The 115,343-nt window shown below is 38.8% G+C and carries 123 protein-coding genes, 6 tRNA genes, 3 rRNA genes, 1 pseudogene and 2 other annotated features (2 of these 135 cut by a window edge); of the genes and pseudogenes, 116 read left to right on the top strand and 17 right to left on the bottom strand.

Annotation, left to right across the window (positions count from 1 at the left end):
- The 3 genes from MKY13_RS19650 to MKY13_RS19640 form a co-directional block, all read left to right on the top strand.
- Positions 1-485, top strand: the 3' end of a protein-coding gene (locus tag MKY13_RS19650; protein WP_339214542.1) for a DUF4003 family protein. 490 nt of this gene lie to the left of the window's left edge; the window shows 485 of its 975 coding nt (coding positions 491-975); the start codon falls outside the window, past its left edge; the stop codon is at positions 483-485.
- A gap of 32 nt (positions 486-517) precedes the next feature.
- Positions 518-1,945 (top strand): aldehyde dehydrogenase family protein, encoded by a 1,428-nt coding sequence (locus tag MKY13_RS19645; RefSeq protein WP_339214540.1) that lies wholly within the window; start codon positions 518-520, stop codon positions 1,943-1,945.
- Positions 1,946-2,011: 66 nt separating this feature from the next.
- Complete coding sequence (locus MKY13_RS19640; RefSeq protein WP_191701118.1) at positions 2,012-2,503, top strand: acyl-CoA thioesterase; 492 nt, start codon at positions 2,012-2,014, stop codon at positions 2,501-2,503.
- 100 nt (positions 2,504-2,603) lie between these two features.
- On the opposite strand, the gene MKY13_RS19635 is transcribed toward MKY13_RS19640, so the two are convergent.
- Positions 2,604-3,917 carry a globin-coupled sensor protein gene (locus MKY13_RS19635; RefSeq protein WP_339214538.1) on the bottom strand — a complete coding sequence of 438 codons (1,314 nt, stop codon included), beginning with the start codon at positions 3,915-3,917 and terminating at the stop codon, positions 2,604-2,606.
- 167 nt (positions 3,918-4,084) lie between these two features.
- Between MKY13_RS19635 and MKY13_RS19630 the strand changes: the two genes are divergently transcribed.
- From MKY13_RS19630 to radA, 7 genes are all read left to right on the top strand, one after another.
- A complete protein-coding gene (locus tag MKY13_RS19630; protein ID WP_191701120.1) occupies positions 4,085-4,297 on the top strand; it encodes an acyltransferase in 213 nt (70 codons plus the stop codon).
- Positions 4,298-4,418: 121 nt separating this feature from the next.
- The gene (locus tag MKY13_RS19625; RefSeq protein WP_339214535.1) at positions 4,419-4,724 is read left to right on the top strand and encodes a DUF4870 domain-containing protein; all 306 of its coding nucleotides are present in this window, start codon (positions 4,419-4,421) and stop codon (positions 4,722-4,724) included.
- Positions 4,725-4,900: 176 nt separating this feature from the next.
- A complete protein-coding gene (locus MKY13_RS19620; RefSeq protein WP_191704114.1) occupies positions 4,901-5,365 on the top strand; it encodes a CtsR family transcriptional regulator in 465 nt (154 codons plus the stop codon).
- A 12-nt stretch (positions 5,366-5,377) separates the two neighbouring features.
- The gene (locus MKY13_RS19615) at positions 5,378-5,920 is read left to right on the top strand and encodes a UvrB/UvrC motif-containing protein (protein ID WP_191701123.1); all 543 of its coding nucleotides are present in this window, start codon (positions 5,378-5,380) and stop codon (positions 5,918-5,920) included.
- Positions 5,917-7,014: a protein arginine kinase gene (locus tag MKY13_RS19610; RefSeq protein WP_191701124.1), complete on the top strand. Its 1,098-nt coding sequence runs from the start codon at positions 5,917-5,919 to the stop codon at positions 7,012-7,014. The genes MKY13_RS19615 and MKY13_RS19610 overlap by 4 nt, the downstream gene beginning before the upstream one ends.
- Positions 7,011-9,455 carry an ATP-dependent Clp protease ATP-binding subunit gene (locus MKY13_RS19605; protein ID WP_191701125.1) on the top strand — a complete coding sequence of 815 codons (2,445 nt, stop codon included), beginning with the start codon at positions 7,011-7,013 and terminating at the stop codon, positions 9,453-9,455. The genes MKY13_RS19610 and MKY13_RS19605 overlap by 4 nt, the downstream gene beginning before the upstream one ends.
- A gap of 148 nt (positions 9,456-9,603) precedes the next feature.
- Positions 9,604-10,977: a DNA repair protein RadA gene (gene radA / locus MKY13_RS19600; RefSeq protein WP_191701126.1), complete on the top strand. Its 1,374-nt coding sequence runs from the start codon at positions 9,604-9,606 to the stop codon at positions 10,975-10,977.
- A gap of 131 nt (positions 10,978-11,108) precedes the next feature.
- Here the strand turns inward: radA and MKY13_RS19595 are convergent, their stop codons facing one another.
- Positions 11,109-11,756 carry an acetate uptake transporter gene (locus tag MKY13_RS19595; protein ID WP_339214530.1) on the bottom strand — a complete coding sequence of 216 codons (648 nt, stop codon included), beginning with the start codon at positions 11,754-11,756 and terminating at the stop codon, positions 11,109-11,111.
- A gap of 287 nt (positions 11,757-12,043) precedes the next feature.
- Between MKY13_RS19595 and MKY13_RS19590 the strand changes: the two genes are divergently transcribed.
- From MKY13_RS19590 to MKY13_RS19470, 25 genes are all read left to right on the top strand, one after another.
- The gene (locus MKY13_RS19590) at positions 12,044-13,129 is read left to right on the top strand and encodes a PIN/TRAM domain-containing protein (protein WP_191701128.1); all 1,086 of its coding nucleotides are present in this window, start codon (positions 12,044-12,046) and stop codon (positions 13,127-13,129) included.
- A 13-nt stretch (positions 13,130-13,142) separates the two neighbouring features.
- On the top strand, positions 13,143-13,844 hold the full coding sequence (gene ispD, locus MKY13_RS19585) for a 2-C-methyl-D-erythritol 4-phosphate cytidylyltransferase (RefSeq protein ID WP_191701129.1): 702 nt from the start codon (positions 13,143-13,145) through the stop codon (positions 13,842-13,844).
- Between the two features lie 101 nt (positions 13,845-13,945).
- Positions 13,946-14,422, top strand: a complete 477-nt coding sequence (gene ispF / locus MKY13_RS19580) for a 2-C-methyl-D-erythritol 2,4-cyclodiphosphate synthase (RefSeq protein ID WP_191701130.1) — start codon at positions 13,946-13,948, stop codon at positions 14,420-14,422.
- A 198-nt stretch (positions 14,423-14,620) separates the two neighbouring features.
- Entirely contained in the window at positions 14,621-16,081 is a 1,461-nt protein-coding gene (gene gltX, locus MKY13_RS19575) for a glutamate--tRNA ligase (protein ID WP_191701131.1), read from the top strand.
- Between the two features lie 71 nt (positions 16,082-16,152).
- Positions 16,153-16,375: a binding site (T-box leader), on the top strand.
- A gap of 90 nt (positions 16,376-16,465) precedes the next feature.
- Positions 16,466-17,869, top strand: coding sequence for a cysteine--tRNA ligase (gene cysS / locus MKY13_RS19570; RefSeq protein WP_191701132.1), 1,404 nt, complete (start codon positions 16,466-16,468; stop codon positions 17,867-17,869).
- The gene (locus MKY13_RS19565) at positions 17,870-18,283 is read left to right on the top strand and encodes a Mini-ribonuclease 3 (RefSeq protein WP_191701133.1); all 414 of its coding nucleotides are present in this window, start codon (positions 17,870-17,872) and stop codon (positions 18,281-18,283) included.
- A 2-nt stretch (positions 18,284-18,285) separates the two neighbouring features.
- Positions 18,286-19,149 carry a 23S rRNA (guanosine(2251)-2'-O)-methyltransferase RlmB gene (rlmB, locus tag MKY13_RS19560; RefSeq protein ID WP_225231331.1) on the top strand — a complete coding sequence of 288 codons (864 nt, stop codon included), beginning with the start codon at positions 18,286-18,288 and terminating at the stop codon, positions 19,147-19,149.
- A gap of 4 nt (positions 19,150-19,153) precedes the next feature.
- Entirely contained in the window at positions 19,154-19,666 is a 513-nt protein-coding gene (locus MKY13_RS19555; protein ID WP_191701134.1) for an NYN domain-containing protein, read from the top strand.
- Between the two features lie 94 nt (positions 19,667-19,760).
- The gene (sigH, locus tag MKY13_RS19550) at positions 19,761-20,384 is read left to right on the top strand and encodes an RNA polymerase sporulation sigma factor SigH (RefSeq protein ID WP_191701190.1); all 624 of its coding nucleotides are present in this window, start codon (positions 19,761-19,763) and stop codon (positions 20,382-20,384) included.
- A gap of 77 nt (positions 20,385-20,461) precedes the next feature.
- Complete coding sequence (gene rpmG / locus MKY13_RS19545) at positions 20,462-20,608, top strand: 50S ribosomal protein L33 (RefSeq protein WP_191701135.1); 147 nt, start codon at positions 20,462-20,464, stop codon at positions 20,606-20,608.
- 40 nt (positions 20,609-20,648) lie between these two features.
- Positions 20,649-20,834: a preprotein translocase subunit SecE gene (gene secE / locus MKY13_RS19540; protein ID WP_191701136.1), complete on the top strand. Its 186-nt coding sequence runs from the start codon at positions 20,649-20,651 to the stop codon at positions 20,832-20,834.
- A gap of 173 nt (positions 20,835-21,007) precedes the next feature.
- A complete protein-coding gene (nusG, locus tag MKY13_RS19535) occupies positions 21,008-21,547 on the top strand; it encodes a transcription termination/antitermination protein NusG (RefSeq protein ID WP_191701137.1) in 540 nt (179 codons plus the stop codon).
- A gap of 175 nt (positions 21,548-21,722) precedes the next feature.
- Complete coding sequence (gene rplK / locus MKY13_RS19530; protein ID WP_008406998.1) at positions 21,723-22,148, top strand: 50S ribosomal protein L11; 426 nt, start codon at positions 21,723-21,725, stop codon at positions 22,146-22,148.
- A gap of 134 nt (positions 22,149-22,282) precedes the next feature.
- Positions 22,283-22,981 carry a 50S ribosomal protein L1 gene (gene rplA, locus MKY13_RS19525; protein WP_191701138.1) on the top strand — a complete coding sequence of 233 codons (699 nt, stop codon included), beginning with the start codon at positions 22,283-22,285 and terminating at the stop codon, positions 22,979-22,981.
- 74 nt (positions 22,982-23,055) lie between these two features.
- Positions 23,056-23,203: a sequence feature (ribosomal protein L10 leader region), on the top strand.
- A 32-nt stretch (positions 23,204-23,235) separates the two neighbouring features.
- Entirely contained in the window at positions 23,236-23,736 is a 501-nt protein-coding gene (gene rplJ, locus MKY13_RS19520; protein ID WP_191701139.1) for a 50S ribosomal protein L10, read from the top strand.
- A 71-nt stretch (positions 23,737-23,807) separates the two neighbouring features.
- Positions 23,808-24,167, top strand: coding sequence for a 50S ribosomal protein L7/L12 (rplL, locus tag MKY13_RS19515; protein WP_191701140.1), 360 nt, complete (start codon positions 23,808-23,810; stop codon positions 24,165-24,167).
- A gap of 197 nt (positions 24,168-24,364) precedes the next feature.
- A complete protein-coding gene (locus MKY13_RS19510) occupies positions 24,365-24,967 on the top strand; it encodes a class I SAM-dependent methyltransferase (RefSeq protein WP_191701141.1) in 603 nt (200 codons plus the stop codon).
- Positions 24,968-25,220: 253 nt separating this feature from the next.
- Complete coding sequence (rpoB, locus tag MKY13_RS19505) at positions 25,221-28,778, top strand: DNA-directed RNA polymerase subunit beta (protein ID WP_191701142.1); 3,558 nt, start codon at positions 25,221-25,223, stop codon at positions 28,776-28,778.
- Between the two features lie 147 nt (positions 28,779-28,925).
- On the top strand, positions 28,926-32,606 hold the full coding sequence (rpoC, locus tag MKY13_RS19500) for a DNA-directed RNA polymerase subunit beta' (protein WP_191701143.1): 3,681 nt from the start codon (positions 28,926-28,928) through the stop codon (positions 32,604-32,606).
- A gap of 180 nt (positions 32,607-32,786) precedes the next feature.
- Positions 32,787-33,038: a ribosomal L7Ae/L30e/S12e/Gadd45 family protein gene (locus MKY13_RS19495; RefSeq protein ID WP_191701144.1), complete on the top strand. Its 252-nt coding sequence runs from the start codon at positions 32,787-32,789 to the stop codon at positions 33,036-33,038.
- A 100-nt stretch (positions 33,039-33,138) separates the two neighbouring features.
- Positions 33,139-33,558, top strand: a complete 420-nt coding sequence (gene rpsL / locus MKY13_RS19490) for a 30S ribosomal protein S12 (protein ID WP_191701145.1) — start codon at positions 33,139-33,141, stop codon at positions 33,556-33,558.
- Between the two features lie 41 nt (positions 33,559-33,599).
- Positions 33,600-34,070 (top strand): 30S ribosomal protein S7, encoded by a 471-nt coding sequence (rpsG, locus tag MKY13_RS19485; protein ID WP_191701146.1) that lies wholly within the window; start codon positions 33,600-33,602, stop codon positions 34,068-34,070.
- 82 nt (positions 34,071-34,152) lie between these two features.
- Positions 34,153-36,231 carry an elongation factor G gene (gene fusA, locus MKY13_RS19480; RefSeq protein WP_191701147.1) on the top strand — a complete coding sequence of 693 codons (2,079 nt, stop codon included), beginning with the start codon at positions 34,153-34,155 and terminating at the stop codon, positions 36,229-36,231.
- 136 nt (positions 36,232-36,367) lie between these two features.
- The gene (tuf, locus tag MKY13_RS19475; RefSeq protein ID WP_191701148.1) at positions 36,368-37,555 is read left to right on the top strand and encodes an elongation factor Tu; all 1,188 of its coding nucleotides are present in this window, start codon (positions 36,368-36,370) and stop codon (positions 37,553-37,555) included.
- Positions 37,556-37,745: 190 nt separating this feature from the next.
- On the top strand, positions 37,746-39,926 hold the full coding sequence (locus MKY13_RS19470; RefSeq protein ID WP_339214524.1) for a malate synthase G: 2,181 nt from the start codon (positions 37,746-37,748) through the stop codon (positions 39,924-39,926).
- 141 nt (positions 39,927-40,067) lie between these two features.
- On the opposite strand, the gene MKY13_RS19465 is transcribed toward MKY13_RS19470, so the two are convergent.
- Positions 40,068-40,955: a LysR family transcriptional regulator gene (locus tag MKY13_RS19465; protein WP_191701150.1), complete on the bottom strand. Its 888-nt coding sequence runs from the start codon at positions 40,953-40,955 to the stop codon at positions 40,068-40,070.
- Positions 40,956-41,057: 102 nt separating this feature from the next.
- On the opposite strand from MKY13_RS19465, the gene MKY13_RS19460 reads away from it, so the two are divergent.
- The 40 genes from MKY13_RS19460 to rpsI all read left to right on the top strand — a co-directional run bounded on the left by MKY13_RS19460 (position 41,058) and on the right by rpsI (position 66,461).
- Entirely contained in the window at positions 41,058-41,738 is a 681-nt protein-coding gene (locus tag MKY13_RS19460; RefSeq protein ID WP_191701151.1) for a response regulator transcription factor, read from the top strand.
- A complete protein-coding gene (locus MKY13_RS19455) occupies positions 41,735-42,706 on the top strand; it encodes a sensor histidine kinase (RefSeq protein WP_191701152.1) in 972 nt (323 codons plus the stop codon). The genes MKY13_RS19460 and MKY13_RS19455 overlap by 4 nt, the downstream gene beginning before the upstream one ends.
- A 96-nt stretch (positions 42,707-42,802) precedes the next feature.
- Positions 42,803-43,564, top strand: a complete 762-nt coding sequence (locus MKY13_RS19450; protein WP_191701153.1) for an ABC transporter ATP-binding protein — start codon at positions 42,803-42,805, stop codon at positions 43,562-43,564.
- Between the two features lie 19 nt (positions 43,565-43,583).
- Positions 43,584-45,536, top strand: a complete 1,953-nt coding sequence (locus MKY13_RS19445; RefSeq protein WP_225231332.1) for an ABC transporter permease — start codon at positions 43,584-43,586, stop codon at positions 45,534-45,536.
- Positions 45,537-45,661: 125 nt separating this feature from the next.
- Entirely contained in the window at positions 45,662-46,981 is a 1,320-nt protein-coding gene (locus MKY13_RS19440) for a Na+/H+ antiporter NhaC family protein (protein ID WP_191701155.1), read from the top strand.
- A 369-nt stretch (positions 46,982-47,350) separates the two neighbouring features.
- Positions 47,351-47,659 (top strand): 30S ribosomal protein S10, encoded by a 309-nt coding sequence (gene rpsJ / locus MKY13_RS19435; protein WP_008406970.1) that lies wholly within the window; start codon positions 47,351-47,353, stop codon positions 47,657-47,659.
- 53 nt (positions 47,660-47,712) lie between these two features.
- Positions 47,713-48,342: a 50S ribosomal protein L3 gene (gene rplC, locus MKY13_RS19430; protein WP_191701156.1), complete on the top strand. Its 630-nt coding sequence runs from the start codon at positions 47,713-47,715 to the stop codon at positions 48,340-48,342.
- A 26-nt stretch (positions 48,343-48,368) separates the two neighbouring features.
- On the top strand, positions 48,369-48,992 hold the full coding sequence (gene rplD / locus MKY13_RS19425) for a 50S ribosomal protein L4 (protein ID WP_191701157.1): 624 nt from the start codon (positions 48,369-48,371) through the stop codon (positions 48,990-48,992).
- Positions 48,992-49,276, top strand: coding sequence for a 50S ribosomal protein L23 (rplW, locus tag MKY13_RS19420; RefSeq protein WP_008406966.1), 285 nt, complete (start codon positions 48,992-48,994; stop codon positions 49,274-49,276). The genes rplD and rplW overlap by 1 nt, the downstream gene beginning before the upstream one ends.
- A 42-nt stretch (positions 49,277-49,318) precedes the next feature.
- Positions 49,319-50,149: a 50S ribosomal protein L2 gene (rplB, locus tag MKY13_RS19415; RefSeq protein ID WP_191701158.1), complete on the top strand. Its 831-nt coding sequence runs from the start codon at positions 49,319-49,321 to the stop codon at positions 50,147-50,149.
- A gap of 60 nt (positions 50,150-50,209) precedes the next feature.
- Positions 50,210-50,488 (top strand): 30S ribosomal protein S19, encoded by a 279-nt coding sequence (gene rpsS / locus MKY13_RS19410; protein WP_004233637.1) that lies wholly within the window; start codon positions 50,210-50,212, stop codon positions 50,486-50,488.
- A gap of 22 nt (positions 50,489-50,510) precedes the next feature.
- Positions 50,511-50,855, top strand: a complete 345-nt coding sequence (rplV, locus tag MKY13_RS19405; protein ID WP_191701159.1) for a 50S ribosomal protein L22 — start codon at positions 50,511-50,513, stop codon at positions 50,853-50,855.
- A 3-nt stretch (positions 50,856-50,858) separates the two neighbouring features.
- Positions 50,859-51,515 carry a 30S ribosomal protein S3 gene (rpsC, locus tag MKY13_RS19400; RefSeq protein WP_191701160.1) on the top strand — a complete coding sequence of 219 codons (657 nt, stop codon included), beginning with the start codon at positions 50,859-50,861 and terminating at the stop codon, positions 51,513-51,515.
- A 1-nt stretch (position 51,516) separates the two neighbouring features.
- The gene (gene rplP, locus MKY13_RS19395) at positions 51,517-51,951 is read left to right on the top strand and encodes a 50S ribosomal protein L16 (RefSeq protein WP_008406960.1); all 435 of its coding nucleotides are present in this window, start codon (positions 51,517-51,519) and stop codon (positions 51,949-51,951) included.
- Entirely contained in the window at positions 51,941-52,141 is a 201-nt protein-coding gene (rpmC, locus tag MKY13_RS19390) for a 50S ribosomal protein L29 (protein WP_008406958.1), read from the top strand. Before rplP ends, rpmC begins: the two co-directional genes overlap by 11 nt.
- 18 nt (positions 52,142-52,159) lie before the next feature.
- The gene (gene rpsQ / locus MKY13_RS19385) at positions 52,160-52,423 is read left to right on the top strand and encodes a 30S ribosomal protein S17 (protein ID WP_008406957.1); all 264 of its coding nucleotides are present in this window, start codon (positions 52,160-52,162) and stop codon (positions 52,421-52,423) included.
- Between the two features lie 45 nt (positions 52,424-52,468).
- Positions 52,469-52,837 (top strand): 50S ribosomal protein L14, encoded by a 369-nt coding sequence (gene rplN, locus MKY13_RS19380; protein ID WP_008406955.1) that lies wholly within the window; start codon positions 52,469-52,471, stop codon positions 52,835-52,837.
- 37 nt (positions 52,838-52,874) lie between these two features.
- Positions 52,875-53,183 carry a 50S ribosomal protein L24 gene (rplX, locus tag MKY13_RS19375; protein WP_191701161.1) on the top strand — a complete coding sequence of 103 codons (309 nt, stop codon included), beginning with the start codon at positions 52,875-52,877 and terminating at the stop codon, positions 53,181-53,183.
- A gap of 28 nt (positions 53,184-53,211) precedes the next feature.
- Complete coding sequence (gene rplE, locus MKY13_RS19370; RefSeq protein ID WP_191701162.1) at positions 53,212-53,751, top strand: 50S ribosomal protein L5; 540 nt, start codon at positions 53,212-53,214, stop codon at positions 53,749-53,751.
- Positions 53,752-53,772: 21 nt separating this feature from the next.
- Positions 53,773-53,958, top strand: a complete 186-nt coding sequence (gene rpsN, locus MKY13_RS19365; RefSeq protein WP_008406949.1) for a 30S ribosomal protein S14 — start codon at positions 53,773-53,775, stop codon at positions 53,956-53,958.
- 30 nt (positions 53,959-53,988) lie between these two features.
- The gene (gene rpsH, locus MKY13_RS19360) at positions 53,989-54,387 is read left to right on the top strand and encodes a 30S ribosomal protein S8 (RefSeq protein WP_008406947.1); all 399 of its coding nucleotides are present in this window, start codon (positions 53,989-53,991) and stop codon (positions 54,385-54,387) included.
- A gap of 31 nt (positions 54,388-54,418) precedes the next feature.
- Complete coding sequence (rplF, locus tag MKY13_RS19355; RefSeq protein WP_191701163.1) at positions 54,419-54,958, top strand: 50S ribosomal protein L6; 540 nt, start codon at positions 54,419-54,421, stop codon at positions 54,956-54,958.
- A 41-nt stretch (positions 54,959-54,999) separates the two neighbouring features.
- A complete protein-coding gene (gene rplR, locus MKY13_RS19350; protein ID WP_191701164.1) occupies positions 55,000-55,359 on the top strand; it encodes a 50S ribosomal protein L18 in 360 nt (119 codons plus the stop codon).
- Between the two features lie 21 nt (positions 55,360-55,380).
- Entirely contained in the window at positions 55,381-55,881 is a 501-nt protein-coding gene (rpsE, locus tag MKY13_RS19345; protein ID WP_191701165.1) for a 30S ribosomal protein S5, read from the top strand.
- Positions 55,882-55,892: 11 nt separating this feature from the next.
- Entirely contained in the window at positions 55,893-56,075 is a 183-nt protein-coding gene (gene rpmD / locus MKY13_RS19340; protein WP_173364522.1) for a 50S ribosomal protein L30, read from the top strand.
- Positions 56,076-56,108: 33 nt separating this feature from the next.
- Positions 56,109-56,549, top strand: a complete 441-nt coding sequence (gene rplO, locus MKY13_RS19335) for a 50S ribosomal protein L15 (RefSeq protein WP_191701166.1) — start codon at positions 56,109-56,111, stop codon at positions 56,547-56,549.
- The gene (gene secY / locus MKY13_RS19330; RefSeq protein ID WP_191701167.1) at positions 56,549-57,844 is read left to right on the top strand and encodes a preprotein translocase subunit SecY; all 1,296 of its coding nucleotides are present in this window, start codon (positions 56,549-56,551) and stop codon (positions 57,842-57,844) included. The genes rplO and secY overlap by 1 nt, the downstream gene beginning before the upstream one ends.
- Before the next feature lie 62 nt (positions 57,845-57,906).
- The gene (locus MKY13_RS19325; RefSeq protein ID WP_191701168.1) at positions 57,907-58,560 is read left to right on the top strand and encodes an adenylate kinase; all 654 of its coding nucleotides are present in this window, start codon (positions 57,907-57,909) and stop codon (positions 58,558-58,560) included.
- A 416-nt stretch (positions 58,561-58,976) separates the two neighbouring features.
- Entirely contained in the window at positions 58,977-59,195 is a 219-nt protein-coding gene (infA, locus tag MKY13_RS19320) for a translation initiation factor IF-1 (RefSeq protein ID WP_016839390.1), read from the top strand.
- Between the two features lie 37 nt (positions 59,196-59,232).
- Entirely contained in the window at positions 59,233-59,346 is a 114-nt protein-coding gene (gene rpmJ / locus MKY13_RS19315; RefSeq protein WP_000868344.1) for a 50S ribosomal protein L36, read from the top strand.
- A 24-nt stretch (positions 59,347-59,370) separates the two neighbouring features.
- Entirely contained in the window at positions 59,371-59,736 is a 366-nt protein-coding gene (gene rpsM / locus MKY13_RS19310) for a 30S ribosomal protein S13 (RefSeq protein ID WP_008406720.1), read from the top strand.
- A 26-nt stretch (positions 59,737-59,762) separates the two neighbouring features.
- The gene (rpsK, locus tag MKY13_RS19305) at positions 59,763-60,152 is read left to right on the top strand and encodes a 30S ribosomal protein S11 (protein ID WP_008406718.1); all 390 of its coding nucleotides are present in this window, start codon (positions 59,763-59,765) and stop codon (positions 60,150-60,152) included.
- A gap of 149 nt (positions 60,153-60,301) precedes the next feature.
- Positions 60,302-61,246 (top strand): DNA-directed RNA polymerase subunit alpha, encoded by a 945-nt coding sequence (locus tag MKY13_RS19300; protein ID WP_008406717.1) that lies wholly within the window; start codon positions 60,302-60,304, stop codon positions 61,244-61,246.
- 56 nt (positions 61,247-61,302) lie between these two features.
- A complete protein-coding gene (gene rplQ, locus MKY13_RS19295) occupies positions 61,303-61,680 on the top strand; it encodes a 50S ribosomal protein L17 (protein WP_008406715.1) in 378 nt (125 codons plus the stop codon).
- Positions 61,681-62,124: 444 nt separating this feature from the next.
- Complete coding sequence (locus tag MKY13_RS19290) at positions 62,125-62,970, top strand: energy-coupling factor ABC transporter ATP-binding protein (RefSeq protein ID WP_191701169.1); 846 nt, start codon at positions 62,125-62,127, stop codon at positions 62,968-62,970.
- Positions 62,946-63,818 (top strand): energy-coupling factor ABC transporter ATP-binding protein, encoded by an 873-nt coding sequence (locus MKY13_RS19285; RefSeq protein WP_191701170.1) that lies wholly within the window; start codon positions 62,946-62,948, stop codon positions 63,816-63,818. Before MKY13_RS19290 ends, MKY13_RS19285 begins: the two co-directional genes overlap by 25 nt.
- The gene (locus MKY13_RS19280) at positions 63,815-64,612 is read left to right on the top strand and encodes an energy-coupling factor transporter transmembrane protein EcfT (protein ID WP_191701171.1); all 798 of its coding nucleotides are present in this window, start codon (positions 63,815-63,817) and stop codon (positions 64,610-64,612) included. The genes MKY13_RS19285 and MKY13_RS19280 overlap by 4 nt, the downstream gene beginning before the upstream one ends.
- Positions 64,613-64,625: 13 nt before the next feature.
- On the top strand, positions 64,626-65,369 hold the full coding sequence (gene truA, locus MKY13_RS19275) for a tRNA pseudouridine(38-40) synthase TruA (protein WP_191701172.1): 744 nt from the start codon (positions 64,626-64,628) through the stop codon (positions 65,367-65,369).
- 236 nt (positions 65,370-65,605) lie between these two features.
- Entirely contained in the window at positions 65,606-66,043 is a 438-nt protein-coding gene (gene rplM, locus MKY13_RS19270) for a 50S ribosomal protein L13 (protein WP_191701173.1), read from the top strand.
- Between the two features lie 25 nt (positions 66,044-66,068).
- On the top strand, positions 66,069-66,461 hold the full coding sequence (rpsI, locus tag MKY13_RS19265; RefSeq protein ID WP_191701174.1) for a 30S ribosomal protein S9: 393 nt from the start codon (positions 66,069-66,071) through the stop codon (positions 66,459-66,461).
- A 236-nt stretch (positions 66,462-66,697) separates the two neighbouring features.
- Here rpsI and MKY13_RS19260 read toward each other — a convergent pair whose 3' ends face one another.
- Complete coding sequence (locus MKY13_RS19260; RefSeq protein ID WP_191701175.1) at positions 66,698-67,522, bottom strand: methyl-accepting chemotaxis protein; 825 nt, start codon at positions 67,520-67,522, stop codon at positions 66,698-66,700.
- Between the two features lie 186 nt (positions 67,523-67,708).
- Between MKY13_RS19260 and MKY13_RS19255 the strand changes: the two genes are divergently transcribed.
- The 5 genes from MKY13_RS19255 to MKY13_RS19235 all read left to right on the top strand — a co-directional run bounded on the left by MKY13_RS19255 (position 67,709) and on the right by MKY13_RS19235 (position 73,454).
- Positions 67,709-67,981: a 2-keto-3-deoxygluconate kinase gene (locus MKY13_RS19255; RefSeq protein WP_191701176.1), complete on the top strand. Its 273-nt coding sequence runs from the start codon at positions 67,709-67,711 to the stop codon at positions 67,979-67,981.
- A 32-nt stretch (positions 67,982-68,013) separates the two neighbouring features.
- On the top strand, positions 68,014-69,753 hold the full coding sequence (locus tag MKY13_RS19250) for an ABC transporter ATP-binding protein (RefSeq protein ID WP_191701177.1): 1,740 nt from the start codon (positions 68,014-68,016) through the stop codon (positions 69,751-69,753).
- A gap of 25 nt (positions 69,754-69,778) precedes the next feature.
- Positions 69,779-71,554, top strand: coding sequence for an ABC transporter ATP-binding protein (locus MKY13_RS19245; RefSeq protein ID WP_191701191.1), 1,776 nt, complete (start codon positions 69,779-69,781; stop codon positions 71,552-71,554).
- A gap of 57 nt (positions 71,555-71,611) precedes the next feature.
- Positions 71,612-72,325, top strand: coding sequence for an N-acetylmuramoyl-L-alanine amidase (locus tag MKY13_RS19240; RefSeq protein ID WP_191701178.1), 714 nt, complete (start codon positions 71,612-71,614; stop codon positions 72,323-72,325).
- A gap of 73 nt (positions 72,326-72,398) precedes the next feature.
- A complete protein-coding gene (locus MKY13_RS19235) occupies positions 72,399-73,454 on the top strand; it encodes a P-loop NTPase (RefSeq protein WP_339214509.1) in 1,056 nt (351 codons plus the stop codon).
- 49 nt (positions 73,455-73,503) lie between these two features.
- Here the strand turns inward: MKY13_RS19235 and gerD are convergent, their stop codons facing one another.
- Positions 73,504-74,115 carry a spore germination lipoprotein GerD gene (gerD, locus tag MKY13_RS19230; RefSeq protein ID WP_191701180.1) on the bottom strand — a complete coding sequence of 204 codons (612 nt, stop codon included), beginning with the start codon at positions 74,113-74,115 and terminating at the stop codon, positions 73,504-73,506.
- Between the two features lie 147 nt (positions 74,116-74,262).
- On the opposite strand from gerD, the gene MKY13_RS19225 reads away from it, so the two are divergent.
- Entirely contained in the window at positions 74,263-74,943 is a 681-nt protein-coding gene (locus MKY13_RS19225) for a KinB-signaling pathway activation protein (RefSeq protein WP_191701181.1), read from the top strand.
- A gap of 76 nt (positions 74,944-75,019) precedes the next feature.
- On the opposite strand, the gene MKY13_RS19220 is transcribed toward MKY13_RS19225, so the two are convergent.
- The gene (locus MKY13_RS19220; RefSeq protein ID WP_225231336.1) at positions 75,020-75,589 is read right to left on the bottom strand and encodes a hypothetical protein; all 570 of its coding nucleotides are present in this window, start codon (positions 75,587-75,589) and stop codon (positions 75,020-75,022) included.
- Between the two features lie 328 nt (positions 75,590-75,917).
- Between MKY13_RS19220 and MKY13_RS19215 the strand changes: the two genes are divergently transcribed.
- From MKY13_RS19215 to MKY13_RS19100, 24 genes are all read left to right on the top strand, one after another.
- Positions 75,918-77,472 (top strand): 16S ribosomal RNA (locus MKY13_RS19215).
- A gap of 268 nt (positions 77,473-77,740) precedes the next feature.
- Positions 77,741-80,669, top strand: a 23S ribosomal RNA gene (locus MKY13_RS19210).
- Between the two features lie 98 nt (positions 80,670-80,767).
- Positions 80,768-80,883: ribosomal RNA gene (gene rrf / locus MKY13_RS19205) — 5S ribosomal RNA — on the top strand.
- Together the 16S, 23S and 5S rRNA genes form the textbook arrangement of a ribosomal RNA operon.
- Before the next feature lie 321 nt (positions 80,884-81,204).
- Entirely contained in the window at positions 81,205-82,500 is a 1,296-nt protein-coding gene (locus MKY13_RS19200; RefSeq protein WP_191701902.1) for an alpha/beta fold hydrolase, read from the top strand.
- A gap of 151 nt (positions 82,501-82,651) precedes the next feature.
- Positions 82,652-82,727: transfer RNA gene (locus MKY13_RS19195), tRNA-Asn, on the top strand.
- 134 nt (positions 82,728-82,861) lie between these two features.
- Positions 82,862-82,936, top strand: a tRNA-Glu gene (locus MKY13_RS19190).
- Positions 82,937-82,981: 45 nt separating this feature from the next.
- Positions 82,982-83,057: transfer RNA gene (locus MKY13_RS19185), tRNA-Val, on the top strand.
- A 30-nt stretch (positions 83,058-83,087) separates the two neighbouring features.
- Positions 83,088-83,171: transfer RNA gene (locus tag MKY13_RS19180), tRNA-Tyr, on the top strand.
- 14 nt (positions 83,172-83,185) lie between these two features.
- Positions 83,186-83,260 (top strand) — tRNA-Gln (locus tag MKY13_RS19175).
- Positions 83,261-83,278: 18 nt separating this feature from the next.
- Positions 83,279-83,351, top strand: a tRNA-Lys gene (locus MKY13_RS19170).
- Between the two features lie 187 nt (positions 83,352-83,538).
- On the top strand, positions 83,539-84,441 hold the full coding sequence (gene rocF / locus MKY13_RS19165) for an arginase (RefSeq protein WP_191701472.1): 903 nt from the start codon (positions 83,539-83,541) through the stop codon (positions 84,439-84,441).
- 153 nt (positions 84,442-84,594) lie between these two features.
- A complete protein-coding gene (gene sigW, locus MKY13_RS19160) occupies positions 84,595-85,158 on the top strand; it encodes an RNA polymerase sigma factor SigW (protein ID WP_191701471.1) in 564 nt (187 codons plus the stop codon).
- Positions 85,159-85,171: 13 nt separating this feature from the next.
- Entirely contained in the window at positions 85,172-85,789 is a 618-nt protein-coding gene (locus MKY13_RS19155; RefSeq protein ID WP_191701470.1) for a zf-HC2 domain-containing protein, read from the top strand.
- 202 nt (positions 85,790-85,991) lie between these two features.
- Positions 85,992-86,828, top strand: a complete 837-nt coding sequence (gene cdaA, locus MKY13_RS19150; RefSeq protein ID WP_191701469.1) for a diadenylate cyclase CdaA — start codon at positions 85,992-85,994, stop codon at positions 86,826-86,828.
- Complete coding sequence (locus tag MKY13_RS19145) at positions 86,821-87,819, top strand: CdaR family protein (protein ID WP_191701468.1); 999 nt, start codon at positions 86,821-86,823, stop codon at positions 87,817-87,819. The genes cdaA and MKY13_RS19145 overlap by 8 nt, the downstream gene beginning before the upstream one ends.
- Before the next feature lie 88 nt (positions 87,820-87,907).
- Positions 87,908-89,260 (top strand): phosphoglucosamine mutase, encoded by a 1,353-nt coding sequence (gene glmM, locus MKY13_RS19140; RefSeq protein WP_191701467.1) that lies wholly within the window; start codon positions 87,908-87,910, stop codon positions 89,258-89,260.
- Between the two features lie 185 nt (positions 89,261-89,445).
- Entirely contained in the window at positions 89,446-89,970 is a 525-nt protein-coding gene (locus tag MKY13_RS19135) for a type 1 glutamine amidotransferase domain-containing protein (RefSeq protein WP_191701466.1), read from the top strand.
- A gap of 642 nt (positions 89,971-90,612) precedes the next feature.
- Positions 90,613-92,412 carry a glutamine--fructose-6-phosphate transaminase (isomerizing) gene (glmS, locus tag MKY13_RS19130; protein WP_339214503.1) on the top strand — a complete coding sequence of 600 codons (1,800 nt, stop codon included), beginning with the start codon at positions 90,613-90,615 and terminating at the stop codon, positions 92,410-92,412.
- Between the two features lie 262 nt (positions 92,413-92,674).
- Entirely contained in the window at positions 92,675-93,175 is a 501-nt protein-coding gene (locus MKY13_RS19125; RefSeq protein WP_339214501.1) for a sigma-70 family RNA polymerase sigma factor, read from the top strand.
- Entirely contained in the window at positions 93,168-94,010 is an 843-nt protein-coding gene (locus tag MKY13_RS19120; RefSeq protein ID WP_339214499.1) for a TIGR04104 family putative zinc finger protein, read from the top strand. Before MKY13_RS19125 ends, MKY13_RS19120 begins: the two co-directional genes overlap by 8 nt.
- 85 nt (positions 94,011-94,095) lie before the next feature.
- A complete protein-coding gene (locus MKY13_RS19115) occupies positions 94,096-94,608 on the top strand; it encodes a sigma-70 family RNA polymerase sigma factor (protein ID WP_339214497.1) in 513 nt (170 codons plus the stop codon).
- On the top strand, positions 94,601-95,731 hold the full coding sequence (locus MKY13_RS19110; RefSeq protein WP_339214496.1) for a hypothetical protein: 1,131 nt from the start codon (positions 94,601-94,603) through the stop codon (positions 95,729-95,731). Before MKY13_RS19115 ends, MKY13_RS19110 begins: the two co-directional genes overlap by 8 nt.
- 121 nt (positions 95,732-95,852) lie before the next feature.
- Entirely contained in the window at positions 95,853-96,470 is a 618-nt protein-coding gene (locus MKY13_RS19105; RefSeq protein ID WP_339214494.1) for a YdhK family protein, read from the top strand.
- Positions 96,471-96,706: 236 nt separating this feature from the next.
- Complete coding sequence (locus tag MKY13_RS19100) at positions 96,707-97,582, top strand: pirin-like C-terminal cupin domain-containing protein (RefSeq protein WP_339214493.1); 876 nt, start codon at positions 96,707-96,709, stop codon at positions 97,580-97,582.
- A gap of 49 nt (positions 97,583-97,631) precedes the next feature.
- Here the strand turns inward: MKY13_RS19100 and MKY13_RS19095 are convergent, their stop codons facing one another.
- Positions 97,632-98,408 carry a sulfite exporter TauE/SafE family protein gene (locus MKY13_RS19095; protein WP_318245225.1) on the bottom strand — a complete coding sequence of 259 codons (777 nt, stop codon included), beginning with the start codon at positions 98,406-98,408 and terminating at the stop codon, positions 97,632-97,634.
- Positions 98,409-98,497: 89 nt separating this feature from the next.
- Between MKY13_RS19095 and MKY13_RS19090 the strand changes: the two genes are divergently transcribed.
- A complete protein-coding gene (locus tag MKY13_RS19090) occupies positions 98,498-99,385 on the top strand; it encodes a LysR family transcriptional regulator (RefSeq protein WP_191701451.1) in 888 nt (295 codons plus the stop codon).
- A gap of 16 nt (positions 99,386-99,401) precedes the next feature.
- On the opposite strand, the gene MKY13_RS19085 is transcribed toward MKY13_RS19090, so the two are convergent.
- The gene (locus MKY13_RS19085; protein WP_318245226.1) at positions 99,402-99,617 is read right to left on the bottom strand and encodes a hypothetical protein; all 216 of its coding nucleotides are present in this window, start codon (positions 99,615-99,617) and stop codon (positions 99,402-99,404) included.
- A gap of 127 nt (positions 99,618-99,744) precedes the next feature.
- On the opposite strand from MKY13_RS19085, the gene MKY13_RS19080 reads away from it, so the two are divergent.
- Together MKY13_RS19080 and psiE are read left to right on the top strand one after the other, a co-directional pair.
- A complete protein-coding gene (locus MKY13_RS19080; RefSeq protein ID WP_191701450.1) occupies positions 99,745-100,332 on the top strand; it encodes a DUF4166 domain-containing protein in 588 nt (195 codons plus the stop codon).
- A 130-nt stretch (positions 100,333-100,462) separates the two neighbouring features.
- Positions 100,463-100,891 carry a phosphate-starvation-inducible protein PsiE gene (gene psiE, locus MKY13_RS19075; RefSeq protein ID WP_191701449.1) on the top strand — a complete coding sequence of 143 codons (429 nt, stop codon included), beginning with the start codon at positions 100,463-100,465 and terminating at the stop codon, positions 100,889-100,891.
- Positions 100,892-100,960: 69 nt separating this feature from the next.
- On the opposite strand, the gene MKY13_RS19070 is transcribed toward psiE, so the two are convergent.
- Positions 100,961-101,896 carry an S-layer homology domain-containing protein gene (locus tag MKY13_RS19070; protein ID WP_191701448.1) on the bottom strand — a complete coding sequence of 312 codons (936 nt, stop codon included), beginning with the start codon at positions 101,894-101,896 and terminating at the stop codon, positions 100,961-100,963.
- Between the two features lie 194 nt (positions 101,897-102,090).
- Positions 102,091-104,079: a methyl-accepting chemotaxis protein gene (locus MKY13_RS19065; RefSeq protein WP_339214490.1), complete on the bottom strand. Its 1,989-nt coding sequence runs from the start codon at positions 104,077-104,079 to the stop codon at positions 102,091-102,093.
- Between the two features lie 162 nt (positions 104,080-104,241).
- Here MKY13_RS19065 and MKY13_RS19060 point away from each other — a divergent pair, with 162 nt between their 5' ends.
- The 3 genes and pseudogenes from MKY13_RS19060 to MKY13_RS19050 form a co-directional block, all read left to right on the top strand.
- Complete coding sequence (locus tag MKY13_RS19060; protein ID WP_339214488.1) at positions 104,242-104,691, top strand: GNAT family N-acetyltransferase; 450 nt, start codon at positions 104,242-104,244, stop codon at positions 104,689-104,691.
- Between the two features lie 42 nt (positions 104,692-104,733).
- Positions 104,734-105,276, top strand: a complete 543-nt coding sequence (locus MKY13_RS19055; protein ID WP_339214486.1) for a GNAT family protein — start codon at positions 104,734-104,736, stop codon at positions 105,274-105,276.
- A gap of 47 nt (positions 105,277-105,323) precedes the next feature.
- Positions 105,324-105,597: pseudogene (locus MKY13_RS19050) on the top strand (PQQ-dependent sugar dehydrogenase); the annotation flags it as partial.
- Positions 105,598-105,655: 58 nt separating this feature from the next.
- Here the strand turns inward: MKY13_RS19050 and MKY13_RS19045 are convergent.
- Positions 105,656-105,859, bottom strand: a complete 204-nt coding sequence (locus MKY13_RS19045) for a helix-turn-helix transcriptional regulator (RefSeq protein WP_339214484.1) — start codon at positions 105,857-105,859, stop codon at positions 105,656-105,658.
- A 6-nt stretch (positions 105,860-105,865) separates the two neighbouring features.
- The gene (locus tag MKY13_RS19040; protein ID WP_339214482.1) at positions 105,866-106,384 is read right to left on the bottom strand and encodes a DUF6773 family protein; all 519 of its coding nucleotides are present in this window, start codon (positions 106,382-106,384) and stop codon (positions 105,866-105,868) included.
- A gap of 183 nt (positions 106,385-106,567) precedes the next feature.
- Here MKY13_RS19040 and MKY13_RS19035 point away from each other — a divergent pair, with 183 nt between their 5' ends.
- Positions 106,568-107,050: a GNAT family N-acetyltransferase gene (locus MKY13_RS19035; protein WP_191701442.1), complete on the top strand. Its 483-nt coding sequence runs from the start codon at positions 106,568-106,570 to the stop codon at positions 107,048-107,050.
- 34 nt (positions 107,051-107,084) lie between these two features.
- On the opposite strand, the gene MKY13_RS19030 is transcribed toward MKY13_RS19035, so the two are convergent.
- The 3 genes from MKY13_RS19030 to MKY13_RS19020 all read right to left on the bottom strand — a co-directional run bounded on the left by MKY13_RS19030 (position 107,085) and on the right by MKY13_RS19020 (position 109,325).
- Complete coding sequence (locus MKY13_RS19030; RefSeq protein WP_191701441.1) at positions 107,085-107,516, bottom strand: hypothetical protein; 432 nt, start codon at positions 107,514-107,516, stop codon at positions 107,085-107,087.
- Positions 107,517-107,594: 78 nt separating this feature from the next.
- Complete coding sequence (locus MKY13_RS19025) at positions 107,595-108,767, bottom strand: amidohydrolase (protein ID WP_339214479.1); 1,173 nt, start codon at positions 108,765-108,767, stop codon at positions 107,595-107,597.
- Between the two features lie 18 nt (positions 108,768-108,785).
- Entirely contained in the window at positions 108,786-109,325 is a 540-nt protein-coding gene (locus tag MKY13_RS19020) for a GNAT family protein (protein ID WP_339214477.1), read from the bottom strand.
- Between the two features lie 424 nt (positions 109,326-109,749).
- Between MKY13_RS19020 and MKY13_RS19015 the strand changes: the two genes are divergently transcribed.
- Positions 109,750-111,453 (top strand): EAL domain-containing protein, encoded by a 1,704-nt coding sequence (locus tag MKY13_RS19015; RefSeq protein ID WP_339214476.1) that lies wholly within the window; start codon positions 109,750-109,752, stop codon positions 111,451-111,453.
- Between the two features lie 44 nt (positions 111,454-111,497).
- On the opposite strand, the gene MKY13_RS19010 is transcribed toward MKY13_RS19015, so the two are convergent.
- Positions 111,498-111,902 (bottom strand): PH domain-containing protein, encoded by a 405-nt coding sequence (locus tag MKY13_RS19010; RefSeq protein ID WP_225231361.1) that lies wholly within the window; start codon positions 111,900-111,902, stop codon positions 111,498-111,500.
- Positions 111,903-112,038: 136 nt separating this feature from the next.
- Positions 112,039-113,250: an FAD-binding oxidoreductase gene (locus MKY13_RS19005; protein ID WP_191701437.1), complete on the bottom strand. Its 1,212-nt coding sequence runs from the start codon at positions 113,248-113,250 to the stop codon at positions 112,039-112,041.
- A gap of 119 nt (positions 113,251-113,369) precedes the next feature.
- On the opposite strand from MKY13_RS19005, the gene MKY13_RS19000 reads away from it, so the two are divergent.
- The 3 genes from MKY13_RS19000 to MKY13_RS18990 all read left to right on the top strand — a co-directional run.
- A complete protein-coding gene (locus tag MKY13_RS19000; protein ID WP_339214473.1) occupies positions 113,370-114,029 on the top strand; it encodes a phospholipid phosphatase in 660 nt (219 codons plus the stop codon).
- A gap of 118 nt (positions 114,030-114,147) precedes the next feature.
- A complete protein-coding gene (locus MKY13_RS18995) occupies positions 114,148-114,462 on the top strand; it encodes a PadR family transcriptional regulator (protein WP_191701435.1) in 315 nt (104 codons plus the stop codon).
- Between the two features lies 1 nt (position 114,463).
- Positions 114,464-115,343: the 5' portion of a DUF4097 family beta strand repeat-containing protein gene (locus MKY13_RS18990; RefSeq protein WP_339214471.1), read on the top strand. 167 nt of this gene lie beyond the right edge of the window; 880 of the gene's 1,047 nt are visible here — the first part of the coding sequence; its start codon is at positions 114,464-114,466; its stop codon lies beyond the right edge, outside the window.

Here is a 115,343-nt window from a genome sequence, read left to right as displayed (position 1 = left end):
GTAATTATGGAACTTTGGCTGAAACGATGCGGCAATATTATGATGGCTTGCAGAAAGAAGGTTTTAAAATTGGTGATTCATTACAGGCGATGACCCAGCTTTTGGCACTATATCAAGAGGAGTTTCAGCCTACTTTAATCGAATATACTGTTGCGATTAAACAATCATTTACTAACAAAAAGGTAAAGGTAGGGAAGAAGTTTTATCCATATTTGGCCTTGCTCGCTTTAGTAGCTGCAACCTCTGAAGTAGTGGATGAAATTATTGAGCTATCCCAGGAATTAAAGAGTCTATCTATGTTTGCAAGGGAAAAGGAATATGCGTTAATAACGGCAACCCACTATGTACTGGATAGCTTAATAGAAAACAATCAATTAGCTGATTTTAATGATAGTCTACTTTTTATGCAAGCAGTTGATATGAGTAATTTCATTAATGATATGACATTTTTTTTAGCATTGGATATTCTCGATATATTTATTTAAATCGGGTAAATAATATAGAGGAGGGATTAATTATGAAAGAAACAAAATTATGGATTAATGGCAAATGGGAAAGTACAGCTGAGTTAAGTGAACTAACAGCTCCCTATACGGGAAAAATAATTGCGAAAGTTGCAAAAGCCTCTGTGGCTGATGTGGAAAGAGCGATTGAAGGGGCTCATAAAGCGTTTCTGTCATTTAAGAAGACAACAGCATATGAACGTGCAGAGATTTTATATAAAGTTGCGGCAATTATGCGTGACCGTAAATTTGAACTTGCAAAAATTTTAGCAGATGAAGCGGCAAAACCTTTATCAGCAGGGCTTACCGAATTAGATCGTACGATTACTACGTATCAATTCGCAGCAGAAGCGGCAAAACAAATTACAGGTGAAACCGTTCCAATGGATGCTACACCTGGTGTTAAAGATCGAATGGGTTATACAAAACGAGTACCATTAGGAGTAGTCTCTGCAATAACACCGTTTAACTTTCCGTTTAACTTAGTGGCGCATAAGTTAGGGCCGGCCTTTGCTGTAGGGAATACAGTTGTATTAAAACCGGCATCACAAACACCATTAAGTGCGCTTGCGATGGCGGAAATTTTTAAAGAAGCTGGATTACCTGACGGGGCTCTTCAAATTGTGACTGGTGGTGGCGGCGATTTAAGCGATACGCTTGTGACACACCCACTTGTGAAAAAGGTTACATTTACTGGTAGTGGCGCGGTTGGACTGAAAATTAAAGAAAAGGTCGGATTGCGTAAAATTACATTAGAGCTAGGTTCAAATGCTGCATTAATTGTAGAGCCTTCAACACCAATTGAAAAAATTATAGCGCGCTGTGTAGGCGGTGCATTTGGCTTTGCGGGACAAGTCTGCATTTCTCTACAGCGTGTATATGTTCACAGTTCAATTTATGAGCAATTCACGAAGTTGTTTGTTGAAGAGACAGAAAAGTTAGTGGTTGGAGATCCACATGATGAACAGACAGATGTGAGTGCGATGATTCACCCTGATGAGGTAAAACGTATTAAGGATTGGATTGAAGCCGCGAAACAACAAGGTGCGGTTGTTGCAACAGGGGCGGAATTTACGGATCGTACATGTTCGCCGACCGTTATGACAAATGTGAAGCCGGATATGAAAATTGTATGTGAAGAAACCTTTGCGCCTATTGTTTCAATCGTTCCATATGAAACATTAGACGAGGCAATAGCGCTCGTAAACGAATCAGAGTTAGCCTTAAATGCTGGTATTTATACAAACGTTTTCACAGATGCTATGAAAGCAGCAGAGGAGATTGAAGCAGGAACGGTAGTTATTAATGATGTTCCTACATTCCGCGTAGATAATATGCCATATGGTGGTGTTAAAAATAGCGGCTATGGCAAAGAAGGTATTAAGTATGCTGTGGAAGAAATGACAGAGCTGAAATTTATAACAATGAAGCTGACATATTAAAAATTCAAACTAGCACTTTGCCCTATCGAATAGTAACATGGAGTGTAGTTAGAAAGGAGGATATTTATGAAAACAACTTTACCAATGAGTTATTCAAAATCTATCCAAACTCGATTAGTACTACCTCCTGATACGAATCACCATCAATCTATATTCGGGGGAAAAGTATTAGCATATATTGATGAGATTGCGGCAATTGCAGCAATGAAACATTCTCAGGGAGAGGTCGTCACAGCATCTTTCGACTCCGTAGATTTTGTCTCACCAGCATATGCAGGTGATATGATAGAGCTAGAGGCAGTCGTTTCTGGGACGGGACGTACATCAATGGAAGTGTATGTACGTGTAGTTTCTAGAAATGTTAAAACCGGAGCAAAAAAATTAACGACAGAATCTTTCGTGACAATGGTTGCAATTGATGGAAATGGCAATCCGAAAGAAGTACCAGGTGTTGAGCCGGAAACGGATTTTGAACGTCATTTATTTGAAACAGGTCCTATTCGTCAAGAACATCGAAAGCAAAAGCGGGTCTTATCAAAAAATCGCCTGCTTAAATGACAATTTAGCAATAATCAAAGGAGGCAGTGATAAAGGGAAACCTTTTACCACTGCCTCTTCATTTTTCTTAATAGCTATTTAAAACACCGCTAATTGAAAATTAGTTATTTAATTCATGAACGATGCGCAACAACGAATCAGAAGAAGTTGAGACAAGATTGGTTGTATGTGTTAATCCCGTAATGACAGAGGATATGGTATGAATGTCTTCATTAGTATTTTCATATTTCTTTTTAATGCCGGATACAGCTTCTGTAATAGAAGTAAATGAATCCGTTAAATTTTTTTGAGTATCGACACTCATTTTGACCTGCTCATCGACACTCGAAACAGAATGAGACATTTGGGTAATACTGAGCTCAGTTTCTTTAATTAATTGCGACACATTTTGAACTGCTTTTTTCGTTTCTTCTGCAAGCTTTCGAACTTCATCCGCTACGACAGCAAAACCTTTACCATGTTCTCCTGCACGGGCAGCTTCAATAGATGCATTTAACGCTAGTAAATTCGTTTGATCAGCGATACCTGTAACTAACCCTACGATATCAGCAATTTTTTGAGAGGATTGACGAAGTGTAACCATTGAAGTTTCCAATGTCTCTACTCGGTCTAAAATCGTCTTCATAATTGCCGTTTGACTCACTAAATAGGTTGTGCCGGTTGTCGATTTGTCTTCTGTCTCCGCGACTAAATTTAAACCTTGCTCTGTATTAGAAGCGATTTCTTCAGATTGGCTGGCTATTTCCTGTAAAGAATCGTTTGTTTCATCACTAATGCTATACAATTCCTGTGCGGTATTTTGAATCCGGTCGATTAGTTTTGTTTGCAACTCTACATTTTCCATACGAATTCGCTGTTCTTCCTTTTCATAAGCTTCGATAACAAGCTGCTGTTCGAGATTAATAATTTTCGAGAAAGCATTAATGGCTTTACCCATTTCGGAGTTCGGCATATCAATCTTTTCGATAAACTCAATAAATGTCGTTATTAAGGATTGGAACGAAGCAATATACCATTTTGATTTTAAACCAATTCTGACATGTACATGTGCAATTGTCTGACGCTCTTCTAAGTAATGCGAATCAATTGAAGCTTTAAAAATACTTTCTAAATGTTTGTATAGAGTAACTTTTAATCGGTCTATTTTACTTGTATTATTTATAATATCAGTAAGCTCCGTGCTTAAACTAATTGCTGCATAGAACTGTTCCACCATAGTAGGAATGATTTCTGGTGCAAAGGGCTCCAGCTGTTTGATTATGGCTAAGTCATCGTTTGTTAATTTTAATAATTGAAGCTGTTTATTTAAATCGGGATACTTCGAAACATCTAAAGAAACTTCTTGAGAATATTTATCTATATCAAAGTAAGTTTTTTTTGAAACTTTAGTCGCTCTTGCAAATAGAATGCCCATACTATTCCTCATTTCATTAATTTTCCAACTATTACAATCTTACTATTTTTTATTGGTATTATCATTATTATTTCGGTATAAATTCTTATTATTGAAGAATTTGTAATTTAAAATTAAACCAGGTATGATAGAAACTAACAAAAATAGATTCAAAGGGCGTAGAAAAAATGAAATTTCATAAAGGTCGTTTAAAATTTGTTATACCATTGTCATTGGGGGTTGCAATTGCTTCTTATATTATGTTAGTCAATAATTATGCAGAAGTAGGCGACCGTGATCGAATATTGATTGTGATAGGAGCTACCATTTTAACAGCTATAATTTCGTATTTTTTATTTCCTCAAGAAGGGGATAACCCGGATGATAGAGGTCCATATTAATCAGAAGTTTGTTCTCTAAGAAATCTCGATAAAAGAATCGGGATTTTTTTATTCCTGCTATGAAACTTTTATGAATATTATTCGTAAATAAGTTAACAATATAAAGTGAGGTTGATAACAAATGGAATCTAAATGGTCAAAAATTATTATTCATGCGAGTGCCTTTTTTGCTCCTTTCCTAGTACCGATTCTATTTTTCTTAATAACTACTGAATCCGAAGTAAAACGTACTGCAATGCAAGCATTACTATTCCAAGTTGTATTTGGTATTTTATTAACAATTGCAGGGATCTTCTCAATTGTGTTAATCGGTTTACCATTCTTATTGGTGTTCTTCATAATCTTCTGGGGTGCTCCAGTGATAGGAATTATAAAAGCATTATCAGACCAAGATTGGAATTATCCAATTGTCGGTCGTTGGGTATAAGATTAAGCGGTCGAGTTTGTACAAAACAAACTCGGCTGTTTTTTTACATTAATAGGGATTTATTGTTGTAATTTAGGGGAAACTTAAGTAAGAGCAAATAGTTGCATTCCAAAAAATAAATATTGTATATTTAAGTCAAAGATAGTCAAAGTCAGTTGATGAGAGGTGAGAACAGCATGAGGAATATATCTGACATAATTGAAGGGTATTTGAAGGAAGTTATTGAATTAGATGGACAGGGACATATTGAAATAAAGCGAAATGAATTAGCGAAGCAATTTTCCTGCGCTCCTTCCCAAATCAATTACGTCATCAATACGCGTTTCACGACCGAACATGGATACTATGTAGAGAGTAAGCGCGGGGGTGGCGGTTATATTCGAATTTTGCGAGTAACAATCCACTCAAAGAAAAACTTATTAGATGAAATGGAAACACAGATAGGGAATGCCATTGCACAGACGAATGCAGAGCATATTATTTATCGATTGTTGGAAGAGGATATTATTACCGAGCGTGAAGCAAGCATTATGAAAGTAGCCCTCGATCGTGTCACATTACAGGTAGGTTTACCACTCCGTGATCAGTTAAGGGCACGCATTATGCATGCAATGCTACAAACGATTTCTTTTGAAAAGTAGAGGTGTAAATATATGATATGTGAGCATTGTAAGCAGCGTCATGCAAATGTAACCGTAACACAAGTTCATAACGGTCAGAAAGTGGAACGTCACTATTGTGAAGTATGCGCTACACAATTCCATCCATTTCAATTTGATGTGAGTGAAGAGCCAACCTCTCTTCAACAACTTATATCGAATTGGTTCAATTTTGTACCGGTGAATGCAAAAAAAGAAAATGCAACGAAACAGCCTACCACTCAAAAAGCATGTCCTTCTTGTGGGTTTACGTACCGACAATTTTTAAAGCAAGGTAAATTTGGTTGTGGTCAGTGTTATGAGACATTTAGCGAGCAATTACCACAGTTGCTTGAGCGCATTCAAGCAGGCACACAGCATGTAGGGTACGAAAAAAATGCCCCATCAAAAGAAAAAATCGAACAACAAATTAACGAACTCCGTACATTATTACATCAGGCGATTGCTGAGGAACGCTTTGAAGATGCAGCCTTGATTCGTGATGAAGTACGTGAATTGGAAAATAAAATTAAACAGGAAGGAGAGGGGAACGCATGAACATCGAGCATTTTCTAACGAATGCTAGTCCAAGCTGGATGCAACATGAAAGCGAATCGGATATCGTCATAAGCACACGCATTCGACTTGCTCGTAATATTGCCAATACTCGATTTCCGATAAGTTTTACAGAAGAAGAGGCACAGGTAGTCGAAGATAAAATGATGAAGGTTCTACTATCTACAGACGTAAACCCTTATCAATTTTCCTACTTCCAAATAAAAGATATGCCTGTATTACAGCGTCAAATCCTAGTGGAGAAGCACCTTATAAGCCCTAACTTGGCACGAAGAAAAAAAATAGGATCATTTTTTTTAACAAAAGATGAATCCATTAGCATATTAGTAAATGAAGAGGACCATATTCGGATTCAGAGCCTGACACAAGGCATGAACTTAAAAGAAGCCTTTCAGGAAGCTAGAACAATTGACCGCTACTTAAGTAAGTCAATCAACTATGCATATGAAGACCGATATGGATACTTAACAAGTTGCCCGACCAATGTTGGAACGGGACTTAGAGCCTCTGTCATGCTTCATTTACCAGCACTTACGATGACTAAACAAATGAATGCCTTAATTCAGATGATGACAAGATTAGGAATGGTAGTGAGGGGTATATATGGAGAAGGAAGTGAAAATTTAGGTAATATTTATCAAATCTCTAATCAAATCACTTTAGGTAAATCTGAAGAAACAATTTTGCAGGAGCTTCAAGAAGTAGTAGAGCAAGTGATACAAAAAGAACAGCTTGCTCGGAAGAATTTGTTGATGCGAGCGCCTTCAATATTAGAAGACCGTTTAAGTCGCTCACTTGGTACATTGAAGTATGCAAAAATTTTACCGAGTGAAGAAGCCGCAAGCTGTTTATCCAATGTCCGTCTTGGGGTAAGTTTAGGATTATTAGAACCTATTTCACAGCGTAAATTAAATGAGTGCATGCTTTTAATGCAACCTGGACTCATTCAGCAATATATTGGTACTACTTTGCAACCAGCAGAGCGCGATATGTATCGTGCAAAGCTTTTACAAGATAAGTTAAACGAGCAAGATGAAGCTACAAACAATGGGGAAAAAGGAGAGGATTTTTTATGATGTTCAATCGATTCACACAACGTGCTCAGAAAGTATTACAACTTGCTCAAGAAGAAGCAATTCGCCTTAAGCATAAAGAAATTGGAACAGAACATATTTTACTTGGCTTAATTCGTGAAGGTGGCGGGATTGCTGCAAAAGCATTGGAAGCAATTAATATTAGCCCTCAAATGATTGAAACAGGTATAGAGGAATTAGTAGGAAAAGGTACCGAGGAAGTTGGGCCTATCGTACATTACACACCGCGTGCTAAAAAAGTAATCGAACTTTCATTGGACGAATCACGTAAATTAGGTCATGCATATGTAGGAACAGAACATATTCTATTGGCATTAATTCGTGAAGGAGAAGGTGTTGCAGCACGAGTATTGGCTAACACAGGTGTAAGTATTAATAAAGCACGCCAACAAGTTTTATTACTTTTAGGAAATAATGATGCCAATAATAGTGGAACGTCAAATATGGCGCAAACTGTAAATACACCGACGTTGGATAGTTTAGCACGTGACTTAACAGCAGTTGCCCGAGAAGGTTCACTTGATCCTGTCATTGGACGCTCAAAAGAAATTACACGTGTCGTGGAAGTATTGTCACGCCGTACGAAAAACAACCCAGTACTAATTGGGGAGCCAGGTGTCGGTAAAACAGCCATTGCTGAAGGATTAGCTCAGCAAATTATTAATAATGAAGTACCTGAAACACTACGTGACAAACGTGTTATGACACTTGATATGGGTACTGTAGTAGCAGGTACAAAATATCGCGGTGAATTCGAGGACCGTTTGAAAAAAGTTATGGATGAAATTCGCCAAGCAGGCAATATTATTCTTTTCATCGATGAGCTTCATACACTAATCGGTGCAGGTGGTGCTGAAGGTGCAATTGATGCATCAAACATTTTAAAACCATCTTTAGCTCGTGGGGAATTACAATGTATCGGTGCCACAACACTTGATGAATACCGTAAATATATTGAGAAAGATGCTGCATTGGAGCGTCGTTTCCAACCTATCCAAGTCGATGAGCCGTCTGTTGATGAAACCATCCAAATTATTAAAGGCTTACGTGACCGTTATGAAGCACATCACCGTGTGAAAATTTCGGATGAAGCAGTAGAAGCGGCGGCGAAATTATCAGATCGTTACATTTCAGACCGTTTCTTACCGGATAAAGCGATTGACTTAATTGATGAGGCAGGTTCGAAAGTACGTTTACGTTCATATACAGTTCCACCGAATTTAAAAGAACTGGAAGATAAGTTAGAAGGCATAAAATCCGAAAAGAATGCAGCTGTTTCAGGTCAGGAATTTGAAAAGGCAGCAGCGTTACGTGATTCGGAGCAAAAGCTAAAACAAGAGCTAGAGCAAATGAAAAAGGAATGGAAAGAAAAGCAGGGTAAAGAAGAGTCGACAGTATATGTAGATGACATTGCCCAAGTTGTTGCAATGTGGACTGGAATTCCAGTTTCTAAAATTGCACAAGCAGAATCTGCGAAATTACTGAACCTTGAAGAAGAATTACACAAGCGTGTAGTCGGTCAAGGTGAAGCGGTGGAAGCAATTTCACGAGCTATTCGTCGTGCACGCGCGGGATTAAAAGATCCTAAACGTCCAATCGGTTCATTCATCTTCCTTGGTCCTACAGGTGTCGGTAAAACGGAACTTGCAAGGGCGCTGGCAGAAGTAATGTTCGGTGATGAAGATGCGATGATCCGTGTAGATATGTCAGAGTATATGGAGAAACATTCGACTTCACGTTTAGTTGGTTCACCTCCAGGCTATGTGGGCTTTGATGATGGCGGTCAATTAACGGAAAAAGTTCGTCGTAAACCATACTCAGTTGTATTACTTGATGAAATCGAAAAAGCACATCCAGATGTATTCAACATCTTATTGCAAGTACTGGAAGATGGTCGTTTAACGGATTCAAAAGGTCGTGTTGTAGATTTCCGTAATACGGTAGTTATTATGACATCAAACGTTGGTGCGGATGCATTGAAATACCGTAAGCATGTTGGATTTAGTGCAGGATTAAATGAATCGAAAGATAAAGATATGAAGGGTACAATGCTGGAAGAACTGAAAAAAGCATTCCGCCCAGAGTTCTTAAACCGTATTGATGAAATGATTGTGTTCCACTCATTAGAGAAAGTTCACTTAAAAGAAATCGTATCATTAATGGCTAACTCTTTAACAAACCGTCTTAAAGAGCAAGAAATTGAGCTGCACCTTACAGATGCTGCACTTGAAAAGATTGCTGAAGAAGGCTACGATCCACAATATGGTGCCCGCCCATTACGTCGTGCATTGCAAAAACATGTAGAAGACCGTTTATCTGAAGAACTGTTAAAAGGGACATTAGATAAATCGCAAACAGTGGTACTTGATTATGTAAGTGATGAGTTCATCGTCCGTACACAAGAAAAAGTATCAACAAATTAATGGAATAAAAAGACGAGGTAGGTTATTTCCTGCCTCGTCTTTTTTTAGCCATTTTTGAAGCCCAAAATGAATTTTACGACTGATTAGTGGGTATTCGATTTTGTTTCGTGTACAATTATAGGAACAAACATTCGAAGGAGCTAGCAAAATGGCAAAAAAGAAATCGAAATTTATGTGCAGCAGCTGTGGCTATGAAGCGGCAAAATGGATGGGACGTTGCCCAGGGTGTGGCGAATGGAATACGATGAACGAAGAAGTCGAAGTCATCACAAAAGGGCCGCGTGGTGCGTTCCAGCATTCTACAACCGCTACAAAGGCAACACCTATTATTCATGTGGAGGTACAGGAAGAAACACGTATTGCCACAGAAATGAATGAATTTAATCGCGTTTTAGGCGGCGGAATTGTCCCAGGCTCACTTGTATTGATAGGGGGAGACCCAGGAATAGGGAAGTCGACATTACTATTACAAGTATCTGCTCTTCTTTCTAATCAAGGAAAGCGTGTGTTATACATTTCCGGCGAGGAATCTGTACGTCAAACGAAACTAAGAGCCGAACGCTTAGGTGTTCACACTCCAGAGCTTTATATTTACTCGGAAACAAATCTGGAATTTTTAAATCAAACAATTGATGAAGTACAACCGAAATTTGTTATAGTCGATTCAATTCAAACAGTACATCATCCAGAAGTAACGAGTGCGCCGGGGAGTGTTTCTCAAGTACGTGAATGTACAGCAGAATTAATGCGTATTGCGAAAACGAAAAACATCGCGATTTTCTTGGTTGGTCACGTTACAAAGGAAGGTCAGATTGCAGGGCCGCGTATTTTAGAACATATGGTAGATACTGTTTTGTATTTTGAAGGGGAGCGTCACCATAACCACCGTATTTTACGGAGTCAAAAAAACCGTTTTGGTTCTACAAATGAAATTGCGATTTTCGAGATGCTCCACGGTGGATTGAAAGAAGTATTGAATCCGTCTGAGCTGTTTCTACAGGAACGTTCACAAGGTGCACCAGGCTCGACAATTGTAGCGTCAATGGAAGGGACACGACCAATTTTGGTGGAAATACAGTCACTTATCACGCCGACAAGTTTCAATTATCCAAAACGCATGGCTACAGGGGTTGATCAAAACCGTGTGCAGCTTTTAATGGCAGTATTGGAAAAACGGATGGGTATGATGCTTCAGGCACAGGATGCCTATATTAAAGTTGCCGGTGGGGTGAAGCTGGATGAGCCGGCAATTGATTTAGCGGTATTAACGAGTATTGTTTCGAGCTTTAAAGATCAAACAGTACGCCCGACCGATTGCTTTATTGGGGAAGTAGGATTAACTGGTGAAGTACGTCGCGTTTCTAGAATTGAGCAGCGTGTACAAGAAGCGGCAAAGCTAGGGTTTAAACGCGCATTTATTCCAGCCTCAAATATTGGGGGCTGGGAGTTCCCTGCAGATATACAAGTAGTCGGTGTTGAAACGATTAGTGATGCACTTCGGGAATCTTTTCAAAATTTATAGTAAACCTTTTGTGTTCTCGATGAGCGCGGGAGAAAATAGAAGTTGTCCGTAAAGCGGGGAACAATGTAGATAAAAAAGCGTCGCAATGGGTAGAAACCAAATTGCGACGCTTTATTTTGTACAACAATAAATTATGCTTTTACAGTTTTATCTTTCTTTTCAAATGCTTCTCTTGTGAAAATGCCAAAAGGCTTTCCAATCGGTAAGAAATTGAAGCCGAAATGCTTGTTTAATACATTAGCCCCTGCACCGTATAGTGATAAAAGCGCAATAATTAATTCAGAATAAGCGGCTAATAAATGCATACCGTGCTCCATTATCCCAAATGAGCTTAATGCTAAACCGATAAATAGTAAATCAATCATTACAAAGATAGAAAATAAAACTTTATTTGTTTCAGCTGCACCAATCGTCATAAATAGGGTAAAGATTAAATACCCTAGATACACAACGCCAAGCTGACGTGTATCAACAGATGCTTGCAATGCTTCACCGAACACACCGGCTTGAACGAACCAGCTCATACCTACACCCATCCAAAATAAACCATATGCGCCAAATGCTGTCGTACCAAATGTATTATTATGCTTTGAATCTAATACTGACGCGTAAAATTGTGCAATCCCACCTAAGAAAATTGCCCAGGGAATGACTAAACCTAAACCTTCAGTCCATCCCAATTTTTGAGTTGAAGCCACAAATGTCACAATAGCTAAACCGAATAACCCGATTGCAGATGGGTCAGCGGTTGAGATTTTTATTTCTTTTGTTGTATCCATAACGTATTCTCCTATTCTATGTTGTCATTTTTCTATTATATTAAAATAATATCTAAATGCTATGTGTGAGTATAATTTTGAACGAACTCTGTAATAATCGAAAAGATATAATGTAAATTCAACAAATAGAAAGGGAGAATTCTCTGCAAATGTTTAATATTAATGAAGGCATGGAACTTACATAAATAGAGTCTTTAATTAATATTTCTATTTTGCTGCGATATTGATGGTTGTGCTTCGCATGAACAGGGCATTATATGTATAATTATTGATGGAGGTGATAGTAAATGTTAAAAAGAATTATCCAAGTAGCATTTTTATTTATCGGTGGAGCATTAGGTCTCATTTTCTTACCGCCATTATACGAATTTATGAATTTATCATCCAATCCGTGGCTTAATAATCCATACTTTAGTGTTGCGATAGGTGCTGCTTTATTATTTGTTCTATCGTTTGCGTTATCCGATTACTTTGTAAAATTAATTACATGGTTAGAAGAAGTATTATTTAAATTGCCTGCAGCAGATTTGTTGTTTGGGACGCTTGGCTTAATTGTAGGGCTAAGTGTAGCAACATTAGTTGGTGTGGCAATTAATCAAATGAATATACCTGTAATTACTGCGGTTGTTCCAGCAATCTTATCGATTGTACTAGGATATTTAGGCTTTAGATTAGGCTTTAGTAAGCGTGACGAGCTTATGCAGATTTTTACAGGGAAATCCAATAAAAAGCGTATTAATGAGACATCTGGAAAAGAATTGCAGGAACAGGAGCAAGAGCAATATAAATTGCTTGATACGAGCGTTATTATTGATGGGCGTATAGCGGACATATCCGAGACAGGGTTTGTTGAAGGGATTTTAGTCGTGCCTCAGTTTGTACTAACAGAGCTTCAGCATATTGCAGATTCTTCTGATACGTTAAAACGTACGCGTGGTCGCAGAGGATTGGATATTCTAAAGCGTCTTCAGGATGAACGGTCATCCAAAGTCCTTATTACTGAAGTAGATTTTGAAGATGTGGCTGAAGTAGATTTAAAGTTGGTCCGTTTAGCTAAAAATATGAGTGCACAAATTTTAACGAATGATTTTAACTTAAATAAAGTTTGCGAATTGCACCGTGTAAAAGTATTGAATATTAATGATTTGGCAAATGCGGTCAAGCCTGTCGTTATTCCTGGTGAAGATATGCAAGTAGTTGTGATTAAAGATGGTAAAGAACACAATCAAGGGGTAGCATATTTAGATGATGGTACGATGATTGTTGTAGAAGGCGGTCGTAGCTATATCGGGCAGGCGATTAGAGTAACGGTAACAAGTGTATTACAAACATCAGCCGGGCGAATGATTTTCGCGAAGCCAAAAGAAGATTAGGAAGTGAAGTATTTTGCGGTATGAAGTCGTTTTGCCGGCAGCAGGTAGTGGGAAGCGTATGGGCGCTGGGCAAAATAAACTATTTTTAAACTTAGCGGATAAACCCATCTTAGTGCATACTCTTCTTGTTTTTGAACAAGATGCAAACTGCACAGGAATTTGGCTAGCAGTAAAGGATGAGGAACGATTATTTATACAATCGCTCATCGAAAATTATAATATTACAAAAGTAAAAGGGCTCCCTACAGGGGGAGAAGAACGGCAACATTCAGTGCATTCATGTATTAAAGAAATGAAGGCAGTAGAGGTTGTTCTTGTTCATGATGCAGCAAGGCCTTTTATTACGATTCCAAAAATTACAGAACTTGCAAAGGTTGCATACGAAAAAGGAGCAGCCATTGCAGGCGTTCGTGCAAAAGATACGATGAAAATTGTGCAGAATGGACTCATTAAAGAAACAATTGACCGTGAGTCTTTATGGATGGTTCAAACACCGCAAGCATTCCGGTATGATTTATTGGCTGAAGCAGAAGATGTAGCTGAAAAGGTTGGTTTTTTAGGAACGGATGAAGCGATGCTAGTAGAACGATTAGGGCATGATATTCACATCGTAGAATGCAGCTACGAAAATGTAAAAATGACGACTCAGGAAGACTTGATTTTTGGAGAAGCTATTTTAGAAAAACATAACTTTAGAAAGAGCCTTGAAAAGTAAAAGGTTTTCAAGGCTTTTTTTGTAGAAGTTGATTATACTATGGGTAATGAGATTAGCAGAAAGAAGGTGAAAGCTAGTTTACTTTGTAAGCTAGCATTATTATGTTTCGAATAGGACAAGGTTTTGACGTTCATGAGTTTGCAGAAGGACGTCCATTAATTTTAGGTGGGATTACAATTCCCCATGAGCGCGGCTTGCTAGGGCATTCAGATGCTGATGTACTTTTGCATACCGTGACAGATGCAGCATTAGGGGCAATTGGTGAAGGAGATATAGGTCGACACTTCCCGGATACAGATCCAGAGTGGAAAGATGCCGATTCAGCGAAGTTACTTGAATACATTTGGAAAAAGGTTGAAGAACGGGGCTACAAATTAGGCAATGTAGATTGCACGATTATGGCTCAGCGTCCAAAAATGGCGCCATATATTGCGCAAATGCAAAACCGTATCGCAGAATTATTAAATGCAGAGCCTTCACAAGTAAATGTAAAAGCAACAACGACCGAAAAATTGGGATTTGTTGGTCGTGAAGAAGGTATTGCCGCAATGGCAACAATTCTTTTAGTGAAAGCTTAAGGCAAAATTAGGTGTGAAAATCAACATATGTTGCTTTAACTTAGTAACTGACAGTGGTAGAATGGACAAGGTTTAAAAAGACACTTATTGTGAAAGTATAGTGCAATATAATGTTCTTTCTTACACATATAAAAAAATGTATACTTTTTATATTAAAAATGGTCGAGCGTATTAACGCTAAAATTAGGAGGCAATATTATGACGAAAACAGTTCGAGTTCGTTATGCACCATCGCCAACAGGATTTTTACATATCGGTGGCGCACGTACAGCTTTATTTAACTATTTATATGCAAAACATCATAACGGAACTTTTGTAGTACGTATTGAAGATACAGATATCGAGCGTAATGTAGAGGGTGGAGAAGCTTCTCAACTTGATAACTTACGTTGGTTAGGTATTGTACCAGATGAGTCAGTGGATATTGGGGGGCCGTATGCACCGTATCGCCAAATGGAGCGCCTGGATATTTATAAAGAGCATGCAGAAAAGATGTTGGAATCAGGTCAAGCATATAAATGTTTCTGTACATCAGAAGAGCTAGAAGCAGAGCGTGACGCTCAAAAAGCGAAGGGTATTGCTGCTCCAATGTACGGAGGGAAATGCCGTCACTTAACATCAGAAGAAGTTGCTGCAAAAGAAGCAGCGGGCGAGCAATATACAATCCGTATGCGTGTACCAGCAGATGTGACATATAACTTCAATGATTTAGTTCGTGGTGAAGTATCGTTTGAATCAAAGGATGTTGGTGACTGGGTGCTTGTGAAAGCAAATGGAATTCCAACATACAACTATGCTGTTGTATTAGATGATCACTTTATGGAAATTACGCATGTATTCCGAGGGGAAGAGCATTTATCGAATACACCAAAACAAATGATGATCTTTGATGCCTTCGGATGGGAATATCCACAATATGGCCATATGACATTAATCGTAAATGAAGAGCGCAAAAAATTATCAAAGCGTGATGAATCAATTATTCAATTCGTTACGCAATATAAAGAGCTTGGTTATTTACCGGAAGCAATGTTTAATTTCTTTGCCTTACTAGGCTGGTCTCCGGAAGGGGAAGAGGAAATCTTTTCTCATGATGAACTTGTTAAGCTTTTTGATGAAAAACGTTTATCAAAATCACCATCTATGTTTGATAAAACAAAACTTACATGGATGAACAACCAATATATTAAAAAAATGTCTCGTGAAGAAGTTGTTGCACTAGCATTGCCACACTTACAAAAAGCAGGCTTACTACCAGAAGAGTTATCAGAAGAGCAGCATGTATGGGCTTCTGATTTAATCGCACTTTACCATGAGCAAATGAGCTTCGGGGCTGAAATCGTAGAATTATCGAGCCTATTTTTCACAGAAGAAATTGCATATGATGAAGAAGCAAACGAGGTATTAGCAGGTGAGACAGTGCCAGCTGTTATGGCTGCATTTAAAACTCAGTTAGAAACTTTAGAATCCTTTGATGCAGACTCAATTAAAGCGGCTATTAAAGCCGTGCAAAAAGAAACAGGGGTAAAAGGTAAAAACCTATTCATGCCGATTCGAGTTGTGACGACTGGTCAAACACATGGACCGGAATTACCGAACGCCATTTCCTTAATCGGCAAGGAAAAAACAATCGCCCGTGTCGGGAAGTTTGCTGAATAGTTATCTAAGAGTAATATTAATGATTGATTTTTCAGAAAATAAATGTAAAATGAATGTAAATTGTATATAAAGTTAGCACGTTGAGAAGGAGAAGTACGCGGCGCATACCTTATTAGAGAGGATCATCACCGGCTGAAAGTGATCTAGGTCTAGGCAAAGCTGAAATGCACCTTCGAGTATTTAACTGAAATTATAGTAAGTTAAGTCGATTTGTCCCCGTTAAAGGACTTTCAAGCGGAAAAAGTATTCGTATTTTTTCAACCAGAGTGGAACCGCGCGTATAGCGTCTCTGTCACCTTTAACTAGGTGATGGAGACGCTTTTTTGTAGAAATAAAAAGTGAATATTTAATTAAAAAAGAATGTATATAAAAAGGAGCGGCAAAATGAGTATTCAAATCTTCAATTCGTTAACGAGACAAAAAGAGCCCTTTATTCCATTAGAGGATGGCAAAGTGAAAATGTATGTATGTGGTCCTACAGTATACAATTACATTCATATCGGAAATTCACGTCCAGTCATCGTATATGATACGGTACGACGCTATTTCCAGTATGCCGGCTATGAAGTGAAATTCGTATCGAATTTTACCGATGTTGATGACAAAATTATTAAAGCTGCCAATGAGCTGGGAGAAGAAACATCGGCGTTAACAGACCGCTTCATTGCTGCATATTTTGAAGACATTACTGCATTGGGTTGCCAAAAAGCGGATGCCCATCCACGTGTAACAGAGCATATGCACGATATTATTGAATTTATTAAAGTGCTAATTGATAAGGGTTATGCATATGAATCTCAAGGCGATGTTTATTATCGTACACGTAAATTCGATGGCTATGGAAAGTTAAGCCACCAATCGATCGATGATTTAAAAGTAGGCGCTCGCATTGAAGCAGGTGAAAAGAAAGAAGACCCGTTAGATTTTGCCTTATGGAAAGCAGCCAAAGTAGGGGAAATTAAATGGGACTCTCCGTGGGGAGAAGGACGCCCAGGTTGGCATATTGAATGCTCTGTTATGGCACGTGAGCATTTAGGTGATACAATCGATATTCACGCAGGAGGTCAGGATTTAACATTCCCTCACCACGAAAATGAAATTGCGCAATCAGAAGCGCATAACGATAAAACATTTGCACGTTATTGGATGCATAATGGCTATATTAATATTGATAATGAAAAAATGTCAAAATCCCTCGGTAACTTTATATTAGTGCATGATATTCGTCAGCAAATCGATCCGCAAGTACTGCGTTTCTTTATGTTGTCTGTTCATTATCGTCACCCAATCAACTTCGCGCAAGATTTAGTGGAAGCGGCGAAAAACGGATTGGATCGTATTCGTACCTCTTATGCAAATGCTGAGCACCGTTTGGCATTATCGGCAAGCTTAGGGGATGACAGCGAACAATGGCTTGAGAAAGTTAATCAAGTGAAAGTTGATTTTGAAAATGCAATGAATGATGACTTCAACACAGCAAATGCGATTTCGGCATTGTTTGAACTATCACATATTGCCAATGTTTATTTAAAAGAAACTAATACTGATAAAGCTGTGTTGCAAGCGATATTAAATATGTTTGATGCAATTGGAGAAGTATTGGGAATTAAAGTGAAAATTGAAGCTGGTTTATTGGACGAAGAGATAGAGGCATTGATTGAAGAGCGTAACCAAGCTCGTAAAAACAGAGATTTTGCACGGTCAGATGAAATTCGTGACCAATTGTTAAGTATGGATATTGTGCTGGAAGATACTCGTCAAGGAACACGCTGGAAACGAGGACAATAGATGCAAAACTTAACACCGCATGATGTCATACAGTTAAATGCACTGGCGCTCGCCTATATGGGGGACGCCGTGCTTGAACAAAGAATTCGAGAATATTTAATTTTATCTGGTCGCGCAAAGCCAAATACATTGCATAAAGAAGCGACAAAATATGTTTCGGCCAAATCTCAGTCAAACATCGTACATCGCATGATTGACGAAAACTATTTGACAGATGAAGAACAAGCCGTTTTCCGTAGAGGGCGCAATGCCAAATCAGGCTCTGTCCCTAAAAATACAGATGTTCGCACATATCGAAATAGTTCGGGCTTTGAGGCTGTTTTAGGCTATTTATTTTTAAGCAAAGAACATGACCGGGCAAATGAAATTATAGATTACGCAATAGAAATCGTAGAACATTCAAAAGGAGAGTAACTATGGCAGAAAAAAGACAGCAAGGTCGTAAGCCGCGCGATGCTAAAGGTCGCGACAAAAAGGCGGATACCTTTAAAGCTCACGATAAAAAACAGCAGGAAAAACCTCAGGCTGCCCAAGAGGAAGTAACCGGAGAAATGATTGCCGGGAAAAATCCGGTATTAGAAGCGCTACGTGCAGGTCGTGAAATCAACAAATTATGGATCGCTGAAGGTGTTAAGAAAACAGGTGTACAGGAATTAATGGACTTAGCGAAAGAGCAAGGTGTGTTAGTTCAATTTGTACCAAAGCAAAAAGTAGATAAACTAGCAGAAAACCATCAGGGAATTGTTGCATCTGTTGCAGCATATGACTACGCAGAGCTAGATGACTTATTTGAAGTGGCAAAAGTAAAAAATGAAGATCCGTTTTTCCTTATTTTAGATGAGCTAGAGGACCCTCATAACTTAGGTTCAATTATGCGAACGGCAGATGCAATCGGTGTACATGGTATCATTATACCGAAGCGTCGTGCGGTAGGTTTAACGGCAGTTGTTGCAAAAGCTTCAACGGGCGCTATCGAGCATGTACCAGTTGTGCGTGTAACGAATTTAGCCCAAACAGTGGACGAGTTAAAAGACCGTGGCGTTTGGATAGCGGGAACAGATGCTAAAGGTTCGGCCGATTATCGTAAAATGGATGCAACATTACCGCTTGCATTAATTATTGGTAGTGAAGGTAAAGGAATGAGCCGTCTTTTAAAAGATAAATGTGATTTCTTATATCACTTACCAATGGTTGGTCATGTTACATCATTGAACGCTTCCGTAGCAGCAGCACTGCTTATGTATGAAGTGTACCGTAAACGACAAGAAGCTAACGGATGAGGTTATGCAAAACATTTTGCTAGTAGACGGCTATAACATGATAGGTGCATGGAGTGAGCTGCGTCCATTACGCGAACCCCACTTTGAAGATGCGCGCGATCGCTTGATTGAAAGAATGGCTGAATATAAAGCGCATACAGGGTGGCGTGTGATTGTTGTGTTTGATGCACACCTTGTACCGGGCACAGAGCAACTCTATATTCAGCATGCTGTGGAAGTAATCTACACGCGTAAAAACGAAACAGCAGATGAGCGTATTGAAAAGTTATCGACCGAGTTGAAAGGGCGCAAAATTCAAATCCATGTGGCAACTTCCGATATGACAGAGCAAAATGTCGTATTCGGTCACGGTGCTTTAAGGAAGTCCGCACGTGAGCTTGAAATTGAGATGCAAATTATTCAGTCGAAAATTTCCTCTAAAGTAAAAGAATCGACTGACGAAAAGCCGGCCTCAAGAATTAAATTATCGAAAGAAGTAGAACTACAATTTGAAAAATGGAGACGAGGGATTAAGTAATAGTTTGCCCGCAATTTCCAATTAAGTTATACTATTCCTAATAATTCTAGCGTAGCTGAGGTGATTTTCGTTGCTTAAAAGTGAGAAGTTACAAATGGTACTGCATTTAGAACGTTTGACAGATGAAGGGCTTGTAGAGCAGGTGCATCTAGGCAATACAGATGCGTTAGATTTTTTGATTTCGAAATACCGGCTTTTCGTTAAAGCAAAAGCACGGTCATATTTTTTGGTGGGTGCCGATAAAGAAGATATTATCCAAGAGGGTATGATTGGCTTATATAAGGCCATCCGAGATTTTAGAGAGGATAAGCTTGCTTCGTTCCGTGCATTTGCCGAGTTGTGCATAACAAGGCAAATTATTACAGCGATTAAAACGGCTACACGCCAAAAGCATATCCCTTTAAATTCTTATGTGTCCTTAGATAAGCCGATTTATGATGAAGAATCAGAGCGGACATTAATGGATATAATTACGAGTCCACTTTCTGATGATCCAGAGTATTTGATGATTAACCGTGAGGACTATGTTTATCTAGAACAAAAGATGGGCGAGGTATTAAGCGAGCTTGAACAGCAAGTGTTGGCTCGTTATTTAGAGGGCCAATCCTATAATGAAATTTCTGAAGAATTAAACCGCCATGTTAAATCTATAGATAATGCCCTGCAACGGGTAAAGCGTAAATTAGAGCGGCATCTTGAACTAAAAGAAATAACTTAAACACTGACAGCCTTTATTGACAGTGGGAAATTTAGGTGTTAGTCTTTAAAGGACAAACTGCCGAAAAGGTGATATAAATGGCAAAGAAAGTCGTTTTAAGCTGTGAAAAATGTGGTTCAAGAAACTACAGCGTTCCTAAAAAAGATGGAGCGACTGAGCGCTTAGAATTAAAGAAATTTTGCTCGCATTGCAACGAGCATACAACGCATAAACAAACGTTATAAATAAAAAATAGATTAATTCGTTGTTCGGGGGTTAGCCAAAATGAGTAAGGTAACAAACTTTTTTCAAGAAGTCGGCTCGGAAATGCGTAAAACAAGTTGGCCAAAAAGCAAAGAGTTAACGAAATATACGGTAGTAGTAATTTCAACAGTTATCGTTATGGCGTTATTCTTTACGGTTACAGATTTAGGAATCTCAGAATTATTCCGTTGGTTCTTGTCTCTATAAGCTATATCATGTTAATATTTCGAAATAGCCCGTCAATTTCAAATAACGGGTTTTTTCATTTGTTAAAAAATGTTTTATAGTTAATAAATAGATTATTGAAGTTTTGTGATCGGGGAAATATATACCCTAACACATTAAAGTAAAGGAGGGACGGACGATTTAGTCCTACCTATATGGAGAAAAATTGGTATGTAGTTCATACGTATTCTGGTTATGAAAACCGAGTGAAAGCTAATCTTGAAAAACGTGTAGAAACTATGGGTATGCAAGATAAGATTTTCCGAGTAATCGTAGCTGAGCATGAGGAAATCGATGTAAAAGAAGACGGTAAGAAAAAAGCGGTAATGCGTAAAATCTTCCCTGGTTATGTTCTAGTAGAGTTGATTATGACAGACGACGCTTGGTATGTAGTCCGTAACACACCAGGGGTAACTGGTTTCATCGGTTCTTCAGGCGGCGGGGTTAAGCCAACGCCATTATTACCGGAAGAAGCAGAACGTTTACTTGCACAAATGGGCATGAACGAGTCTCAATTAGGTGAAGTTGAAATTTCTGTTGGTGAAGTTGTTGAAGTTCTTGAAGGGCCATTTGCACATTTCCAAGGTCGCGTAGAAGAAGTAGATGTAGATAAAGCGAAACTAAAAGTTTTAGTAGATATGTTTGGTCGCGAAACAGTGATGGAACTAGATTTCAACCAAGTGCAAAAAATATAGAATTATTTAGACTTGATTAAGCAATTTAAAAGTGTTATCATTTCATAGGTCAGACTGTCATTCTATTTGATGTTTGATTTAATTAGTTTTAATGTTATCGGCTTAGCTGACGAACAGATATTGAGTGGGAGGGGCAACCCTATTACCACATCACGGACTTAAGGAGGTGTGTCTCGTGGCTAAAAAAGTTATTAAAGTTGTAAAACTTCAAATCCCTGCTGGTAAAGCAAACCCAGCGCCACCGGTTGGTCCTGCATTAGGTCAAGCAGGTGTTAATATCATGGGATTCTGTAAAGAATTTAACGCTCGTACTGCTGATCAAGCTGGTCTTATTATTCCAGTTGAAATTTCAGTATTCGAAGATCGTTCATTTACTTTCATTACGAAAACTCCACCTGCAGCAGTGTTACTTAAAGTAGCAGCTGGTATCCAATCAGGATCTGGTGAACCAAACCGTAAGAAAGTTGCAACGGTTAAACGTGATAAAGTTCGCGAAATCGCTGAACAAAAAATGCCAGACCTTAACGCTGCTTCAGTTGAAGCTGCTATGTTAATGGTTGAAGGTACTGCACGAAGCATGGGCATTACGATCGAAGACTAATCCCATCTTCAACACTTGATGATGTTTTTGTTTTTTGGAAGGTTGCTGCACTCGGATACTAGTTTGATGAGTGCGCAACCTTTATTCGTGGGAGGTCCAAATCCGTTACAACCACAATCAAGGAGGAAATTATAATGGCTAAAAAAGGTAAAAAACTGCAAGAAGCAGCTAAATTAATCGACCGCGCAACTTTATACTCTGTTGAAGAAGCAGTAGCATTAGCGCAAAAAACAAGCTCAGTAAACTTTGATGCAACTGTAGAAGTAGCATTCAAATTAGGTATCGACACTCGTAAGAATGACCAACAAATCCGTGGTGCGGTAGTATTACCACACGGTACTGGTAAAACTCAACGCGTTTTAGTTTTCGCTAAAGGCGAAAAAATTAAAGAAGCAGAAGCTGCTGGTGCTGATTATGTAGGCGATGCAGAATACATCCAAAAAATCCAACAAGGTTGGTTTGATTTCGATGTAATCGTTGCAACTCCTGACATGATGGGTGAAGTTGGTAAATTAGGTCGTGTATTAGGTCCTAAAGGTTTAATGCCAAACCCTAAAACAGGTACAGTTACATTTGACGTAACAAAAGCTATCGAAGAAATCAAAGCTGGTAAAGTAGAATACCGTGCTGAAAAGTCTGGTATCATCCACGCACCAATTGGTAAAGTTTCTTTCGATACAAACAAATTAGTAGAAAACTTCTTAGCTGTTTTTGAAGTAGTTCAAAAAGCTAAGCCAGCTGCAGCAAAAGGTACTTACATGAAGTCTGTAAATGTTACAACTACAATGGGTCCTGCTGTAAAAGTTGACGCTGCTAACGTAACTATTAAGTAATTATCCGATTTTTAAAAATCGTAAAATAAAATTTGTTGACAACACATCTCTTACTTGATAAGATGAATGCTGTTGTGAATCATCCATTTGTACCGTAGACAGTAGGGGTGCCAATATTGCACTTAATGAGCCTACCGAGGACATCGGAGTTCGGATTCTTTTTAAGATGATGTACTTTCAGCCTCTATGTCTATTTTGATGTAGAGGCTTTTCTTTGTCGGTATAAATGACTCATTCTAATAGGAGGTGTCATCATGAGCAAAGCAATCGAAACAAAAAAAGTTCAAGTTCAAGAAATCGCTGATAAATTCTCAGCTGCTGCTTCTATCGTAGTAGTAGATTACCGTGGTTTAACTGTAGCGCAAGTAACAGAATTACGTAAGCAATTACGTGAAGCTGGTGTTGAGTTCAAAGTATATAAAAATACTTTATCTCGTCGTGCTGCTGAAACTGCTGGTTTAGAAGGAATCAATGAATTCTTAACTGGTCCAAATGCTATCGCATTCTCTAACGAGGACGTAGTAGCTCCTGCTAAAATTATTAACGAATTCGCTAAGAAAAACGAAGCGTTAGAAATTAAAGCTGGTATCATCGAAGGTACTGTGGCATCAGTTGAAGACGTTAAAGCTCTTGCAGAACTTCCATCTCGCGAAGGTCTATTATCAATGCTTTTATCTGTACTTCAAGCTCCAGTGCGCAACTTCGCACTTGCAACAAAAGCTGTTGCAGAACAAAAAGAAGAGCAAGGCGCTTAATATTAGCCTCTTAACTTCAACAATCAGGCAAATTGCCTAAACTAATAAACATTCCATAGGAGGAAATTAAAATGAACAAAGAGCAAATCTTAGAAGCTATCAAAGCTATGACAGTTCTAGAATTAAACGACTTAGTAAAAGCAATCGAAGAAGAATTCGGTGTAACAGCTGCTGCTCCAGTAGCAGTAGTTGCTGGCGGTGCTGCTGCAGCTGAAGAAAAAACTGAGTTTGACGTAGTATTAACATCTGCTGGTCAAGAAAAAATTAAAGTAATCAAAGTGGTTCGTGAAATCACTGGATTAGGTTTAAAAGAAGCTAAAGAGGTTGTTGACAACGCTCCTAAAGCTCTTAAAGAAGGCGTTTCTAAAGATGACGCTGAAGCTATCAAAGCTAAACTTGAAGAAGTTGGCGCTTCAGTAGAAGTTAAATAATTTTAGTTTAACTTTATTTAATAGCTATGCCTATTGCTTAGCTTAATAAGGAAAGCTCGTCACAATTTTGCGGCGGGCTTTTCTTTATTTAACTTTTAGTGGATGAGAATGTATAATTTTTAAAAGAAATCCACATAAAGAAAAAAGACAGCATTTCGCATGTTGGTGCAAATGTGTTTTTCTAAGGAGGCATATCGATGTCTGAACATTATTATTCAAATAAGCCTCAATCTGAAAGTAAACCACGCCAATGGAAATTTACTTTATTAGGTAATACGTTTACGTTCGAAACGGATACGGGTGTATTCAGTAAAAGCGAAGTAGATTTTGGTTCCCGTGTGCTTATCGATGCTTTTGAAATGCCTGAAGTTGAAGGTGTTTTACTTGATGTAGGCTGTGGCTATGGACCAATCGGATTGTCGATTGCAAAAAACAACCCTGACCGTGAAGTGTTCATGATGGATATTAACTCACGTGCAGTTAGTTTGTCTCAAAAAAACGCCCAACTTAACGGGGTTCAAAATGTACGTATTTTTGAAAGTGATGGATTGGATGCTGTAGATACTAAATCAAAAGTAGCGGCAGTATTAACGAATCCACCAATCCGTGCAGGAAAAGAAACGGTTTTTAAGTTTTACGACCGCGCATATGAGCTGCTTGTGGAAAATGGTGAACTATGGATTGTTATTCAGAAGAAGCAAGGTGCTCCATCGACAATGAGTCATTTAGAAGAAATGTTTTCAGAAGTAGATGTTGTTGAGAAGAAAAAAGGATATTGGATCATTCGTGCAAAAAAATAAGTAAGATCTATATCAAATATTGACTTGACAAATTGAGTGTGATAACATAATAAAATGCAAAATTATTATTTTGAGGTAGTATGCCCTTTTGCATTATTTATTCAAATTTACGGGTATACTTGCTAAGAATAAGTTAAGTTTAACCGAAAATGAGGTTTTAAAAAAGTCTCGTTTTCTTTTTGTCTTTCGAAATCATACACCATTTGTATGTTTTTGCAAAGACCTATTATCGCTTTATTGAGGGGTGAATGAGTTGACAGGTCAACTAGTTCAGTACGGACAACACCGCCAGCGTAGAAGCTTTGCGCGTATTAGTGAGGTGCTGGAACTTCCGAATTTAATCGAAATCCAAACAGCATCTTATGAGTGGTTCCTTGAAGAAGGGTTGCGCGAGATGTTCCACGACATTTCTCCAATCGAGGATTTTACAGGTAATCTTTCATTAGAATTCGTTGATTATACTTTAGGTGAACCTAAGTATGAAGTGGACGAATGTAAAGAACGTGACGTTACTTATGCTGCGCCACTGCGTGTGAAAGTGCGTTTGCACAACAAAGAAACAAACGAAGTTAAAGAGCAAGATGTCTTTATGGGTGATTTCCCGTTAATGACAGAAACAGGCACATTTATCATTAATGGTGCTGAGCGTGTTATCGTGTCTCAGTTAGTTCGTTCTCCAAGTGTATACTTCCACGAAAAAACGGATAAAAACGGTAAAAAAGGCTTTGGTGCTACAGTTATTCCTAACCGTGGTGCATGGCTAGAATACGAAACAGATGCAAAAGACGTTGTCTATGTACGTATCGATCGTACACGTAAGTTACCGGTAACGGTACTTTTACGTGCATTAGGTTTCGGCTCGGACCAAGAAATTTTAGATATCATTGGTGACAATGAGTATTTACGTAACACGTTAGAAAAGGATAACACAGAAGGTACTGAAAAGGCTCTTCTTGAAATCTATGAACGTTTACGTCCAGGTGAACCACCGACAGTTGAATCTGCGAAGAATCTATTATATTCTCGCTTCTTTGATGCAAAACGCTATGATTTAGCGAATGTTGGTCGTTACAAAATGAACAAAAAGCTTCACATCAAAAATCGTTTATTCAACCAAACGATTGCAGAAACATTAGTAGATCCTGATACAGGGGAAATTATTGTTGAAGCAGGTACATTATTAGACCGCCGTAATCTTGATAAGTTAATCCCTTATTTAGAAAGTGGTGTAGGATTCCGTACATTAAACCAAGTTGGTGGCGTATTGGAAGATGACATTACAATCCAGTCGGTTAAAATCTTTGCACCAAATGATGAAGCACAAAAAGAAATTAATGTTATTTCAAACGCTTATGTAGATGAAGAAGTGAAAAACATTACACCGGCCGATGTATTGGCTTCTGTATCGTACTTCTTCAATTTATTATATGACGTTGGTAACACAGATGATATTGACCATTTAGGTAACCGTCGTTTACGTTCTGTTGGTGAGTTATTACAAAACCAATTCCGTATCGGTTTATCTCGTATGGAACGTGTTGTACGTGAGCGTATGTCAATTAATGATACAGCGGCAATCGTACCACAACAGTTAATCAATATTCGTCCGGTTATTGCATCAATTAAAGAGTTCTTTGGTAGCTCTCAATTATCTCAGTTCATGGACCAAACAAACCCGTTAGCAGAGTTGACGCACAAACGTCGTCTATCTGCATTAGGACCGGGTGGTTTAACACGTGAGCGTGCAGGTATGGAAGTGCGTGACGTTCACTACTCTCACTATGGGCGTATGTGTCCAATCGAAACGCCAGAGGGACCAAACATCGGTCTTATCAACTCTTTATCTTCATTCGCAAAAGTTAACAAATTTGGATTCATCGAGACACCTTACCGCCGTGTTGATCCGGAAACAGGTGCTGTTACGAAAGAAATCCATTATTTAACGGCTGATGAAGAAGATAACTATGTAGTTGCACAAGCAAACTCTATTTTAAATGATGATGGTACATTCGCTAACGAAGAGGTTGTAGGACGTTTCCGTGGCGATAACACAGTATTTACAAGAGACCGCATCGACTATATGGATGTATCACCAAAACAAGTAGTATCTGCTGCCACTGCATGTATTCCGTTCTTAGAAAACGACGACTCAAACCGTGCGTTAATGGGAGCGAACATGCAACGTCAAGCTGTTCCGTTATTATATCCAAATGCACCATTCGTTGGTACGGGTATGGAGCATGTTGACGCGCGTGATTCAGGTGCTGCTGTTGTAGCAAAATATGACGGTATTGTAGAACATGTAGAAGCACGTTCAATCCATGTACGTCGTATTGAGTTAGTAGATGGTAAAGAAGTTAAGGGTGACTTAACTAAATATAAATTACAAAAATTCATTCGTTCTAACCAAGGTACATCTTATAACCAACGCCCAATCGTAAAAGTTGGCGACCGTGTAAAACCTCGTGATATTTTAGCTGATGGTCCTTCAATGGAAAAAGGCGAATTAGCACTTGGTCAAAACGTACTTGTTGCGTTTATGACATGGGACGGCTTCAACTACGAGGATGCTGTAATTATGAGCGAACGCCTTGTAAAAGACGATGTATATACTTCTGTTCATATTGAAGAATATGAGTCGGAATCTCGTGATACTAAGCTTGGACCTGAAGAAATCACACGTGACATTCCAAACGTAGGGGAAGATGCACTTCGAAACCTAGATGATCGCGGAATTATCCGTATCGGTGCGGAAGTACGTGACGGTGATATTTTAGTAGGTAAAGTTACGCCTAAAGGGGTTACAGAGTTAACTGCGGAAGAGCGTTTATTACATGCTATCTTTGGTGAAAAGGCACGTGAAGTACGCGATACGTCTCTACGTGTACCACACGGGGCTGGCGGTATCATTTTAGATGTTAAAGTATTCAACCGTGAAGACGGTGACGAATTACCACCAGGTGTAAACCAATTAGTTCGTGCTTATATTGTTCAAAAACGTAAAATTCGCGTTGGTGACAAGATGGCCGGACGTCACGGTAACAAAGGTGTAATTTCACGTATTTTACCGGAAGAGGATATGCCGTTTATGCCAGACGGAACACCAGTAGATATCATGCTTAACCCACTAGGGGTACCTTCACGTATGAACATCGGACAAGTACTGGAGCTGCATTTAGGTATGGCTTCACGTTACTTAGGCATTCATATGGCTTCACCAGTATTTGATGGTGCCAACGAAGCTGATGTTTGGGAAACGATGGAAGAAGCTGGTATGAACCGTGATGGTAAAACAATTCTTTATGATGGACGTTCAGGTGAGCCATTCGATAACCGTGTTTCTGTTGGTGTCATGTATATGATTAAACTAGCGCACATGGTTGACGATAAACTTCACGCACGTTCAACTGGACCTTACTCATTAGTAACGCAACAGCCGCTTGGTGGTAAAGCACAATTCGGTGGTCAGCGCTTCGGTGAGATGGAGGTTTGGGCACTTGAAGCATACGGTGCTGCTTACACGTTACAAGAGATTTTAACTGTAAAATCAGATGACGTTGTAGGTCGTGTGAAAACATACGAAGCTATTGTAAAAGGTGAAAGTGTTCCAGAACCAGGTGTACCAGAATCATTCAAAGTATTAATTAAAGAACTTCAATCATTAGGTATGGATGTGAAGATGCTTACAATCAATGACGAGGAAGTAGAATTACGCGACCTTGACGATGAGGAAGAAGTAGCTCCACCAGCTTCAGAAGCTGGACGCCCATCTGATGATAAAGAAGAAGACCCAGTAGAATCATTTGAATAACTTCAATTGAATCGGGCAGGTATATGCCCTGCCCGATTTTTCTTATGTTTTAGATGCAAGTTTCATTATGGCCTAATATGAAATTTTGTAAGTGTAGAGCTACATTAAAAGTCATTTACGACTTATAACTAAAGGGAGGTAGGCTCCTTGATCGATGTTAATGAATTTGAATATATGAAAATTGGTTTAGCTTCACCTGACAAGATCCGTTCTTGGTCATATGGAGAGGTTAAAAAACCAGAAACAATTAACTACCGTACATTAAAACCAGAAAAAGATGGTCTATTCTGCGAACGTATTTTTGGACCAACAAAAGACTGGGAATGTCACTGTGGTAAATATAAGCGTGTACGATACAAAGGTGTCGTTTGTGACCGTTGTGGAGTAGAAGTTACACGTGCAAAAGTTCGTCGTGAGCGTCAAGGTCACATTGAGCTGGCTGCACCAGTATCACATATTTGGTACTTCAAAGGTATTCCAAGCCGAATGGGTCTTATTTTAGATATGTCTCCACGTGCATTGGAAGAAGTAATTTACTTCGCTTCTTATGTAGTAATCGAGACAGGTCAAACGTCTCTAGGATACAAAGACTTACTTTCCGAAAAAGAATATCGCGCATACCGTGAAAAGTATGGTAACGAGTTCGAAGCGGCAATGGGTGCTGAAGCTATTAAACGTCTTTTAGAGAAAATTGATTTAGAAGATGAAACACAAGTTTTAAAAGAAGAGCTAAAATCTGCACAAGGCCAACGCCGTACACGTGCGATTAAACGTCTTGAAGTAGTAGAGTCATTCCGTAACTCTGGCAATAAACCGGAGTGGATGATTTTAGATGTACTACCAGTAATTCCACCAGAGCTTCGTCCAATGGTGCAATTAGATGGTGGTCGTTTTGCCACTTCTGACTTAAATGATCTTTACCGTCGTGTTATTAACCGTAACAACCGTTTAAAACGTTTACTTGACCTTGGTGCACCAAGCATTATCGTTCAAAACGAAAAACGTATGTTACAAGAAGCGGTTGACGCATTAATCGATAATGGTCGTCGTGGTCGTCCAGTAACAGGTCCTGGTAACCGTCCTTTAAAATCACTTTCACACATGCTGAAAGGTAAACAAGGTCGTTTCCGTCAAAACTTACTTGGTAAACGTGTAGACTATTCTGGTCGTTCGGTTATCGTAGTAGGTCCAAATCTAAAAATGTATCAATGTGGTCTTCCAAAAGAAATGGCAATTGAATTATTCAAGCCTTTCGTAATGAAAGAACTAGTTGAGCGTGGTTTAGCTCACAACATTAAATCAGCAAAACGTAAAATTGAGCGTTTACACAATGAAGTTTGGGACGTTTTAGAAGATGTTATCCGTGAGCATCCGGTATTACTTAACCGTGCACCGACGCTTCACCGTCTTGGTATCCAAGCATTCGAACCAACATTAGTAGAAGGTCGTGCAATCCGTCTTCACCCATTAGTATGTACAGCTTACAACGCTGACTTCGATGGTGACCAAATGGCCGTGCACGTTCCACTATCAGCTGAAGCACAAGCAGAAGCTCGTTTACTTATGTTAGCAGCTCAAAACATCCTTAACCCGAAAGACGGGAAACCAGTAGTAACACCATCTCAAGATATGGTATTAGGTAACTATTACTTAACACTTGAGCGTGAAGGTGCTCGTGGTGAAGGCTCTGTATTTTATGATTCAAACGAAGTGTTAATTGCCTACCAAAATGGTCACGTACATTTACACTCTCGTATTGCGATTAAAGCGAGCTCATTAAATAACCCAACATTTACAGAAGAACAAAATAAAATGTTCTTATTAACTACTGTAGGTAAAGTAATCTTCAATGAAATTTTACCAAGCTCATTCCCTTATATTAATGAGCCGACATCAGTTAACTTAGAGCAAAAAACACCTGAGAAATACTTCGTAAACTTAACAATTGACGAAGAGTTACTGAAAGAGATCGAAGCAACAGAAGGCTATGCTGATTTATCTGAAGCAGAAAAAATCGAAGCACAACGCCGCGCTATTTTAGCGAAGCATTTCACAAATATGCCTGTAGTAGATCCATTCCGTAAAAAATTCTTAGGTAATGTCATTGCTGAAGTATTTAAAGAATTCCACATTACAGAAACTTCTAAGATGCTTGACCGCATGAAAAACTTAGGTTTCAAATATTCTACTCGTGCAGGTATTACTGTAGGTGTATCTGATATCGTTGTATTACCAGATAAAGGCGGTATTTTAGAGGAAGCACAAAGTAAAGTAGATAAAGTAATGATCCAATTCCGCCGTGGTTTAATCACAGAGGAAGAGCGTTATAACCGTGTTATTAACGTATGGACAGCTGCCAAAGATGAAATTCAAGGTAAGCTGATGAAATCTTTACAAAAAACAAACCCAATCTTCATGATGTCCGACTCTGGTGCCCGTGGTAACGCATCTAACTTTACTCAGTTAGCAGGTATGCGTGGTCTGATGGCCAACCCGGCTGGTCGAATTATCGAGTTACCAATCAAGTCTTCATTCCGCGAAGGTTTAACAGTATTGGAATACTTCATCTCTACACATGGTGCGCGTAAAGGTCTTGCCGATACAGCACTAAAAACTGCCGATTCAGGTTACTTAACTCGTCGTTTAGTAGACGTAGCACAAGATGTTATCGTTCGTGAAGACGACTGTGGTACTGATCGCGGCTTATTAATCGGTTCATTAATGGAAGGCAATGAAATGATTGAAGCGTTAGACGAACGTATTGTTGGTCGTTACGTGAAGAAAACAGTTCGCCATCCAGAAACAGGAGCGGTTATCGTAGAACGTGATGGTTTAGTAACACAAGATGTTGCTCGTGCAATTGAAGATGCAAATATCGAAGAAGTTACAATCCGTTCAGCATTCACATGTAATACAAAACATGGCGTATGTAAAAAATGTTACGGTATGAACTTAGCTACTGGTGAAGAGGTAGAAGTTGGTGAAGCGGTAGGTATTATCGCAGCTCAATCTATCGGTGAACCAGGTACACAGTTAACAATGCGTACATTCCATACAGGTGGGGTAGCAGGTAACGATATTACACAAGGTCTTCCACGTATCCAAGAGATTTTCGAAGCTCGTAATCCGAAAGGGCAAGCAGTGATTTCTGAAATTACTGGTACAGTTATCGAAATCGAAGAAATCCGTGAAGGTCTAAAAGAAATTACGATCCAAGGTGACGTGGAAACACGTAAATACCAAGCACCTTATAATGCACGCCTAAAGGTAGCTGAAGGCGATACAATTATTGCGGGTCAAACTTTATCAGAAGGTTCGATCGATCCTAAACAATTACTAAAAGTTAAAGACGTATCGACAGTTCAAGAATATCTATTAAAAGAAGTACAAAAAGTATACCGTATGCAAGGGGTAGAAATCGGTGACAAGCACATCGAGGTAATGGTTCGCCAAATGCTTCGTAAAGTGCGTGTAATTGAAGCAGGTGACACAGAGTTATTACCAGGTTCACTGCTTGATATTCACCAATTCTCTGAGGCGAATGTTGATGCCGTTCTTAACGGAAAAACACCAGCAACTTGCCGTCCAGTCATTTTAGGTATTACAAAAGCTTCTCTTGAAACAGAATCATTCTTATCTGCTGCATCATTCCAAGAAACAACTCGTGTGTTAACGGATGCTGCAATTAAAGGTAAACGTGATGAACTTCTAGGTCTGAAGGAAAACGTAATTATCGGTAAACTAGTTCCGGCTGGTACTGGTATGCAACGTTACCGTCAAATTCGCATGGATCAAGAAGGTTCTGCTGAAGTTGTAACAGCTGAATAACAGTCTATCAACAATAGAAATTCCGGTAGAGGTCATTCTCTGCCGGGGTTTTTCTAATAAATATGCCGGAATTAACAATAATCAATATTCTTTCATAAGAAATTGGTTGACAGTATAACTTTGGAATGATAATATATTGAAGGTTGATAGTTAACTGTCTGTACTTAGGAGGATATGTAAATGTCTTACGATCAAGTAAAACAGGCCAGTAAAACAATCATAGGTATAAAGCAAGCAGTGAAAGCAATGTATGCTGGACAAGTATCAGCTCTTTTTGTCGCAATCGATGCAGACAAGTGGGTTACCGATCCGGCCATTCTTCTCGCGAAAGAAATCGGTGTACCAGTTTATTATGTCGATTCTAGAAAAGAACTTGGTAAAGCTTGCGGCATTCATGTTGGAGCTGCAGTTGTTGCGATTACTGCGATGTAGTTTTTGTGTAAAATACACAAAGACTTTGTTTTTACCCAAAAAATGAACCACCTGGATGTGTGGTATTGAAACAAGGAAAAAATGAAGGGAGGACAAATCGATGCCTACAATTAACCAATTAGTACGTAAGCCTCGTCAATCTAAAAACACGAAATCAAAATCTCCAGCGTTAAACAAAGGATATAACTCATTTAAAAAATCTTTAACTGACGTTAAGTCTCCTCAAAAACGCGGAGTTTGTACTCGTGTTGGTACAATGACACCACGTAAACCGAACTCGGCTTTACGTAAATATGCTCGTGTACGCTTAACTAACCAACTTGAGGTTACTGCGTATATCCCAGGTGAAGGTCACAACTTACAAGAACACAGTGTAGTTCTTATCCGTGGCGGACGCGTAAAAGACTTAGCTGGAGTACGTTACCACATCGTTCGTGGTGCACTTGATACAGCTGGTGTTAACGGTCGTTTACAATCTCGTTCTAAATACGGTACTAAACGTCCAAAAGAAAAAAAATAATTTAAGTTTAAATAGACAACGATTTGAAAGGAGGAAAACACATGCCTCGTAAAGGTCCTGTTTCCAAACGTGACGTGTTACCAGATCCAATTTATAATTCAAAACTAGTAACTCGTTTAATCAACAAAATGATGATTGATGGTAAAAGAGGTACTTCTCAAAAGATTTTATACGGAGCTTTTGAATTAGTTCAAGAGCGTTCGGGTCAAAATGCTTTAGAAGTATTTGAAGCTGCTTTAAACAACGTAATGCCTGTACTTGAAGTACGTGCTCGTCGTGTTGGTGGTTCTAACTACCAAGTACCAGTAGAAGTTCGTCCAGAACGTCGTACAACTTTAGGTTTACGTTATTTAGTAAACTACGCTCGTCTTCGTGGAGAAAAAACGATGGAAGAGCGTTTAGCTAACGAAATCTTAGATGCATCTAACAACACAGGTGCTTCAGTTAAGAAACGTGAAGATATGCACAAAATGGCAGAAGCGAACAAAGCATTCGCTCACTACCGTTGGTAATTTGATCTATGCTCTAGCTTGCTAGAGCTTAGGTTTTTTACCCACTTATACAGCTAACCCAATATGGAAGGAGAAATTTCCTATGAAACGCGAATTCTCTCTAGAGAATACACGTAATATTGGGATCATGGCTCACATTGATGCTGGTAAAACAACAACAACTGAGCGTATCCTTTATTACACTGGTAAGATTCATAAAATCGGTGAAACTCATGACGGCGGATCTCAAATGGACTGGATGGAGCAAGAACAAGAGCGTGGTATCACGATCACTTCTGCTGCAACAACAGCTCAATGGAACGGTCACCGCATCAACATCATCGATACTCCTGGACACGTAGACTTCACTGTAGAAGTAGAACGTTCTTTACGTGTACTAGATGGTGCTGTAACAGTATTAGATGCTCAATCAGGTGTTGAGCCTCAAACTGAAACAGTATGGCGTCAAGCTACTACGTACGGGGTTCCTCGTATCGTATTCATCAACAAAATGGACAAAATGGGTGCAGACTTCTTATATTCTGTAGGAACTTTACACGATCGTTTACAAGCGAACGCTCACCCAATCCAATTACCAATCGGTGCTGAAGACGAGTTCTCAGCTATCATCGACTTAATCGAAATGAACGCTACGTTCTACGGTAACGAAGAGGGTACTGCAGTAACTGTTGGAGAGATTCCAGAATCTCATAAAGCACAAGCCGAAGAGTACCGTGAGAAGTTAATCGACGCTGTTGCAAGTGTTGATGAAGAGCTTATGGAAAAATACTTAGAAGGCGAAGAAATTTCTAATGAAGAATTAAAAGCGGCTATCCGTAAAGCTACAATCGCGGTAGAATTCTACCCTGTACTTTGTGGTACAGCATTCAAACACAAAGGTGTTCGTAAAATGTTAGATGCTGCTGTTGATTACTTACCAGCTCCAACTGATGTTCCTGCTATTAAAGGTACTGATGTTGACGGCGAAGAAGAAATCATCCGCCATTCTTCTGATGAAGAGCCATTCTCAGCTCTTGCATTCAAAGTAATGACAGACCCATTCGTAGGTAAGTTAACATTCTTCCGTGTGTACTCAGGTACATTGGATGCAGGTTCTTACGTACAAAACTCTTCTAAAGGTAAACGTGAACGTGTAGGACGTATCCTACAAATGCACGCTAACTCTCGTGAAGAGATTGGAAAAGTATTTGCTGGTGATATCGCTGCGGCTGTAGGTCTTAAAGATACTACAACAGGTGATACTCTATGTGACGAGAAAAATCTTGTTATCTTAGAATCAATGGATTTCCCAGAACCAGTTATCTCTCTTTCTGTAGAACCAAAATCTAAAGCTGACCAAGATAAAATGGGTCAAGCTTTACAAAAATTACAAGAAGAAGATCCAACTTTCCGTGCTCATACTGACACTGAAACAGGTCAAACAATCATCTCTGGTATGGGTGAGCTTCACCTTGATATCTTAGTTGACCGTATGAAACGTGAATTTAAAGTTGAAGCTAACGTGGGTGCTCCAATGGTATCTTACCGTGAGACATTCCGTAGCGAAGCTAAAGTTCAAGGTAAATTCTCTCGTCAATCTGGTGGTCGCGGTCAATACGGTGACGTAACGATCGAGTTCTCTCCAAATGAAGAGGGTAAAGGTTTCGAATTCGAAAACGCTATCGTTGGTGGTGTTGTACCTCGTGAATACATCCCTGCAGTAGAAGCGGGTCTACGTGACTCTCTTGACCGCGGTGTAGTTGCTGGTTACCCATTAATCGACATTAAAGCGAAATTAGTATTCGGTTCTTACCATGATGTTGACTCAAGTGAAATGGCGTTCAAAATTGCTGCATCTATGGCACTAAAAGAAGCAGCTAAAAAATGTAACCCAGTTATCCTTGAGCCAATGATGAAAGTAGAAGTTGTAATTCCAGAAGAGTACCTTGGTGATATTATGGGTAACATTACTGCTCGTCGCGGACGCGTTGAGGGTATGGAAGCTCGTGGTAACTCTCAAGTAGTACGTGCTATGGTACCACTATCTGAAATGTTCGGATATGCTACAACTTTACGTTCTGCAACTCAAGGTCGCGGTGTATTCTCAATGGTGTTCGATCACTATGAAGAAGTACCAAAATCAATTGCAGAAGAAATCGTTAAAAAAAATAAAGGTGAATAATTGAAATTTCACCTTGCATCAAGTATAAATAATTTGTAAGCTATGATTGACTGACTAGAGATGGGGCCCGTTGATAGTCAGCAATCTTAGAATAAATTTTAAAAAATAAAACATATCTCTGAGGAGGCATTTTCTAATGGCTAAAGAAAAATTTGACCGTTCAAAAACGCATGCTAACGTTGGTACTATCGGACACGTTGACCATGGTAAAACTACATTAACTGCTGCTATCGCAACAGTTCTTTCTAAAAAAATGGGTGGAGTAGCTAAATCTTACGCTGACATCGATAACGCTCCAGAAGAAAAAGAGCGCGGTATCACAATCAATACTTCACACGTTGAGTATGAAACAGAAACTCGTCACTATGCACACGTTGACTGCCCAGGACACGCTGACTATGTTAAAAACATGATCACTGGTGCTGCACAAATGGACGGCGGTATCTTAGTAGTATCTGCTGCTGATGGTCCAATGCCACAAACTCGTGAGCACATCTTACTTTCTAAACAAGTAGGTGTTCCTTACTTAGTAGTATTCATGAACAAATGTGATATGGTAGACGACGAAGAATTATTAGAATTAGTTGAAATGGAAATCCGTGACTTATTATCTGAGTACGACTTCCCAGGCGACGATCTTCCAGTAATCAAAGGTTCTGCTCTTAAAGCTCTTGAAGGAGAGCCAGAGTGGGAAGAAAAAATCGTTGAATTAATGAACGCTGTTGATGAGTACATCCCAACTCCAGAACGTCAAACTGACAAACCATTCATGATGCCAGTAGAGGACGTATTCTCTATTACTGGTCGTGGTACAGTTGCAACTGGTCGTGTTGAGCGTGGACAAGTTAAAGTTGGTGACGTTGTAGAAGTTATCGGTATCGATGAAGAAGCTAAAACTACAACTGTAACTGGTGTAGAAATGTTCCGTAAATTATTAGATTATGCTGAAGCTGGTGACAACATCGGTGCTTTATTACGTGGTATTGCTCGTGAAGATATCCAACGTGGTCAAGTATTAGCTAAACCAGGTTCAATTACTCCACACACAAACTTCAAAGCTGAAGTTTATGTTTTATCAAAAGAAGAGGGTGGACGTCATACTCCATTCTTCTCTAACTACCGTCCTCAGTTCTACTTCCGTACAACTGACGTAACTGGTATTTGTATGTTACCTGAAGGCGTAGAAATGGTTATGCCTGGCGATAACATCGAAATGACTGTAGAGTTAATCGCTCCAATCGCTTTAGAAGAAGGTACTAAGTTCTCTATCCGTGAGGGTGGCCGTACTGTAGGCGCTGGCGTAGTAGCTTCTATCCAAAAATAATTTTAGCTAATGGCTAATTGTTTAAACACCTTGCAGGGACGCTTGCAAGGTGTTTTTTTATTTACCTTATAACTTAAAAGCATAATGTTTATTCGAATTATGTATTTTATTTATACCCCCTCTTTCTATTATAATGAAAACAAGAACAGGGGATTCTTATTTATTTTTAAATATGAAGGGGGATATATTTATGACAAATTATGTACAGGTGGGGAATTTACAAGTAGCAGATGTATTGCTTCAGTTTATTAATGAACAGGTGCTACCAGACAGTGGCGTCGAGCAACAAGTATTTTGGGCCGGTTTCGATCAATTAATTCACGAGCTGGCACCAGAAAATAAAGCGTTACTTGCACACCGTGATCAATTGCAGGATAAAATTAATCAGTGGCATAAAGAAAACAAGGGGAATTTTGAATTTGACAGTTACAAAGCTTTCTTAGAGCAAATCGGTTATGTTGAGCCAAAGGTTGAGGATTTCCGTGTAGAGACAGAAAATGTAGATGAAGAAATTGCTTTCCAAGCGGGTCCACAATTAGTAGTACCGGTAAGTAATGCACGTTATGCCATTAATGCAGCGAATGCACGTTGGGGAAGTTTTTATGATGCATTATATGGGACTAATGTTATCAGTGATGAAGATGGTGCAACTGCAGGGAAAGGCTATAACCCGATTCGTGGGAACAAAGTAATTGAGTATGCAAAAAATTTCTTAAATCAGGCTGTTCCGTTATTAGATGGTGCTTCACATAAAGAAGCAACTCATTATGCAATTGTAGAAGGCACATTACAAGTAACATTAAATAACGGCGAAAAAACAACATTAGCAAATCAGGAAAAATTAGTTGGCTACCAAGGTACAGCTGAAGAACCAACTGCAATTTTACTTAAGAATAATGATTTACACATAGAAATTCAAATCGACCGTAACCATCCAATAGGAAAAGATGATGCCGCTGGTGTAAAGGATATTTTCCTAGAGTCTGCTATTACAACGATTATGGACTGTGAGGATTCTGTTGCAGCAGTAGATGCAGAAGATAAAGTTGAAGTATATTCAAATTGGTTAGGTTTAATGAAAGGTGATTTATCGGCAACATTTGAAAAAGGTACAAAGACAGTGACTCGTACTTTAAATCCAGACCGTGAATATACAGGTTTAAATGGTGATACAGTTACTTTAAATGGACGTTCATTAATGTTTATTCGGAACGTGGGCCACTTAATGACGAATCCGGCTATTCTCGATAAAGATGGTGGCGAAGTACCTGAGGGAATTATGGATGGGGTTTTGACGAGCTTAATTGCTAAGCATGAAGTAATAGGAAATGGTCAATATAAAAACTCACAAAAAGGCTCTATTTATATTGTAAAACCAAAAATGCATGGGTCTAAGGAAGTTGCTTTCGCTAATAAATTATTTGATCGGATAGAGGATTTAATCGGGTTGTCGCGCTATACTTTAAAAATTGGTGTAATGGATGAAGAACGTCGTACGTCGCTTAACTTAAAAGCATGTATTCGTGAAGTGAAAAATCGTATTGTATTCATTAACACAGGCTTCTTAGATCGTACGGGCGATGAAATTCATACATCGATGGAAGCGGGGCCAATGATCCGCAAAGGTGAAATGAAAACATCTACTTGGTTAACTTCTTATGAAAAATCAAATGTTGTCGTTGGTTTAAATACAGGATTACAAGGCCGTGCGCAAATAGGTAAAGGAATGTGGGCAATGCCGGATCTAATGGCGGAAATGATTGAGCAAAAGATTAATCATCCAAAAGCAGGTGCGAATACAGCCTGGGTACCATCTCCTACAGCAGCTACCTTACATGCAACACATTATCATGAAGTAAGTGTAAAGGATGTTCAAAAAGGTATTTCAACTTCAGAAGAATTACAAGATGCTATTTTAGAAATTCCGGTTGCTGCAAATACGGACTGGACAGCGGAAGAAATTCAGCAAGAGCTAGATAACAATGCTCAAGGAATATTAGGATATGTGGTACGTTGGGTAGAAAATGGTGTTGGTTGCTCAAAAGTGCCGGATATTAATAATATTGGCTTAATGGAAGACCGTGCAACTTTACGTATTTCAAGTCAGCATATTGCAAACTGGTTACACCACGGCATTTGCACAAAAGAACAAGTGGAAGAAACTTTAAAACGCATGGCAAAAGTGGTAGATGAGCAAAATGCAGATGATCCATCATGTACGTCAATGTCAGCAAACTATGAGGAGTCTGTAGCTTTCCAAGCAGCAAGTGATTTAGTGTTTAAAGGTTACGAACAGCCAAACGGTTATACTGAGCCGATTTTGCACAAAAAACGAATTGAAGCAAAAGCAAAACAAAAAGTAAACGCATAATATTTTCTGAGTTACTGCTATCTTTAGCGAGATAGCAGTATTTTTTTATAGTTCATGGTCATTTTTATGGTTAAGGAGCAGCATCTAGAAATGTCTATATAAAACGGTTGCCTAGAGAATGAATATTTCTAGGCAACCATTTTATTGTAAAACATATTCATGTGCGAGTTTGATAAATTCACGTACTGAAAAAGGTAAGTATTTATTTTTCTTCCATGTTATACCGAGTTCTAGATGAATCGCTTCTTCTTGAAAAGGAATACGCTTGATGGATTTGTACGGAATCTTCTCAGCTAACTTTTCTGGTAGTAAAGCAATACCAAGCTTTGCCTGAACCATTTCTATAAAAAAATCTTTTTGGGTCGTTTCACAGGCAATCATCGGGAAAAAACCATTTTTTGAACACTCTTCAATAATTCGATCGTATAAAATAAAATCTTTCCTATATATAATAAAACTCTCTTCAGCTAAATCTTTTAATTGTACTTTTTGCTTTTGAGCAAGTGGATTACTTTCATGTACGATTAAAAGTAGTGGATCTTTTAAAAATCGGATTGTCTCCAAATTTTCATTCGACGATGTCACACTACATACTAAACCAATATCCAGCTCGCCTGATTCAATTTCCTGACGGATCCGCTTTGTACCTACTTCTGTTAATAAAATTTCAATGTATGGATAAAGCTCTTTGTAATAGCTAATTAATCTGGAGAAAAATTCAGCGCCGACAATTGGTGGAATGCCGATCCGAATTTGCCCCTTTTTTAGTTGCATTAAATCGGTTAGTTCTGAGCGCAAGTTTTGAAAGGATTCGAGTACTTGCATTGAATTAATGAGTACCGCTTGACCGGCATCCGTTAGTTCAAGCTGTTTTGATGAACGGTAAAATAACGGCACACCAAGTTCAGCTTCAAAGTTTTGAATTGCTTTACTAATAGATGGCTGCGATACATGCAATGTAGTAGCTGCTTTAGTAAAACTTAAATGTTTTGCTACTTCCACAAAGTATTCAATTTGGCGTATATCCATAGTTTCACCTCTTCTGGTGTAATTGAATTGATTATAGCAAAGTTTAGAAGTAGTGGCGTATTAGTTTTTGTATAATGGTAGTAGGTAAAAGGAGTGAAATGGATGAAGGTGCTACTCATTGAAGACGATGTTTCAATTTTTGATGTAATTTGTGAGCGTTTTGCCCAGTGGAATATAGATGTAATCGGTCCGGAAGATTTTCAGCATATAATGGTAACTTTTAAAAAAGAGGGGCCACAGCTCGTTATTATTGATATTCAACTTCCGGCATTTGATGGCTTTCATTGGTGTCGCGAAATTCGGGCAGTATCAAATGTGCCTATTTTATTTCTTTCTTCACGTGACCATCCAATGGATATGGTTATGGCTATGCAAATGGGTGCAGATGACTTTGTTCAAAAGCCATTTCATACAGAAGTTTTAATTGCAAAAGTACAAGCATTACTACGTCGGGCTTATAATTACCAGGAAACAATTCAGAGTGATATTGAGAAATGGAATGGAGCGGAAATTCATTATGATCGGGCGATGGTTCATTTTATGGGTGAACGTGTTGAGCTAACGAAAAATGAATTGTTTATTTTAAAGGTGTTGGTAAAGGCTAGGGGACAGATTGTTTCCCGAGATGAGCTGATGCGTAAATTATGGGATGATGAACGATTCGTAAATGATAATACATTAACTGTAAATGTAAACCGATTAAGACAACGTTTAGAGGATATTGGGATATTAGAGGGCATTATTACTAAAAAAGGGCTAGGCTACATGGCGGTGGATGCATGATTTCACTGTTTATAAGACAATATTTTTCGACCATACTGTTTGTTGCTGTACTTCAGCTTATTATAAATTTAATTATATTTGTCGATAAAGGATTTGAAGGTGTTTCCTTTTTTTATGTAAACATTGTATGGTTTGCACTCGTTGTTGGTTATTTTAGCTGGCGTTTTATGAAAGATAGACAAATGATGAAGGCCTATGCAAAACACAAAGGTAATTACATGGCAGTTATTCATGAAGAGTATGAAGAACAACTAGCAAGAAGGAGTGCTCAAGTGCAAGAGCAAAAGCTGCTAGTACTTGAACGACAGGATGAGTTTTTAGCATGGGTGCATGAAATGAAATCCCCTTTAACCGCTATGCAATTGTTAATGGAAAAGATTGAGGATAATGAATTAAAGGAACGTATGGAAAATGAGTGGCTACGTCTTTATTTATTATTAGATCAACAGCTTCACGCAACCCGTCTGATGACAATCGAACTCGACAATCGAATCGAAAAAGTTGACGTCAAAAGTGTTATTATACAAGAAATAAAAGCACTTCGCAGCTGGTGCTTTGAAAAACAAATAGCTATAGAGCTTGATATTGAAAAGATGACAGTTCAATCTGATGCAAAGTGGCTTGGATTTATCGTACGGCAAATTTTATCCAATGCAGTAAAGTATAGTGACGTCGGAGGAGAAATCAGGGTACTAGCACGTATGATAGATGAACAAGTTGTATTGGAAATCCAAGATGACGGAATCGGAATAAAAAGTGAAGATTTACCTCGTGTTTTTCGTAAATCCTATACCGGAACTATTGGTCGGGAAACAAGTGCAGCAACGGGAATGGGGTTGTATTTAGCTAAGCAGGCAGCCGAATCACTGCATGTTCTTCTCACAATTAAATCAACCGAAAATATCGGTACTTCCGTAAAAATTACTTTCCCAAAACCGAATAGTTATCATAAAACGCTTGGAATGTGACGAACTTGTCATTTACCGAGCGTTTTTGTCATGTAAATCAAACGATTAAATAGGGCAGAACTTGTAAAATGAACATAACAAGAAAGGATGGGAACAATGAGTATTCTAATCGCACGTAAAGTTCGAAAAACATACGGTAAGCGTTCGCTTGCACAGGAAGTATTAAAGGGGATTGATTTAGAAGTAGAAAAAGGTGAATTTGTTGGGATTATGGGTCCTTCAGGTTCAGGGAAAACAACGTTATTAAATGTACTTTGTTCAATAGATCAAGTAACAGATGGATTTGTGGAAATTAACGGGCAAAAGTTACAAGGGATGAAAGAGCGTACACTAGCAAAATTTCGACGCGACGAGCTCGGTTTTATATTCCAAGACTATAACTTACTCGACACATTGACTGTGAAGGAAAATATTCTATTACCGTTATCGCTTAGCTCTATTCCAAAAGCGGCTGCAGAAAAACGGTTGCAGGATCTCGTATCCATTTTGGGTATCTCGGATATTTTATCGAAGTATCCGAATGAAATTTCAGGTGGTCAGAAACAGCGTACATCTGCTGCACGTGCACTAATATCTAATCCTTCGTTAGTATTTGCCGATGAGCCAACAGGAGCACTTGATTCAAAGACAGCTACTGCACTACTCGATAATTTATCGGAAATTAATGAAGCAAAAAATGCAACGATTATGATGGTTACACATGATGCAGTCGCGGCAAGTTTCTGTTCACGTGTACTGTTTTTAAAAGATGGTCAAATTTATACGGAGTTGTACAAGGGCGATAAATCCCGCACAGAATTTTTCCAACAAATTTTAAATACGCAAAGTGTTTTAGGCGGTGAGCAAGGTGAAGCTTAGTCAGCTCGTTTTTAAAAGTATGCAAAAAAACATGCGTCACTATTATTTATACTTTTTTGCACTAATTTTTAGTGTGACACTGTTTTTCTCTTTTGTAACATTACAATATAATGAATCGATCATCGCAGCAACAAAAGCGAGCGGTACAGCTTCATCAGGTTTTGAAGCTGCATCGTATATGCTGTATTTTATTGTGTTATTCTTTGTGCTTTATGCCAATCACTTATTCATTAAGCGCCGGAGCAAGGAAATTGGTCTGTACCAGCTTATCGGTATGACAAAAGGACTTGTAACACGCTTAATTGCCTTTGAAAATATATTACTATTTATCGGAGCAGTAAGTATCGGAATGGTATTAGGGTTACTGAGCTCACGACTGTTCGCAATGATTTTGCTGAAACTTTTGCAATTTGATGCAGTAGTAACAATGACTTTTAGTAAAGTAGCGGTTGTAAATACTTTGATGGTATTTGGGATTTTATTAGTTATTATTTTAGTTCAAATGGCGTTTATAGTTCGTAAAACAAGTTTACTTTCTTTATTTAATGCTTCTAAACAAGCAGATGAGCGTGTAAAACGTTTTAGTGTATTCCCGATGATGATGGGGGCGATTGGCCTCGGCTTAATAATTTATGGATATTATAGAAGTACTGTATTGTTTACAGGGCAAACGACAAATTTATTTGTAAGCATGGTTGTTATTTTAGCGACTACAATTGGCGGCACATATCTAGTGTTTCGTTTTTCAGTAGCATTTTTGTTGAATTTATTCCGTCTTACAAAAAAGGGACATTTAAATTTAACGGATGTACTGGCACTTACACCAATTATGCATCGAATGAAAGGTAATGCTAAATCCTTAACGCTTATTACAGTATTAACAGCGGTGTCACTTGCAATAACAACACTTTCGTATATTAGCTATTATTCAGCTAGTAGTTCTGCAGAGGATGAAGTGCCGGCAGATTATATAGCTGTAGATGGGCGTGAAGAGCCATTCATTCAGGCGCTTGAGCAAGAAGGAATAGCATTTGAACAAAAAACGTTTAGATTAACAAGTGCACAATTTGATTTGGCTACAATACTTTCAGGTGATGTAATAGGTATGTTTCAAGGTAATACATTATCAGATGCCTTGATACTTCCGCTTTCAGATTATCACCAGCTTGATCCTGAAGTACAGCTCAACAAAGGTGAGGCAATTATTACAGGCTTCAGCGGCTTTCAATCGAATATAATGCCAATTGAAGCACCGAATGACTTAACTCTTTTACATCAGGAAAGTGAATTCCCGCTACGTATTCAAGAAGTGAATGATACAGCTGTACTAGCATGGAGGGTTACGGCAGGTGGATTTATTGTTGTTGTTGAGGATAGTGTTTTTAATCAGCTGCAACAATTAAATAGCGAATACGCAATTGGTTATTCAACACAAGAGCAAACAACGATTAATTTAACAAATGCCGATGAAGAAACATATAAGCAGGTGGAAAAGCTTTATAAACAGACAGGTGCGAATGTATTATTTGAATCTCATGAAGGCAGTACAGTAAATAAATTAAGTTCACAGCAGTCCACGGTTGAATACAATTTAAATCTTTACGGTACAACAATTTTTACAACAGCATTTTTAGGCTTGGCTTTTTTACTTGCCACAGGTAGTATTCTTTACTTTAAACAAATGTCTGAGGCAGATGAAGAGGCAGAATCATATAGAATTCTCCGTAAAATTGGTTTCACACAGGATGAATTATTACGTGGCATTATGATGAAGCAGCTATTTAATTTTGGTGTTCCATTGCTTATTGGCTTACTGCACAGCTATTATGCTGTAAAATCAGGCTGGTTTTTATTCGGTACAGAAATGACAACCCCACTTCTAATTACAATGAGTTTATATATTGCGATGTATATTATATTTGCATCATTAACGATCAGTTATTACAAAAAAATAATTAAACAAGCTTTATAATACTCAAAACCGTCAATTTTTTCTTAATTGACGGTTTTATTTTGTCCTAAAATATTGACTCGATAGTAGATTTCTTGTAACTTTAACACATTAGTAATTTAGCAGACGAAAGTGAAGTGTACAACATGAATGCTGTTTTAATAGCGGTTGGGGTTATGCTTATTTTAAGCCTACTGCGTATAAATGTCGTTTTATCTCTAACAGTAGGGGCTGTCATTGGTGGTCTTGTTGGAGGATTAAATTTAACTGATACAATAGAAGCCTTTGTAGGGGGACTAGGAGGCGGTGCAAATATAGCGTTGAGCTATGCACTACTTGGAGGCTTCGCATTGGCCATATCCCGTACAGGTATACCAGAAGTGCTAGTAAAGGCAATTTTAAAAGTAGTACAACGTGAGGGCGACTCACAAAAGCAAGGTGCCGCGAAAGCATTGATCTTCCTAGTATTACTAGCGATGGCCATTATGTCGCAAAACCTAATTCCAGTGCATATTGCTTTCATACCATTAATCGTTCCACCACTGATTAAAGTAATGAACATGCTGCAAATCGATCGTCGTTTAATTGTATGTATTTTAACATTTGGTTTAGTTATGCCCTATATGTTTATTCCTGCAGGCTTCGGCTTACTTTATCAAGGTATAATCGTGGAACAGCTTGGTTTAGCTGGTCTTGAAATTTCTTTAAGTGATGTTCCAAAGGCGATGGCTTTCGTAGCAGTGGGAATGGCAGTAGGTCTTATCGGCGCATTTTTTGCTTTCCGTAAACCACGTCAATATGATGACTTAAAAGTAGAAGTAACGAGTAGTTTAGATAAAGAAGTAAATACATTACATATACTGTTTGCTGTAGTTGCATTAATTGCTTCTATAATAGTGCAAGTTATGACTGATTCAATGATTATCGGGTCGCTTGTCGGTATTATGGTTTTGTATATAACAGGTGCATTAAAAGTGAAAGAAGCCGACGAAGTTCTTTCGGATGGTATGCGCATGATGGCATTCGTCGGCTTTGTAATGATTTCAGCAAATGGCTTTTCAGCAGTGATTAATGCAACAGGGGATGTAGAAACATTAGTTACTGGAGCGATGACTATTTTTAATGGGAATGTAAGTATTGCTGTATTAGTAATGCTCATTGTCGGTTTAATCGTAACAATGGGAATTGGTTCTTCATTTGCAACAATACCGATCATCGCAGCAATCTTTGTTCCGATTGCAATGGAACTAGGTCTAAGTGAATTAGCGATTATTTGTCTAATTGGTACTGCAGGTGTACTAGGAGACGCTGGTTCACCAGCTTCCGACTCAACGCTAGGACCGACAGCAGGGCTAAATGTGGATGGTCAGCATAACCACATTTGGGATACGTGTGTTCCAACATTTATCTTCTATAATATACCGCAAATCATTTTTGGATGGATTGCAGTTGTTTTCTTCCTATAGTATGTCGCCACTTTCATTTAATTGAAAGTGGCTTTTTTTAGTTAAACAAAACAATTGTATTTTCTGAATATTTTATTTAAAATAGATTCTTCTCTTAATAGTTGCTTTCAAGTTAATACTCTTATATACTAGAAAACGGCTCAAAAAGAGCGAACGCATTTAATTAAAAACAAAGAACGAAACATTATTTAAAAGAATTTTGCTAAAACACTTGCGAACTTCTTTTTTATTGTATATAATGTTGAATGTTGGTCTTTGACTGCGATGAAGCGAGAGGTTGCCGACACACCCGGCCGCTTTGCCATGGCGGTGTGTAGGAGAAATTTTCGTGGAGAATGTCTAGAAAATAGGCGAGAAGGAGGGAAAGTAATGGCAAAACAAAAAATTCGTATTCGTTTAAAAGCGTATGATCACCGTATCCTTGATCAATCTGCTGAGAAAATCGTTGAAACTGCGAAACGTTCAGGTGCTGGAGTATCGGGTCCGATCCCACTACCAACTGAAAGATCTGTATACACGATCTTACGTGCGGTTCATAAGTACAAAGATTCTCGTGAGCAATTTGAAATGCGCACACACAAACGTCTTATCGACATCGTTAACCCGACACCACAAACTGTTGATGCGTTAATGAAGCTTGATTTACCATCTGGCGTTGATATCGAAATCAAACTTTAATGGTAAAAACACAATATAAATCTTTTTCTCAAAATTTACAGGAGGTGTGACAAATGACTAAAGGAATCTTAGGTAGAAAAATTGGCATGACTCAAGTCTTTGCTGAAAACGGCGATTTAATCCCAGTAACAGTTATCGAAGCTGCTCCAAACGTAGTTTTACAAAAGAAAACTGTTGAAACTGATGGTTACGAAGCGATCCAATTTGGTTTTGAAGACAAGCGTATTAAGCTTTCTAACAAACCAGAGCAAGGACACGTAGCTAAAGCAAACACTGCTCCTAAGCGCTTCATCCGTGAGTTCCGCAACTTAGATGCTGCAGCTTACGAAGTTGGTCAAGAAGTCAAGGTAGAAATTTTCGCTGAAGGCGATGTAATCGATGTAACAGGTGTAACAAAAGGTAAAGGTTTCCAAGGTGTTATTAAACGCCATGGTCAATCTCGCGGCCCTATGTCTCACGGTTCTCGTTATCACCGTCGTCCAGGTTCAATGGGTCCAGTAGCTCCGAACCGCGTATTCAAACAAAAGAAATTACCTGGTCAAATGGGTGGCACAGTTGTTACTATTCAAAACCTTGAAATCGTTAAGGTTGATGCAGAGCGCAACTTACTACTTGTTAAAGGTAATGTTCCTGGTTCTAAAAAAGCATTAGTAACAGTTAAGACTGCTATTAAATCTAAATAATTTTCTCAAGAAAGGAGGAAACAGGAATGACAAAGGTTTCAGTACTTAGTCAAACAGGTGCTTCAGTTGGTGAAATCGAATTAAACGATGCGATTTTCGGAATCACACCAAACGAAGCTGTATTATTCGACGCAGTTGTTGCACAACGCGCATCTCTACGTCAAGGTAATCACAAAGTTAAAAACCGTTCAGCAGTTGCTGGTGGTGGTCGTAAACCATGGCGTCAAAAAGGAACTGGTCGTGCTCGTCAAGGTTCGATCCGCTCTCCACAATGGCGTGGCGGTGGTGTTGTATTCGGTCCTACTCCACGTAGTTACGCTTACAAACTACCTAAAAAAGTTCGTCGCTTAGCGATTAAGTCTGCTTTATCTACGAAAGTATTAGAGCAAAACTTAGTAGTACTTGATGCATTATCATTTGATGCACCAAAAACAAAAGATTTCAAAGCAGTATTAGCTGCATTAGAAATCAGCAAAAAAGCATTATTCGTAACTTCTGAAGTTAACGAAAACGCAATTTTGTCTGCTCGTAACATCCCTGGTGTTACAGTGTTAACAGCTGAAGGAATCAACGTATTAGACTTATTAGGTCATGATAAAGTTGTATTCACTCAAGATGCTGTAAAAAAAGTTGAGGAGGTGCTTGGATAATGGAAGCACGTGATATCTTAAAACGTCCGGTCATTACTGAGCGTTCTTCAGAAATTATGGCAGAGAAAAAGTATACTTTCGAAGTAGACACTCGCGCTAACAAAACTCAAGTTAAAGATGCTGTTGAAGAAATCTTCGGCGTTAAAGTTGAGAAAGTAAACGTTATGAACTACAAAGGTAAGTTCAAACGCGTTGGTAAATTCGGTGGATACACTAACAAACGTCGTAAAGCGATTGTTAAATTAACTGCTGATTCAAAAGAAATCGAATTATTCGAAATCTAATTTCTAATTTATAAAGTAACCTTTAAGAAGGAGGGAAAACAAATGGCGATTAAAAAGTATAAGCCAACCTCAAATGGACGTCGTAACATGACATCATCTGACTTTGCTGAAATCACTACTAATAAACCTGAAAAGTCTTTATTAGAACCGACTAAACGTAAAGCTGGTCGTAATAACCAGGGTAAAATTACTGTTCGTCATCACGGTGGCGGTCACAAGAAACAATACCGTGTTATCGATTTTAAACGTCTTAAAGACGGCATTCCAGGACGCGTTGCTACAATCGAGTACGATCCAAACCGTTCTGCGAACATCGCTTTAATTAACTATGCTGACGGTGAAAAACGTTACATCTTAGCTCCGAAAGGTCTTGAAGTAGGTCACACTATTTATTCAGGTCCAGAAGCGGATATTAAAGTAGGTAACGCTTTACCATTAGCAAACATTCCAATGGGTACAACAATCCATAACATCGAAATGAAACCTGGTAAAGGTGGACAATTAGTACGTTCAGCTGGTACTTCTGCGCAAGTATTAGGTCGTGAAGATAAGTACGTAATCGTTCGCTTACAATCTGGTGAAGTACGTTTAATTCTTGCTACTTGCCGTGCAACAATCGGTCAAGTTGGTAACGAACAACACGAACTTATCAACATCGGTAAAGCAGGTCGTTCTCGTTGGTTAGGTAAACGCCCAACAGTTCGTGGTTCTGTAATGAACCCTAACGATCACCCACACGGTGGTGGTGAAGGACGTTCTCCAATCGGACGTAAATCACCAATGACACCATGGGGCAAACCAACTCTTGGTTTCAAAACTCGTAAAAAGAAAAATAAATCATCTAAATTTATTATTCGCGGACGTAAAAAATAAAGTGGTAATACTACGGTTCAGTTTGAGAGCCGTGGTCGTATCACGGAGGGAGGTTCCTAAATGGGTCGCAGCTTAAAGAAAGGACCTTTTGTTGATGACCACCTAATGAAAAAGGTGGAAGCACAAGAGGCTTCTGAGAAAAAACAAGTTATTAAAACTTGGTCTCGCCGTTCTACTATCTTCCCAAACTTCATCGGTTTAACAATCGCTGTATATGATGGACGTAAACACGTCCCTGTATACGTGACAGAAGATATGGTAGGTCACAAACTTGGTGAGTTCGCACCGACACGTACTTATAAAGGTCACGGTGCAGATGACAAGAAAACAAGACGCTAATTTTGAGAGGAGGTAAATCCTAATGACACAAGCTAAAGCTATCGCTCGTACAGTTCGTATCGCTCCTCGTAAAGTTCGTCTAGTAGTAGACTTAATTCGAGGCAAGCAAATTGGTGAAGCAGTTGCAATTTTACGTCATACTCCAAAAGCGGCGTCTCCAGTCGTTGAGAAAGTATTAAAATCTGCAGTCGCTAACGCTGAACACAACTACGAGTTAGATATTAATAACTTAGTTGTATCTGAAATCTTTGTTGATGAAGGTCCAACATTAAAACGTTTCCGTCCACGTGCCCAAGGTCGTGCATCGGCAATTAACAAACGTACTAGCCACATTACTATTGTGGTATCTGAGAAGAAGGGGGTTTAATCCGTGGGTCAAAAAGTACATCCAATAGGACTACGTGTTGGTATTATTCGTGACTGGGAATCTAAGTGGTTCGCTGAGAAAGATTACGCAAACTTATTACACGAAGATATCAAAGTACGTAAATATATCGAAACTAAACTTAAAGATGCATCTGTATCTAAAGTAGAAATCGAACGCGCTGCAAATCGCGTGAACATTACTATTCACACTGCGAAGCCAGGTATGGTTATCGGTAAAGGTGGTACGGAAGTTGAAAACTTACGTAAACATTTAACTGATTTAACTGGTAAACGTGTGCATATTAACATTATTGAAATTAAACGTGCAGATCTTGACGCTAAATTAGTAGCTGAAAACATCGCTCGTCAACTTGAGAACCGCGTATCATTCCGTCGTGCTCAAAAACAATCAATCCAACGCACAATGCGCGCTGGTGCAAAAGGTATTAAAACACAAGTATCTGGTCGTTTAGGTGGCGCTGACATCGCGCGTGCTGAACACTATAGCGAAGGAACTGTTCCACTTCATACATTACGTGCTGACATTGATTATGCACATGCTGAAGCAGACACTACTTATGGTAAACTAGGCGTAAAAGTTTGGATCTACCGTGGTGAAGTCCTTCCTACTAAAAAGAACTCTGTGGAAGGAGGCAAATAAAATGTTATTACCTAAACGCGTAAAATATCGTCGTGAACACCGTGGTAACATGCGTGGAGAAGCGAAGGGCGGTAAAGAAGTATCTTTTGGTGAGTTTGGCTTACAAGCTACAACTGCATCTTGGATCACTAACCGTCAAATCGAATCTGCTCGTATCGCAATGACTCGTTACATGAAACGTGGCGGTAAAGTTTGGATCAAAATCTTCCCACATAAGCCTTACACGAAAAAGCCTCTAGAAGTCCGAATGGGTTCTGGTAAAGGTTCTCCTGAAGGTTGGGTAGCAGTAGTAAAACCAGGAAAAGTAATGTTCGAAATCGCTGGTGTATCTGAAGAGGTAGCACGTGAAGCACTTCGTTTAGCATCACACAAACTTCCTGTGAAATGTAAGATTGTAAAACGTCAAGAAACTGGTGGTGAATCTAATGAAAGCTAATGAAATCCGTGACCTTGCCACTAATGAAATTGAATTAAAAGTGAAATCACTGAAAGAAGAGCTTTTCAACCTTCGCTTCCAATTGGCGACTGGTCAATTAGAAAACACAGCTCGCATCCGTGAAGTTCGCAAAGCGATCGCACGTATGAAAACTGTGATTCGTGAAAGAGAAATCAGTGCAAATAACTGATAAAGGAGGGTTTTATGTATGACTGAGCGTAACCAACGCAAAGTTTACACGGGCCGTGTCGTTTCAGACAAAATGGATAAAACAATTTCTGTATTAGTTGAAACTCATAAAAAGCATAAGCTTTATGGCAAGCGTGTAAAATACTCGAAAAAGTTTAAGGCTCATGATGAGCTAAACACTGCGAATATCGGTGATATCGTACGTATCATGGAAACTCGCCCGCTATCAGCTACTAAACGCTTCCGTTTAGTTGAAGTTGTAGAAAAAGCGGTTATTATTTAATAACATTTCGGAATAAAATAAAATTTCCGAAGGGAGGTAACCTAAGTGATTCAACAAGAAAGTCGTATGAAAGTTGCTGACAACTCAGGTGCACGTGAAGTTTTAACAATTAAAGTTCTTGGTGGTTCTGGACGTAAAACTGCTAACATCGGTGATATCGTTGTTTGTACAGTTAAGAAAGCAACACCAGGTGGCGTTGTCAAGAAAGGCGACGTTGTTAAGGCTGTTATCGTTCGCACAAAATCAGGTGCACGTCGTAAAGACGGTACTTACATTAAGTTTGATGAGAATGCTTGCGTAATTATCAAAGATGATAAATCACCACGCGGAACTCGTATTTTCGGACCAGTTGCACGTGAATTACGTGATGGCAACTTCATGAAAATCGTTTCTTTAGCTCCAGAAGTTCTTTAATTTCATGACAGTACCAATCAAGGAGGTGCGACACATAATGCATGTTAAAAAGGGCGACAAAGTAAAAGTAATTACTGGTAAAGACAAAGGTAAAGAAGGCGTAATCTTAGCTGCTTTCCCTAAACAAGACCGCGTTCTTGTTGAAGGTGTAAACATCGTTAAGAAACACGTTAAACCTAACCAACTTAACCCACAAGGTGGAATTGTATCTCAAGAAGCTGCAATCCACGTTTCGAACGTAATGCTAATCGATCCTAAATCTGGCGAGCCGACTCGTGTAGGTATTGAGATCAAAGATGGCAAAAAAGTTCGTGTTGCAAAAAAATCAGGTGTAGTAATCGACTAATAAGTAAAATGAGAAGGGAGGTACACACATGAGCCGCCTAAAAGAAAAGTATTTAAATGAAGTATCACCTGCTCTTATGAGCAAGTTCGAATATAAATCAGTAATGCAAGTGCCTAAAGTAGACAAAATCGTAATCAACATGGGTGTTGGTGACGCAGTTCAAAACTCTAAAGCTCTTGATGTAGCTGTTGAAGAATTAACAACAATCACTGGTCAAAAACCAGTTGTAACTAAAGCGAAAAAATCTATCGCAGGTTTCCGTTTACGTGAAGGTCAAGCGATCGGTGCTAAAGTTACATTACGCGGTGAGCGTATGTATGAATTCCTGGATAAATTAATTTCTGTTGCACTTCCACGTGTACGTGACTTCCGTGGTGTTTCTAAAAAAGCATTCGACGGTCGCGGTAACTATACATTAGGTGTTAAAGAGCAGTTAATTTTCCCAGAAATCGATTACGATAAAGTTTCAAAAGTACGCGGTATGGACATCGTGATCGTAACTACTGCGAATTCTGACGAAGAAGCTCGCGAGTTATTAACACAGTTCGGTATGCCGTTCCAAAAGTAATAAAATAAGGAGGGCGAAGACGTGGCAAAAAAATCAATGATCGTTAAACAACAACGCACGCAAAAATTTAAAGTTCAAGAATATACACGTTGTGAACGCTGTGGCCGTCCACACTCTGTATACCGCAAATTTAAACTTTGCCGTATTTGTTTCCGTGAACTTGCATATAAGGGACAAATTCCTGGCGTTAAAAAAGCCAGCTGGTAATCCCCTAATTTGGGAAGGAGGTAAATTTTCATGACAATGACTGATCCGATTGCAGATATGCTTACACGCATTCGTAATGCGAACATGGTACGTCACGAGAAGTTAGAAGTTCCTGCTTCTAACGTAAAGAAAGAGATCGCTGAAATTTTAAAGCGTGAAGGTTTCGTACGTGATGTAGAATATGTAGAAGACAACAAGCAAGGTATCATCCGTATTTTCTTAAAATATGGTAAAGAGAACGAGCGTGTTATTACTGGTCTTAAACGTATTTCTAAACCAGGTTTACGTGTATATGCTAAAACAAACGAAGTACCTAAAGTATTAAACGGTCTTGGTATCGCTTTAGTATCTACTTCAAACGGCTTATTAACTGACAAAGAAGCTCGCGCTAAACAAGTTGGCGGAGAAATCTTAGCATACATTTGGTAATTAGTAAGAAAAGAACGGAGGTGCAATATAAATGTCTCGCGTAGGTAAAAAAGTTATCGAGGTACCTGCAAACGTTACAATCGAAGTCGGTACTGACAACGTTGTTACTGTTAAAGGTCCAAAAGGCGAATTAACTCGTCAATTCAACCAAGATATGAAAATCGAGCAAGAAGGCAACATCCTATCTGTTGTTCGTCCTTCTGATTCTAAAGAACACCGTACTAACCACGGTACAACTCGTGCGTTATTAGCTAACATGGTAACTGGTGTTTCTGAAGGATTCACTCGTTCTCTAGAACTTATCGGTGTAGGTTACCGTGCTCAATTACAAGGCAACAAGCTTGTATTGAACGTAGGTTACTCTCATCCAGTAGAGTTCACACCTGAAGAAGGTTTAGAGGTCGAAGTTCCTTCGAACACTAAGATCATCGTAAAAGGTATTTCTAAAGAGCGTGTTGGTGCATTAGCATCTAACATTCGTGACGTTCGTCCACCAGAGCCATACAAAGGTAAAGGTATTCGTTACGAAGGCGAATTCGTTCGTCGTAAAGAAGGTAAAACAGGTAAATAATGCGGCTTAAATCGCATTAATAATTGAAAGGAGTGACCACTGTGATTACGAAACAAGATAAAAATCAAGTTCGTAAAAAACGTCATGGGCGTGTTCGTTCTAAAATTTCGGGTACTGCACAACGTCCACGTTTAAACGTATTCCGTTCTAACAAGAACATTTATGCACAACTAATCGACGATGTAGCTGGCGTAACTTTAGTTTCTGCTAATACTCAAGAAAAAGGTTTCGAGGGTATGAGCGCAAACATTGAGGCTGCTGCTAAAATCGGTGAAACAATCGCTAAACGCGCTGCTGAAAAAAATATTACTACAGTAGTATTTGACCGTAGCGGTTACTTATATCACGGACGTGTAAAAGCTTTAGCAGAAGCTGCACGTGAAAACGGCTTAGAATTTTAATAAGAAGGAGGGACATACTTCATGAGTCGCATTGACGCAAACAAATTAGAACTTGAAGAACGCGTAGTTACAATTAACCGTGTTGCTAAAGTTGTTAAAGGTGGTCGTCGCTTCCGCTTCTCTGCTCTAGTAGTAGTAGGAGATAAAAATGGCCATGTAGGATTTGGTACTGGTAAAGCCCAAGAGGTTCCAGATGCAATCCGTAAGGCTGTTGAAGACGCGAAGAAAAACTTAATCGAAGTACCACGCGTGGGTGGAACTACTCCACACTTAGTGCAAGGTCGCTTCGGTGCAGGTTCAATCTTAATTAAACCTGCAGCTCCTGGTACAGGAGTTATCGCTGGTGGTCCAGTACGTGCCGTACTAGAACTAGCTGGTATTACTGATATTCTTTCAAAATCTCTTGGTTCAAACACACCAATTAACATGGTGCGTGCAACTGTAGCAGGTTTAACTGAATTAAAACGTGTAGAAGATGTAGCAAAACTACGCGGTAAATCAGTGGAAGAGTTATTAGGATAAGGGGGGGAATTATAATGGCTAAATTACAAATTACCCTTAATAAATCTGTCATCGGTACTAAACCAAACCAACGCAAAGTTGTTGAGGCTTTAGGATTACGTAAATTAAACCAAACTGTGGAACAAGCAGATAATGCTGCTATCCGCGGGATGATTACAAAAGTAGCTCACTTAGTTACTGTTAAAGAAATTTAATTTCAATTATACGAACAAGGAGGTGCCACCCAAATGAAACTTCATGAGTTAAAACCAGCAGAAGGTTCACGTAAAGTACGTAACCGCGTTGGTCGTGGTATCGGTTCTGGTAACGGTAAAACTTCTGGTAGAGGTCATAAAGGTCAAAACGCTCGTTCTGGCGGCGGCGTTCGCCCAGGATTTGAGGGGGGTCAAAACCCACTTTTCCGTCGTTTACCTAAACGTGGCTTTACGAATATTAATCGTAAAGAATACGCGATCGTTAACCTTGATGCGTTAAACCGTTTTGAAGATGGTGCAGAAGTAACACCTGCATTATTACTAGAAACTGGTATCGTGAGCAATGAAAAAGCTGGAATCAAGATTCTAGGTCATGGTACGTTAAGCGTTAAGCTTAATGTTAAAGCTCACAAATTCTCTGCTTCTGCAAAAGAAGCAATTGAGAACGCTGGCGGAACAACTGAGGTGATCTAATGTTTCAGACAATCTCTAACTTTATGCGCGTTCGAGATATACGAAATAAAATCATCTTCACACTATTAATGTTAATCATTTTTCGTATCGGGACATTCATCCCGGTACCAAATGTTAACGCAGATGTATTAAAGGCAACTGATGAGTTCAGCTTAGTAGGTTTCCTTAATACGTTTGGCGGTGGTGCATTAGCAAACTTCTCTATCTTTGCGATGGGGATTATGCCATACATTACTGCTTCAATCATTGTCCAGTTACTTCAAATGGATGTCGTTCCTAAGTTTGCAGAATGGGCGAAACAAGGTGATGTAGGTCGACGCAAGTTGGCTCAATTCACTCGTTACTTCACAATTGTACTAGCATTTATTCAATCTTTCGCTATGAGTTTTGGTTTTAACCAATTTTATGGTGGATCATTGATTACGGATACTAGTATTCAATCGTACTTAACGATTTCTGTCGTGTTAACAGCAGGTACAGCATTCCTATTGTGGTTATCTGAACAAATTACTGCATATGGTGTTGGTAATGGTATTTCAATCATTATCTTCGCTGGTATCGTAGCTGCGATTCCTAACGCAGTAAACCAAGTGTATGCACAACAAATTGATGGAGCTGGGGATCAATTATTTATTAATATTGCTATCTTAGCTTTACTAGTTTTAGTGCTACTAGCTGTTGTAGTTGGAGTTATATATATTCAACAAGCGTTGCGTAAAATTCCAATTCAATATGCAAAACGAGTTGCTGGGAATTCACCTAAAGTTGGGGCACAGCAAACGCATTTACCGTTAAAAGTAAATGCTGCAGGGGTTATTCCGGTAATCTTTGCAATAGCGTTTATTGTTACTCCACAAACTTTAGCAACATTCTTTGGAGATAATAATGTAACTGCATTCATCACTAATGCGTTTGACTATACTAAACCTATTGGGATGATTATCTATGTTGCGTTAATTATCGCCTTCACATACTTCTATGCATTCATTCAAGTGAATCCGGAAAATGTGGCAGATAACTTGAAAAAGCAAGGTGCTTATATCCCGGGTATTCGCCCAGGTAATGACACACAAGCTTACTTAACAAAAGTTCTTTATCGTTTAACATTTGTTGGTGCTCTATTCTTAGTAGTCATTTCAATCATGCCAATTCTATTCATCAACTTTATGAACCTGCCAGCTTCGGCTCAAATCGGGGGAACAAGTATGATTATCGTAGTTGGTGTTGCACTTGAAACGATGAAACAATTAGAGTCTCAATTAGTAAAACGCCATTATAAAGGATTTATGAAATAATGCAGGTTTAGGAAACATTTACGTTTCCTTGCCGGCTTATGTTGTAAAGGGGACTATTACGTATGAATATCGTTTTAATGGGTCTTCCAGGTGCCGGTAAAGGTACTCAGGCTGACAAAATTGTTGAGAAGTACGCAATCCCTCATATTTCTACAGGCGATATGTTCCGTGCCGCTATTAAAGATGGTACTGAATTAGGTTTAAAGGCAAAATCGTTTATGGATCAAGGCGCATTAGTGCCGGATGAAGTAACGATTGGTATTGTTCGTGAACGTCTTTCACAACATGACTGCGAAAAAGGATTCTTATTAGATGGATTCCCACGTACAGTTCCTCAAGCAGAAGCTTTAGATAGCATCCTTGATGAATTAGGTCGTCCAGTTGAGCATACAATTAATGTTCAAGTTGAAAAAGAAGAATTAATCGCACGTTTAAGTGGACGTCGTATATGTAAGACTTGTGGTACATCGTATCATTTAGTGTTTAATCCTCCAAAAGAGGAAGGCAAATGTGATAAAGATGGCGGCGAGTTATATACACGTGCGGATGATAATCCTGAAACTGTTACAAACCGTCTTGAAGTAAATATGAACCAAGCACAACCTTTACTTGATTTTTATGAAGCAAAGGGAGTACTTAAAAATATTAATGGACAGCAAGAAATTTCTAAAGTATTTGCTGATCTTGATGCTCTATTGCAGGGCAGCCGCAGCTGATATCCGTCCGGGCGCTAGACAGCTTCCGCGGTATTCATGCGGAGGCAACAACGAAACATAATTTTTTGAGAGTTGCAAAAGCATATTGTGCCCGGTATATACTATAAGGGTTGAGCACAAAATTCGTGTGATGACATCTTTGTAACGTATAATGGGTTTCGTGGAAGCATCTGTGTAACGGGTATGAATCTCTCATCAAGACATTCCGGCTATCGTGTTAACATAAGGGATGCGGTTCCTTATTATAAGGACTGTTTCCATGGATTGTGTGAAGCGAAACCAGACGAGCGTCTTATTGTACATCTCTCATGCAATCCAAAACATATGTTGGAACGAGTTGCTTCTTAATCAGGAGAAACAGTTGCAAGAGCTCGCATGAGTTTTTTGATATTAGCATATAGAAGGGAGACGAGAAGATGGCGAAAGACGATGTAATTGAAGTCGAAGGGACAGTTGTTGAGACTTTGCCAAACGCGATGTTTAAGGTAGAATTAGAAAATGGGCACACTGTGCTAGCACACGTTTCTGGAAAGATCCGTATGCACTTTATCCGTATCCTACCTGGAGATAAGGTTACTATTGAGTTATCTCCTTATGATTTAACTCGCGGTCGTATCACATACCGTTTTAAATAATCTTTTGCACTCCGGACTATTAAGGAGGTTAGGTTAGATGAAAGTGAGACCATCTGTGAAACCGATCTGCGAAAAATGTAAAGTAATTCGCCGACGCGGTAAAGTAATGGTAATCTGTGAAAATCCTAAACACAAACAAAAACAAGGATAATTAATCAAGGAGGTGCACTAACGAATGGCACGTATTGCTGGTGTTGATATTCCTCGCGACAAACGCGTTGTAATTTCATTAACTTACATTTACGGTATTGGTAAAACTACTTCTCAAAAAGTATTAGCAGGTGCAGGTATTGACGAAAATACTCGCGTTAAAGACTTAACAGAAGATCAATTAAACCAAATTCGTGAACAATTAGATTCATACAAAACAGAAGGTGACTTACGTCGTGAAGTTTCTTTAAACATCAAACGTTTAATGGAAATCGCTTCAAACCGTGGTATCCGTCACCGTCGTGGTTTACCTGTTCGTGGTCAAAATACGAAAAACAATGCGCGTACGCGTAAAGGTCCTCGTAAAACTGTAGCGAACAAGAAAAAATAATTAAGTAAAGGAGGTTCCTTCTTAACATGGCTCGTAAACAACAAACTCGTAAACGTCGTGTGAAAAAGAACATCGAATCTGGTGTTGCTCACATCCGTTCTACATTCAACAATACAATCGTAACGATCACTGATATGCAAGGTAACGCATTATCTTGGTCTTCAGCTGGTGCTTTAGGTTTCCGTGGTTCACGTAAATCAACTCCATTCGCAGCTCAAATGGCTGCTGAAACAGCTGCTAAAACTTCAATGGAACATGGTTTAAAAAACATTGAAGTAACAGTTAAAGGTCCTGGTTCTGGTCGTGAAGCTGCAGTTCGTGCACTTCAAGCTGCTGGATTAGAAGTAACTGCTATTAAAGACGTTACTCCAGTTCCACATAACGGTTGCCGTCCGCCAAAACGTCGTCGCGTGTAATGGGTGCATCTTAGAAGTATAATTTTGTACTTCTATGTACATCATGTTACTTTGTACAAAAGTCTTGTGCATTTTTTAGTCTATCTTAGATTAACAACTATGATGATAAGAACCTATACATTAGATGTTTTGAAGGAGGGTAAATTGGAATGATCGAAATTGAAAAACCAAAGATTGAAACAGTGGAGATTAGCGAAGATGCCAAATACGGCAAGTTTGTTGTAGAACCGCTTGAACGTGGTTATGGTAATACTTTGGGAAATTCTTTACGTCGTATCCTTCTGTCTTCATTACCTGGAGCTGCTGTAACGTCAATTCAAATTGACGGCGTACTACACGAATTCTCAACTGTAGAAGGCGTTGTAGAAGATGTTGCTTCAATTATCTTAAACGTGAAAAAGCTAGCTTTAAAAATCTACTCGGACGAAGAAAAAGTCATTGAGATAGATGTAAAGGGTGACGGAACGGTTACTGCAGCTGACATTACACATGACAGTGATGTAGAAATATTAAACCCAGATTTATATATCGCAACAATCGCAAAAAACGGTCATTTACGTATGCGTATGTACGCACAACGTGGCCGTGGTTATACTCCTGCTGATCAAAACAAACGTGAGGATCTTCCTATCGGCGTGATCCCGATCGACTCTATTTACACTCCAGTTTCACGCGTCAACTTCCAAGTAGAGAACACTCGTGTTGGACAAAATTCTGACTACGACAAGTTATCACTTGATGTATGGACAGATGGAAGCATCGGTCCTAAAGAGGCGATTTCACTTGGAGCGAAAATTTTAACTGAACACTTAAATATCTTCGTAGGCATGACGAACGAGGCACAAACTGCTGAAATCATGGTCGAAAAAGAAGAAGATCAAAAAGAAAAAGTATTAGAGATGACTATCGAAGAACTTGATCTTTCTGTTCGTTCTTACAACTGCTTAAAGCGCGCTGGTATCAATACGGTATTAGAGTTAGCTAATAAGTCTGAAGACGATATGATGAAAGTACGTAATCTTGGTCGTAAGTCTCTTGAAGAAGTTAAGCATAAGTTAGAAGAGCTTGGTTTAGGATTACGTAAAGAAGACTAAGCGAAAAATTATAAAATTTAGCTAGATCAGATATATTTAAAAGGAGGGAAACGTCCATGGGTTACAGAAAACTTGGTCGTACAAGTTCTCAACGTAAAGCATTACTACGCGACTTAGCTACTGATTTAATCATCAACGAGCGCATCGAAACAACTGAAGCGCGCGCTAAAGAAACTCGTAAAGCAGTTGAGAAAATGATTACTTTAGGTAAACGCGGTGATTTACACGCTCGTCGTCAAGCGGCAGCATTCATCCGTCGTGAGTTAGTAACAGTTGGAGAAGGCGAAGAAGAAAAAACTGTTTTCGCACTTCAAAAATTATTTGATGATATCGCACCTCGTTATGCGGAGCGTCAAGGTGGTTACACTCGTATTCTTAAAGTAGGTCCTCGTCGTGGAGACGGCGCACCAGTAGTAGTTATCGAATTAGTTTAATTCTAACGAAATAGGTGAAGAGGGGTGTCCGGTTCACCGGTTGAACCCATGCACCCCTCTTTTTTCATAGGTTTTGTGATTTTATACGACAATAATTAAGCTGAGCGTTATGATGAGCGGAGTAGTCAACTACTGGCGTCTCGTTTAGCTCTCCGCACCTCATTCAATGAATTTCCGGGCTTGAGCACCCGTAAATTTTGTAAATGTAACGACAAGCGCATTTCTCTGAATGAGGTGCGCGCTTTTTTATTTATGGAATACTAGGATTGAGCCCCTACATTCCTCATACATATGCAAACATAAAGTACGTTTAAATAGGTGGCATAAAGCTGAACTTGTTTGAGAACGTGCTTTATTTTTATATATGTATAATTTCCTGGGAAATTTAAACTACCTATTTATATATGTGTAATACATTCAAGGCAAAGGGGAGAATAGCTGAGTATGAATGAGATTTTATCATTTAATCATGTAACATTTTCATATACGCCCGATGAACCAAATGCACGAAACGCTGTAGAGGATGTCTCCTTTGCAATTAACAAAGGTGAATGGATTACAATAGTTGGACACAATGGTTCTGGAAAGTCGACAATGGCAAAATTAATGAGCGGCTTACTATTACCTCAGCAAGGGGAAGTCCGCATAAAACATAATATTCTAACAGAAGAAAACCTATGGGACATCCGTTCGCAAATTGGGATTGTCTTTCAAAACCCAGATAATCAGTTTGTTGGTGCTACTGTGCAGGACGATGTAGCTTTCTCTCTTGAAAATAACGGTGTACCGCATAAAGAGATGGTTCAGCGGGTACAGGATGCACTTCAACAAGTTAAAATGGAGGCGTTCATTAATCATGAGCCACATCATTTATCAGGAGGGCAGAAGCAACGTGTAGCGATTGCTGGGGCTTTAGCAATGCATCCTCAAATTCTAATATTGGATGAAGCGACTTCGATGTTGGATCCTCAAGGTCGTGAAGAAGTGTTGACGCTCGTTGAAACATTAAGAAAAGAAATTGACTTAACTGTTTTGGCGATTACACATGATTTGGAAGAGGCACTTTTGGCGGATCGTATTATTTTTATGAATGATGGTAAAAAGTATGAAGAAGGTACGCCTGCAGAAATTTTTTCATTAGGAGATAAACTTCTGCAGTTTGGTCTGGATATGCCTTTTGCCATGAAGATGACTAAGCTACTACAAGCACAGGGAGTACAGCTTGTAGGGCAACATATGACAGAAGAAGAGCTGGTGAATGATTTATGGACATCCAACTTCAACAAGTAAGCTATGCCTATGCAAAAGGCACTCCATTTGAAAAACAAGCTTTACATGAGGTTGACTTAACAATTAAAAGTGGAACATTTCAGGCAATCATCGGACATACAGGATCAGGTAAATCAACAATCCTCCTTCATTTTAATGGTCTACTAAAGCCATCGAGCGGTACGGTGAAAATCGGAGACCGGTTAATTGAAGCTGGGAAAAAGGCGAAAGATTTGAAATCAATAAGGCAGAAAGTTGGTATCGTCTTTCAGTTTCCAGAGCATCAGCTATTTGAGGAGACCGTATTAAAGGATATTATGTTTGGTCCGATGAATTTCGGAGTTTCAGAGGAAGAAGCAGAAAAGCGCGCACGTGAATTAATCTCGCTTGTAGGGTTGCCTGAGGATATCCTTGAAAAATCTCCGTTCGATTTGTCAGGGGGACAGATGCGTCGAGTAGCAATTGCAGGGGTTTTAGCAATGGATCCTGAAGTAATTGTTTTGGATGAACCAACTGCTGGTCTTGACCCTCGAGGGCAAAAGGAGATTATGGACTTATTTTATGAGTTACATAAACAACGAGGTTTAACAACGATTCTTGTTACACATAGTATGGAAGATGCAGCACGTTATGCGGATTCAATTGCCATCATGCATGAAGGTCGATGTGTGTTGAATGGCAATCCAAGAGAAATCTTCGGTGACAGCAGAACACTTGCGCAATTTCGTTTAGAACCACCACGCATTGTCCGTTTCCAGCGGCAAGTAGAGAAAATGATGGACAAATCATTATCAAAAGTTTGCTTAACTGAAGAAGAGCTTGCATTTGAAATCGGACAAGCGATTCCTAAGGAGCGTGAAGGACAATGATGGAAAAAATGATTTTTGGCCGATATATTCCGGGGAATTCATTTGTTCATATGCTTGACCCACGTTCAAAGCTGCTCTTTGTATTTGCATTTATTATTGTTGTCTTTTTGGCCAATAATACGTTGACGTACGGAATACTATTAGCCTTTACCTTAATCGTAATTTTGCTTTCAAAAATTCGACTTTACTTTTTAATTAATGGATTAAAGCCGGTTATATTTTTAATGCTCTTTACACTCATATTGCATTTATTTATGACGAGAGAAGGTCCTGTACTCGTTGACCTTGGCTTTATGAAAATTTATGAAGAAGGTTTGCGCCAAGGTGTGTATATTTCACTGCGCTTTTTAATGCTCGTCTTTATGACATCCATCTTAACGCTAACAACATCCCCTATTTCCATTACAGATGGCTTAGAGGTCCTGTTAAACCCATTTAAGAAGTTGAAGCTGCCTGTGCATGAGCTAGCACTCATGATGTCTATTTCACTGCGTTTCATTCCAACATTAATGGATGAAACAGATAAAATTATGAAAGCACAAATGGCACGAGGTTCAGATTTAAGTGCGGGACCGATTAAAGATCGTCTAAAGGCTGTGGTACCATTGCTAGTGCCGCTGTTTATTAGCGCATTTAAACGAGCAGAGGATCTTGCAACGGCCATGGAAGTACGTGGCTATCGTGGAGGCGAAGGTCGTACGAAGTATCGTTTGTTAAAATGGCATGCAAAAGATACGATAATTTTAATCGCACTAGTAATAATGGCGGTCCTGCTGTGGATGCTACGAGGTTAAGAGGGGTATTGAAATGGTCAGATTAAAAGCAACAATAAGCTATGATGGTACGGCATTTGCTGGTTATCAAGTTCAGCCGGGAGAGCGTACAGTACAGCTTGAAATTGAAAAGGTATTAGCTACGATGCATAAAGGAAATCAGGTGAAAATTACAGCAAGTGGACGTACGGATGCGCGTGTCCATGCAACAGGTCAAGTGATTCACTTCGATACACCTTTATCCATACCGCTAGAAAAATATCAAAAGGCTTTAAATGTGCAGTTACCACGTGATATTCGAGTAATGCAAGTAGAGCAAGTAAAGGATGATTTTCATGCACGCTATGATGTACTAGGAAAGCGTTACCGGTACATTTGGGATTGTAGCATGATTCAAAGTCCTTTTAGACGTCATTATGCAGTTGAGACTAATGGGATAAAACCCGATATTGAATCAATGCGAGATGCGGCTCAAGCTATTATAGGAAAGCATGATTTTAGCTGTTTTTGCGCGGCGAATACGAGTGTGGTTGATAAGGTGCGTGTAGTCAATGCATTAGAGCTTAATTGGCATGGTGAGGAATTGCATATGACAATAAGCGGGAATGGCTTCCTGTACAATATGGTCCGGATTATAGCGGGTACGTTATGGGAAGTAGGAACAGAGAGAAGGGAAATAAGTTCGTTACCCCAGATGATTGCTTCGAAGGATCGTTCTTTGGCAGGTAAGACTGCCCCAGCGCACGGTTTATATTTAGAGCAAGTTTTTTATAAATAATTTATATATTTTTTGAAAATTTTTTGTACGATTATGTAAAAATACGAGAAAAATAGCCGTGGGAAAAGGATTAACAACCTCTCCAGGTGTTCAATTAAATATCTTGACTTTAAACGCGATACATTATATGATGATGTATGGTATTTTCATTACCACCACAATAATAAGCCCCGAAACTTATATAGTGTATATAATGAAAAATAACGGTAATTCATATCGATTAGGAGGATACAAACATGCGCACAACTTTCATGGCTAAAGGTCAAGAAGTAGAACGTAAATGGTTAGTAGTTGACGCAGAAGGCCAAACATTAGGTCGTTTAGCTTCTGAAGTAGCTTCTATCTTACGTGGTAAACATAAACCAACTTTCACACCAAACGTTGATACAGGAGATCACGTGATCATCATCAACGCTGATAAAATTGAGTTAACAGGTAACAAATTACAAAAGAAAATTTACTACCGTCACACTCAATTCGCTGGTGGTTTAAAACAACGTACAGCTGGAGAAATGAAAGAAAAATACCCAACACAAATGCTTGAACTAGCAATTAAGGGTATGCTTCCAAAGAACTCTTTAGGTCGTCAAATGTTCACTAAACTGAACGTTTACACTGGTTCTGAACATCCACATGCTGCACAAAAACCAGAAGCTTACGAGCTACGTGGTTAATAAACTATAATAGGAGGAAATAACTTTGGCACAAGTACAATACATCGGCACAGGTCGCCGTAAAAGCTCAACTGCTCGCGTACGTTTAGTACCAGGCGAAGGTAAAGTAGTAATCAACAATCGTGAAATTGCAGATTACCTACCATACGAAACTTTACACTTAATTATCAACCAACCATTAGTAGCTACAGAAACTAAAGGTTCTTATGACGTTCACGTTAACGTAAACGGTGGTGGATTCACAGGTCAAGCTGGAGCAATCCGTCACGGTATCGCTCGTGCATTATTACAAGTTGATCCAGACTTCCGTCCAGCTTTAAAAGCTGCAGGTCTATTAACTCGTGATTCTCGTATGAAAGAACGTAAAAAACCAGGTTTACGCGGCGCTCGTCGTGCACCTCAGTTCTCAAAACGTTAATCTTTACGATTACTATTTTGCGAAATTACAAAACCCTTTCTCAGGACTTGTTCCGAGAAAGGGTTTTTCTGTGTTTTTTAACGACGTATCCGAATAGTTATAACTAATCTAGTGAAGGTAAGGTCACTTTTAATCATTTAAATTTAAAATGAAATTAGAAATTCCCATAACAAAACCCTTTCCCCAATATTTTTCGGGAAAGGGTTTACTAGTTTATTTAAATATATAAGTCAAAGTTATTTTTCAATATTATCTAGCTCTAAAAGTTTTTCGCCCATTTCATTTATACTTCCGTACGCACTGCTCATTTCATGCATGCTCGCAGTATACTCTTCGGTAAATGTAGAAATTTGATTCGTGTACGTATTAATATATTCAATGGAATTAGTAATATCAATAAGTTGTTGTGCAATTTTATCTGCACTGTCCGTACTGTTTTGGGCCATTTTCTGTATTTCTTTTGCTACGACTGCAAAGCCTTTACCATGTTCGCCTGAACGGGCAGCTTCAATAGAGGCATTTAACCCTAAAATTTTTGAGTGCATAGCAATATCTTTTACCGCACCCACAATTGAATTAATCTCTATAATATTTTTATGCATTTGCTCTGCGAAAACGGATAGTTCTTCGACGCGCTTAGACACATCGCTGCTGGCATTTGCTAATTGTTCTGTAGTCGCGGACATTTCTTCGACAGCTCCAGAAAGCTCTGTTGCTACAAATCGCATATTACTCACCCGGTAATTGGAGATAACACCTGTTACAACACCAATTACTTCGCCCTGCTCATATATTGGCACAGAAGATGCGATATATGGGAAGCCAAATCCTTCTGCACTACGCTCTTCACGAAGAAATTTTCCACTTTTCAGAGCACGGACACTCGTCGTATGATGATGCTTTTCAACTGATTCCCCTAATTGAATGTTTAAATCAATGTTACGCCCCTTTTTGTATCCGATCACCTTTTCCGTATCAAATATAAGTATGCATGCATCTTCAGGATATGTAGATTGGTAAAAGTCAATCGAGTCTACAATTGCTTGTAGCTTTGGATTCATAGCAACCACCCCTTAACAAATATTAATAAATTGATTCGAACAATATCTAACTTTATTCTACTATATACTCTACTTAGAGGGGGCATATTTTACAGAATATTATGAATAATTTATGATAAATAGCAATATTGTATACGTTCGTATACAATAATATACGATTATATTCATATACTAAGGAGGAATTTCATGAAATCAGAAGGTAGCGGTAGACGACGTAAGGATATCGAGTGTGGCACTCGCCGAAGAGGTGCCCAAACTTTCCGTCGAGGTCGTGCAATTGTATTTTATCGCCAGCTTGAATCAAAGCGCGCTACATTAATAAATCAATTGGAATCTAAAGAACTGCAAACTATTCATCCAGTTATCGCAGGCGAATTAAAAGCAACGGAAGCTATTATGAATGACTTTTTAGAGTTGTTTCAGCTAAATGAAATATTAGAAGATCCACAAGAAAATTAATTTGGATTCCCATAAGGAAGTGAACGAATTTAATGCAGGCAGTAGGGAAATTATCAAAATATATAAAACCATATATTCTGTTTGCTATCATTGCACCGATAATGATGATAGTCGAAGTAAGTATGGATTTGTTACAGCCAACAATTTTACAGCATATTATTGACGATGGGATTGCTGAAAACGATACGGTATTTATACTAAGAAGTTTTGGTTTAATGATTATTACATCATTAATCGGTTTGATAGGTGGGATTGGATGTTCGATTTATGCCTCACGAACCGCAGTTAATTTTTCAACGGATCTTCGTCATGATTTGTATGAAACGATTACTTATTTTTCAAATAGTAGTAAAGACAAATTTACACTCGGAAAACTTGTTACGAATTTAACGAGTGATATTGAAATGCTTCAGCGTGCATTAACGATGCTGCTTAAAATATTTGTTCGTGGTCCAATGATGTTTATCGGGGCTATTGTTATTGTATTTATTACAGCGCGGGAACTATTTCCGATTTTGATGGTAGTAGTACCGATTTTAGCGTTTTGTATGTATTACTTCACAGCACTGTCAGGCAAGCTTTTCCATAAAGTTCAGTTGGTAGTCGACGTAGTAAATACAAAGGTTCAAGAAAATTTAGCTGGTATTCGGGTTATTAAGGCTTATAACCGAAAAAATCATCAAATTGATCAGTTTACAGACATTAATACACAATTAATGAAACGCTCTATGTCAGCAGATCAAATTATTGGTGTGCTAGCTCCATTGACGATGTTTGTCGTGAATATGGGAATTGTTGCAGCATTATGGATGGGTGCCATTAAGGTAGATAATAATACCTTACAAGTAGGTGTTATTTTAGCCTTTATTAACTATTTAATGATGGTCATGCAAGGGCTGATGAGTTCTTCAATGGTTCTTGTACAGCTTGCACGTGCAGTTCCGAGTGCAGAGCGTATTGTAGAAGTATTGGAGGAAAAAATAGAATTTACAAATCCTTCCGTACCAGAGTCACATAAGATTCAAGGTAGTGTTAGTTTTGAAAATGTCAGCTTCTCTTATTTAAAAGGAACGGAATCAGTACTTAAAAATATTAGTTTCCATGTAAATGCCGGTGAAACGGTTGGCATTCTAGGAATGACAGGGAGCGGGAAATCCACGTTAGTCAAGATGATTCCAAGATTGTTTGATGTCGATAGTGGTGTGATAAAAATTGATGGGATACCAATAGGACAATACGGGCTTGAACATCTACGCCAGTCAATAGGATTCGCTCCTCAAAAGGCGACCTTGTTTTCAAAAACAATAGCTGAGAACCTTCAATATGGAAAGTCAGAGGCAACAGAGCAACAAATTTTACAAGCATTGCAAGCATCGAATGCGAGAGAATTTGTTGATAGACTTGAGGCAGGGACAGAGCATGTGCTAACACAAGGGGCAACGAATTTATCGGGTGGACAAAGGCAACGGCTGGCAATGGCACGAGCATTTATACGCAAACCGAATATTTTAGTGTTGGATGATGTGACGAGTGCAGTTGATAGTATTTCCGAAAAGGCTATTCAGCAGGCAATTGATGAACAGTTTGCCGGGGCGACAAAATTTATCGTTTCATCTAAAATTTCCTCAGTTCGACATGCCAATCAAATTCTCTTAATGGATGACGGGAAAATAATTGCCAAAGGGACGCATGAGCAATTATTAAAGACGAGCGAGTTATATAATGAAATGGCAAAAACACAAGCGGAAAAAGGGGTGACCTTAAGTGAATAAACAACAAGGGGGACCACCAAATCCGATGGGCCATCCAGGAGGGCGATTTACCGGTCCTGTTGTGAAGCCGAAAAATCAAAAAGAGACATTACTTCGTATATGGAGTTATTTACGTATTCAAAAGGTTGAACTAATTAGTGTTGTTATTTTTGTAATTATAAGTACGCTTTTAAGTTTAGTCGGTCCATTTTTAATAGGTAAGACAATTGATGACTATATTATAAAGCTTGATATATCAGGATCAATTCGTATGGCGCTGGTTTTGGCAGGGGTGTATATCGCATCATCTTTACTAACGTGGATTCAAACATTTGTAATGATACGTGTATCACAAAAGACCATTCGCCGTTTACGTCAACAGCTTTTTGAGCAATATCAATCACTACCATTAGCTTTTTATGATAAAAAGCAACAGGGTGATTTAATGAGTCGGATGACAAATGATATTGAAAATTTAAATGCAGCATTGTCGCAAAGTGTTATTCAAATTGTATCGAGCTTTTTAACCATTGTTGGTACGGCATTTGCGCTATTTTATTTGGATTGGCGTTTAGCACTTGTCACACTTATTATCATCCCGCTTATCGTGTTCGCTACGAAACAGATTATAAAAAGAAGCAGTGTAAACTATAAAGCGCGTCAACGGGATCTAGGTAATTTAAATGGCTACATTGAAGAGACGATTTCTAATGCAGATATTATTACACTGTTCGGTAAAGAAAAATCAACGCTGGCAGAATTTAAAGAAGCGAACGAAAGACTACGTGGTTCTGCAATGCGGGCAGATATTATTTCCGGGTTCATGGGTCCAGTTAATAACTTCATGAATAACCTAGGATTAAGTTTAGTAATTGGGACAGGTGCAGTTATGGCGGTAACGAGTGGACTTACGATTGGGGTTATCGCATCGTTTGTTACATATACACGCCAGTTTTTCCGTCCAATTAATCAGCTATCAAACTTATTAAATACATTCCAGTCAGCAATTGCTGGTTCTGAGCGAGTATTTGAAGTATTAGATGAAGTAAGGGAAATAGAAGACATCGAGCATGCAAAAGAAAAACCTCAGTTTAAAGGGGATGTCACTTTTGAAAATGTCAAATTCGCGTATGAGTCAGGGAAACCAGTACTGCGCGGCATCAACTTTAAAGCGAAAGCCGGGGAAACAATTGCGATTGTTGGTCCAACCGGTTCAGGAAAAACGACCATTATTCAATTGCTTACACGTTTTTACGATGCAACAGGAGGCCGAATACTACTGGATGATGAGCCGATTACGCATTACAAAATGAATAATATTCGGGATCATGTCGGGGTAGTCCTACAGGAGACGTATTTATTTTCCGGGACGGTACGTGAAAATATTCGTTTCGGCAAGTTGAATGCTACAGACGAGGAAGTTGAACAGGCGGCCAAAATTGCCTATGCACATAATTTTATCAAGTACTTGCCAGAGCAATACGATACAGTGTTATCAAGTGGCGGCTTAAACTTAAGTCAAGGGCAGCGTCAGCTTATTGCCATTGCACGTGCGATTTTGGAGGATCCAGATATTTTAATTTTAGATGAAGCAACTTCGAGCGTTGATACGATGACTGAAGTTCATATTCAAAAAGGGTTGAATAATTTAATGAAAGGTCGTACAAGTTTTGTTATTGCACACCGTTTAAAGACGATAGAAAACGCCGATCAAATTCTCGTCATTAAAGATGGACAAATTTTAGAGCAAGGCAATCACGATTCTTTAATTAATGCCAAAGGATTTTATGCAACGCTTCAAAATCAGCTAATGGCCAATTAATCGAGGTAATAAACGCCCCCTCTTTTGCGTATAGTAGGCAAAAAGGGCGGTGTTTTTATGAAGCGTTGGCTTGCACTTATATTCGTTATTTTTTGTTCGATGCTAGTCGTTGTATATGAAACAAATGCTTCCGACCGGCGATTTTTTTTACCCGAGCCATTAGGTGGGTTGAAAATTGTATTGGATGCTGGTCATGGAGGTATTGATGGTGGTGCTTCAAATGGTGATGTAATCGAAAAAGATGTGACATTGGCAATTACAAAAAAAGTAGCTCGTCAATTGACACGTTTAGGGGCAGAAGTAATATTAACGCGTTCAACAGATGGAGATGTACTAAGTGAACATGCACCAAAGGAGACATTTCCAACACTTCGTGAGCGTAAAAAACAGGATATTTTCCTACGTGAAACATTAGTGGAATCACATGAGCCGGATATATTTATTACGATTCATGCAAATGCAATTCCAAATAGTAAATGGAGAGGAGCCCAAGTGTTTTATCATCATGAAGGACATGAAAAGAGTGAAGCACTCGCACAGGCTGTTCAACAATCCATTCGTACTACGATGGAAAATACAGACAGGGAAGCATTATCGATTAAAAATGTTTATTTACTAAAGAAGGTGGAAATACCTGCAGTATTGGTAGAAACGGGTTTCCTAAGCAATGAAGAAGAAAGGGACTTGCTTGCTACTGAAAGTTATCAGGATAAGATGGCATTTGCAATTGCGCGTGGAATCGAAAATTATATTCATGTGAAATTTGACTAGGCAACATGTAATAGCAATACGGGACTAGTATGATATACTAACAATGGATATTTCATTCAGGGGAGTGTTTGATGTGCTAAATGAACAACAAGTTCGAGAACTATTGGGCGAATTACAGGATCCGTTTTTACATAAAACATTAGCAGAAACAAAAGGTGTAACAAACGTTTCAATTAAAGCAGAAAAAGGGCATGTTAGTGTTCGTATTGCAATTGCAAAGGTAAATACGCCGGAACAAATGACACTACAAATGAAAATTGTAGAAGTGTTAAAAGAAAACGGCGCGGCTTCAGTGGGGATTCGTTTTGAAGAATTACCAGCAGAAGTTTTACAATCATTCCGTGGACAAGCGACGGAGTCACAGGCACAGGATATATTATCACCATTATCAAGTGTGCAATTTATCTCAATTGCTTCTGGTAAAGGTGGCGTAGGGAAATCGACTGTATCTGTCAACATGGCAGTTGCTTTAGCGCGCTTAGGAAAAAAAGTAGGATTAATCGATGCAGATATTTATGGCTTCTCTGTTCCAGATATGATGGGTGTAACGGAAATGCCAGTTGTAAAAGAAGATCGTATATATCCAGTTGAGCGTTTAGGTGTAAAAGTTATTTCAATGGGGTTCTTCGTAGAAAATAATGCACCAATTGTATGGCGCGGTCCTATGCTTGGAAAAGTACTAGACCAGTTCTTCCGTGATGTAGAGTGGGGCGAATTGGATTATCTACTATTAGATTTACCGCCAGGAACAGGGGACGTAGCACTTGATATTCACCAGATGCTACCGGCTTCAAAGGAAATTGTTGTTACAACGCCACACCCAACAGCAGCATTTGTAGCAGCTCGTGCAGGTGCAATGGCATTACAAACGAATCATGAGATTTTAGGTGTTATCGAAAACATGGCTTGGTATGAAAGCAAAACTGGTGAAAAGGAATTTGTATTCGGTCAAGGCGGCGGTCCAAAGCTAGCTGAAGAATTACGTACTAAGCTACTTGGTCAAATTCCGTTAGGTCAACCAGATTGGACTGAAGAAGATTTTGCGCCATCTATCTATGCAGAGAATCACCCTACAGGTCAGATTTACTTGAAAATTGCTGAAGAGATTGTATCGGCATTAAATAAATAAGCTTATATTAACAACCAGTTGTCCCAAAATGGAACAACTGGTTGTTTTATTATGATCCGCCACCGCTTTTTTCTTCGCTACTTCCCTTCTCAGATCCACCTCCACCACCAGATCCGGATTCTTTTTCAGACGAAGAACCTTCACCGCTTTTTTTAATCAGCTCTTCCCATTTTGACTGCATCAGAGGGTTCTCTATTGTTTCGGTCACCACTTTTTCCAGTTCCTTACGCATTACAGCACCTTTCATAATTGATTCCAGTTGCTTTTGCATATCCGGCTGTCCAAAAAATGATGTTAAAGCTTCTTGGTACGCAGAATCGTTTAATAGGTTTTTCATTAAATCCTTTTGTTGATCCTGCATACTTTTTGCGAAGTTCTCCTTAAACTTAGGGTCTTCAAATGTTTTTACCCAAAAATCCATGGCTTCTTTTGACAGCATTGTTTCCTCGGTCGCCTTTTTTACTTCCTCGGTATTTAAAATAAGCAGCTCCCGGAAGCTCTTATCTTCAAATATTTGTCGGATCGCCTTTTTTCCATCTTCTGTTTGGATAGCATCAACCATAATTTTCTTTACTTCGTCATAAGAAAGCGTCGTTGATTTGGAATCGTTACAACCAGCAATTAGAATGATGGAAAAGGCAAGTATTATTAAACGTTTCACTATTTCTTCCTTCCTTTCTTCACTTAAGCGCTTTCGTTTATTGTTCACAATTTAACAAAATATATGTAACAACTTTTAGTAGAGGTCGCTTTTTTCAAATCGAATTGATAAAATATACAAGTATATTAAAAAATGGGGGAATTGTTCGTGACGATACGAAACTGGGTTAAATTTGCTTTTTGGGCATTGATAATTGGTGGTTTAGTGAATGCAGTTGCCTCGTTAATTATTCGTTGGGACTTTTACCAACCATATTTAGCGAACGGGGAAATTTCGGAATTTCTGGCTGCGGTTATTTGGAATATCGTTTTAGGTATGACGATGAGTGTGATGGCCCAAGCAGGGTTTTTTGCTTATTTAACGTTACATCAAGTTGGTGTTAATATATTTAGATCATTAACGCTTTGGAACTGGATACAAATGTTATTGATCATTATAGTTTTAGTCGATATTGTGATTTTCCGCTTTGCCCCAGGAGCTAGTACAATGGGGGATTGGCTGATTTACGGATTTTTACTTATAGTTTTAGTCGGAGCGGCCATATTAACGGCAGTAAAGAAAATAAAAATGACGAAAAAGCCACATGTCTTAATCTCCACAATGTTCTTTATGATTGTTGTAACTTCATTAGAGTGGATTATCGCTTTAATGGGCCGCCAGGATAACATTGACGTATATGTTGCACTATTATTGTTCCCGTTAGTGGCAGTTAATGCATACCAAATTTTAATGTTGCCAAAGTATAATGCACAATCTGAAGCCGATCGAAAAAAATTGGAAGAACGTCGCAAAGCAAGAAAAGAGTCGCATACTACTGCAAAAGCTTAAATAGAAAGGGCTGTCACAAACATAAGCGTTTGTGACGGCCCATTGTTATTTTATAGTAGACATAGATTCATATTTATTATGGGAATCGTTTTGTAGAAATTTCATAACCAAATATATTTTGTTCAATTGAAACAAAAATATGCTCATTCATAAATTGTTTAATGGCATCAAAAGAGACATTCTCCTCACGATGTAAAGGAATACTTACAAATGAACCTTCAGGAATTTTACTTTCTACTATAGGAAAGGTTTCTGTTGGAGCAATTATGTTAATGCCAAGTTGATGTAAAGCTGATTGCATAGAATCTTCCATTTTGTAATCAGCGGTCGCAAACCATAGTGGCTTTTTGTAAAATGTTTTTTCGTAAATAGCGAGCTGTTTATTTAAAAGTGCTTCATCGACATATTGATCACTTGTAGAACCGAGTAGACCAACTCTAATATTCTTTTCTATTAATACTTTTACTAAATCAGGACTTCGTAATAGCCAATCACTATCTGCTAAAAAAAGTGGATAAGGCTCTTTCAGGTTTGTAACCCATTCTTCCAAACCTTTATGAGAATAACTGAGTTCAATGATTACACTTTTACCGAATTGACCTTTTGTAATGATTGCTGGAGTCTCTGTTAATTGAAATACAGGCATAATACTACTTTTTTCATCAAAATAAATGAATACCAGAAATAAGCATAAAATTAGTGATACCAACGTTTTAAACATGATTAACTACCCACTTTCCGATTGTTTTAAACACGATTCTATTAAAAACTTATGAAAAAGTGTTGACGGATATAACAAGAGGATGTTACTATAAGTGAGTCGCCAAGAGATGACGCGACAAACGAAACACGATGAACCTTGAAAACTGAACAAGCAACGTTAATGAAACAAGCTTCTTAAATGAAGCAAACAATAGATTTTAACTTTTAATTAAGTTAAATCGCTAGCAAAGCAAATGAGCTTTCAAACTACTTTTATGGAGAGTTTGATCCTGGCTCAGGACGAACGCTGGCGGCGTGCCTAATACATGCAAGTCGAGCGGATGATGAGAGAAGCTTGCTTCTCTCTGATTTAGCGGCGGACGGGTGAGTAACACGTGGGTAACCTACCTTATAGATTGGGATAACTCCGGGAAACCGGGGCTAATACCGAATAATACTTTTAAACACATGTTTGAAAGTTGAAAGACGGTTTCGGCTGTCACTATAAGATGGACCCGCGGCGCATTAGCTAGTTGGTGAGGTAACGGCTCACCAAGGCAACGATGCGTAGCCGACCTGAGAGGGTGATCGGCCACACTGGGACTGAGACACGGCCCAGACTCCTACGGGAGGCAGCAGTAGGGAATCTTCCACAATGGACGAAAGTCTGATGGAGCAACGCCGCGTGAGTGAAGAAGGATTTCGGTTCGTAAAACTCTGTTGCAAGGGAAGAACAAGTAGCGTAGTAACTGGCGCTACCTTGACGGTACCTTGTTAGAAAGCCACGGCTAACTACGTGCCAGCAGCCGCGGTAATACGTAGGTGGCAAGCGTTGTCCGGAATTATTGGGCGTAAAGCGCGCGCAGGTGGTTCCTTAAGTCTGATGTGAAAGCCCCCGGCTCAACCGGGGAGGGTCATTGGAAACTGGGGAACTTGAGTGCAGAAGAGGATAGTGGAATTCCAAGTGTAGCGGTGAAATGCGTAGAGATTTGGAGGAACACCAGTGGCGAAGGCGACTGTCTGGTCTGTAACTGACACTGAGGCGCGAAAGCGTGGGGAGCAAACAGGATTAGATACCCTGGTAGTCCACGCCGTAAACGATGAGTGCTAAGTGTTGGGGGGTTTCCGCCCCTCAGTGCTGCAGCTAACGCATTAAGCACTCCGCCTGGGGAGTACGGTCGCAAGACTGAAACTCAAAGGAATTGACGGGGGCCCGCACAAGCGGTGGAGCATGTGGTTTAATTCGAAGCAACGCGAAGAACCTTACCAGGTCTTGACATCCCGGTGACCACTATGGAGACATAGTTTCCCCTTCGGGGGCAACGGTGACAGGTGGTGCATGGTTGTCGTCAGCTCGTGTCGTGAGATGTTGGGTTAAGTCCCGCAACGAGCGCAACCCTTATTCTTAGTTGCCATCATTTAGTTGGGCACTCTAAGGAGACTGCCGGTGATAAACCGGAGGAAGGTGGGGATGACGTCAAATCATCATGCCCCTTATGACCTGGGCTACACACGTGCTACAATGGACGATACAAACGGTTGCCAACCCGCGAGGGGGAGCTAATCCGATAAAATCGTTCTCAGTTCGGATTGTAGGCTGCAACTCGCCTACATGAAGCCGGAATCGCTAGTAATCGCGGATCAGCATGCCGCGGTGAATACGTTCCCGGGCCTTGTACACACCGCCCGTCACACCACGAGAGTTTGTAACACCCGAAGTCGGTGAGGTAACCTTTATGGAGCCAGCCGCCGAAGGTGGGATAGATGATTGGGGTGAAGTCGTAACAAGGTAGCCGTATCGGAAGGTGCGGCTGGATCACCTCCTTTCTAAGGATTATTTCGGAATCATTCCCTTGGGGAATGAAACATTAACGTTTGCTGTTCAGTTTTGAAGGTTCATTCTTAATTGAATGAGATACTTCAAAACCTTGTTGGTTTAATTCATCTTGTATGATTGAACCGCATTTCGTTCTTTGAAAACTGGATAAAACGACATTGATAGCAATAAAACAAATTTCTATTTTATAGAAATGTAACAAGTCAAGCAATTGACGTGTAAACTTAAATCTTAGATTTTATCTAAGTGTTAACTTTTGGTTAAGTTAATAAGGGCGCACGGTGGATGCCTTGGCACTAGGAGTCGATGAAGGACGGCACTAACACCGATATGCCTCGGGGAGCTGTAAGTAAGCTTTGATCCGGGGATTTCCGAATGGGGGAACCCACTATCTTTAATCGGATAGTATCTACACGTGAATACATAGCGTGATGAGGACAGACGCAGGGAACTGAAACATCTAAGTACCTGCAGGAACAGAAAGAAAATTCGATTCCCTGAGTAGCGGCGAGCGAAACGGGAAGAGCCCAAACCAAAGAGCTTGCTCTTTGGGGTTGTAGGACACTCTATACGGAGTTACAAAAGAATGAATTAGACGAAGCGACTTGGAAAGGTCCGCGAAACAAGGTAAAAGCCCTGTAGTCAAAAGTTCATTCCCTCCAGAGTGTATCCTGAGTACGGCGGAACACGTGAAATTCCGTCGGAATCCGGGAGGACCATCTCCCAAGGCTAAATACTACCTAGTGACCGATAGTGAACCAGTACCGTGAGGGAAAGGTGAAAAGCACCCCGGAAGGGGAGTGAAATAGATCCTGAAACCGTGTGCCTACAAGTAGTTAGAGCCCGTTAATGGGTGATAGCGTGCCTTTTGTAGAATGAACCGGCGAGTTACGATTACGTGCGAGGTTAAGTTGAGAAGACGGAGCCGCAGCGAAAGCGAGTCTGAATAGGGCGAATTAGTACGTGGTCGTAGACCCGAAACCAGGTGATCTACCCATGTCCAGGGTGAAGGTGAGGTAACACTCACTGGAGGCCCGAACCCACGCACGTTGAAAAGTGCGGGGATGAGGTGTGGGTAGCGGAGAAATTCCAATCGAACCTGGAGATAGCTGGTTCTCTCCGAAATAGCTTTAGGGCTAGCCTCGTGATTGAGAATACCGGAGGTAGAGCACTGTTTGGACTAGGGGGGCATCTCGCTTTACCGAATTCAGACAAACTCCGAATGCCGGATATTTATACACGGGAGTCAGACTGCGAGTGATAAGATCCGTAGTCAAGAGGGAAACAGCCCAGACCACCAGCTAAGGTCCCCAAGTAATCGTTAAGTGGAAAAGGATGTGGCGTTGCTTAGACAACCAGGATGTTGGCTTAGAAGCAGCCATCATTTAAAGAGTGCGTAATAGCTCACTGGTCGAGTGACGCTGCGCCGAAAATGTATCGGGGCTAAACGATTCACCGAAGCTGTGGATGCATACTTTGAGTATGCGTGGTAGGAGAGCGTTCTAATAGCGTTGAAGTCAGACCGGAAGGACTGGTGGAGCGATTAGAAGTGAGAATGCCGGTATGAGTAGCGAAACATGGGTGAGAATCCCATGCACCGTATGACTAAGGTTTCCTGAGGAAGGCTCGTCCGCTCAGGGTTAGTCGGGACCTAAGCCGAGGCCGATAGGCGTAGGCGATGGACAACAGGTTGATATTCCTGTACCACCTCCTCACCGTTTGAGAAATGGGGGGACGCAGTAGGATAGGGTAAGCACGCCGTTGGTTGCGCGTGTTCAAGCAGTAAGGCGTGTATGTAGGCAAATCCGCATACTTTAACGTTGAGCTGTGATGACGAGCTCTTATGAGCGAAGTTCCTGATTTCACACTGCCAAGAAAAGCCTCTATCGAGGTGAGAGGTGCCCGTACCGCAAACCGACACAGGTAGTCGAGGAGAGAATCCTAAGGTGTGCGAGAGAACTCTCGTTAAGGAACTCGGCAAAATGACCCCGTAACTTCGGGAGAAGGGGTGCTTCTTTGGGTGCATAGCCTAGAGAAGCCGCAGTGAATAGGCCCAGGCGACTGTTTAGCAAAAACACAGGTCTCTGCAAAACCGTAAGGTGACGTATAGGGGCTGACGCCTGCCCGGTGCTGGAAGGTTAAGAGGAGCGGTTAGCGCAAGCGAAGCTGTGAATTGAAGCCCCAGTAAACGGCGGCCGTAACTATAACGGTCCTAAGGTAGCGAAATTCCTTGTCGGGTAAGTTCCGACCCGCACGAAAGGCGTAACGATCTGGGCACTGTCTCAACGAGAGACTCGGTGAAATTATAGTACCTGTGAAGATGCAGGTTACCCGCGACAGGACGGAAAGACCCCGTGGAGCTTTACTGTAGCCTGATATTGAATTTTGGTACAACTTGTACAGGATAGGTAGGAGCCAGAGATCCCGGAGCGCCAGCTTCGGAGGAGGCGTCGGTGGGATACTACCCTGGTTGTATTGAACTTCTAACCCATGCCCCTTAGCGGGGTAGGAGACAGTGTCAGGCGGACAGTTTGACTGGGGCGGTCGCCTCCTAAAGAGTAACGGAGGCGCCCAAAGGTTCCCTCAGAATGGTTGGAAATCATTCGAAGAGTGTAAAGGCATAAGGGAGCTTGACTGCGAGACCTACAAGTCGAGCAGGGTCGAAAGACGGGCTTAGTGATCCGGTGGTTCCGCATGGAAGGGCCATCGCTCAACGGATAAAAGCTACCCCGGGGATAACAGGCTTATCTCCCCCAAGAGTCCACATCGACGGGGAGGTTTGGCACCTCGATGTCGGCTCATCGCATCCTGGGGCTGTAGTCGGTCCCAAGGGTTGGGCTGTTCGCCCATTAAAGCGGTACGCGAGCTGGGTTCAGAACGTCGTGAGACAGTTCGGTCCCTATCCGTCGTGGGCGTAGGAAATTTGAGAGGAGCTGTCCTTAGTACGAGAGGACCGGGATGGACACACCGCTGGTGTACCAGTTGTCTTGCCAAAGGCATCGCTGGGTAGCTATGTGTGGACGGGATAAGTGCTGAAAGCATCTAAGCATGAAGCCCCCCTCAAGATGAGATTTCCCATTACGCAAGTAAGTAAGACCCCTGAAAGACGATCAGGTAGATAGGTTCGAGGTGGAAGTGCGGTGACGCATGTAGCTGACGAATACTAATCGGTCGAGGACTTAACCACATTTTATTGCACAAATTCAATGAAACGTTTATCCAGTTTTGAAAGAATGATTCTTTCAAAGGGTTCCAAGGCATAAGCTGTATTGGAAGCCAAAATAGTCTAGTGATGATGGCAAAGAGGTCACACCCGTTCCCATACCGAACACGGAAGTTAAGCTCTTTAGCGCCGATGGTAGTTGGGGGCTTCCCCCTGTGAGAGTAGGACGTCGCTAGGCTCAAAAAGTCGTTGCTGATTCAGTCAGTAGTGGCTTTTTTATTATTTAAAATTAGCAAATTAAAAATAACAAGCATGACTTGAAAGGATAAAACTTTCTATGTCATGCTTTTTTGTTTATATAAAAATAGAAATTAGATCTTACCGGTTATAAATTAATACAAATAGGAGAAGAAGTAGCTAGATGAACGTCAGAAGGAATTTCAGTTTTCATTCTTAGTTGGATTAGATAGTTATCATTCCTCAAGGCACTTTTATCATTTGAAACTTTTACAGCTAAATTACGTATACAAAGGAATAAGTTTAATTAAGGAGGAAGCTGATGCGTAAAATATTGTATATGGCAGTAGCTAGCGTATTACTGACAGCCTGTGGAAATGATAAAACAAGCAGTACCGACTTAGCTACAACAGAGCAAACTGAAAGCTCTCAGGAGGTCATCCAGATGAACGAAGCATTATTAGGGAAATGGCAAGGTATGATTGAAATCCCGCAGTCACCATTGGAAATTATTTTGGATTTGCAAAAAACAGGGGGGAATATATCGGTTCCAGCCCAAGGATTAAGTGAATTTTCATTTGAATCTGTTCAATATGATGATAGTGAAATAGAGATTAAAATTGATTTGGCAGGGTCTTTAATAAAAATAGAAGGGACTTATGAAAAGGAACAAATAGAGGGGACGTTTACACAAAATGGACAAACGTTTCCGATTACTTTAAATCCATATACAGAGGCTTCTATAACATATGAAGAGCATACGGTTCCTGTTTTAGGAGGGGAATTAAAGGTAGCCCTACAAGTGCCAGAACAACCAACAGGGGAGCTTGTTATTATCCATGCTGGTTCGGGACCAACGAATAAAGATGGAAATACTATTGGCGGTGGATCTAATAACAGCCTTAAGATGATTGCGGAAAATCTAGCCGAACAGGGAATTGCATCAATACGGTTTGATAAGCGGGGTATTGGTGAAAATACAGCACTAATTGCAAAAGAAGAGGACTTAACATTTGAAATGTATGTACAGGATGTAACGTCAATCGTTAATTATGCTAAAAAAGACAGCCGTTTTACGGAGGTTCATTTACTTGGTCATAGTGAAGGTGCATTAATTATGGCAATCGCTGCACAAAAAGGCAATGTAGACTCACTTATCTCCATTGCTGGGGCAGGTAGACCGGTCGATGAGATTTTGATGGAACAACTAGCAGCGAGTCTACCACCTAATTTGTTGTTGGAATCTGAAAAAGCATTGGAGCAGCTGAAAGCCGGTAATAAAGTCGGGAAAGTTTCGTCTGAACTTCAGTCCTTATTTAGACCATCTGTTCAACCGTATATGATTTCTTGGTTAAAATATAACCCACAGCAGGAAATAAACGATGTGATAGTACCTATACTAATACTACAAGGAAAAATGGATATCCAGATTACAGAAGAAGATGCGGAAAATCTAAAATTGGCAAATAGCAAAGCACAGCTTCATTATTTTGATCATATGAATCATGTCTTAAAAGACATAGAAGGAAATCGTGAACAAAATGTAGCGAGTTATTCAAATCCCAAATTACCATTAACGAGTGGTTTAGTAGAGGAAATTGTTAAATTCATAAAATAAATAAGTCCAGGGAAGAGGAGTTTTCCTCTTTCTGCAAGAAAAAAATAAAAGACATATTATTTCAATAAAGTGCTTGTATAAATTAAAAACGTTGCTATAATAATAAATGTACAAAGGAAACATTGTACATGAGGTACATATATAGTAGCGTTCCGAAGTAGCTCAGTTGGTAGAGCATCCGGCTGTTAACCGGCAGGTCGCAGGTTCGAGTCCTGCCTTCGGAGCCATTTTTTTTTGCCTTTTTGTATTGTGGGAAAAAATAAAAACAATTTTTTAAAAAAGTTTTTAAAAAGGCTTGCATGATAGTGAAAATGATGATATTATAAATCTTGTCTTAAAGAGAACGTATCATTTACATAACGGCCCGTTGGTCAAGTGGTTAAGACACCGCCCTTTCACGGCGGTAACACGGGTTCGAATCCCGTACGGGTCACCATTTAAGGCTTCATAAAAAAATAAATTAGTAACACTTGTTATGTATGGAGGATTAGCTCAGCTGGGAGAGCACCTGCCTTACAAGCAGGGGGTCGGCGGTTCGAGCCCGTCATCCTCCACCATTCATTTTTAACAGTGTTGCATCATTTGTCGGAGGGGTAGCGAAGTGGCTAAACGCGGCGGACTGTAAATCCGCTCCTTAGGGTTCGGCGGTTCGAATCCGTCCCCCTCCACCATCTTATAAAATGTTTGGGGTATAGCCAAGCGGTAAGGCAACGGATTTTGATTCCGTCATGCCCTGGTTCGAATCCAGGTACCCCAGCCATTTTTTTTATTTTTTTCTGAGCCATTAGCTCAGTTGGTAGAGCATCTGACTTTTAATCAGAGGGTCGAAGGTTCGAGTCCTTCATGGCTCACTTTTATTTTATAAATTTAGAAGTGCACTTAAATTTAAAAATTACAATCCTTTACTTATATTTATGAGTAAAGGATTTTTTGCATATTAAAGGGAAAACCGTTTTGGAAATCGAAATTTCAATAGAGAGTTTAGCTGAGCATAGAATAGCCGACCAAATATTAAAGATTTCGTAAGGGGATGGGAAAATGAATAGAAAAATTTCAATTGTAGGGGTTCCGTGTGATTATGGTCAACAACGTCGTGGGGTGGATATGGGGCCAAGTGCTATTCGATATGCAGGCTTGCAACAACGTTTAGTAAACCTAGGGTTTGAAGTTGAGGATGAAGGCAATATTCAAGTTATTGAACGAAATGCAATTGATCAGAAAGACGAAAAGCTTCTAAATTTAGATGAAGTAATTAAAGTGAATACAGCACTTGCCGAGAAAGTATATGAAGTTGTAAAAAAGGATCATACACCTCTAGTATTAGGTGGTGACCATAGTATAGCAATAGGTACGTTAGCGGGACTTTCCATGAAGTATAAAAATATGGGGGTAATATGGTTTGATGCCCATGCCGATTTGAATACGCCGGAGACAACACCTTCAGGGAATATTCATGGTATGCCTCTTGCTACAAGTATAGGGCTTGGGCATAAGCGATTGACATCTATATTACATGGAGAACCAAAAATTAAAGCAGAAAATATAATCATAATTGGCGGGCGCTCAATTGATGAGGGAGAACGTGAATTAATAAAAACGCGTGGCATTAAGATTTATACGATGCATGAAATTGACCGACTTGGAATGACACATGTAATGGAAGAAACGGTGAATTATTTTAAACAAAATCAAATAGATGGTATGCATTTATCTCTTGACCTTGATGCACTGGATCCTTTATACACACCCGGAGTTGGAACGCCTGTAGCCGGGGGAATTACCTATCGGGAAAGTCATCTAGCAATGGAGATGATTCAGGAATCAGGATTGTTGACGTCTGCAGAGTTTGTGGAAGTGAATCCTATACTGGATGAACGCAATAAAACGGCTGATGTAGCAGTTGCGTTAATTGGTTCTTTGTTTGGTGAAACTTTAGTATGAATATTGTGAAAAAATGGGTATAGCATAATGAAATTTGTTATAATGAGAACACATATTTTTGAGGAAATACAAAATAATTTTTTTTGAAAATGAAACCTTTTAAGAAACAATCCGTATATATAGAACAGCTGATAAGGTGGAGAGGAAAGACAAATGGATGCGTTAGTAAATAAAAGAATAAAGCAAGTGCTTAAAGGTGATCAAAACGCATATGCCGACATTGTTAACCTCTACCAGCACAAGCTGTACCAAGTGTGTTTTCGAATGCTTGGAAATAAACAAGAAGCAGAAGATATTGCACAGGAGGCATTTATACGTGCCTATATTAATCTACACTCGTATGATCAAAATCGAAAATTTTCAACATGGCTTTATCGTATAGGTACGAATTTATGTATCGACCGTATTCGTAAAAAGAAGCCAGATTACTATTTAGATGCCGAAGTTGCTGGGACAGAAGGATTGGATATGTATTCACAGATTGCTGCGGATGAGCAATCGCCTGAAGCAGCTATTGAACAAATGGAGCTTCAGGACAGAATTCAATTTGAAATCAGTCGCCTTCCTGACAAATATCGTTCGGTGATTGTATTAAAATATATTGAGGAGTTATCGCTCCAGGAAATTAGTGAAATTTTAGATATGCCGCTTGGTACAGTAAAAACCCGTATTCACCGTGGTCGTGAAGCGTTGAGAAAGCAGTTAAACAATTTGTAGGAGGAAGATACGCATGAAAACGTGTGCATCACAATTCGTGGATTATATGCACGAATATTTAGATGGTGATATTAGTCGTGAGCATGAACAATCATTGAAACAACATTTGCAGACATGCCCGGATTGCCAACAACATATGCATGAATTAAGTGACACGGTTGCGTTTATCAAGAGTGCAGCGCATATTACTGCCCCTCCAAGCTTTGAGGAACAAGTAATAAGTCGTTTACCGAAACGCAAAAGTTCTGTCGGCATAAAACGTTGGTTCCGTCAGCATCCGATGCTCGTTGCTGCTGCATTATTTTGCTTGTTTATGAGCGCTACAGTGCTAGGTAGTTTCCCGAACGACAATCAATTTTCTGTGACAAAACAGCCAAATATAGTTGTTGAAGGGCAAACGGTAACAGTTCCCGCTGGTGAAGTTGTTAAAGGTGACATCGTTGTGAAAAACGGCGATATCATTATTGAAGGGGAAGTAGATGGGAATGTTACAGTAATAAATGGAAACTATATGGCTTCCACTGCAGTAGTTACAGGACAAGTCGAGGAAATCGATGAAATGTTCGAGTGGTTATGGTATAAAATTAAAGATGGCTTTAATGATTTGATGGCGGTCTTTAGCAATAAATAAATATCAGTTTTACTGAAAACCACATAAAAATAATTTTTTCCTGACGAATAGTGAAACTTTCTTCAAAAAAATGACGTTCTATTATAAAAAGCAAAGTCTACTCGTTTGGGTAGACTTTTTTCTGTTATGAAAGTTAATCATTGCCGGAATTATGCTATACTAAAGGCAATATGGATTAGCTATAAAAGGTGGGGGATGCCACATGCAAATAATTGAACAATTTACAGACATTGCTGCTGTAGAGATGATTTTTAAAGTGTTGGACGTACTGCTTGTATGGTACGTAGTTTATAAGGCATTAACCCTCATTAAAGGAACGAAAGCCGTTCAATTATTAAAAGGGTTGCTGATTGTTGTTTTGGCAAAGTTTGCTACCTATGTTTTTGGTCTAGATACACTAGATTGGCTATTACAGGAAGTAATTGATTGGGGTTTCTTAGCGATCATTATTATATTCCAACCGGAAATTCGCCGGGCACTTGAGCAAATAGGGCGTGGGAAGCTTTTCCAACGTACTAATAATCAACAGGATGACGAACAAACGCGTTTAATCGAAGCGGTAAAAAAATCTGTGAGCTATATGGCAAAACGTCGTATTGGAGCACTTATCTCAATTGAAAAAGATACTGGTCTAAATGAATATGTAGAAACAGGCATTAAAATGGATGCCGCGCTTTCTTCGGAGTTGCTAATAAACATTTTCATCCCAAACACACCTATGCACGATGGGGCTGTGATTATCCAGAAAAACCAAATTTCAGCTTCTGCCTGTTATTTACCGTTATCTGAAAGTGCATTCATTTCTAAGGAGCTTGGAACAAGGCACCGTGCTGCACTCGGATTAAGTGAAGTGACAGATGCGATTACAATTGTTGTATCAGAGGAAACAGGTGCAATTAGTATTACAGCAAATGGTAACTTGCATCGTAACCTTACTATGACAGAATTTGAAGAACTATTACGTAAAATGTGGTTTGGTCCTGAGCAAGATTCTAACTTAGCCTCTAAGTGGACTTGGGGAGGGAAAAAGAATGGATAAATTATTCGATAGCCCGTGGATGCTTCGTTTAACAGCATTATTTTTAGCTGCTGCTCTATTTTTATATATTCAAACTGAAGATAATCGAGCAGCAGATTCTGGTTCATCAAATGAAACAGATGTTATTACAAATGTGCCGCTGGAAGTGTATTATGATTCAGATAGTCTGTTTGTTACAGGGCTTCCCGAAACCGTCGATGTAAAAATTTCTGGACCGAAGGCAATTGTTTTAACAACAAAGCTTGAAAAGGATTACAAATTATTTGTCGATTTAAACTCATTGTTAATCGGTGAACATAGCGTTACAATACAGCAGGAAAACTTTTCTGAAAAACTAAATGTATCAATTGAACCGAAAATCGTTAATGTGACAATTGAAGAAAAAATTACCGAGCAGTTTCGTATAGAGCCTGAGATGAATAAAAGCCTTGTCGCCGAAGACTTCATCGTAAATAGGATGAGTGTAGAACCGACGAAAGTTGCCATTACCGGTGCAAAAAGTGTGATTGATAACATAAGCTTTGTAAAGGCAACAATTACAGGTGAAAAAGGTTTAAAAGAATCATTTGAGCAAGAAGCTACTGTAAAGGTTCTTGACCGTGATTTGAATAAACTGGATGTGCGTGCTAATCCAGATAAGGTCAATGTCAAAGTAGAAATTAATGAATATAGTCGGGAAGTCCCGATTACATTGGTTGAAATTGGGGAATCAGTAGATGGGCTTAAGATTGAAAAGTTGTCGTCAGAGCCATCCCGGATCACTGTTTATGGGCCGAAAGCGGCAGTGGATGCTTTGGAAGAAGTCAATGTAGAAGTATCTCGTGAAAAAATTACCGAGTCTGGCTCCTATGATTTTAAAATTCCACTTCCAACAGGTGCAACAAAGTTATCGCAGAATAAACTTACGGTATATGCAGATGTATCAGGCGAGCCTGTTCGTGAAGAGGAAAGCGAAGCCAATGCAGAGGAAAGTGTTGACAACGCGGAGTAAAACTTAACTACCAATAAAAACAATCAGTCCACATTAGGTGGTAAATTTAAAACGTATGTAATTTAAGCGTTGAAGGAGAGAAAAAGTAATGGGTAAATATTTCGGAACAGATGGCGTCCGCGGTGTCGCAAATAGTGAGCTAACACCTGAGTTGGCGTTTAAACTAGGTCGTATTGGCGGCTATGTGCTAACGAAGGATGCTAAAGATCGCCCGAAAGTATTAATTGGACGAGATACACGTATTTCTGGAGAAATGTTGGAAGGAGCACTTATAGCAGGTCTTCTTTCGATTGGTGCAGAAGTTATGCGTTTAGGAGTGATTAGTACACCAGGTGTTGCTTACCTTACACGTGTCATGAATGCAGAAGCAGGTGTTATGATTTCAGCTTCGCACAATCCTGTGGCAGATAACGGCATTAAATTTTTTGGTCCAGATGGCTTTAAATTAACTGACGCACAAGAAGCAGAAATCGAAAGCCTAATCGATGCAGAAGAAGATACATTACCACGTCCTGTAGGAGCTGCTGTTGGTTCAGTGACAGACTACTTCGAGGGTGGACAAAAATATATTTCATACTTAAAACAAACTGTGGATGAAGATTTTGAAGGTTTACACGTTGCTTTAGATTGTGCGCATGGGGCAACTTCATCTTTAGCAACACATCTGTTTGCAGACTTAGAGGCTGATATTTCCACTATGGGTGCTTCTCCAGATGGCCTGAATATTAATGAAGGTGTCGGTTCGACTCATCCGGAAAAATTAGCTGAATTTCTCCTAGAGCGTAATGCAGATGTTGGCTTGGCCTTTGATGGAGATGGTGACCGTTTAATAGCAGTTGATGAGAATGGAACAATTGTCGATGGTGACCAAATTATGTTTATCATCGGAAAGCATTTACAAGCAAAAGGTCGCTTAAACAAAGGTACGGTCGTTTCTACTGTAATGAGTAACATGGGCTTCTACAAAGCATTAGAAGAGCATGAGATGACAAGTATCCAAACAGCTGTAGGTGACCGCTATGTAGTAGAGGAAATGCGCGCTAATGAGTATAATCTGGGCGGCGAACAGTCAGGTCACATCGTATTTTTAGATTACAATACAACAGGTGATGGACTTTTAACGGGTATTCAATTAGTGAGCATAATGAAAGCAACAGGTAAAAAACTATCTGAGCTTGCAGGCGAAATGACAATCTACCCGCAAAAACTAATTAATGTTCGTGTCACAGATAAACATGCAGTAACACAAAATGAAAAGGTTGCAGCAGTAATAGCGGAAGTGGAAGCAGAAATGGCCGGCAATGGTCGTGTATTAGTTCGCCCTTCAGGTACTGAGCCTTTAGTACGTGTGATGGTAGAAGCAGCTTCTGCGGAGGCTTGTGAAGAATATGTTACCCGCATTGCAGATGTAGTAAGCGCAGAAATGGGTTTAGCTGAATAATATAGAATAAGGCATCGGGAGTAATGGAAACATTGCTTTCGGTGTTTTTTTGTCATTTCAATATACCCGTATGCCGTTACTTAATGATAACTAGTAAACATGAATATAGTTTAGCAAATGTTTTAATTCATAAAGTTAAGGGAAATGATATAGTGTACCCTAATAAGACGAAGGAGTGTTTTACATTGGCTAAAATTGCAACATTAATTACAGATAAGTTTGAAGATGTGGAATTCACAAGTCCGAAAGAAGCACTAGAGGCTGCAGGGCATACACTTGTGACGATTGATAAAGAAGGTAATAAATCCGTTACAGGTAAAAATGGTGAGGCTACAGTTCAAATCGATAAAGGTGTGGCAGATGTAAACCCTGCAGACTTTGATGCGCTGTTTATCCCAGGAGGCTTCTCACCTGATTTACTTCGAGATGATGATCGTGTCGTAGCATTTGCAAAATACTTTATGGATGAAAAGAAACCTGTATTTGCGATTTGCCATGGACCACAGTTATTAATTACGGCGAAGTCCTTAGAGGGAAGAGATACGACAGGTTATAAATCGATTAAAGTGGATTTAGAGTATGCAGGTGCAAAATTCCATGATGAGGAAGTATTTGTTTGTCAGGAACAGCTTGTGACAAGCCGTACTCCAGATGATTTACCTGCATTTAACCGTGAAATCGTGAAGTTATTAAAAGATAAGGCACTGTAATAGTGCTCTTGGCATAAGATAAAATAATAGTGCATATCCCGTTTGGAAGTCATTGGAGTGAATGAATAAATCAGTGGGCAGCACAATTCTTCACTGATGCTTTATTCCAATGACAAAACGGGATTTTTTTCTATGAAGCGCTTACATTAGATGCAGAGGATTGACGTATGAATTTGATTATGTGTATGATGGAAATGCTCTTGGAAAAAACTATTTCTTGAGTTGCGCTAAAGGAGAGGAAAATTGCGCATAAAATAAAATCGGAAAAAAAGTAAAAGCGCCAGAGCTAAGGAAATCGAGCGGACGTTAATCCTTAGCTGACGAGGTGGAGGTTTATCGAAATTTCGGCGGATGCCTCCCGACCGCACATGCCCGGTTGTAACTTTCGTTTTTAAAACAGAAAAGCGATTTTCTGCACAGAAGAACGAAATGGCATACAAATAAAAAATACTAACAAGCTACATCACCTTTTAAAGAGTAGGAATTTTATAGATGAGTGGATCTTGCTAAAAGAGAGCAAAGAACATCTTCTAAATTAACATTCCTAAAGCGCATTCGGCGAAAAAAAGGTAGATTGCGTAGTCTGCTTTCTTATTGCCAAAAGTCGCTTAGATATAGCTGTTGCATCGGAGGAAATGGATTATGTGTGGAATTGTAGGATATAATGGCGTATTAGACGCAAAGGAAATTTTGTTAAAAGGTTTAGAGAAACTAGAATACCGTGGCTATGACTCAGCGGGGATTGCTGTGCATAATGAAGAGGGAATTACGATCTTTAAAGAAAAGGGTCGTATTGCAGATTTGCGTAAAGCAGTAGATGGCGATGTTGAAGCTGCAGTAGGAATTGGTCATACACGTTGGGCAACTCACGGTGTACCAAATCGCTTAAACGCTCACCCTCATACGAGTGCATCAGGAAGATACACACTTGTACACAATGGTGTTATTGAAAACTATCACTTATTACAAAAAGCTTATTTAAAAGGCATAAAAATGTCTTCAGATACAGATACAGAAGTTATTGTACAGCTAGTTGATTTATTTGCCAAAGAAGGATTATCAACTTTAGAAGCATTCCGTAAAACTTTATCTTTAGTGCATGGTTCATATGCATTAGCGCTTTTAGATAATGAAGATGTTGAAACAATCTATGTTGCGAAAAACAAATCTCCTTTATTAGTAGGTGTGGGAGAAGACTTTAATGTTATCGCTTCAGATGCAATGGCGATGCTGCAAGTTACAGATCAATTTATCGAATTACATGATAAAGAAGTTGTTACTGTTCGTAAAGACAAGGTAGAGATATCTACTTTAAATGGTCGTTCGGTTGAGCGTGCACCATATACAGCAGAGCTGGATGCTTCTGATATTGAAAAGGGTACTTACCCTCACTACATGTTAAAGGAAATAGATGAACAGCCTACTGTTATCCGTAAAATTATTCAAGCTTATGAACAGGGCGAGGATGTAACGGTTGATGCCGATATATTAAACGCATTGGCTGAAGCGGACCGTTTATATATTATTGCAGCAGGTACGAGTTACCATGCTGGCTTGATCGGTAAACAGTACTTTGAAAAAATTGCGGGTATTCCAGTAGAGGTGCATATTTCAAGTGAATTTGGCTACAACATGCCATTACTTTCGAAAAAGCCTTTATTTATCTTTATTTCGCAATCAGGTGAAACAGCAGATAGCCGTCAAGTATTAGTGAAAATTAAAGAACTTGGCTATAAGTCATTAACTGTAACGAATGTTCAAGGTTCTACGCTTTCTCGAGAAGCGGACTATACATTACTGTTACATGCTGGACCGGAAATTGCAGTTGCTTCAACTAAAGCCTATGTTGCACAGGTAGCTGTGTTAGCGGTAGCAGCTTATGCAGTTGCGAAGGAGACAGGTGTGGCACTTGATTTTGATCTAAAACAAGAATTAGCAATTGTTGCAAACGGCATTCAAACGATTATCGATTCTAAAGATGTAATGGAACAAATTGCGGAGGATTACTTGAAAATCGCACGCAATGCATTCTTCATTGGTCGTAACATGGACTTCTGTGTATCGTTAGAAGGCGCATTAAAGCTAAAAGAAATTTCTTATATTCAAGCTGAAGGTTTCGCAGGCGGTGAGTTAAAGCACGGTACAATTGCTTTAATTGAAGAAGGGACACCTGTATTTGCTTTAGCAACACAAAAAGACGTAGCACTTAATATTCGCGGTAATGTGAAAGAGGTTGTTGCGCGCGGTGCCAATGCATGCATTATTGCAATGGAAGGTATGGAAGAAGAAGGAGATTGCTTAGTCCTTGCTCCTGTACATGAACTATTAACACCACTTGTATCGGTTGTACCGCTACAGTTAATTAGTTACTATGCAGCTCTTCACCGCCGTTGTGATGTGGATAAACCACGTAATCTAGCAAAATCGGTTACAGTTGAGTAGAATGATAAAAACAACCTCTATTGGTGAAATATCCATAGAGGTTTTTTTATATATCTTTGACTAAAAAATCGAATTGAAAATGTGCATAGAAAAAACCAAGAAATATTAATGTTGATTTGATAATGGTCCTAATATGAATAAGTAAAGATACCTTCTGTCTCCACCCCTCTATTTAACGAGGGGTTTTTTTAGTATATTTAAATAAAAATGAGATGTCCTGCTCATTTTTTCCGTCTAATAAATATAGAAAGGAGGCGGGCGAATGGATATTGAATATTACGTAGAGCAATACGGGGATTATTTATATCGCATTGCCTACATTTATACGAAAGATCGACAAGCAGCGGAAGAAGTAGTGCAGGATGTTTTTATTAAACTGTATGAAACGCAACAGTTCGAACAGAAAAGCTCGGAGAAAACATACTTAACGAAAATGACGATTAACCGTTGCTATGATTATTTGCGAAAATGGAAAGCGAAAAAAGCCCAAATTGTTCATTACTTTATGAAGCAGGAGCCTAGTGGTGAGCAGGTAGTAGTGGAGGGTGAGGAGCGCGATGTAATTGTAGAAGCAATTTTGAAGCTGCCTTTAAAGTACCGGGAAGTGTTATTACACTACTACTATGATGATTTGTCCATTGCTGAAGTGGCATCTTACATCAATATTCCGGAATCGACAGTAGCTACGAGACTGCAAAGAGCACGTCAAAAACTGAAAGATCAATTGCCAGCAATCGAATGGGAGGTGTTGCGTGATGCATAATTTAAAACAACGATTAGAACCAATACGTTTAACGAAAGCGCAAAAGCAGCAAATGATTGCCAATGCGAAAAGACCGTCAAAGAAAGAGCCATCATACATACCGGTAATTTTACCCGCTTTTCTTATTTTAAGTGTCTTTTTTGTGAGTATTAGTTTTGCGCCAGACAGCTGGACACTTCAGCCGACGACAGCTTCTAGTGGCAGTGAATCACCGTTTCACAATATATCATTAGCAGTCGTGCTTTGGTCAGTGGTAAGTTCGATTGAGCTGATTGTGATTTATTTTATCGGAAAAGCTTGTATAGCCAATACGAAACGTTGGCAAACAAATGAAAGAGTGCAAGAATGGAATGCTTTTTTATCGAAGCCGATTCAACCTAAAATTGCGGTGATCTTCACACTTCTTCTTTTATGGGCAGGAACGATTTATTTTGCGAGCCTTTGGTATAGCCAGTTAATTTTTGTCATATTATCCGTAGTTTTGGTGACATTATGGGTTTTATATGATGCCCGGGAACGAGAACAGTCACATTGTCCCCATTGTGAGACCCCATTTACACGAAAACAAATTTTCCGTAAAACCTATATGCCCTATCGTGAAAAATGCGATTCTTGCCAAAAAATTATCTATTTAGAGGGTAATGCCTCACAAAGTACAATGAGATATGCATTAATACCATTAGCACCGATCTGGCTACAAAATTTCCTGTCACTTCACTTTCCCTATGTATTGTTATTTTCAGCGCTAATTGTTGTCTCCTTAACATATTTTTATACCCCGCTTATGGTACAGTTTACTGATCGAGATACGACAATGGATGATTTTAAGAAGTGAGAATTTAAGCTTGGCAAAATATGCTAAGCTTTTTTCGTCTTTTTAGCAGTCAGCTTCGTTTATATAGAGAAGGGAGGGAGAACGTTTGAAATCTTCCGGGTTCATTGAAGAAGTGATGCATACTTATACCGACTACCTGTTTCGCATTGCCTATTATTACGTAAAAGATTCACATATGGCAGAAGATATTGTGCAGGATGTGTTCATGAAATTATATTGTTCGAACTATGTGGAACAAGGCGAACTAAAGGCGTATTTATCTCGAATAACAGCGAATGCGTCCAAAGATTATTTAAAGAGTTGGGCGTACCGCAAAATCAAGTTAACTGAGAAATTATTTTCAAAAGAAAATGTTTTACATAGAGATCACCTAGTGCACCAGGAAGAATTAAATACAATAGACAAAGCGATATTAGCATTGCCTCTAAAACAAAGGGAGGTAATTGTTTATTACTATTTAGAAAGTTTATCGACCAAGGAAATTTCGGAGCTTGTAGAACGTCCTGAAAGTACAGTGAAATCGAGGCTAAAGAGTGGACGGGATTTGCTGAAGCAAAATCTTGCAAAAGAAGAATGGGAGGTGCTTTTACATGACTAATTATCGTTTAACACCACTTCGAGATACATCAGAGAATAAAAAGCGCATTATGGAACATATGCGAAACAATATGTCTTCACCCAAACCAACAACTAAACGTAATTGGATGCCGGCGCTTATTGCTGTTTTCACGCTTGTCGTTGCTATATTTTTGATCGGTCCTTCTTTGTATCAGGCGTTATTTAATAAACAAGATTTTACGATTGAGAAAGTTGTATTTCCTGAAGTAGCCTATACGGCGTTAACTAACTCGACTTACCTTGATGAGACAAATGAATTTATTTATCGGACAGAGCGCGGATTTTATTCATTTGATGTTGCTAGTAAGCAAGAAAGATTTTTGGTAGAAACAACTCACTGGGGTTATGACTATGGAGTATCAGAAAACTGGCTTGTTTGGGCACAGCCTGTTGAAAACGAAGAGAAACTTCATGTAATGAATCGTCAAACGAATGAAGTCCAAATATATGAGACGGATTACTTTTATGGGATTGAAGTGAAGGACAATACATTATTTTTTATGGGGGTCACGAGAATTGATGGGAATTCTTCAAGTGCTGCCTATAAAATGATGGATTTGAAAACGGGAGAAATCAAAGAGTTAAGAAAACTTCATGGAGAAGGGGGGAGTAGTCTTCCTGAAATTAATGGGAGTCTTATGGTCACTTCTGAAACAGTAGAAGGAGAAAGCGGTATGTCGACAGAAATTACCGTACAAGATTATAAAGAAATAAACGATTATGGAAACTATACAGTACCCTATCGATCTGTTCAATATTTGCAATTAAGAGAAAATCAAGTTTATGGTTATATGTGGAATGAAGGGGACGATGAGCCTTTTATCGGTTCAATTGATATGGAAAGCGGTCAATTCCATGCAATTAAAACTTCTTTCAAGCTACATGACTTTGCAACAGATGGTGAGCATTTTGCTGTTTCGGTACAAAGAGGCGACAGCGATACAGTATGGCTCTTTGAAAATAATGATGGTGCATTAAAGCGAGTATCTAAATTGCCAAGTATTAAAGAACGTCTTGTTTTACCGAGATTTACGGAAGCCGGTACACTTGTCTTAAATGGAGAAGGACCAGATCGTGCCATGTACTTAATACGATTTAAATAGTGTATAAAATTTGAGCATTTAGCGTCCATTTGAATTGCAATCCCAACATAGGGATTCCCAATTTCCCAGTTTAGCTTTACACACTAAGGGTAAATACGTTAATAGCTAGGAGGGATAGACAATGAATATTAAATTTAAGATGGGCATTATTTCTCTATCTGCTGCATTAGCACTTGCTGCATGTGGCGGGGAAGGGGATGAAGATACTACTCAAAATAAAACAACACAGGAAGAAACAAACGGAATGTTAAATGAACAAAGTGAAGGTGCAGAAAATGATAGCGAGAAAGACATGGATCATTCTTCAATGAACCATTCGGGGACAGGCGAAGTACCAGAAAATTTAAAAGAAGCCCAAAATCCAACATTTCCTGTTGGAAGCAACGCAGTGATTCAAACCAATCACATGCCTGGTATGAAAAATGCGGAAGCCACAATTGCAGGAGCTTTTGATACAACGGTATACACGGTTTCCTATACACCGACTACGGGAGGAGAAACCGTTAAAGATCATAAATGGGTTATTCATGAAGAAATAGAGGACGCAGGTGAAGCGCCTTTAGAATCGGGAGAAGAAGTATTACTTGATGCGGATCATATGGAAGGAATGCAGGGAGCAACTGCCATAATAGATTCAGCTGTAGAAACAACGGTTTATATGATTGATTTTACTTCCACAACAGGAGAACAAGTAAAAAATCATAAATGGGTAACAGAAAGCGAACTATCTTCTAAATAAAATCAGAAAGGTGTCCATGTAAAGGTGGACATCTTTTATTGGGCGCCCTTCTCGAAAGATGGGTGCCTTTTTGCATTTAGTTATATAAGGTAGAAGTAACAATTATAAAAAATCCAGAGGCATAAAAGTTTAGTTGCTTGAGAGGTAATTAGAATATATCTATACTTTAATTATGCAATAAGTGTTGTGTAAACAATTGTTAATAGGCGGTAGAGTATATCAAAGGGGGCTTTAAAATGAAGAGTGATTCAACGTTTCAAAGAGAAGTAAAAGATTATTGGTATCCGAAATATAACAAAAATGGTTACCCTCATATTCAGCAAGGCTTCATCCTTTCTCCAGACAGGAATAAAGAATTTGACCCATTTATTTTAATGGCGGAAGACTGGTTCAAACGCGGAACATTTTCGGATCACCCACATCGAGGCTTCCAAACGGTAACGTATGTGATCGATGGAAGACTTGAACATATAGACAACGCAGGCGGATATAGCGTATTAGATGCTGGCGATGTTCAATATATGAATGCAGGTTGGGCTGCTAGACATGCGGAAGAAGCATTTGATGATGATCTTATTCATACATTACAGCTATGGTTGAACCTTCCGAAAAGCCTGAAACATACAGAGACAACTTATCAAAATATATATGTAGAAGATGCGCCTGTTGTAAATTTTGAAGGGGGCTCCATTCGAGTATATTCAGGGGAGATTGCAGGAGTAAAAGGACCAATGAATAGTTTAGTCCCGATAACGATGACGGAAATTAGCCTCCGCGAAGGAGCGGAGTATACACATGTTTTACCTGAAAACCATAATTCATTTTTATATATGCTAGCAGGAGAAATGGCGTTCGGGGATAATGAGACAACGATTACTAAAACAGGGGCAGCTACTTTGTCCTTTTACGAAGAAGGTTCAGAAACTAATCAAAGTGAGTTGAAAATCAAAGCAGTCTCGCGTTCGAAAGTGTTAATTTATTCAGGCGTTCCAATCCGTGAAGAAATTGCTCTTGGTGGACCATTTGTAATGAATACAATGGAAGAAATCAAAGAGGCATTCCGAGATTTTCAGCAAGGAAAGTTTGGCGCACCGGCCGTAAAAGAGAAGTAAGTTCAAAGGAAACCAGATGGAGTTAAATCATCTGGTTTCTTTCTATAAATTAAAATAGTAAATCAGCGATAACTTGGACAATTAATAAGAAGAAGATAATAGGAAGCAAAATCTCAATCCATTTACCCTTTAAATAAGGGATAATTTTAAGACCAATTTGGGAGCCGACGATTGATCCAACAGCTACTGGAACGGCAACCCCCCAATTAACAATCCCATAAAAAAGATAAAACAAAAATGCGGTCGTACAGCTTGCAAACATGACAAAGCGGGTCATTTCTGCAGCCATTACATAGCTGAATTGTTTTTTCAGAAAGTACGTTATATTTAAAAGCGCGGACCCCGTTCCAAGCCCGCCGTCATATATTCCTATGAGAAATGGAGCTATTAAAGTAGTTTTCTCTTCAATCTCAGGTTGTTCGTTAACAACTGATTTTTTATTACTTTTTATAACGAAAATGAACATTACGATTAATACAATACAAGCTACAATATTCATCGTTTGTTCCGACAGTCTTGTTGCTAAAAAGGCTCCGCTTATACCGCCAACTGCAGCGATGAGCATGAACGGAATCATTTTTTTCAGATCCACTCTCTTTTTCATTGTCAGAACAATTACTGTCGAAAATGAAGATATGCCTGTTGCAAATTTGTTTATTGCAACGGTTGCATGGATGGGGATGCCGACCAGTAATAAGGAAGGAAGTAATACAAATCCTGCTGCTCCAAACATTACACCCACAAGTGCTGCAAGTAAACCAATTCCAAATAATATGAGACCATCAAATGATAGCCACTCCAGTAGTAAGTTTTCCAAACAAATCACCCCTAATGACAAAATACTGCTATACTACTCATAAAACAAATATATATATTTTGTTTATTCATAAATTTTAGTTATGAATGGGTGAGAATATGAATTTACATACACTAAGAATTTTTACAAATGTCGCAAAGCTAGGCAGTATTACTGAAGCGGCAAATATCCTGCATATTAGCCAGCCAGCTGTTACCGCACAGATTCGCAAACTTGAAGGGGAAATCGGGGTCAAGCTCATAACTGGAAAGGGAAGAGGGATACAACTAACCTCCGAAGGGGAATTTCTTTATGAACAAGGACTGCGCTTATTCTATTTAGAGGAACAAATTGATGAGAAATTTAAAACGTTTTTGGCGAAGAAGGAGAACGTAAAAATAGCTTCTTCCTATATATCAACGAATTATATTTTACCGTCAATAATTGCAGGTTATAAATTGGAAAACCCACAAATCGATGTATATGTATCGTTAGGTAATGTGCAGTCAGTAGAGCGGCTCGTCCTGAATTATGAAGTCGATTTTGGCTTTGTTGTACAGAGTAATATAGGTCATGAAGATTTATCCTTTGAGAAAATACTGGATATCCCATTTTGGTTTGTGGTAAATCCAACTCATCCTCTAGCAAATAAAGAAGTATCAATTTTTGAATTGAGTAGGCATGATTTTATTTATAGAGAACGGGGCAGTTCAACGCTGGATTTACTTGAGGCGATTTTTTATACACATAACTGTCCGCTACCAAAATTCGGATTACAAATGGAAGGTGTACTTGAATCAATAAAAGTCGTTGAAGCTGGTTATGGAATGGCCATTGCACCAGCCGTCAGCGTAAAGGAGAAATTGGTACAAGGCAGTCTTGCGCGTGTATTTGTAGATCAAGTAGAAATCAGTCAAAGCCTGTTTATTTGTACAAGGAAAGCCGATCAGAATGAGTATCCGTTTACTCAATTTTTAAAAAGGAAATTAGGAGACTTAGAAATCTAACTTCCCTTTATAGTGTTTAACCGTAGTTTCTATCCAAAAATAGAAGCATATAACTAGCTGCAAAAAGAATAATAGCAATTCTAGTAATAATATATATTGAAAGCTCGGATGAATTCAGCTTTCTTTCCCTTTTCATCTTTTTAAAATGTCTATAATAATAGATAGCGCACAATAATAATATTATCGCTGATATTTGATAAATGTTTTCTAATAAATTAACTATCAAAAGAATGCCTCCTCATTTCTAACGTATAAATAATTTACCGTATTTAATGAAGGTAATTTCGTGTTTCAATAATAAGTTCCACAAAATAGCACATAATCCTGTTTTTTATGGATGCACTATTAGGAGGATTTCTATGATCTATCAATCTCTGCTAGGTAAACAGTTCGGGCAACTCCATCCAAAATTGCAGCATCGATATACAATGCCCTTTTATGCAAAGGGCGTCATGCATGAGATTCAAACAGGTTCTCCATTTATAAAGCCTGTTTATCTACTCGGAAAGTATGTGAATTTCCTGTTTCCTGAAAACGGCAAAAACATTCCTTTTACACTTAAAAACACATGGGATGGCAAGGACACTGTAATATTTGAAAGAACTTTTTACTTTCCTGCCGCAACAAGAACCTTTACAACTGCAATGCATGTTAATTTAAACAATCTAACAGCACGAGATTATTTAGGTAAACCCGCCATTGTATCCGCGGATTTAGAATTTTTCACAACGAAAGATGGTGGTCTTATTACAAAATCCGGGGCACAAAAGCTTGTCGCACGTACTGTTGAAATTCCGCTACCTTCGATTTTAGAAGGGCGTGGCAGCGCGGTAGAAAGCTTTGATGAACAAAAACAAATGTATACAATTGAAATTGCTACCTATAATCCCCTATTCGGTAAAATTGTCAGCTATATTGGGGAGTTCGAAGAAACAGAACCTTTTTAGCAGTTTTTCTGCACGAGATTTAATCAATAAAACAAAGAGAAAAAATTTTTTGGAATAGTAATCGCTTACAAAATTGACACACATAAACAGATGGAATAATCTGAAAATATAACATCTGGAGGTGTGTACAATGAAGCTTTTAACCAATCCTAAGCCATTCAAAGAATTAATCCCAAAAGTTTTGCAAGTCATTTTGAATATTGGTTTAACGGTACTGGCGTTAGCTCTATGCGTCATGCTCATCGTCGAGATGGTCGAGTTTTTAAAGTTTATAATTAACAGTGGGAAGCAAGAGTATAAATACTTTTTAGCAAAAATTTTAGTTTTCTTTCTGTATTTCGAGTTTATAACAATGATTGTGAAATACTTTAAAGAGGATTATCATTTCCCGCTTCGTTACTTTATGTACATCGGGATTACGGCAATGCTCCGGCTCATTATTGTCGAACATGATTCTGCATTAGATACACTTATTTTCGCAGGAGTTATATTAATTTTAATCATTGGTTACTATATTATTAATATAACTCCAAGAGAGAGACCAGTGAAGAAATATTAAAGACAGTGATTATAAGTTTCAAGTCTTGAAAGGGCTTGAGGCTTATTTTAAAGTGTAATAGCAAGTTCTTTAATTCGTAACTACATTTATTAGCCACTTATCATCCGCATCTTTTGAAACAATAAGTTTCACTTGAATATCTTTAAATATAATTTCCCCTTCTTTTCGGACTGTTGCCGCCATATTAACCGTATCTATATAACGAATATCTTTGTAAGAAGCGATATATTTTAGCACCTCATTATTTGAAAGGGATTTCAGCTTTTCAACTGCAACGTCTGCATTAATACCTAACTTTATAAATTCCCTCACAAGAGTGGATTGATTAAAAAAGGTTAGCTCATCTCTATCAGCCTTTACTAGCATATTGGCAAACTGTGAACGCTTAATGGGCGTACTAGGTTTAAAGTTGCCATCCTGATAGCCAGATATAATTCCGAGTGTTTCAAGTGTGGCAATTTGTTGTCCCCATGGATCCGTAAAGTAATTGCCGTTAAAGATATCCGATTTAACAGCTCCATTTTCTTTGTAACTGTGACGCTGAATTAATGGAATGTCATAGGCTTTTATAATGATTCCGGCAAATTGTCCGCGTGTTAAAGGTTGATTTATACCAAATGCCCAGTCGGAAGAATTTCCGACAGTATAGCCACGCATTATCCCATTAAAGAACAGTCTATCAATATAAGGGTAAAATTGATCTGTCTTCGGCACGTCTATATAGTCGATTCCATAATACAAATCTGAGTATTCTACCTCTTTTAAGCGATTGTCCAATGCCTTTGTCAATATACTGGAAACTTGCCCGCGTGTAATATTTTCATAAGGTCTAAAATTAGGCAAAGTTCCACTAATGGCCTTTTGATCCAATAAATATTGAACAGATGGATAAAAGTTATCGGATTTCTTGACGTCTTTGTAATGTACGTTTGCTGCATTTGCGCCGGCACTTGTCGAAAATAACAATCCCAATGCTATACTAAGAGATACAAAAGTTCTTTTCATTTATCCAGCTCCTTTAATTATTTAGGTTAATTTTCCTTTAACATACCATATTATTACCAGAATAATCAATAAATTGATAGAAAAGCTTTGTATTTCATTAATAATCATAGTAAATAGACTAATTAAAAAGTGCAGCCAAAGTACAATTTAATGTACACTGGCTGCACTTTTATTTGGAAACACCTTTTCTTCCTTTAAATTTTGAAACGACTAACAGCTGTCGCAAGGTCAGTGCTCAATTGATTTAATTCCTCTGATGCCTGTGCGACCGATTGAATCGCATGTAACTGTTCGTCTGTCGATGCACTTACTTCTTCACAAGCAGCAGCGGCTGTTTGTGAATTCATCGACATTTCTTCGATTGTATCAAGCACACGGTCTTTGTATTTATTTACATTATCAATTTCTGCATGAACAGCAATAAATGAATGGTTTACACGGTCAATTAAATTAGATAGCTGTGCGAACAGTTCGCCTGTTGTATTAACGACCTCATTTGATTCATTAAAAGACCGCTTCATTTCATTCATACGGATTGTCACATCATGAGACTGGCTTTGAAGCTGATGAATCGTTTTTTTAACGGATTCTGTTGCCTCAGCCGATTGTTCAGCTAGTTTGCGTACCTCCTCTGCAACAACCGCAAATCCCTTGCCATGCTCACCAGCACGAGCAGCCTCAATGGAAGCATTAAGTGCAAGTAAATTTGTCTGGGAAGATATAGAGGAAATCGTATTCATTATAGAATCGATTGAACCAATTTTTGACTCTAACAACATAATCACTTTTGTCAGCTCTATTAGTTCCTGATCATTTTCTGTAAAGCTTTCTAAAAGGTTATCCATCTTCTGACGACCCACCTGATTAAGGGACGCTGCTTCTTTTGTTGTTTGTTCAACTTGAGTAGAAAGATTGTTCATATTGTTGATTTTCTCGCTTAAACTTGTTGATTGCTCAGTTACAGTGTCTGCCTTATCAGATGTACTCGCAGCACTAATTGCTATTTCATTTACAGCTTGTGCCACTTGTACGGAAGAGGCACTCGTTTGTTCAGCCATCGCACTTAAATGTTGTGAGCGATCGTCTACTTGTGCGGAAGAAGTTTTTACAATACTAATAATATTTTTCATTTCCCCAATCATTGAGTTAAAGTGATGAGCTAAACGTCCAATTTCATCTTTTGATTTTACATCAATATGAACAGTTAAATCTCCTTGAGATACTTTCCCCATTAATGTACCGAGAGTAAAGAGCGGTTGAACAATTTTTGAAATAAAGAAATATAGCACGATAAAGGTAATACTTAATATTCCGATTGTAATTAAGAAAATAATCTTTTGAATATCAGTTGCTGTACTGTTGAGACTGGATTTATCATAAATCGTGGCTATGGTCCAATCTACATTATCGATACGATTTGAAACGATAATGCTCTCCACATTATTTATTGATTCTTTAATAGTTGCAGAATCAGTTGTTTGCAGTAACTGCTTAGCGTACGGTTCCCCCGATAAGTCCTCACCCGCGAGCTCGGGGTGGACAATTGCTAAGCCTGTACTGTCAAAAATAACAGGATATCCGTTATACCCAAGCTCCATTGCTGAAACCATTTCTGTTAAGTTTGTTAATAAAATATCTGCTGCAAGTACCCCGATTACTTGGTCATTTACTTTTATGCCTGTCACTCCGGTAATAGTAAAAGTACCAGTTGCCGCATCCAAATAGGGCTCTGTCCAGCTTACGACATCCGGATTCTCTAGACCAAGCTGATACCAAGGGCGTGTTGTCGCATCAATATCTTCGAGACCATCAAAGTGTGGCTCATACATCAACCCGTCAACGTCAGCAGTATAAATTCCAGATACATTAGGATATGTAGCTAAAAATGTTTGAAAATCCTGACGAAGTGTTGTATCCGCTTCGTCAAAAAGCACACTATTATTCAAATAGTAGTTTTCAATTTCATCAGATTGTGCAATTATTTGAAGAGAGTTACCATAATTTTCTAAAACCGTTTGAACATTCGTTGATAACTGTTCCACAATGGTCTTGCTTTGATTCACAACGCTTTCTTCTGTTTTGTTCGAAATAATAATGGAACTAATGGTTGCCAATGATCCTAAGCCAATAATAATAATCATGATAACTATCCCTATTATTTTCCATTTCACTGATACTTTCATAGACTCATCCTTAAATTAGTAGTAAGTTTTTACTTTTCTAATAATAATAATAATAAATAATGAATATTGCAAAATCATTTTAGTGAACAAGTTGTTATAGTATATAGATTAATAAAAAATAAAGTAATTAATGATAAATAGAATTAAGGCAGGTGTATAGTAATGGAATTTCGATTGGCATCAGTAGACGATATGGAATTGTTAATTGATTTGCGTAAGCGGTTATTGATCGAGGAAGGGCAACATATGTCTTCGAATATAGATGAACAATTAATAGCTTTTTTTGAGAAACAATTAAAATCAAGTCAATTTGTACAATGGTTAATACAAGAGGGAAATCATATTATTGCGACAGGAGCGATTCAATTTATTTCGTTTCCACCCAGCTATTTTAACCCAACAGGTATTCGAGGATATATATTGAATATGTATACAAGGCCTGAAAGTAGAGGCCAGGGATTAGCGAAAAAGTTAATGGAACGATTAATAGATGAAGCACAGGCTAGAAATGTTCATCACCTATTTTTAATCTCTTCACCGATGGGAAAACCACTATATAAGAAAATTGGATTTAAGGAAAATGATATTTATATGGAATATTTTATGGAATAAATTTTGATTAGAACAATTATTAATGGGGCAGGGGGCATGGCGATGACTTTAGAAACAGAAAGACTTTTATTAAAGCCTTATGAAAAAGAATTTGCAGATGATATTTACGAGGTTGTGAGGCGTAAGGAAATTGCAGATACAATGGTGATGATTCCGCATCCTTATCCCCGAGAAGTGGTGGATAGATGGATTTCTTATTTACAGAAAAGTTTTGAACAAGGAAAAGCCTATGAATTTGCAGTATTTCTAAAAGAAAATGGCCGTTATATTGGAAATTGTGGGTTAGTTACGATTTCAAAAAATCACAGAAATGCTGAGGTAGGTTATTTTATTGATGTTTCGGAGTGGGGCAAAGGGTATGCAACAGAAGCATGCATGAAAATAATAGAATATGGATTTCAGGAACATCAATTAAATAGAATTTATAGCCGCTGCATGGTTAGAAATACAGCTTCAAGAAAAGTAATGGAAAAGTCAGGAATGATATGGGAAGGGCGCCATAGACAAGAGTTTTTAAAAGATGGTGTATATGAAGATATGGATTATTTAGCTATTTTAGTGGAAGATTATATTATAAATAATTAGACGTTCTGTCCTTTTAGAAATCATTTATAAAATGTTTGAAATGTTGCTATGGACACCGTAATCCACAAGGCATTACTCGGTCTCTGGTTGGAAAAATGTATACAAGTGAGCACGGTCAAAGTGCGAATGATGAAATTAATGAAATAGAAGCAGGGAAGAATTATGGCTGGCCAACTAATAGTAGAAGAAATCGTTAATGATGTCGGTCGAATACGGGATGTTTGGATAGAAGAAGATAAACTATACTTTATTACAAACAATACAGATGGTCGAGGAAATCCATCTAATACAGATGATCAGCTATACTCATTGGATTTATAGAATCAAGAGGGGCTAGTAAAAGCAGATAACTTTTACTAGCCTTTTTACGCGTCCTCTTTTATTCAGACTGTTCTTCCCAAAACAAATCGTCCAACGTTTTATTCAATGTTTTACAAATCGCTATGCACACACTTAATGTTGGATTGTATTTCCCAAGCTCAATGAGTCCGATCGTTTGTCGAGTTACCCCCACTTTTTTAGCCAATTCATCCTGCGATAAATCATGTTCAATACGAGCCATTTTTAAACGTACATTTCTCATCTGCATTCACCACGTATCTTCATCATCTTTTAACATCTTATCATTTACTTGTTTGCTTTTCTTCAAAGCTGATTGATACCCAATAAATAAAAATAGTGCTAGAAACGGTGCGTAAAAAAGCAATGAAACTAAAAATACCATAAAGAAATATTCAATCGCCTGGGCATTACTGTCTGCATAATTGATACCGCTATTTAATCCCATTGCTAAAGCGATTACGACACCAGTAAAAATACCGATAAGAATAGTCTTGGTGCTATAGCGGAATTTACTATTTGCATCATGAATTTCCACCTCTTCCGATAAAACCCCAGTATACATCGCGCGGTAACTATAATAACCACCGCATGCTATTAAGATAATAAGTTCAGTTGCTACATACTCGACACCGCGACCGTAAATTACCATTTTAGTAATCAATGAAATAAGACAAATAATAGATACGATGTAGTATATTTCACGGTAAATTTTGTTTTGTAAATTTTGCACACGTTCATCAACAATTTTTCGTTTAAATAGCCCCATAAATAACGCCCCTTTATTTAATTTGATAATTTCATTATACAATATAAATTACATAATGCAATTTATATATGTCATAAAGTAATTTATTTTTTGCTTAAAAAATTCAATGAAATGACTGTTATTGTATTTTAATTAATGTTATGTTATTTTTATACATTCATTTCAAATGCGGAGGTTATATAAATGCTTGATACGATTAGAGGCGTTACAGATGGGGAGCAAATTATAAAAGTAATTCATGCAGCTTTTAAACGTTATGAAGATGATCCGATGCCCTCGAGTGCATTAACTGAAACGGCATCAACAATTAAAAAAGAGCTTGAAAGTAATGTACTTATATTTGGTGCAGAAGTTCTAGGGCAGCTTGCTGGGGTTGTAAAGGTTAGATGTTTTAAAGATCATTTTTACTTTTCAAGATTATCAGTGTTGCCTGAATTCCAAGGGCAAGGAATCGCAAGTGCGATTGTAAGATATATCGAAAAGCAGGCAATAGAAGAGCAGATACCTTATGTCCGCTGCAAAGTTCGGAAATCGGAAGGGGATAATATTCGTTTATATAAGAAGCTTGGGTACCATATTTCACAAGAAGAAGTAATGACGAGCCCATTAGGTTTTGTTATGGAGACAGTAACGATGGAAAAGGAGGTTGATTGGGGAGAAAATTAAACCACCAACAAGATTACTGTTAGTGGTTGTATAATTATTTCACCTCTATACTAAACACATAAGAGGCACTTCCTTTACTCCAACGACTGGAAACAACATAAATATAATTGCCGCGTTCCTTTGGGGCAGTAATTGTATTATTCACAAATTCTATTTCACCGATATTTTCATTGTTCCAAACTGATATAGAAATCTCTTCAGTTGGTTTTTTATTAAACTTGATTTGAAGTTTGCTTTGGGGTGCCACAACCGTTGGAACTACCCTCTTTTCTTTTATCTGTTCGGAAGGTGAGATGTAATCGACACATTGCTGTCGCCAGATTTCATTCCAACAATAAGAACTTTTCAAAACCGTCACCCTTCTATCATCTGTAGTAACCGATGCATTGGGCACACCGCTATTTGTTATAATAAAAATGACTATAAGTACAATGGAAAGCAAAGCGACTATTCTAAGAGCCTTCATACATCAACTCTCCTCTCCTTGGGTAAATAAGTAAGGATCTATCTGGAAAGTAGACTTAGATAGATCCTAAAAAAATTTTTATTTAATTACTCCATGGAGTGTTAAGGCTTGTAAAAAGACTTCACTAATATGCAACATAGATTGCTCATCAACATCAAATTTCGGGTGGTGATGCGGGTAAATAGCATTAATGTCGTCATTACCGCCACCAACAAAGAAAAATGTACCTGGTTTTTCCTGCAAATAATACGTGAAATCTTCAGCGCCCATACGAGGCGGGGCATCAATTACTTCAAGCTCTGGTAAATGAACTACTACTGCTTCACGTAGTGCGGCTGTTTCAGCGGGATGATTGTAAACTGCATCATAACCGCGTGTATAGTGGAAATCGAGCTTTGCATCATATTGAATTTCAATGGCTCTGCATAAATTATTCATTTTTTGCTCAACCATATCGCGCACATCGGGATTGAATGTACGTACTGTCCCTGTTAAATAGGCTTTATCAGGTATGACATTGCCGACAGTACCACTTTCAATTTTTCCAACGGTAATAACAGCCGATTCAATCGGATCAGTATTACGGCTTACAATCGGCTGTACACCGAAAACAAATTGAGCTGCAGCGACAATTGGATCAATTGTTTCATGTGGAGCTGCACCGTGACCGCCTTTTCCTTGAATTGTCAGTTCAAAAAAGTCTGCAGCGGCCATCGCATATTCTTCGCAAAACAGCACCGTACCGAGTTCGCTCCATGAAGCAACATGTGCACCATATACGTAATCGACCCCATCCAAACAACCTGCCTCTACCATAGCCTTTGCACCACCGGGAACAACTTCTTCTGCAAACTGGTGAATAAAAACGATATTGCCGTGTAGAACTTCACGTGCATCGGCAAGTGCTTTGGCTAAACCAAGAAGTGCAGCAGTATGAATGTCGTGCCCACATGCATGACTAACACCTTCTATTTTAGATTTGTAGGGTACATCTTTTTCATCTTGAATTGGGAGTGCGTCAAAATCTGCACGAAATGCAATGGTTGGTCCATCAAATGCCCCTTTTAGAAAGCCGACAACGCCATTACCGCCAACATTTTCTTTCACTTCAATTCCAAATGAAGCGAGTTTTTCGGCAATAAGTTTTGGTGTATTTACTTCTTTAAAAGAAAGCTCAGGATACATGTGTAAATGTCTTCGAATATCAATCATCTCACCAAGATTTGCCTGAAGTTTTTCCGAAATGCTCATCTCATCCACCCCTAAATTTTATTGATGTAAAGCTTCCCATTCTTCTCGTAAAATGCCCATACGAATCGAATCATAATAATGACCATCATAATAACGGACTTTACGAATGCGCGCTTCCATTTGCATGCCGAGTTTTTCACCGACCCGCATCATGCGTTCATTGCCTGACCAAGTGGTGAATCCAACCCGAACTAGTGGCATAGATTCAAATAAATGTTCAATCCATAATTTCAATGCGCGTGTGCCGAGGCCTTTACCCCAAGAGCCAGCTTCGTGCAAAACAATGCCGATTTCTAGCCATTTAGACGGCTTATGCTCCCAATAATACGTAATAATCCCGCGTACGACACCAGCTCCTTCAATAACCCAAAAGCTATCATCGCCAATCCATTCACGCCCTGTTTGAATGAAGTTTTCGTAAGGCTTGGCTTTATGCGGATAGTAAGGGGCATCCCACTTTTTCCACTCAGGCTGCTCCTCTTTATAAATAAGCTCCCATAAGCGTTTCATATCATTTTCATTAATTGGTCGAATCGTTAATTCTTGATCGTTATACATTGTTTTCCTCTTTTCAATTGTTCTTTTCCTTACTAGATTGAAAAGAGCATAGTGTCTACTTTTCAATCACCTTTGCCATGTTTTTCATCCGAACCATCCTTTCTATAATTAAGTTGATACTATTTTATCAGAAAATTAAGTGAAATATAAATAGAGTTTTACTAAAAAGGAAATTAAAGGGTGTATAATATATTGATTTTATAAAATCTTCCATTCTAATAGAAAATAATATGGATAGGCAAGGAGATAATTGTGGTAGATTGTAAAAATAGGAGTAAAAGGTAAAGATTAATGAAAATGAGCCGAATTTAATGATATGTACTATTAATATTGTTTATTTAGAACTATAATAACTCATTAAAGAGGCACTGGTAATATAATATAGTAATAGAAAATATTCACAAGATAAATGTGAGGTGGAGGAATGGTTAAAATAGAAGAGACAAATGTCCTAGGTTCAATGCAACTTACAGTAGAAGAATTACAAAATATAAAATTGGCATTAGACGAAGCCTCCATTTTAGCTGTTACTGACCAACGCGGTGTAATTACAATGGTAAATGACCGATTTTGTGAAATATCTAAATATGAAAGAAATGAGCTAATTGGACAGGACCACCGACTGTTAAACTCAGCTTACCACCCGAAAACATTTTTTAAGGAAATGTGGCGTACAATTGGTTCAGGGCAAACGTGGCATGGGGAGATTTGTAACTGTGCTAAAGATGGATCAATATATTGGGTGCAAACAACGATTGTCCCTTTTCTAAACTCTAAAGGAAAACCGTATCAATATATTTCTATACGTTCAGATATTACAGCTCGGAAGAAAATCGGAGAAATGATACATATCGCCCATCATGATGATTTGACAGGACTACAAAATCGCCGTCAATTAATAAATGACTTAAATAAATTGATAGAAGTAGAAAAACAGCCGTTCACTCTTATGCTATTTGATGTAAATCGCTTTAAAAATATTAATGATGGTTTAGGTCATCATATAGGTGATATTTTTTTGGTGGAAATAGCTCAACGCATGAAAACTTTAAATAGTGATGAGGTCACTTTTTATCGATTAAGTGGCGATGAGTTTGTTTGTATTTTAAAGGAGCCATCATTACTAGAAAAAATTGTGGATGATCTCCAAATTCAATTTCAGCGGCAATTTGATTTAAATAATCATAAATTTTATGCATCGATTAGCATAGGCGCCGTGAATTACCCCGATCATGGTCAGTCAGCGCAGGACATCCTAAAATATGCAGATATTGCGATGTATGAAGCGAAGAAAAGCAATAATAAAGGCTATGTAATGTATAAAAAGCAGCAACGTTTTTCACATAATCAAATGCTGAAATTAGAAACGAGATTGCATGATGCAATTATTAACGAGGCATTTGAACTATATTACCAACCTAAAGTAAATTTGCAGACGAATGAAATTGATGGAATGGAAGCACTTATTCGCTGGTTTGATGATGAACTTGGCTTTGTAGCCCCGGACCAATTTATACCCTTTGCTGAAGAGGTTGGTTTTATAACGGATATTAGTGAATGGGTCATTGCTAAAGCTGGACGCCAAGTTATGATATGGAATGAACAATTTAACTTGAACATGCGAGTGGCTGTTAATATTTCACCAAGCCACTTAAAAGCAGAAAATTTTATTGAGCGATTGAAAAATATATTAAAAGCCAATGAGATTTCTCCGAATTCATTGGAAATAGAAATTACTGAAATGAGTTTTCTAGATCAAAATGCAGATTTACTAAGCACAATAACGCAATTGAAAGAAATGGGGATTACATTAGCGATTGATGATTTTGGTACAGGCTACTCGTCACTGAGCTATTTGAAAAGATTTCCGGTAGACCTGTTGAAAATTGATCGTTCGTTCATCCATGAAATGTATAAAAATGAAGCGGATGTTGCAATGGTAGCAGCTATTATTACTTTAGCGCGGGCACTCGATTTAAAAATAGTTGCAGAAGGTGTCGAGGAATATAAAGACTTATTGCTACTACGTGATTTTAATTGTGAGTTTGTCCAAGGCTATTATTACAGCCGACCATTAACTATTGAAGATTTTTCAAAACGATTAATTGAAAAGGGCATACAAGTATAACGATCCACGCATGTTGATGTATTGTGCATGCGTGGTATTTTAAGTTATGGAATTAACTTTATATTTGGGTTTATTTCGAGCAGTCTTTTAACAAAGCCTTCTTTGTCCTTAGGGGAGACAAGGATGACCTCACTAAAAGTAGTATTATATGTAATTTCGATACGGTCTATTGACATTGCGGGTGCAGAAAGCGGATTTTTCGATGGGCGTAAGCTTCGTATTTGTTTAATGTTAATACGTTTCTTATAAATGCCGCCATATACAATTAGCTCTTCACCCTCGATAATATATTTTGTTCCAAAAAATAATGTTGCTAACAAAACGATTACAATTGTAGTAACTAGCATTAAAATTGCATTAGGTTCCGTTATTACTCCATAAATCATTGAAATAGGTACAGCGAGAAAAATAGCTGCCATCCACCAATCAACCTTTGATTTGAAAATCAATATAATTCCCCCCTTAAATAATGTATTAATTATATTGTAAATGGATGTAATTATACTAATCAATGAAACTTTAGGAAGCTGAAAATAAAAAGCCATGGATGTCTTTGCGAACTAATAGACAAACCATGGCGGTTATTTATTTAATACCATATTTACGGTCTAATGTAACAATACGTGCATCGGCATTAGGTCGGTTCATGATTAAGTCAGCTATAATTTTTGATCCGAGCATGCTATAAACCGTACCGTTGCCGCCAAAGCCAAGCAAATAATAATGATTTGGTTCTTGCGGATGTTGCCCAATGAATGGTAGGTGGTCCAATGATTCGCCGAACGATGCACAATATTTATATGGTGCATGAAAGGTTTCGTTAGGTAATAACTCATGGAGTTTATCGAGTAGGCTACTTGCCATTGCATCAACCTTTGTTTCATGTTTGGCAGGTGATGCCTTCTTTTCATCCAATCCTCCTATTATAATGCGGTTGTCCATCGTCTTTCTCATATATAAATATGGACGGGCTGTTTCCCAAATGAGTGCGTTTTCATACCAACCCTCGAAGCTCGGTTTTTGCTCAGTAACAATCGCATAAGAACGATTAATGTCTGCCCCTTCCATTGTTCCGTATGGAAGGCGCTCATAACCGGTTGTATAGACAATGCGGGATGCTTTAAAGTCACCATTCATTGTCCGAAGTATAACCTCATTTCCTTCGTTTTCAATAACATTGGCAAACGTATTTTCAAATAAATCCATTCCTTGATCTATTAGCTGCTCTGCTAAAGAGACAACAAGTTTATAAGGATTTACTTCTGCATCATTATTCGTGTACAATGCAGCTGGCGCTTTAAAAGGCAACCGCTTTTCTACGATAAGTTCGTTCCAAAACTCAGCAGGAAATCCGTGTTTAACCAACATTTCACACTCTTTTTCCAGTAGTTTTACATCGCCCTTTTTACTTGCAAAACAAATGCTTGGGCGACGTATAAAATCTGCCTGATCGAGTAATGAAGATGTTATTTCCTCTAATTGATCAACTGCTTCATAGCAAAGTTTATAAAAGCGTACGGCATCCTCTTCACCTATCAATTCGCTCAGTTCATGTAACTGAATGTCATTTGAATATTGGAGAAGCCCTGTATTTGCGGCAGTACTGCCATAGCCGAGTTCATTTCTTTCTAGTACGGCTACGGTTAATCCCTCATCCATTAATGCCTTTGCTGTTAATACTCCACTCATACCAGCGCCAACTACGATGGCATCATAATGCGGTTTAATGGGTGGGTTTGAATGTTGTTTTTTTACGAATGTACTAGGCCAAAACAATAAACCGTTGTGTAATTCCATAAATAATCCCCCTTATAATCATCTAGAGAATAATTCCCGCTTGATACCATTTCTAATCTTTAAATTTTATAAAATTGGGTAAAAGAGGAAAGAGTTGAAATTAGGAGGAGGTATTGTAAATGGATCCTTATATTTTCGGATTTTTCGCATTAGCTTATATTGTTATCTTGATTTGGGGAATTGTGAAGCATAAAAAAACAGCCTCGGCTATTATATTTTTTGTTATTCTTGCCCTTATTTATGATAATGCAATATTAGCGGTAGGGCATTTATTTGGAGAAGGGGAGTTACTGAAAAATTTAAGCTATGGACGATTTTGGCTTCACGCAATCTTTACCCCAACTTTGATCATTTTTTCATTACTTGTCATGAGAGAAGCGAACATTGAATTTGCATATAAAAAATGGGTTGCCTTTTCATTTGGTGCATTATGGATTGTGGCAATGATTGTCGAGTATTTTATGGAATTAAGCGGTCTTGAACTCGCACCGAAAGAGTCATATGGAGTACTTAACTATAGTACAACTGAAGACGCATCAGGACCACCGCTCATGATTTTAATAGTTCTTGTGGCGTTATTAATTGCTGCAGTTACGCTTGCCTGGAAAAGAAAGTGGTGGTGGATGCTTGTCGGAACCATCTTTATGACAATCGGCAGTGCGGTTCCTATTGATATCGGGAGCGATGCGATTACAAATGCATTCGAATTATTTTTAATTGCAACATTGATGTGGACAGCTATCCATTTCTCTAATGATAGAGCTTATAAAAGGTTTTAAAAAAGTTGTGCTAAGTTTTTTACTTAGCACAATTATTTTTTGTACACTACCTTGCAATGAACAGTAGTGTTTGATACACTACTGTATATAAAACAATAGTGAGGTGTGAGGTGAAGTAGTGAATCCTCAATTTAAAAAAGGTGTATTGAATTTATGTGTACTCGCCTTGTTAGAGCAGAAAGATATGTACGGATATGAGCTTGTCCAGGCGATCTCAACACAAATAGAAATTTCAGAAGGCTCGGTCTATCCGTTATTGCGAAGGCTCACAAAAGATGGGCTTTTCACAACGTACTTAATGGAGTCTACAGAGGGACCACCACGCAAATATTATCAAATTACCGAACAAGGCATTGAACAACTAAACAGCTTACGTAATGAATGGGAAAGTTTTATTTCAGGTGTAAATACTTTAATTCAAGGGAGCAAATAAAATGAACGAACAACAATTTTTAATTTTACTTGATCACCATTTAGAAAAATTACAGCAGCAAGAGCGTGAGGATATTCGCCGAGACTTTGAGGAGTATTTCGAAAATGGCCGTGCCGAGGGAAAAACGACAGAGGAAATCATTCAATCGTTCGGAAATATAAAGGAGCTGGCCGAAGAACTTCTTGCCTCATATGATGAAGAGGATTTTACAGAGAATATGGCCATTATGAAAAATGATGAAACGATCCCATATCGCAATGTAGAGATAGAAGCTGACGGAGTGAACATATTAATTATTCCAACAGATGCTAGTGAGGCAATGATTGAAGCAAAGGATAAGGACAACTTAACAGAAGCATCGATGGAAATTAAAAACGACACACTTTTTATTTCCGTAAAGCGTCAAGAACAAGTTCGCCGTTTTTGGTTTATAACGATAGTAGGGTCAATCAATCCAATAGATACGGTCATTCATCTGCCGAAAAAACAATATGAGAAGCTCACAATTAATAATGACAGTGGTCGTATTAAGGTGTCCGAAACAGTCGCACAGCAATTTTATTTAAGATCAGATAACGGTCGTATTTTAACAGATCATATTCAAGGGAAGATGCTTGATGCTCACTCTGCTAATGGGCGTGTCGTACTTACAGAAACTAATATTAAAAACGTAAAAGCAAGTTCTAATAATGGTCGAATTATTGCAGAGAATGTAGTCGGTCAGCAACTACAATTAGAATCTGATAACGGGCGTGTAGAACTGAAAGATGTTGTAGGGGAAATTAAAGCACAGTCACGAAATGGACGGATTGTAGCTCAATTAAAAACTGTGCAATCTCCATTAAATTTTGCATCCGATAACGGGCAAATTTTATTGAGCA

The organism is Solibacillus sp. FSL W8-0372, from assembly GCF_037969735.1.
Taxonomy (GTDB): Bacteria; Bacillota; Bacilli; order Bacillales_A; family Planococcaceae; genus Solibacillus; species Solibacillus faecavium.
The sequence above is the reverse complement of the archived record's forward strand: the minus strand, read 5'-3'. Positions and strand labels throughout refer to the sequence as shown.

Coding starts and splice junctions, on each gene's coding strand:
- MKY13_RS19110 (WP_339214496.1), top strand. CDS start 94,601: ATGACTAATTATCGTTTAACACCACTTCGAGATACATCAGAGAATAAA.
- psiE (WP_191701449.1), top strand. CDS start 100,463: ATGAAGCTTTTAACCAATCCTAAGCCATTCAAAGAATTAATCCCAAAA.
- glmS (WP_339214503.1), top strand. CDS start 90,613: ATGTGTGGAATTGTAGGATATAATGGCGTATTAGACGCAAAGGAAATT.
- MKY13_RS19440 (WP_191701155.1), top strand. CDS start 45,662: ATGAATGCTGTTTTAATAGCGGTTGGGGTTATGCTTATTTTAAGCCTA.
- MKY13_RS19120 (WP_339214499.1), top strand. CDS start 93,168: ATGCATAATTTAAAACAACGATTAGAACCAATACGTTTAACGAAAGCG.
- MKY13_RS19460 (WP_191701151.1), top strand. CDS start 41,058: ATGAAGGTGCTACTCATTGAAGACGATGTTTCAATTTTTGATGTAATT.
- MKY13_RS19015 (WP_339214476.1), top strand. CDS start 109,750: ATGGTTAAAATAGAAGAGACAAATGTCCTAGGTTCAATGCAACTTACA.
- rplP (WP_008406960.1), top strand. CDS start 51,517: ATGTTATTACCTAAACGCGTAAAATATCGTCGTGAACACCGTGGTAAC.
- cdaA (WP_191701469.1), top strand. CDS start 85,992: ATGCAAATAATTGAACAATTTACAGACATTGCTGCTGTAGAGATGATT.
- MKY13_RS19065 (WP_339214490.1), bottom strand. CDS start 104,079: ATGAAAGTATCAGTGAAATGGAAAATAATAGGGATAGTTATCATGATT.
- MKY13_RS19495 (WP_191701144.1), top strand. CDS start 32,787: ATGTCTTACGATCAAGTAAAACAGGCCAGTAAAACAATCATAGGTATA.
- MKY13_RS19610 (WP_191701124.1), top strand. CDS start 5,917: ATGAACATCGAGCATTTTCTAACGAATGCTAGTCCAAGCTGGATGCAA.
- MKY13_RS19255 (WP_191701176.1), top strand. CDS start 67,709: ATGAAATCAGAAGGTAGCGGTAGACGACGTAAGGATATCGAGTGTGGC.
- MKY13_RS19625 (WP_339214535.1), top strand. CDS start 4,419: ATGGAATCTAAATGGTCAAAAATTATTATTCATGCGAGTGCCTTTTTT.
- rplD (WP_191701157.1), top strand. CDS start 48,369: ATGACAAAGGTTTCAGTACTTAGTCAAACAGGTGCTTCAGTTGGTGAA.
- MKY13_RS19080 (WP_191701450.1), top strand. CDS start 99,745: ATGATCTATCAATCTCTGCTAGGTAAACAGTTCGGGCAACTCCATCCA.
- MKY13_RS19055 (WP_339214486.1), top strand. CDS start 104,734: ATGACTTTAGAAACAGAAAGACTTTTATTAAAGCCTTATGAAAAAGAA.
- MKY13_RS19220 (WP_225231336.1), bottom strand. CDS start 75,589: ATGCCTGTATTTCAATTAACAGAGACTCCAGCAATCATTACAAAAGGT.
- MKY13_RS19630 (WP_191701120.1), top strand. CDS start 4,085: ATGAAATTTCATAAAGGTCGTTTAAAATTTGTTATACCATTGTCATTG.
- rplV (WP_191701159.1), top strand. CDS start 50,511: ATGACACAAGCTAAAGCTATCGCTCGTACAGTTCGTATCGCTCCTCGT.
- fusA (WP_191701147.1), top strand. CDS start 34,153: ATGAAACGCGAATTCTCTCTAGAGAATACACGTAATATTGGGATCATG.
- MKY13_RS19070 (WP_191701448.1), bottom strand. CDS start 101,896: ATGAAAAGAACTTTTGTATCTCTTAGTATAGCATTGGGATTGTTATTT.
- MKY13_RS19035 (WP_191701442.1), top strand. CDS start 106,568: ATGCTTGATACGATTAGAGGCGTTACAGATGGGGAGCAAATTATAAAA.
- rpsE (WP_191701165.1), top strand. CDS start 55,381: ATGAGTCGCATTGACGCAAACAAATTAGAACTTGAAGAACGCGTAGTT.
- MKY13_RS19465 (WP_191701150.1), bottom strand. CDS start 40,955: ATGGATATACGCCAAATTGAATACTTTGTGGAAGTAGCAAAACATTTA.
- MKY13_RS19045 (WP_339214484.1), bottom strand. CDS start 105,859: ATGAGAAATGTACGTTTAAAAATGGCTCGTATTGAACATGATTTATCG.
- sigW (WP_191701471.1), top strand. CDS start 84,595: ATGGATGCGTTAGTAAATAAAAGAATAAAGCAAGTGCTTAAAGGTGAT.
- MKY13_RS19605 (WP_191701125.1), top strand. CDS start 7,011: ATGATGTTCAATCGATTCACACAACGTGCTCAGAAAGTATTACAACTT.
- MKY13_RS19280 (WP_191701171.1), top strand. CDS start 63,815: ATGATGGAAAAAATGATTTTTGGCCGATATATTCCGGGGAATTCATTT.
- rpmG (WP_191701135.1), top strand. CDS start 20,462: ATGGCAAAGAAAGTCGTTTTAAGCTGTGAAAAATGTGGTTCAAGAAAC.
- MKY13_RS19145 (WP_191701468.1), top strand. CDS start 86,821: ATGGATAAATTATTCGATAGCCCGTGGATGCTTCGTTTAACAGCATTA.
- cysS (WP_191701132.1), top strand. CDS start 16,466: ATGAGTATTCAAATCTTCAATTCGTTAACGAGACAAAAAGAGCCCTTT.
- rpsQ (WP_008406957.1), top strand. CDS start 52,160: ATGACTGAGCGTAACCAACGCAAAGTTTACACGGGCCGTGTCGTTTCA.
- glmM (WP_191701467.1), top strand. CDS start 87,908: ATGGGTAAATATTTCGGAACAGATGGCGTCCGCGGTGTCGCAAATAGT.
- MKY13_RS19285 (WP_191701170.1), top strand. CDS start 62,946: ATGGACATCCAACTTCAACAAGTAAGCTATGCCTATGCAAAAGGCACT.
- rplA (WP_191701138.1), top strand. CDS start 22,283: ATGGCTAAAAAAGGTAAAAAACTGCAAGAAGCAGCTAAATTAATCGAC.
- secE (WP_191701136.1), top strand. CDS start 20,649: ATGAGTAAGGTAACAAACTTTTTTCAAGAAGTCGGCTCGGAAATGCGT.
- MKY13_RS19645 (WP_339214540.1), top strand. CDS start 518: ATGAAAGAAACAAAATTATGGATTAATGGCAAATGGGAAAGTACAGCT.
- MKY13_RS19020 (WP_339214477.1), bottom strand. CDS start 109,325: ATGTATAACGATCAAGAATTAACGATTCGACCAATTAATGAAAATGAT.
- rplO (WP_191701166.1), top strand. CDS start 56,109: ATGAAACTTCATGAGTTAAAACCAGCAGAAGGTTCACGTAAAGTACGT.
- rpsH (WP_008406947.1), top strand. CDS start 53,989: ATGACAATGACTGATCCGATTGCAGATATGCTTACACGCATTCGTAAT.
- MKY13_RS19620 (WP_191704114.1), top strand. CDS start 4,901: ATGAGGAATATATCTGACATAATTGAAGGGTATTTGAAGGAAGTTATT.
- MKY13_RS19030 (WP_191701441.1), bottom strand. CDS start 107,516: ATGAAGGCTCTTAGAATAGTCGCTTTGCTTTCCATTGTACTTATAGTC.
- radA (WP_191701126.1), top strand. CDS start 9,604: ATGGCAAAAAAGAAATCGAAATTTATGTGCAGCAGCTGTGGCTATGAA.
- rplM (WP_191701173.1), top strand. CDS start 65,606: ATGCGCACAACTTTCATGGCTAAAGGTCAAGAAGTAGAACGTAAATGG.
- infA (WP_016839390.1), top strand. CDS start 58,977: ATGGCGAAAGACGATGTAATTGAAGTCGAAGGGACAGTTGTTGAGACT.
- rplJ (WP_191701139.1), top strand. CDS start 23,236: ATGAGCAAAGCAATCGAAACAAAAAAAGTTCAAGTTCAAGAAATCGCT.
- MKY13_RS19445 (WP_225231332.1), top strand. CDS start 43,584: ATGCAAAAAAACATGCGTCACTATTATTTATACTTTTTTGCACTAATT.
- rplB (WP_191701158.1), top strand. CDS start 49,319: ATGGCGATTAAAAAGTATAAGCCAACCTCAAATGGACGTCGTAACATG.
- gltX (WP_191701131.1), top strand. CDS start 14,621: ATGACGAAAACAGTTCGAGTTCGTTATGCACCATCGCCAACAGGATTT.
- MKY13_RS19470 (WP_339214524.1), top strand. CDS start 37,746: ATGACAAATTATGTACAGGTGGGGAATTTACAAGTAGCAGATGTATTG.
- MKY13_RS19635 (WP_339214538.1), bottom strand. CDS start 3,917: ATGGGCATTCTATTTGCAAGAGCGACTAAAGTTTCAAAAAAAACTTAC.
- MKY13_RS19105 (WP_339214494.1), top strand. CDS start 95,853: ATGAATATTAAATTTAAGATGGGCATTATTTCTCTATCTGCTGCATTA.
- MKY13_RS19615 (WP_191701123.1), top strand. CDS start 5,378: ATGATATGTGAGCATTGTAAGCAGCGTCATGCAAATGTAACCGTAACA.
- MKY13_RS19025 (WP_339214479.1), bottom strand. CDS start 108,767: ATGAGCATTTCGGAAAAACTTCAGGCAAATCTTGGTGAGATGATTGAT.
- rplF (WP_191701163.1), top strand. CDS start 54,419: ATGTCTCGCGTAGGTAAAAAAGTTATCGAGGTACCTGCAAACGTTACA.
- tuf (WP_191701148.1), top strand. CDS start 36,368: ATGGCTAAAGAAAAATTTGACCGTTCAAAAACGCATGCTAACGTTGGT.
- MKY13_RS19000 (WP_339214473.1), top strand. CDS start 113,370: ATGGATCCTTATATTTTCGGATTTTTCGCATTAGCTTATATTGTTATC.
- MKY13_RS19245 (WP_191701191.1), top strand. CDS start 69,779: ATGGGCCATCCAGGAGGGCGATTTACCGGTCCTGTTGTGAAGCCGAAA.
- MKY13_RS19640 (WP_191701118.1), top strand. CDS start 2,012: ATGAAAACAACTTTACCAATGAGTTATTCAAAATCTATCCAAACTCGA.
- MKY13_RS19260 (WP_191701175.1), bottom strand. CDS start 67,522: ATGAATCCAAAGCTACAAGCAATTGTAGACTCGATTGACTTTTACCAA.
- MKY13_RS19200 (WP_191701902.1), top strand. CDS start 81,205: ATGCGTAAAATATTGTATATGGCAGTAGCTAGCGTATTACTGACAGCC.
- rplQ (WP_008406715.1), top strand. CDS start 61,303: ATGGGTTACAGAAAACTTGGTCGTACAAGTTCTCAACGTAAAGCATTA.
- rpmC (WP_008406958.1), top strand. CDS start 51,941: ATGAAAGCTAATGAAATCCGTGACCTTGCCACTAATGAAATTGAATTA.
- MKY13_RS19040 (WP_339214482.1), bottom strand. CDS start 106,384: ATGGGGCTATTTAAACGAAAAATTGTTGATGAACGTGTGCAAAATTTA.
- rpsG (WP_191701146.1), top strand. CDS start 33,600: ATGCCTCGTAAAGGTCCTGTTTCCAAACGTGACGTGTTACCAGATCCA.
- MKY13_RS19290 (WP_191701169.1), top strand. CDS start 62,125: ATGAATGAGATTTTATCATTTAATCATGTAACATTTTCATATACGCCC.
- secY (WP_191701167.1), top strand. CDS start 56,549: ATGTTTCAGACAATCTCTAACTTTATGCGCGTTCGAGATATACGAAAT.
- MKY13_RS19005 (WP_191701437.1), bottom strand. CDS start 113,250: ATGGAATTACACAACGGTTTATTGTTTTGGCCTAGTACATTCGTAAAA.
- rpsL (WP_191701145.1), top strand. CDS start 33,139: ATGCCTACAATTAACCAATTAGTACGTAAGCCTCGTCAATCTAAAAAC.
- MKY13_RS19090 (WP_191701451.1), top strand. CDS start 98,498: ATGAATTTACATACACTAAGAATTTTTACAAATGTCGCAAAGCTAGGC.
- MKY13_RS19100 (WP_339214493.1), top strand. CDS start 96,707: ATGAAGAGTGATTCAACGTTTCAAAGAGAAGTAAAAGATTATTGGTAT.
- MKY13_RS19240 (WP_191701178.1), top strand. CDS start 71,612: ATGAAGCGTTGGCTTGCACTTATATTCGTTATTTTTTGTTCGATGCTA.
- MKY13_RS19060 (WP_339214488.1), top strand. CDS start 104,242: ATGGAATTTCGATTGGCATCAGTAGACGATATGGAATTGTTAATTGAT.
- ispF (WP_191701130.1), top strand. CDS start 13,946: ATGTTTCGAATAGGACAAGGTTTTGACGTTCATGAGTTTGCAGAAGGA.
- MKY13_RS19555 (WP_191701134.1), top strand. CDS start 19,154: ATGCAAAACATTTTGCTAGTAGACGGCTATAACATGATAGGTGCATGG.
- rplE (WP_191701162.1), top strand. CDS start 53,212: ATGAGCCGCCTAAAAGAAAAGTATTTAAATGAAGTATCACCTGCTCTT.
- truA (WP_191701172.1), top strand. CDS start 64,626: ATGGTCAGATTAAAAGCAACAATAAGCTATGATGGTACGGCATTTGCT.
- MKY13_RS19250 (WP_191701177.1), top strand. CDS start 68,014: ATGCAGGCAGTAGGGAAATTATCAAAATATATAAAACCATATATTCTG.
- nusG (WP_191701137.1), top strand. CDS start 21,008: ATGGAGAAAAATTGGTATGTAGTTCATACGTATTCTGGTTATGAAAAC.
- rpsJ (WP_008406970.1), top strand. CDS start 47,351: ATGGCAAAACAAAAAATTCGTATTCGTTTAAAAGCGTATGATCACCGT.
- MKY13_RS19300 (WP_008406717.1), top strand. CDS start 60,302: ATGATCGAAATTGAAAAACCAAAGATTGAAACAGTGGAGATTAGCGAA.
- MKY13_RS19590 (WP_191701128.1), top strand. CDS start 12,044: ATGTTAAAAAGAATTATCCAAGTAGCATTTTTATTTATCGGTGGAGCA.
- MKY13_RS19125 (WP_339214501.1), top strand. CDS start 92,675: ATGGATATTGAATATTACGTAGAGCAATACGGGGATTATTTATATCGC.
- MKY13_RS19450 (WP_191701153.1), top strand. CDS start 42,803: ATGAGTATTCTAATCGCACGTAAAGTTCGAAAAACATACGGTAAGCGT.
- MKY13_RS19325 (WP_191701168.1), top strand. CDS start 57,907: ATGAATATCGTTTTAATGGGTCTTCCAGGTGCCGGTAAAGGTACTCAG.
- rpsM (WP_008406720.1), top strand. CDS start 59,371: ATGGCACGTATTGCTGGTGTTGATATTCCTCGCGACAAACGCGTTGTA.
- MKY13_RS19455 (WP_191701152.1), top strand. CDS start 41,735: ATGATTTCACTGTTTATAAGACAATATTTTTCGACCATACTGTTTGTT.
- rplW (WP_008406966.1), top strand. CDS start 48,992: ATGGAAGCACGTGATATCTTAAAACGTCCGGTCATTACTGAGCGTTCT.
- rpsK (WP_008406718.1), top strand. CDS start 59,763: ATGGCTCGTAAACAACAAACTCGTAAACGTCGTGTGAAAAAGAACATC.
- rplC (WP_191701156.1), top strand. CDS start 47,713: ATGACTAAAGGAATCTTAGGTAGAAAAATTGGCATGACTCAAGTCTTT.
- MKY13_RS19565 (WP_191701133.1), top strand. CDS start 17,870: ATGCAAAACTTAACACCGCATGATGTCATACAGTTAAATGCACTGGCG.
- rpmJ (WP_000868344.1), top strand. CDS start 59,233: ATGAAAGTGAGACCATCTGTGAAACCGATCTGCGAAAAATGTAAAGTA.
- rlmB (WP_225231331.1), top strand. CDS start 18,286: ATGGCAGAAAAAAGACAGCAAGGTCGTAAGCCGCGCGATGCTAAAGGT.
- rocF (WP_191701472.1), top strand. CDS start 83,539: ATGAATAGAAAAATTTCAATTGTAGGGGTTCCGTGTGATTATGGTCAA.
- MKY13_RS19155 (WP_191701470.1), top strand. CDS start 85,172: ATGAAAACGTGTGCATCACAATTCGTGGATTATATGCACGAATATTTA.
- rplL (WP_191701140.1), top strand. CDS start 23,808: ATGAACAAAGAGCAAATCTTAGAAGCTATCAAAGCTATGACAGTTCTA.
- rpsS (WP_004233637.1), top strand. CDS start 50,210: ATGGGTCGCAGCTTAAAGAAAGGACCTTTTGTTGATGACCACCTAATG.
- rplX (WP_191701161.1), top strand. CDS start 52,875: ATGCATGTTAAAAAGGGCGACAAAGTAAAAGTAATTACTGGTAAAGAC.
- MKY13_RS19510 (WP_191701141.1), top strand. CDS start 24,365: ATGTCTGAACATTATTATTCAAATAAGCCTCAATCTGAAAGTAAACCA.
- sigH (WP_191701190.1), top strand. CDS start 19,761: ATGGTACTGCATTTAGAACGTTTGACAGATGAAGGGCTTGTAGAGCAG.
- MKY13_RS19595 (WP_339214530.1), bottom strand. CDS start 11,756: ATGGATACAACAAAAGAAATAAAAATCTCAACCGCTGACCCATCTGCA.